The 97,715-nt window shown below is 67.6% G+C and carries 89 protein-coding genes and 10 pseudogenes; 42 read left to right on the top strand and 57 right to left on the bottom strand.

Going from position 1 to position 97,715, the window contains the following annotated elements:
- The 3 genes from VET27_RS12430 to VET27_RS12420 form a co-directional block, all read right to left on the bottom strand.
- Nucleotides 1-782 (bottom strand): alpha/beta hydrolase (locus tag VET27_RS12430; RefSeq protein ID WP_526518469.1); only part of this gene is annotated, 782 nt, incomplete at its 3' end.
- Nucleotides 783-858: 76 nt separating this feature from the next.
- Nucleotides 859-1,563 (bottom strand): GntR family transcriptional regulator, encoded by a 705-nt coding sequence (locus tag VET27_RS12425; RefSeq protein ID WP_526518452.1) that lies wholly within the window; start codon nt 1,561-1,563, stop codon nt 859-861.
- A complete protein-coding gene (locus VET27_RS12420) occupies nt 1,551-2,090 on the bottom strand; it encodes an HD family phosphohydrolase (protein WP_526518450.1) in 540 nt (179 codons plus the stop codon). The genes VET27_RS12425 and VET27_RS12420 overlap by 13 nt, the downstream gene beginning before the upstream one ends.
- A 109-nt stretch (nt 2,091-2,199) precedes the next feature.
- Here VET27_RS12420 and VET27_RS12415 point away from each other — a divergent pair, with 109 nt between their 5' ends.
- Genes VET27_RS12415 through VET27_RS12390 form a run of 6 tightly spaced genes read left to right on the top strand, consistent with a single transcriptional unit; the run spans nt 2,200 to nt 7,969 of the window.
- Nucleotides 2,200-3,315 (top strand): TIGR03364 family FAD-dependent oxidoreductase, encoded by a 1,116-nt coding sequence (locus VET27_RS12415; protein WP_526518448.1) that lies wholly within the window; start codon nt 2,200-2,202, stop codon nt 3,313-3,315.
- A gap of 5 nt (nt 3,316-3,320) precedes the next feature.
- On the top strand, nt 3,321-4,022 hold the full coding sequence (locus VET27_RS12410; RefSeq protein WP_526518446.1) for a phosphonatase-like hydrolase: 702 nt from the start codon (nt 3,321-3,323) through the stop codon (nt 4,020-4,022).
- Between the two features lie 3 nt (nt 4,023-4,025).
- A complete protein-coding gene (locus VET27_RS12405) occupies nt 4,026-5,072 on the top strand; it encodes a 2-aminoethylphosphonate ABC transporter substrate-binding protein (RefSeq protein ID WP_526518444.1) in 1,047 nt (348 codons plus the stop codon).
- A 50-nt stretch (nt 5,073-5,122) separates the two neighbouring features.
- Nucleotides 5,123-6,283: an ABC transporter ATP-binding protein gene (locus VET27_RS12400; protein ID WP_526518466.1), complete on the top strand. Its 1,161-nt coding sequence runs from the start codon at nt 5,123-5,125 to the stop codon at nt 6,281-6,283.
- Nucleotides 6,280-7,197 (top strand): 2-aminoethylphosphonate ABC transporter permease subunit, encoded by a 918-nt coding sequence (locus VET27_RS12395; RefSeq protein ID WP_526518442.1) that lies wholly within the window; start codon nt 6,280-6,282, stop codon nt 7,195-7,197. The genes VET27_RS12400 and VET27_RS12395 overlap by 4 nt, the downstream gene beginning before the upstream one ends.
- Complete coding sequence (locus tag VET27_RS12390) at nt 7,172-7,969, top strand: ABC transporter permease (protein WP_526518439.1); 798 nt, start codon at nt 7,172-7,174, stop codon at nt 7,967-7,969. The genes VET27_RS12395 and VET27_RS12390 overlap by 26 nt, the downstream gene beginning before the upstream one ends.
- A gap of 19 nt (nt 7,970-7,988) precedes the next feature.
- On the opposite strand, the gene VET27_RS12385 is transcribed toward VET27_RS12390, so the two are convergent.
- Together VET27_RS12385 and VET27_RS12380 are read right to left on the bottom strand one after the other, a co-directional pair.
- Nucleotides 7,989-9,269 (bottom strand): septum formation family protein, encoded by a 1,281-nt coding sequence (locus tag VET27_RS12385; protein WP_526518437.1) that lies wholly within the window; start codon nt 9,267-9,269, stop codon nt 7,989-7,991.
- A 175-nt stretch (nt 9,270-9,444) separates the two neighbouring features.
- Nucleotides 9,445-11,613 carry an acyl-CoA dehydrogenase family protein gene (locus tag VET27_RS12380; RefSeq protein ID WP_526518435.1) on the bottom strand — a complete coding sequence of 723 codons (2,169 nt, stop codon included), beginning with the start codon at nt 11,611-11,613 and terminating at the stop codon, nt 9,445-9,447.
- A gap of 90 nt (nt 11,614-11,703) precedes the next feature.
- On the opposite strand from VET27_RS12380, the gene VET27_RS12375 reads away from it, so the two are divergent.
- The 3 genes and pseudogenes from VET27_RS12375 to VET27_RS12365 all read left to right on the top strand — a co-directional run bounded on the left by VET27_RS12375 (nt 11,704) and on the right by VET27_RS12365 (nt 15,930).
- Complete coding sequence (locus tag VET27_RS12375) at nt 11,704-12,927, top strand: alpha/beta hydrolase (RefSeq protein ID WP_526518433.1); 1,224 nt, start codon at nt 11,704-11,706, stop codon at nt 12,925-12,927.
- Nucleotides 12,928-12,931: 4 nt separating this feature from the next.
- Nucleotides 12,932-14,344: pseudogene (locus tag VET27_RS12370) on the top strand (WS/DGAT/MGAT family O-acyltransferase).
- 161 nt (nt 14,345-14,505) lie between these two features.
- Entirely contained in the window at nt 14,506-15,930 is a 1,425-nt protein-coding gene (locus VET27_RS12365) for a DUF4185 domain-containing protein (protein ID WP_526518431.1), read from the top strand.
- Here VET27_RS12365 and VET27_RS12360 read toward each other — a convergent pair.
- The 7 genes and pseudogenes from VET27_RS12360 to VET27_RS12330 all read right to left on the bottom strand — a co-directional run bounded on the left by VET27_RS12360 (nt 15,927) and on the right by VET27_RS12330 (nt 21,591).
- Nucleotides 15,927-16,100, bottom strand: a complete 174-nt coding sequence (locus VET27_RS12360; protein ID WP_526518464.1) for a hypothetical protein — start codon at nt 16,098-16,100, stop codon at nt 15,927-15,929. The genes VET27_RS12365 and VET27_RS12360 overlap by 4 nt on opposite strands.
- Before the next feature lie 103 nt (nt 16,101-16,203).
- Nucleotides 16,204-16,320 (bottom strand): annotated as a pseudogene (locus tag VET27_RS12355) (hypothetical protein); the annotation flags it as partial.
- Nucleotides 16,321-16,500: 180 nt separating this feature from the next.
- Nucleotides 16,501-17,855: pseudogene (locus VET27_RS12350) on the bottom strand (class I adenylate-forming enzyme family protein); the annotation flags it as partial.
- 53 nt (nt 17,856-17,908) lie between these two features.
- The gene (locus tag VET27_RS12345; protein WP_526518429.1) at nt 17,909-18,649 is read right to left on the bottom strand and encodes a 1-acyl-sn-glycerol-3-phosphate acyltransferase; all 741 of its coding nucleotides are present in this window, start codon (nt 18,647-18,649) and stop codon (nt 17,909-17,911) included.
- Nucleotides 18,650-18,803: 154 nt separating this feature from the next.
- Nucleotides 18,804-19,319 carry a hypothetical protein gene (locus VET27_RS12340; protein WP_526518427.1) on the bottom strand — a complete coding sequence of 172 codons (516 nt, stop codon included), beginning with the start codon at nt 19,317-19,319 and terminating at the stop codon, nt 18,804-18,806.
- A 107-nt stretch (nt 19,320-19,426) separates the two neighbouring features.
- Nucleotides 19,427-20,437: an acyl-CoA dehydrogenase family protein gene (locus tag VET27_RS12335; protein ID WP_526518425.1), complete on the bottom strand. Its 1,011-nt coding sequence runs from the start codon at nt 20,435-20,437 to the stop codon at nt 19,427-19,429.
- A complete protein-coding gene (locus VET27_RS12330; protein ID WP_526518422.1) occupies nt 20,434-21,591 on the bottom strand; it encodes an acyl-CoA dehydrogenase family protein in 1,158 nt (385 codons plus the stop codon). The genes VET27_RS12335 and VET27_RS12330 overlap by 4 nt, the downstream gene beginning before the upstream one ends.
- Before the next feature lie 82 nt (nt 21,592-21,673).
- Between VET27_RS12330 and VET27_RS12325 the strand changes: the two genes are divergently transcribed.
- On the top strand, nt 21,674-22,579 hold the full coding sequence (locus tag VET27_RS12325; protein WP_526518420.1) for a helix-turn-helix domain-containing protein: 906 nt from the start codon (nt 21,674-21,676) through the stop codon (nt 22,577-22,579).
- A gap of 1 nt (nt 22,580) precedes the next feature.
- Nucleotides 22,581-23,105, top strand: coding sequence for a dihydrofolate reductase family protein (locus tag VET27_RS12320; protein ID WP_526518418.1), 525 nt, complete (start codon nt 22,581-22,583; stop codon nt 23,103-23,105).
- On the opposite strand, the gene VET27_RS12315 is transcribed toward VET27_RS12320, so the two are convergent.
- Nucleotides 23,102-23,728 carry a TetR/AcrR family transcriptional regulator gene (locus VET27_RS12315; protein ID WP_526518416.1) on the bottom strand — a complete coding sequence of 209 codons (627 nt, stop codon included), beginning with the start codon at nt 23,726-23,728 and terminating at the stop codon, nt 23,102-23,104. The genes VET27_RS12320 and VET27_RS12315 overlap by 4 nt on opposite strands.
- Nucleotides 23,728-23,865, bottom strand: coding sequence for a hypothetical protein (locus tag VET27_RS12310; RefSeq protein ID WP_526518413.1), 138 nt, complete (start codon nt 23,863-23,865; stop codon nt 23,728-23,730). The genes VET27_RS12315 and VET27_RS12310 overlap by 1 nt, the downstream gene beginning before the upstream one ends.
- 177 nt (nt 23,866-24,042) lie before the next feature.
- Here VET27_RS12310 and VET27_RS12305 point away from each other — a divergent pair, with 177 nt between their 5' ends.
- From VET27_RS12305 to VET27_RS12295, 3 genes are read left to right on the top strand one after another with little or no spacing between them, the layout of a single operon-like run.
- Complete coding sequence (locus VET27_RS12305) at nt 24,043-24,858, top strand: enoyl-CoA hydratase/isomerase family protein (protein WP_526518411.1); 816 nt, start codon at nt 24,043-24,045, stop codon at nt 24,856-24,858.
- A 53-nt stretch (nt 24,859-24,911) separates the two neighbouring features.
- Nucleotides 24,912-26,747: an acyl-CoA dehydrogenase C-terminal domain-containing protein gene (locus tag VET27_RS12300; RefSeq protein ID WP_526518409.1), complete on the top strand. Its 1,836-nt coding sequence runs from the start codon at nt 24,912-24,914 to the stop codon at nt 26,745-26,747.
- A gap of 5 nt (nt 26,748-26,752) precedes the next feature.
- The gene (locus VET27_RS12295) at nt 26,753-28,588 is read left to right on the top strand and encodes an acyl-CoA dehydrogenase C-terminal domain-containing protein (RefSeq protein WP_526518407.1); all 1,836 of its coding nucleotides are present in this window, start codon (nt 26,753-26,755) and stop codon (nt 28,586-28,588) included.
- Between the two features lie 81 nt (nt 28,589-28,669).
- Here the strand turns inward: VET27_RS12295 and VET27_RS12290 are convergent, their stop codons facing one another.
- Together VET27_RS12290 and VET27_RS12285 are read right to left on the bottom strand one after the other, a co-directional pair.
- Nucleotides 28,670-30,139, bottom strand: a complete 1,470-nt coding sequence (locus VET27_RS12290) for an aldehyde dehydrogenase (protein ID WP_526518405.1) — start codon at nt 30,137-30,139, stop codon at nt 28,670-28,672.
- Nucleotides 30,140-30,194: 55 nt separating this feature from the next.
- Nucleotides 30,195-30,959 (bottom strand): class I SAM-dependent methyltransferase, encoded by a 765-nt coding sequence (locus tag VET27_RS12285; RefSeq protein ID WP_526518403.1) that lies wholly within the window; start codon nt 30,957-30,959, stop codon nt 30,195-30,197.
- 116 nt (nt 30,960-31,075) lie between these two features.
- Here VET27_RS12285 and VET27_RS12280 point away from each other — a divergent pair, with 116 nt between their 5' ends.
- Nucleotides 31,076-32,212, top strand: a complete 1,137-nt coding sequence (locus VET27_RS12280) for a glycosyltransferase family 4 protein (protein WP_526518400.1) — start codon at nt 31,076-31,078, stop codon at nt 32,210-32,212.
- Here VET27_RS12280 and VET27_RS12275 read toward each other — a convergent pair.
- Genes VET27_RS12275 through pgfA form a run of 3 tightly spaced genes read right to left on the bottom strand, consistent with a single transcriptional unit; the run spans nt 32,174 to nt 35,872 of the window.
- Nucleotides 32,174-32,965, bottom strand: coding sequence for a hypothetical protein (locus VET27_RS12275; RefSeq protein WP_526518398.1), 792 nt, complete (start codon nt 32,963-32,965; stop codon nt 32,174-32,176). The two genes, VET27_RS12280 and VET27_RS12275, sit on opposite strands and share 39 nt — an antisense overlap.
- Before the next feature lie 4 nt (nt 32,966-32,969).
- Nucleotides 32,970-34,628: an MmpA family trehalose lipid delivery protein gene (locus VET27_RS12270; RefSeq protein WP_526518396.1), complete on the bottom strand. Its 1,659-nt coding sequence runs from the start codon at nt 34,626-34,628 to the stop codon at nt 32,970-32,972.
- A gap of 38 nt (nt 34,629-34,666) precedes the next feature.
- Nucleotides 34,667-35,872, bottom strand: coding sequence for a cell envelope lipid trafficking protein PgfA (pgfA, locus tag VET27_RS12265; protein ID WP_526518394.1), 1,206 nt, complete (start codon nt 35,870-35,872; stop codon nt 34,667-34,669).
- 215 nt (nt 35,873-36,087) lie between these two features.
- Between pgfA and VET27_RS12260 the strand changes: the two genes are divergently transcribed.
- Nucleotides 36,088-37,197, top strand: a complete 1,110-nt coding sequence (locus VET27_RS12260) for an acyltransferase family protein (RefSeq protein ID WP_526518462.1) — start codon at nt 36,088-36,090, stop codon at nt 37,195-37,197.
- Here the strand turns inward: VET27_RS12260 and VET27_RS12255 are convergent.
- From VET27_RS12255 to VET27_RS12235, 5 genes are all read right to left on the bottom strand, one after another.
- Entirely contained in the window at nt 37,163-38,635 is a 1,473-nt protein-coding gene (locus VET27_RS12255; protein WP_526518392.1) for an AMP-binding protein, read from the bottom strand. The two genes, VET27_RS12260 and VET27_RS12255, sit on opposite strands and share 35 nt — an antisense overlap.
- Nucleotide 38,636: 1 nt before the next feature.
- On the bottom strand, nt 38,637-39,614 hold the full coding sequence (locus tag VET27_RS12250) for a phosphotriesterase family protein (RefSeq protein WP_526518390.1): 978 nt from the start codon (nt 39,612-39,614) through the stop codon (nt 38,637-38,639).
- Between the two features lie 77 nt (nt 39,615-39,691).
- Nucleotides 39,692-43,873: an alpha-(1->3)-arabinofuranosyltransferase domain-containing protein gene (locus VET27_RS12245; protein WP_526518460.1), complete on the bottom strand. Its 4,182-nt coding sequence runs from the start codon at nt 43,871-43,873 to the stop codon at nt 39,692-39,694.
- Nucleotides 43,874-43,912: 39 nt separating this feature from the next.
- On the bottom strand, nt 43,913-44,086 hold the full coding sequence (locus VET27_RS12240) for a DUF2613 family protein (RefSeq protein ID WP_526518388.1): 174 nt from the start codon (nt 44,084-44,086) through the stop codon (nt 43,913-43,915).
- Nucleotides 44,087-44,134: 48 nt separating this feature from the next.
- A complete protein-coding gene (locus VET27_RS12235; protein ID WP_526518386.1) occupies nt 44,135-45,670 on the bottom strand; it encodes a serine/threonine-protein kinase in 1,536 nt (511 codons plus the stop codon).
- 23 nt (nt 45,671-45,693) lie between these two features.
- Here VET27_RS12235 and VET27_RS12230 point away from each other — a divergent pair, with 23 nt between their 5' ends.
- Complete coding sequence (locus VET27_RS12230; protein WP_526518384.1) at nt 45,694-46,929, top strand: glycoside hydrolase family 3 N-terminal domain-containing protein; 1,236 nt, start codon at nt 45,694-45,696, stop codon at nt 46,927-46,929.
- Nucleotides 46,930-46,957: 28 nt separating this feature from the next.
- Nucleotides 46,958-47,581 carry a TetR/AcrR family transcriptional regulator gene (locus tag VET27_RS12225; RefSeq protein ID WP_526518382.1) on the top strand — a complete coding sequence of 208 codons (624 nt, stop codon included), beginning with the start codon at nt 46,958-46,960 and terminating at the stop codon, nt 47,579-47,581.
- Between the two features lie 11 nt (nt 47,582-47,592).
- Here the strand turns inward: VET27_RS12225 and VET27_RS12220 are convergent, their stop codons facing one another.
- Nucleotides 47,593-48,435 carry a MaoC/PaaZ C-terminal domain-containing protein gene (locus VET27_RS12220; RefSeq protein WP_526518380.1) on the bottom strand — a complete coding sequence of 281 codons (843 nt, stop codon included), beginning with the start codon at nt 48,433-48,435 and terminating at the stop codon, nt 47,593-47,595.
- Between the two features lies 1 nt (nt 48,436).
- Nucleotides 48,437-49,789 (bottom strand): 3-oxoacyl-ACP reductase, encoded by a 1,353-nt coding sequence (locus VET27_RS12215; RefSeq protein WP_526518378.1) that lies wholly within the window; start codon nt 49,787-49,789, stop codon nt 48,437-48,439.
- Nucleotides 49,790-49,959: 170 nt separating this feature from the next.
- Here VET27_RS12215 and VET27_RS12210 point away from each other — a divergent pair, with 170 nt between their 5' ends.
- The gene (locus VET27_RS12210) at nt 49,960-51,261 is read left to right on the top strand and encodes an acetyl-CoA C-acetyltransferase (protein WP_526518376.1); all 1,302 of its coding nucleotides are present in this window, start codon (nt 49,960-49,962) and stop codon (nt 51,259-51,261) included.
- A 116-nt stretch (nt 51,262-51,377) separates the two neighbouring features.
- On the opposite strand, the gene VET27_RS12205 is transcribed toward VET27_RS12210, so the two are convergent.
- Nucleotides 51,378-52,505, bottom strand: coding sequence for a TDT family transporter (locus tag VET27_RS12205; RefSeq protein WP_526518374.1), 1,128 nt, complete (start codon nt 52,503-52,505; stop codon nt 51,378-51,380).
- 135 nt (nt 52,506-52,640) lie between these two features.
- Between VET27_RS12205 and VET27_RS12200 the strand changes: the two genes are divergently transcribed.
- Complete coding sequence (locus tag VET27_RS12200) at nt 52,641-53,567, top strand: TIGR03564 family F420-dependent LLM class oxidoreductase (protein WP_526518372.1); 927 nt, start codon at nt 52,641-52,643, stop codon at nt 53,565-53,567.
- 91 nt (nt 53,568-53,658) lie between these two features.
- Here VET27_RS12200 and VET27_RS12195 read toward each other — a convergent pair whose 3' ends face one another.
- Complete coding sequence (locus VET27_RS12195; RefSeq protein ID WP_526518370.1) at nt 53,659-55,494, bottom strand: acyl-CoA dehydrogenase C-terminal domain-containing protein; 1,836 nt, start codon at nt 55,492-55,494, stop codon at nt 53,659-53,661.
- A 247-nt stretch (nt 55,495-55,741) separates the two neighbouring features.
- On the opposite strand from VET27_RS12195, the gene VET27_RS12190 reads away from it, so the two are divergent.
- The 3 genes from VET27_RS12190 to VET27_RS12180 all read left to right on the top strand — a co-directional run bounded on the left by VET27_RS12190 (nt 55,742) and on the right by VET27_RS12180 (nt 58,484).
- Nucleotides 55,742-56,824 (top strand): NAD(P)H-dependent amine dehydrogenase family protein, encoded by a 1,083-nt coding sequence (locus VET27_RS12190; protein ID WP_526518368.1) that lies wholly within the window; start codon nt 55,742-55,744, stop codon nt 56,822-56,824.
- Between the two features lie 186 nt (nt 56,825-57,010).
- A complete protein-coding gene (locus VET27_RS12185) occupies nt 57,011-57,985 on the top strand; it encodes an isopenicillin N synthase family dioxygenase (RefSeq protein WP_526518366.1) in 975 nt (324 codons plus the stop codon).
- A gap of 13 nt (nt 57,986-57,998) precedes the next feature.
- Nucleotides 57,999-58,484: a flavin reductase family protein gene (locus tag VET27_RS12180; protein ID WP_526518364.1), complete on the top strand. Its 486-nt coding sequence runs from the start codon at nt 57,999-58,001 to the stop codon at nt 58,482-58,484.
- Nucleotides 58,485-58,494: 10 nt separating this feature from the next.
- Here the strand turns inward: VET27_RS12180 and VET27_RS12175 are convergent, their stop codons facing one another.
- The 5 genes from VET27_RS12175 to VET27_RS12155 form a co-directional block, all read right to left on the bottom strand.
- Nucleotides 58,495-58,650: a hypothetical protein gene (locus VET27_RS12175; RefSeq protein WP_526518362.1), complete on the bottom strand. Its 156-nt coding sequence runs from the start codon at nt 58,648-58,650 to the stop codon at nt 58,495-58,497.
- 131 nt (nt 58,651-58,781) lie between these two features.
- The gene (locus VET27_RS12170) at nt 58,782-59,543 is read right to left on the bottom strand and encodes a succinate dehydrogenase/fumarate reductase iron-sulfur subunit (protein WP_526518360.1); all 762 of its coding nucleotides are present in this window, start codon (nt 59,541-59,543) and stop codon (nt 58,782-58,784) included.
- A gap of 2 nt (nt 59,544-59,545) precedes the next feature.
- On the bottom strand, nt 59,546-61,522 hold the full coding sequence (locus VET27_RS12165; RefSeq protein WP_526518358.1) for a fumarate reductase/succinate dehydrogenase flavoprotein subunit: 1,977 nt from the start codon (nt 61,520-61,522) through the stop codon (nt 59,546-59,548).
- A 45-nt stretch (nt 61,523-61,567) separates the two neighbouring features.
- Nucleotides 61,568-62,386, bottom strand: coding sequence for a succinate dehydrogenase subunit SdhC (gene sdhC, locus VET27_RS12160; protein ID WP_526518356.1), 819 nt, complete (start codon nt 62,384-62,386; stop codon nt 61,568-61,570).
- A gap of 48 nt (nt 62,387-62,434) precedes the next feature.
- Complete coding sequence (locus VET27_RS12155; RefSeq protein WP_526518354.1) at nt 62,435-62,740, bottom strand: Rv0250c family protein; 306 nt, start codon at nt 62,738-62,740, stop codon at nt 62,435-62,437.
- 114 nt (nt 62,741-62,854) lie between these two features.
- Here VET27_RS12155 and VET27_RS12150 point away from each other — a divergent pair, with 114 nt between their 5' ends.
- The 4 genes and pseudogenes from VET27_RS12150 to nirD all read left to right on the top strand — a co-directional run bounded on the left by VET27_RS12150 (nt 62,855) and on the right by nirD (nt 64,999).
- Nucleotides 62,855-63,613: an isocitrate lyase/PEP mutase family protein gene (locus VET27_RS12150; protein WP_526518352.1), complete on the top strand. Its 759-nt coding sequence runs from the start codon at nt 62,855-62,857 to the stop codon at nt 63,611-63,613.
- Between the two features lie 42 nt (nt 63,614-63,655).
- Nucleotides 63,656-64,036 carry a hypothetical protein gene (locus VET27_RS12145; RefSeq protein ID WP_526518350.1) on the top strand — a complete coding sequence of 127 codons (381 nt, stop codon included), beginning with the start codon at nt 63,656-63,658 and terminating at the stop codon, nt 64,034-64,036.
- Between the two features lie 67 nt (nt 64,037-64,103).
- Nucleotides 64,104-64,631 (top strand): annotated as a pseudogene (locus VET27_RS12140) (nitrite reductase (NAD(P)H)); the annotation flags it as partial.
- Between the two features lie 11 nt (nt 64,632-64,642).
- Nucleotides 64,643-64,999: a nitrite reductase small subunit NirD gene (nirD, locus tag VET27_RS12135; RefSeq protein WP_526518458.1), complete on the top strand. Its 357-nt coding sequence runs from the start codon at nt 64,643-64,645 to the stop codon at nt 64,997-64,999.
- Between the two features lie 86 nt (nt 65,000-65,085).
- On the opposite strand, the gene VET27_RS12130 is transcribed toward nirD, so the two are convergent.
- The 9 genes and pseudogenes from VET27_RS12130 to VET27_RS12090 form a co-directional block, all read right to left on the bottom strand.
- On the bottom strand, nt 65,086-65,964 hold the full coding sequence (locus VET27_RS12130) for a hypothetical protein (protein WP_526518348.1): 879 nt from the start codon (nt 65,962-65,964) through the stop codon (nt 65,086-65,088).
- Between the two features lie 97 nt (nt 65,965-66,061).
- A complete protein-coding gene (locus tag VET27_RS12125) occupies nt 66,062-66,745 on the bottom strand; it encodes a sirohydrochlorin chelatase (RefSeq protein WP_526518346.1) in 684 nt (227 codons plus the stop codon).
- Nucleotides 66,742-67,754 (bottom strand): annotated as a pseudogene (locus VET27_RS12120) (uroporphyrinogen-III synthase). Before VET27_RS12120 ends, VET27_RS12125 begins: the two are co-directional and overlap by 4 nt.
- Before the next feature lie 119 nt (nt 67,755-67,873).
- Nucleotides 67,874-68,419, bottom strand: a complete 546-nt coding sequence (locus tag VET27_RS12115; protein ID WP_526518344.1) for a GNAT family N-acetyltransferase — start codon at nt 68,417-68,419, stop codon at nt 67,874-67,876.
- 32 nt (nt 68,420-68,451) lie between these two features.
- Nucleotides 68,452-69,324: a 5-oxoprolinase/urea amidolyase family protein gene (locus VET27_RS12110; protein WP_526518342.1), complete on the bottom strand. Its 873-nt coding sequence runs from the start codon at nt 69,322-69,324 to the stop codon at nt 68,452-68,454.
- Between the two features lie 8 nt (nt 69,325-69,332).
- Nucleotides 69,333-69,998 carry a 5-oxoprolinase subunit B family protein gene (locus VET27_RS12105; protein ID WP_526518340.1) on the bottom strand — a complete coding sequence of 222 codons (666 nt, stop codon included), beginning with the start codon at nt 69,996-69,998 and terminating at the stop codon, nt 69,333-69,335.
- A 74-nt stretch (nt 69,999-70,072) separates the two neighbouring features.
- On the bottom strand, nt 70,073-70,756 hold the full coding sequence (locus VET27_RS12100; protein ID WP_526518338.1) for a queuosine precursor transporter: 684 nt from the start codon (nt 70,754-70,756) through the stop codon (nt 70,073-70,075).
- Nucleotides 70,757-70,768: 12 nt separating this feature from the next.
- Nucleotides 70,769-71,749 carry an ABC transporter substrate-binding protein gene (locus tag VET27_RS12095; RefSeq protein ID WP_526518336.1) on the bottom strand — a complete coding sequence of 327 codons (981 nt, stop codon included), beginning with the start codon at nt 71,747-71,749 and terminating at the stop codon, nt 70,769-70,771.
- Between the two features lie 47 nt (nt 71,750-71,796).
- Nucleotides 71,797-72,405 (bottom strand): hypothetical protein, encoded by a 609-nt coding sequence (locus VET27_RS12090; RefSeq protein ID WP_526518334.1) that lies wholly within the window; start codon nt 72,403-72,405, stop codon nt 71,797-71,799.
- A gap of 169 nt (nt 72,406-72,574) precedes the next feature.
- On the opposite strand from VET27_RS12090, the gene VET27_RS12085 reads away from it, so the two are divergent.
- Nucleotides 72,575-72,859, top strand: a complete 285-nt coding sequence (locus tag VET27_RS12085; RefSeq protein ID WP_526518332.1) for a GlsB/YeaQ/YmgE family stress response membrane protein — start codon at nt 72,575-72,577, stop codon at nt 72,857-72,859.
- A gap of 16 nt (nt 72,860-72,875) precedes the next feature.
- Nucleotides 72,876-73,103, top strand: a complete 228-nt coding sequence (locus tag VET27_RS12080; protein WP_526518330.1) for a hypothetical protein — start codon at nt 72,876-72,878, stop codon at nt 73,101-73,103.
- Here VET27_RS12080 and VET27_RS12075 read toward each other — a convergent pair.
- From VET27_RS12075 to VET27_RS12065, 3 genes are all read right to left on the bottom strand, one after another.
- The gene (locus VET27_RS12075; RefSeq protein WP_526518328.1) at nt 73,100-74,467 is read right to left on the bottom strand and encodes an aldehyde dehydrogenase family protein; all 1,368 of its coding nucleotides are present in this window, start codon (nt 74,465-74,467) and stop codon (nt 73,100-73,102) included. The genes VET27_RS12080 and VET27_RS12075 overlap by 4 nt on opposite strands.
- 2 nt (nt 74,468-74,469) lie before the next feature.
- A complete protein-coding gene (locus tag VET27_RS12070; RefSeq protein WP_526518326.1) occupies nt 74,470-75,561 on the bottom strand; it encodes a phenylacetate--CoA ligase family protein in 1,092 nt (363 codons plus the stop codon).
- A gap of 246 nt (nt 75,562-75,807) precedes the next feature.
- On the bottom strand, nt 75,808-76,605 hold the full coding sequence (locus tag VET27_RS12065; protein WP_526518456.1) for an SDR family oxidoreductase: 798 nt from the start codon (nt 76,603-76,605) through the stop codon (nt 75,808-75,810).
- A gap of 66 nt (nt 76,606-76,671) precedes the next feature.
- On the opposite strand from VET27_RS12065, the gene VET27_RS12060 reads away from it, so the two are divergent.
- Nucleotides 76,672-76,932, top strand: a complete 261-nt coding sequence (locus tag VET27_RS12060; protein WP_526518324.1) for a hypothetical protein — start codon at nt 76,672-76,674, stop codon at nt 76,930-76,932.
- 2 nt (nt 76,933-76,934) lie between these two features.
- Here VET27_RS12060 and lysE read toward each other — a convergent pair whose 3' ends face one another.
- Entirely contained in the window at nt 76,935-77,534 is a 600-nt protein-coding gene (gene lysE, locus VET27_RS12055) for an L-lysine exporter (protein ID WP_526518322.1), read from the bottom strand.
- A gap of 70 nt (nt 77,535-77,604) precedes the next feature.
- Here lysE and VET27_RS12050 point away from each other — a divergent pair, with 70 nt between their 5' ends.
- Together VET27_RS12050 and VET27_RS12045 are read left to right on the top strand one after the other, a co-directional pair.
- Nucleotides 77,605-78,486, top strand: coding sequence for an ArgP/LysG family DNA-binding transcriptional regulator (locus VET27_RS12050; RefSeq protein ID WP_526518320.1), 882 nt, complete (start codon nt 77,605-77,607; stop codon nt 78,484-78,486).
- Between the two features lie 114 nt (nt 78,487-78,600).
- Nucleotides 78,601-78,831: a hypothetical protein gene (locus VET27_RS12045; RefSeq protein ID WP_526518318.1), complete on the top strand. Its 231-nt coding sequence runs from the start codon at nt 78,601-78,603 to the stop codon at nt 78,829-78,831.
- Between the two features lie 135 nt (nt 78,832-78,966).
- Here VET27_RS12045 and VET27_RS12040 read toward each other — a convergent pair whose 3' ends face one another.
- The gene (locus VET27_RS12040) at nt 78,967-79,098 is read right to left on the bottom strand and encodes a hypothetical protein (protein WP_526518316.1); all 132 of its coding nucleotides are present in this window, start codon (nt 79,096-79,098) and stop codon (nt 78,967-78,969) included.
- A gap of 114 nt (nt 79,099-79,212) precedes the next feature.
- A complete protein-coding gene (locus VET27_RS12035) occupies nt 79,213-80,589 on the bottom strand; it encodes an NAD(P)/FAD-dependent oxidoreductase (protein WP_526518454.1) in 1,377 nt (458 codons plus the stop codon).
- 215 nt (nt 80,590-80,804) lie between these two features.
- Here VET27_RS12035 and VET27_RS12030 point away from each other — a divergent pair, with 215 nt between their 5' ends.
- The 3 genes from VET27_RS12030 to VET27_RS12020 all read left to right on the top strand — a co-directional run bounded on the left by VET27_RS12030 (nt 80,805) and on the right by VET27_RS12020 (nt 82,802).
- Nucleotides 80,805-81,959, top strand: a complete 1,155-nt coding sequence (locus VET27_RS12030; protein ID WP_526518314.1) for an alpha/beta hydrolase — start codon at nt 80,805-80,807, stop codon at nt 81,957-81,959.
- Nucleotides 81,960-82,064: 105 nt separating this feature from the next.
- Complete coding sequence (locus VET27_RS12025; protein ID WP_526518312.1) at nt 82,065-82,370, top strand: hypothetical protein; 306 nt, start codon at nt 82,065-82,067, stop codon at nt 82,368-82,370.
- A 60-nt stretch (nt 82,371-82,430) separates the two neighbouring features.
- Nucleotides 82,431-82,802 carry an SRPBCC family protein gene (locus VET27_RS12020; protein WP_526518310.1) on the top strand — a complete coding sequence of 124 codons (372 nt, stop codon included), beginning with the start codon at nt 82,431-82,433 and terminating at the stop codon, nt 82,800-82,802.
- Nucleotide 82,803: 1 nt separating this feature from the next.
- Here the strand turns inward: VET27_RS12020 and VET27_RS12015 are convergent, their stop codons facing one another.
- Entirely contained in the window at nt 82,804-83,283 is a 480-nt protein-coding gene (locus VET27_RS12015) for an Lrp/AsnC family transcriptional regulator (RefSeq protein ID WP_526518308.1), read from the bottom strand.
- A gap of 137 nt (nt 83,284-83,420) precedes the next feature.
- Here VET27_RS12015 and VET27_RS12010 point away from each other — a divergent pair, with 137 nt between their 5' ends.
- The 3 genes and pseudogenes from VET27_RS12010 to VET27_RS12000 all read left to right on the top strand — a co-directional run.
- Nucleotides 83,421-86,885, top strand: coding sequence for an indolepyruvate ferredoxin oxidoreductase family protein (locus VET27_RS12010; RefSeq protein ID WP_526518306.1), 3,465 nt, complete (start codon nt 83,421-83,423; stop codon nt 86,883-86,885).
- A 490-nt stretch (nt 86,886-87,375) separates the two neighbouring features.
- A complete protein-coding gene (locus VET27_RS12005) occupies nt 87,376-87,621 on the top strand; it encodes a hypothetical protein (RefSeq protein ID WP_526518304.1) in 246 nt (81 codons plus the stop codon).
- 108 nt (nt 87,622-87,729) lie between these two features.
- Nucleotides 87,730-88,279, top strand: a pseudogene (locus tag VET27_RS12000) (MDR/zinc-dependent alcohol dehydrogenase-like family protein); the annotation flags it as partial.
- Nucleotides 88,280-88,520: 241 nt separating this feature from the next.
- Here the strand turns inward: VET27_RS12000 and VET27_RS11995 are convergent.
- A pseudogene (locus tag VET27_RS11995) lies at nt 88,521-88,765 on the bottom strand (DUF72 domain-containing protein); the annotation flags it as partial.
- Nucleotides 88,766-89,112: 347 nt separating this feature from the next.
- Between VET27_RS11995 and VET27_RS11990 the strand changes: the two are divergent.
- A complete protein-coding gene (locus VET27_RS11990) occupies nt 89,113-89,445 on the top strand; it encodes a hemophore-related protein (protein WP_526518302.1) in 333 nt (110 codons plus the stop codon).
- Between the two features lie 42 nt (nt 89,446-89,487).
- Here VET27_RS11990 and VET27_RS11985 read toward each other — a convergent pair whose 3' ends face one another.
- The 5 genes and pseudogenes from VET27_RS11985 to VET27_RS11965 all read right to left on the bottom strand — a co-directional run bounded on the left by VET27_RS11985 (nt 89,488) and on the right by VET27_RS11965 (nt 93,260).
- Nucleotides 89,488-89,781: a DUF4235 domain-containing protein gene (locus tag VET27_RS11985; protein WP_526518300.1), complete on the bottom strand. Its 294-nt coding sequence runs from the start codon at nt 89,779-89,781 to the stop codon at nt 89,488-89,490.
- 38 nt (nt 89,782-89,819) lie between these two features.
- Nucleotides 89,820-90,146, bottom strand: coding sequence for a DUF3618 domain-containing protein (locus VET27_RS11980; protein ID WP_526518298.1), 327 nt, complete (start codon nt 90,144-90,146; stop codon nt 89,820-89,822).
- Nucleotides 90,147-90,588: 442 nt separating this feature from the next.
- Nucleotides 90,589-91,226 (bottom strand): annotated as a pseudogene (locus VET27_RS11975) (MFS transporter); the annotation flags it as partial.
- 174 nt (nt 91,227-91,400) lie between these two features.
- Nucleotides 91,401-91,856 (bottom strand): STAS domain-containing protein, encoded by a 456-nt coding sequence (locus tag VET27_RS11970; protein WP_526518296.1) that lies wholly within the window; start codon nt 91,854-91,856, stop codon nt 91,401-91,403.
- A 162-nt stretch (nt 91,857-92,018) separates the two neighbouring features.
- Nucleotides 92,019-93,260, bottom strand: coding sequence for a DNA polymerase domain-containing protein (locus VET27_RS11965; RefSeq protein WP_526518294.1), 1,242 nt, complete (start codon nt 93,258-93,260; stop codon nt 92,019-92,021).
- A gap of 65 nt (nt 93,261-93,325) precedes the next feature.
- Between VET27_RS11965 and fadD2 the strand changes: the two genes are divergently transcribed.
- The 3 genes and pseudogenes from fadD2 to VET27_RS11950 all read left to right on the top strand — a co-directional run bounded on the left by fadD2 (nt 93,326) and on the right by VET27_RS11950 (nt 96,645).
- On the top strand, nt 93,326-95,008 hold the full coding sequence (gene fadD2 / locus VET27_RS11960; RefSeq protein ID WP_526518291.1) for a long-chain-fatty-acid--CoA ligase FadD2: 1,683 nt from the start codon (nt 93,326-93,328) through the stop codon (nt 95,006-95,008).
- Nucleotides 95,009-95,126: 118 nt separating this feature from the next.
- A pseudogene (locus tag VET27_RS11955) lies at nt 95,127-95,690 on the top strand (SDR family NAD(P)-dependent oxidoreductase); the annotation flags it as partial.
- Between the two features lie 151 nt (nt 95,691-95,841).
- A complete protein-coding gene (locus VET27_RS11950) occupies nt 95,842-96,645 on the top strand; it encodes a transglutaminase-like domain-containing protein (RefSeq protein ID WP_526518289.1) in 804 nt (267 codons plus the stop codon).
- Nucleotides 96,646-96,659: 14 nt separating this feature from the next.
- Here VET27_RS11950 and VET27_RS11945 read toward each other — a convergent pair whose 3' ends face one another.
- Both VET27_RS11945 and VET27_RS11940 read right to left on the bottom strand, forming a co-directional pair.
- Complete coding sequence (locus VET27_RS11945) at nt 96,660-97,235, bottom strand: aminotransferase class IV (RefSeq protein WP_526518287.1); 576 nt, start codon at nt 97,233-97,235, stop codon at nt 96,660-96,662.
- A gap of 94 nt (nt 97,236-97,329) precedes the next feature.
- Nucleotides 97,330-97,632, bottom strand: a pseudogene (locus tag VET27_RS11940) (LysR substrate-binding domain-containing protein); the annotation flags it as partial.
- Between the last annotated feature and the right edge of the window lie 83 nt (nt 97,633-97,715).

The following is a 97,715-nucleotide window of genomic DNA, read 5'->3' as shown; positions in this document are numbered from 1 at the left end:
TGTGACACAGAAGCTTTCGGCACCGCGCCGTCGAATCCGTGAAACGCGCCCGGCACGACCTCGACCTCGCACGGCACCCCGGCCGCCGTCAAGCTTTCGGCGTAGGCGAGGTCCTCGTCGTGGAACAGGTCGTTCGTGCCGACGCCAACCCAGGCGGGTGGTAGCCCGCTGAGATCGGGGTTGCGCGCGGGCACCGCGACGTTCGGATCGGCGTCTCCCAGGTAGCTGGACCAGCCGTAGACGTTCGACTTCTGCGTCCACATCCGGTGGCGGTGGTCGTCGAGGCCTTCCCGCGTACCGGAACGGTCGTCGAGCATCGGATACACCAGCACTTGCGCCGCTACGTCGACCTCACCTCTGTCGCGGGCCAGCAGCGCCAGCGCAGCGGCAAGGCCCCCGCCGGCGCTCGCGCCGCCTACCGCGACGAGGGAGGAGTCGACGGAGGGCAGCCCGGCCAGCCAGGTGAGCGCGCCGTAGCAGTCCTCGAGCGGGATCGGATACGGGTGTTCGGGCGCGAGGCGGTAGTCGACGGCGGCGACCGTGACGCCCAGTTCACGGGCGAAGCGGCGGCAGATGATGTCGTCCTGGGCCGCGCTCCCGATGACGTAACCGCCACCGTGAATCCACAGCAGGGCAGGGCCGTTCGCCGCTGCGTTCGGTGGACGATGCAGGCGGACCCCGACCCCCGAGGCGAGCGTCAGTACCTCGACGTCGGCCGGGGTGCGGCGGTCCAACAGACGCGAGGCGACTCGGAACACCGGCAACGAGTTTGGGGTGATCATGGCGCGGGGGATGAGCCGCGCGGCGCGCTTCAGGTCGGGATGAAAGTCGGGCACCCGACCGACACTACCGACCTGGTCAGTCCCGGTCGTTGAGAAGCGCCTCGAACGCCACCCGGTCACCCCGATACAGGGACCTGACCACTTCGATCGGCCGGTTCGCGGTGTCGAGGGATCGTCGGTTGAGGCGCAGCATGGGCATCGCGGTCGTCGACTCCAGCAGCCCCGCCTCCCGCGGGGAGGCCAGGACCGTCTCCACGCGTTCGACAGCCAAGCCGAATCGGACTCCCGTCGCGCGGATCGCCGCGTACAGCGACGTCGTCGGATCGAACGTCGCGGTGAACTGCCCGAAGCGATGCTTGGACAGGTACGTGCTCTCCAGCCCGATGCGTTGCCCGTCGGCGAGTAGCACCCGCTCGAGGTGTATGACCGGGGCCCCTTCGGTGAGGTCGAGGGCTGCGGCCAGGTCCGACGCGGCCGCGACGTCCTCCCAGGTGATCAGGAGGCGGCCGGGTTTGCGGCCCATGCGGAGTGCGCCCTCGGTGTAGGACCTGAGTGAAAGTGGTTGAACAAGTTTCGGTTTCGACACCACCGTGCCTCGACCTCGGCGTTCGATGCGGCCCTCGACCAACAGTTCGTGCAGCGCCTGCCTGACGGTTTCGCGGGCGACGCCGAAGCGCACGGCCAGCTCCCGTTCCGGCGGGAAGGCGTCGCCTTCGACGAGGCCGTCGAGGATCTCCTCCAGCGCGGTGCGGATCGCGTATGGCTTGCTCACGGCGACCACCGTTGCCGGATAACTCGTTCCGCGATCGCCAGCACGTCGGCGATTGTCGCAGTCTTGCCGTTCAGCCGGGCCGCTGGATCCTTGGCGTCGTCGTCATAGCGCCGGAGCCGTAATGCGTCGGGCCACCATGGGTGTACGAGGAGAGCAGCGTCCATCTCGGCTCCGCCTTGAGCCTCCAGCGACAGCACGGAGGTCGGCGTGAGTGCAGATTCGTAACCGGGCTCGGTGGCGACGAGGTACTTCTTGGCGGCGACGTGATGGCCCGCGAGCCATCCGACACGCTCGCCGAACCGCGGTGTCAGCCATAGCCGGGCGGTCTCGTCGTGTCGTTGGGCCGCCAACGCGTCGAACATCGGGCTATGCGCGAGGTCGTGTAGCGCGGCGGCGAGTACCAGTTCGTCGTCGGCTCCGTCGTCGATGGCGCGGGCGGCCGACTGCAGGGCGTGGTCGAGTTCGTCGACGGCCTCCTCGTCCCACACGTCACGCAGCGAAGACAGCAGAGCGGCGGTTTCCGCGAGAACGGGCATCGGTTGCAGAATACCCCAATTGGTCTATACCAATTGTTCAGCTGCTGTTCCGGTGCGCATCACCGGCGCTTGTGCGGGCCGTATCCCGGAGTATGAATGGTCACTGAACATGCGCGTCACGATCGTCGGCGGCGGGATCCTTGGAACCGCCCACGCACTCGAGGCGGTCCAGCGCGGCCATCACGTCACGCAATTGGAGCGCGAAGCGGAGGCGCGCGGCGCGACCGTGCGCAACTTCGGGCTGGTCTGGGTCTCCGGTCGTGCCGAGCACGAACTCGCCGCAGCCCTGAGGTCCCGCGAATTGTGGGAGCGGATCGGCACGCAGATTCCCGGCGTCGGATTTCGGCCCGCCGGTTCTCTGACCCTGCTGCGCACGCCCCGTGAGATCGCCGTCGCCGAGCAGGTCGTCGCCCGTGCCGACGCTGGGGCGCGCGGCTTCGAACTGCTCGAACCGGACCGCGCGCGGGAGATCAATCCTGCGCTGCGCGGGAAGTTCCTCGCCGCACTGCTCTGTTCGCGAGACGGTGCCGTGGAATCCCGGCAGGCGATGCCGGCCATCCGGGCCTACCTCGAGGCGACGGGACGGTACGTGTTCGTGCCGGGGACCGAGGTGCGGTCCGTCGCCGGCACCATGGTGCGCGACGACCGCGGTAGGTGCTACGAAGGCGATCTGGTGCTGATCTGCCCCGGTGCGGCTCACGGCGGCCTGACCCGCGAGATCGCCGGTGACCTGCCAGTGCGGCGCGTCCGGCTGCAGATGATGCAGACCGACCCCCTCGACGAACCGCTCACCACCGCGATCGCCGACGGTGACAGCTTCCGCTACTACCCGGGTTTCGCGGGTAGCGCGCTGGATGAGATGCGGGACGACGAGCCTCAGGACCAGGTCGCCGCCGAGGGGCGGATGCAACTGCTCTGCGTGCAGCGTCTGCACGGTGGGCTCACCATCGGCGACACCCACGAGTACGACGAACCGTTCGCCTTCGACGTCGACGATGCGCCGTACGACTACCTGGTTGCCCTGGTCGAGGAATTCTTGGGCCGCCCGCTTCCGGCCATCCGTCGCCGCTGGGCGGGCGTGTACAGCCAGTGTGTCGATCCCGGCCAGCTGGTATCCCGCACCGCGGTTGGCGACGGGGTCTGGGTGATCACCGGTCCAGGTGGACGCGGTATGACACTCGGGCCGGCCATCGCCGAACAGACCGCCGAACTGATCGAGCTCTGAAGGGAATGTCCTTGACCCACAATCACATCCAAGTAGCCGTTGTCGACATGGCAGGCACCACCGTCGCCGACGACGGTCTGGTGGTCAGCTCGTTCGAGGCCGCCGCGACGGCGGTGGGCATGCCCGCCGACGGCGCCGAGCGAGAGCGCGCCCGCCAGTACGTGCTCGACACGATGGGCCAGTCCAAGATCGTCGTCTTCCGGGCGCTGTTCGGCACCGAGGAACTTGCGCAGCAAGCCAACGCCGCGTTCGAGAATGCCTACGAGGCGGCGATCGACGACGGACACGCCATGCCGATCGACGGCGCGGCTGAGACCATCACCCGCCTTCGCGACGCCGGCGTCAAGGTCGCGCTCACCACGGGCTTCAGCGGCGCTACGCAGGAGAAGCTGCTCGCCGCGCTCGGCTGGCAGTCCATCGCCGACCTCGTGCTGGCCCCCGGCGGCGGAGTGCGCGGCCGCCCCTACCCGGACCTCATCCTGACCGCGCTGATGCGACTGCACGCCGATGGTGTCGGCAACGTCGCCGCCCTCGGCGACACCAGCAACGACGTCGACAGCGCCCTGCGGGCCGGATGTGCCATCGCCGCAGGCACTCTCACCGGTGCCCACGATGAGAAACGGTTGCACGACGCAGGCGCCACCCACGTGGTTCCGACCGTCTCCGAGTTCGCCGACCTGATCCTCAACAACCAACCCAAGGACTGAATCATGAATCTTCGCAAGGCCTTGGCGGCATTGTCCGCCGCCGCGCTGGCCGTCACGATCACCGCGTGTGGAGGTACCGGGTCCTCGGGCTCGGGAAGTGGTGAGACCGTCACGGTATACAGCGCCGATGGGCTCGCCACCTGGTACAAGACCCAGTTCGATGCCTTCACCAATAGCACCGGCATCAACGTCAACCTCGTGGAAGCCGGTTCCGGCGAGGTGGTGTCGCGCGTCGAGAAGGAACAGTCCAACCCGCAGGCCGATCTGCTCGTCACGCTTCCACCGTTCATCCAGAAGGCGGACGAGTCGGGATTGCTGCAGCCAAGTGGTGTCGACACCAGCGGTATCGCGGCCGAACAGGTCGGCCCAGGCGGCAACTACCTGCCGGTCGTGAACAACGCGCTCAGCTTCATCGCCAACCCTGGCGCCAACCCGCAGCCCGTGACCTGGAACGACCTGTTGGCGCCGGAATACAAGGGCAAGCTTCAGTATTCGACGCCGGGCCAGGCTGGTGACGGCACCGCGGTGCTGATTCTGCTGCAACATCTGATGGGCAAGCCGGGGGCGCTGGACTACCTGGGCAAGCTGCAGGCGAACAACGTCGGTCCCTCCTCGTCCACCGGCAAGTTACAGCCGAAGGTGAGCAACGGCGAACTGCTGGTGGCGAACGGCGACGTGCAGATGAATCTCGGTTCGATCAAGGACGACGGGTCCAAGTTCAACGTCTTCATTCCCGCGGCCGCCGACGGCAAGAGGACCACCGTCTCGGTGCCGTACGTCGGCGGTGTCACCAAGGGTGCCCCGCACGCCGATGGCGCCAAGAAGTTGTTGGCCTTCCTGGTGTCGGAGGACGTGCAGAAGACCGTGGCGCCTGACGCGCTGGGTATCCCCGTGCTCGACTCACTCGCCTCGTCTTCGGAGCAAGCGGCCGGACCGAACACCCCGTCGGCCGTGCTGAAGGACGTCGAGGTATGGGTGCCGGACTGGAATGCCGTGCTGACGGATCTCGATGCCGACGTCGCCGCGTATCAGAAGGCCACCGGTAGCTGAGCATGACCGAGATCGGGGATCCGGTGGGCAGGAGCGAAGCGACCCGGGTGATGTCACCGCGAACGAAGGCCGCGGTCGGCAACCGCGACCGCGGCACGACGGAAGGTGCAACGCCCGCAATCATGTTCGACCGTGTCGGTGTGACGTACGGCCGTGGCAAGAAGGCGACCAGTGCGCTGATCGACTTCAACCTCCGCGTCGCGGCAGGCGAAACGGTCGCCCTCCTAGGGCCCAGTGGCTCGGGCAAGTCCACTGCGCTCAACGCGCTGGCCGGCTTCGTCCGCCCGACGACGGGAACGGTCCGACTGGCGGGTCGCGACGTCACCGACCTTCCGCCGGCCAAGCGGGGGATCGGAGTGGTACTGCAGGCCTATGCCCTGTTCCCGCACATGCGGGTGGCCGACAACGTCGCCTTCGGACTGAAGTCACAGCGGGTGCCGCGCGGGGAGATCGCCTCCCGAGTTGCCGAGGCGTTGGACATGGTGGGCATGTCGGCGTACGAAAAGCGTTTGCCGCGTGAACTTTCCGGTGGACAGCAGCAGCGCATCGCCATTGCCAGAGCTCTAGCCATCCGACCGAAGGTACTTCTCCTCGACGAACCATTGGCTGCCCTGGACGCTCAGCTTCGGCAGTCGATGCTGGCGGAGCTACAGAGGCTCAAGGAGGCGCTGCCCGACACGGCGATGTTGTACGTCACGCACGACCAGAGCGAGGCCCTCGCGCTCGCTGACCGGATCGTGGTGATGAACGACGCCCGGCTGATGGACGTCGATACCGCCGAAAACCTCTGGAAGCGGCCACCCAGCAGCTTCACGGCCGCGTTTCTCGGCGGTGCCAACTTGATCCCGTGCACGGTCGGGCGCGTCATCGGGACGTCGGCACTCGTCACCGTCGCGCACAAGACGGTCAGTGCAGATGCGCCACAGCCCGCCGTCGGCCGGATCGACTGGGCGCCGGAGTCCAAGGCGCTGTTGTGCATTCGACCCCATGCCGTGAAGGTCGTCGGCCTCGGTGATCGAGACGCTCTGCGCGCCAGGGTGAACGCCGCCGTCTGGCGCGGCGCCAACACCCGCCTGGTGCTGTCGGTTCACGGGTTGCCCGACCAGCTGATCGACGTCGACGTACCCGGTGCGACGACGTACGACATCGGGGCCGAGATCGGGCTGCGGTTCCCCGAACCCGCCGGTGTGCTGGTGCAGGCCACGTCGTGACGACACTTCTCGAGCCCACGTCGGAGGCGCCGGAGCGATCAACCCCGCCGCGGTCGTTGGCCGCGTGGTGGGCCGTCCCACCGTTGGTGATCGTCGTGCTGGTCGCGGTGTATCCGCTGATCCGGGTGTGCCTCGAGTCGACGAAAGTCGGTGAAACCGGACGCGGTTGGTCGACATGGGCCAGGGTGCTCTCGTCGGAGGCCTTCCGCGGTGCGCTGTGGCGCACCGTCGCCATCGCCGTGACGTCGACCGTCGGGTGCCTGGTACTCGGCACATTCCTGGCCATCGTCCTGGCCTTCGTGCCGTTCCCCGGCAGCCGCCTCGTCGGGCGCCTCATCGACACCGTCCTCGCGCTGCCGTCCTTTCTCATCACCTTGGCCTTCACATTCCTCTACGGCACCGCAGGCGCGGTCAACGCCGCGATGGCCGGTATCGCTGGCGACGGAGCGCCCGTCCTGGACTTCCTCTACACCCCGGCGGGGGTGATCGCAGCGGAAATCACGTTCTTCACCCCCTTCGTCATCCGGCCCTTGCTAGCATCCTTCTCGACGTTGCCGAGAGCGCAGCTCGACGTCGCGGCCAGCCTCGGCGCGTCTCCGCTTCGGGTGCTCCGCTCGGTGGTGATGCCCGAGGCGTGGCCCGCTCTGATGGCAGGCGGCAGCTTGGTCTTGTTGTTGACGCTCAACGAGTTCGGCATCGTGTTGTTCACCGGCGCGAAGGGCGTCACCACTCTGCCGGTCCTGATCTACACCCGCGGGATCGTGACGTTCGACCTGCCGGGGGCGGCCGTGATCGCGACCGTGCAGATCGCGCTTTCGCTCGCCCTCTACACCGCCTACCGCGTGGTCTTCGCCCGCGTGATGACCCAGCGAGAAAGGGGAGGCACGGATGTTGTTGTGGACCCGGCGCGGTAGGGCCGCCATCCTGTGCGTCTTCGGCGCCGTCGTCTTCGTCGTCTTCGTCGCGCCACTTGCCACCGTGGCGCTTGCGGGACTTGCGGGCTCCTGGACCGGCGCTCTCCCTTCGCAACTTGGCTTCACCCACTTCGCCGACGCCCTGTCCGGTGAGAACCTGGCGAGCCTGTCCGTCAGCCTGCAGACCGCATTCATCGCGGGCGGCCTAGCCCTGGCGCTCGGCGCGTGGGCGGCGCTCGCGTCGCGCGAATCGCCGACCTGGCTGAGCCGTATCACCGATGCAGTGTTCCACCTGCCCATCGCCGTGCCGTCGGTGGCGATCGGGCTCGGCCTGCTCATCGCCTTCAACTCTCAGCCGTTGCTACTCGGTGGCACCCGATGGATCGTGATCCTCGCTCACGCCATCCTGGTCCTGGCCTTCTCGTTCAGCGCGGTCTCGGCGGCCCTGGATCGGCTCGACCCGGCCTATCGGCAAGCCGCGGAATCCCTCGGCGCAGGGCCGGTTCGGGTGCTGACGCGAATCACGCTGCCGCTTCTGCTGCCGGCGCTAGGCGCTGCCGCAGGGCTTGCGGTCGCGCTGTCGATGGGCGAGCTCGGCGCCACGGTGATGGTCTATCCCGCGACGTGGAAGACGCTTCCCGTCACGATCTTCGCGCTCACCGACCGCGGACAGGCCTTCCAGGCGGCTGCGTGCACCACGATCCTGCTGTTGGTCACCCTGGTGGCGCTGGTGGGCTTGGGCCGCATTCGCGGAAGGGCGGCGCTGCGCTAGTTGCGACGGGCAGCCTTGCTCAAGCGGCCGGCGGTGCGGGCTCAGGCGGAATGTAGCCGGGCAGCGTGATCGGCGGAAGGCCAGGGATCTCCAGAAGCCCGGGCGTGGGGCCGGTACTGGTCTCGCTGGGTGGAGTCGCGGGTCCCGGCGGCGGGCCCAGGGCCGGCGGCGGTTCGGCGGGCGTCGCCGTTGGCGTCGCCGTCGTGGCGGTGGTCGTGGGCGGAGGCGGCGGGGCGGGCGGTGGCACTTCGGTGGGCAGCGGACCCACCGGAATCAGAGGCTCCTCGTAGACGGGTGGCGGCGGTCGCGGCGCGTTCGACGTACTGGGCGGTGGCGCCGCAGGGGGCGGAAGATCCGCGGGCGACAGGGTTCTGACGCTCCCCGTGGTGGGGGTCCAGCCTTGCTCGGCGGGCTTGCCGACGCTGCACGACACCTGCCTGCTGCCCGCCGCCCAACTCGCGGGGGACACCGGCTCGTAGCCGAGGATCAGTCCAGTTGTCGCCAGGGTGCCGGGCGCCAGGTAGGCGTCGGCGACCCGGGTGCAGGCGGCGCCGATGAACGCGCGCTGGTCCGCGTCGGACGACAGGGCCCCAGGGAATCGTTCGGCGAGACTGACGGCGCCGGTGACCTCGAGGCCGTGCGGGGCCGAGCAGTCGACGGGAATGTCCGTCGAGCGGTTGGACGAATCGATGTCGAGGCAGGTGCCCGCCGGCCAGACCTTCGACTGATCGAGTTCGACGATGCGGCCCTGGAAGGGGATGGGCTTGCCCTCGGGGCCGAGAAGTTGAAGTCCGCACAACAGGTTTCGGCTACCGGCGATGGCGCCGTCGGCGTCGCCCGCCCAGAGCACACTGATGGTGAACCGGCTGTTGGGGTCATAGCGAGTGCCGAGATACTCGCGCACCGCGAGCTGGCAGGGCTCCCCGAAGCCGTTCATGTCGACGGGCTTCGCAACCTCGAACATGTGGTCGGAGCGGCACTGGACGAAGGATGGCTTGTCGGGTGCGTCCGGGGGCCAGCTCAGGCACGTACCGGTCCCCGCGTTGCTGAACACGATGCTTGCGCGGCTGCCGCCGTCGGCCGGCGCTCTGGTTTCCGGGGTGGAGGTGAACAATTGGATTACGCCGCCGACGAGCAGGACGACCATCACCAGGGTGAGAATCCCTCGCCGGTGCGCCCGGGCCAGCCGACGTTCGGCGTCGCCGTCGGCGCCCGAGCACCGGTCCTCGAGCGCGGCGAGAACCGACGCGAGGTCGGGAGCACCCTTGCCGGCGGGCGCGGACGCGCGGGGGTCCGTCACCGCCTACCCGGCCTGTCGCAGTGTCGGCACGTACCCGCTTTCCGCATCGGTTACCTCGCCGAATTTGCTCGTCACGGACATAGAGCTTGGCACAGCCGGGAAGGTCACGCCACGTCTGCGGCCGTACCGTGACCAGCTTCAACGTCATACCGTGTCTCGAGCGCACGATTCGTCACTACTTCAACAGGGGATCCCGCGGGAGGCCGAGGATGCGCTCGGCGATCGTGTTGCGGGTGATCTCCGACGTGCCGCCCGCGATCGTCATCGCGCGGTTGCCCAGATAGGTCGTCGTCAGCCCCGGGGTCTGTCCGACGGCGGCGGCGGATCCGGCCAGTTCCATCCCCAACCCGGTCAGTCGCTGCAACTGTTCGGCCAGCAGCAGCTTGGTCACGTTCCCCTCGGGTCCTGGCTCGGCGCCCGCGATGGCGCGGGTGACCCGCCTCAGGTTGAGCAGCCGCAACGTGTGGGCCTCGGCGATCACCTCGCCCACCCGCCGTACGTGGGCCGCCGCGGTCTCGGCGGGCCCGCCGTCGAGCAGCTTGACCAGATCGTCCACCGTGAACCCCGTGGATGCCGACGAACCACCACCGATCGAGATGCGCTCGTTGCCGAGTGTCGCGCGGGCCACCAACCAGCCGCGGTTCACGTCGCCGACCACATCGGAATCGGGGACGAAGACGTCATCCAGGAAGACCTCGTTGAAGTGGGCGTGACCGGTGATGCCCTTCAGCGGATTGATCGTCACCCCAGGCGCCTTCATGTCGATCGCCACCATCGTGACGCCCGCGTGCTTGGCCGCGCCGGGATCGGTGCGTACCGTCGCCAGCCCCCACTGGCACTGCTGCGCCAGGCTGGTCCACACCTTCTGGCCGTTGATCAGCCAGCCGCCGTCGACCTTCTTGGCGGACGTGCGCACCGCGGCGGCATCGGAGCCGGCGCCGGGTTCGGAGAACAGCTGGCACCACATCACCTCGCCGCGCAGCACCGGTTCGACCCAGCGTTCGCGCTGATCGTCGTTGCCCGCCTGGGCGATGGTCAGCGTGACCCAGCCGGTGATGCCCATGTCGGCACGATCGACCGCCTTGAACTCCTCCTCGATCACCAATTGCTCCAACACTCCGGCATCCCGGCCCCACGGCTTCGGCCAGTGCGGCACCAGATAACCAGAGTCGACCAGGAAGTCGCGTTGCTGCTCGGCGGGAAGGGACTTCCAGGTGGCGACGGCGTCGCGGGCGGACGCACGGAACTGCTCGGCCTCGCCGGGCAGCGTGAAGGATGCACCGTGGGCGTGCCCGCTGCGCTGTCCCTCGACGACGTCGACGAGAGGATCAGCCCCGTCGGCCATGATCGCCGCAAGCGTGCGTGCTCGGCGCAGGTACAGGTGCGCGTCGTGCTCCCAGGTGAAGCCGATGCCGCCGTGCAACTGAATGTTGCACTCTGCGTTGACGATCTGAGAACGAATCGCATGTGACGCGGCCACCGCTGCTGCGAACCATGCGCCGTCCAGATCGTCGGCCCGTGCGGCATCCCACGTCGCCGCCGTGGTCTCCTCGGCGTTGACGAGCATGTTGGCGGCGTGGTGCTTGACCGCTTGGAACGTACCGATGGTGCGGCCGAACTGTTCGCGCACCTTGGCGTACTCCACCGCCATTTCCAAGGTGGCCCAACTGATTCCGACGGCTTCGGCGGCCGCCAGGGTGCGGAATACGGTGCGCGCCCGGCGGACGGCGCCGCGAAGCACGCGCTCCTCGGCGACTGTCACGTTGCGCAGCGCCACCGAACCGACGCTGCGGGTGGTGTCCAGCGAGGAAAGAGAGGTCATCGTGACACCGTCGGCCTCCGAGTCGAGGATGACGACGTCATCCCCCGCCACGACGACGAGGACGCTCGCGTCCGGCGCACCGAGGACGGCGGGACTCTCGCCCGTCACCGTAAGGTCCGACCCGACGGTGATGCTGCCGGATAGTCCGAGGGCGCCAATCACGCTGCCGTCGGCCAGCCCGGGCAGTAGTTGCGCCCTGAGGGCATCCGTCCCGCAGCGGTCGATCACCACCGCGGCCGACATGCTCGGCAGGAAGGGGCCCGGGCAGAGTTCGCGGCCCTGCGCCTCCAGTACGACGGCCAACTCGGACAGGCCGAAGCCGGACCCGCGGTACTCCTCGCCGATCGCCAGCCCGGCCCAGCCGACGGCCACCGCGGCCGACCACAGGGTGGCGGGGTGGTTCGACTCGCCGGCGAGTGTTCCTCTTGCTGCAGTCCGACTCTGCAGACGGCTGAGCTGGCCGTTCGCCGCTTCGGCGAGTTCGCGGTGTTCGTCGGTGATCGCTAGCGCTGAGTTACCCACGACATCGACTAAACCACCGTGGAGGTGCGATTGGTAGACAACTTTCCGCAGGTGTCGTGTACCCGCGGGTAACCGGGGTACTCTCGCGCAATGACGGCACGACCGGATACCCGGTACCCCGGACCGACGAAGACCACCCGGTTGCGCTGGCTACTCAGAGCGGGTCCCGCCGACCACATGCTGGCGATCAGCGTTGCGGCGACGTCGTTGCCCCTGGTCGGCAAGTACCTCGAACCCCTCGGTGGCGCCACGGCGATGAGCATCTGGGGCGTCCGGCAGACACCGAGCTTCGTGAGCGCCGCAGTGAAGTCATGGTTGACGCCCGGCATCGGCGAGGTGAAGAAGCGAGAGCGCGACGTCACCAACGCCGTTGCCGAAGAAGCGCTGCGTGGGGTGATACCCGCGAAGGCACTCGACATCGATTGGCCGGCGCCCGACCGCACCCCGCCCGTCTGGAAGGCGCTGGAGCACCGGCGCAAGGTCTACCGGACGTCGGTTCGCTACGGCGACAGCCCATCTCAACTGCTCGACGTGTGGCGGCCGAAGGAGCTTCCTGCCCAACCGGCACCGGTGCTGCTGTTCGTACCGGGTGGCGCTTGGGTGCACGGAAGCCGGATCCTCCAGGGCTATGCGCTGATGTCCCATCTGGCCGAGATGGGCTGGGTCTGTCTCTCGATCGACTACCGCGTCGCTCCCAATCATCCGTGGCCTCAGCACCTCACCGACGTCAAGACGGCGGTTGCGTGGGCTCGCGCCAACGTGGACAGATTCGGTGGTGACCGCAATTTCGTTGCGCTGGCTGGCTGTTCGGCCGGTGGACACCTCGCCGCGCTGGCCGGACTGACGCCGAACGATCCCGAGGCGCAGGCCGATCTGCCCGAAGGGTCCGACACCTCGGTGGACGCCGTCGTCGGCATCTACGGCCGCTACGACTGGGAGGACCGCTCGTCCGTCGAGCGGGTGCGGTTCGTCGACTTCCTGGAACGAGTCGTGGTCAAGCGCCGAATCTCCAGGCACCCCGAGATCTACCGCAAGGCCTCGCCGATCGCCCGCACGCATGCCGACGCGCCGCCATTCCTCGTCATCCACGGCAGCGCTGACACCATCATCCCGGTGCAGCAGGCACGGGACTTCGTCGAGAAGCTGCGGAGCGAGTCGCGCTCGGTCGTCGGCTACGTGGAGTTGCCGGGCGCCGGACACGCTTTCGACATGACCGACGGGGCCCGCACCGGTTCGATGGCCACGGCGATTGGCTTGTTCCTCAACGAAGTTCATCGAAACCAGACGATGGTCGGGGCAAGGGAAGTTATATAGCCGCGTGAAGAGGCTAAGCGGATGGGACGCGGTACTCCTGTACAGCGAAACGCCGTCCGTGCACATGCACACGCTGAAGCTGGCGGTGATCGCGCTCGACGAGCTCGGGGGCCGGACGTTCGGCGTCGACGACTTCCGCAAGGTGATCCACGGGAGGCTCTACAAGCTCGACCCCTTCCGCTACGAACTGGTCGACATCCCCCTCAAGTTCCACCACCCGATGTGGCGGGAGAACTGCGAGGTCGACCTCGAATACCGCATCCGTCCGTACCGGGTGGACAGCCCCGGTGGCCGGCGCCAACTCGACGATGCGGTCGGCAAGATCGCCAGCACGCCGTTGGATCGCAGCAAGCCGCTGTGGAAGATGTACTTCATCGAGGGCCTCGCCAACGGCCGTATCGCCGTGCTCGGCAAGATCCACCACGCGCTGGCCGATGGTGTCGCGTCGGCCAATCTGATGGCGCGGGGGATGGATCTTCAGACGGCTCCCGACGACCGGGATTCCTACGCCACCGATCCCGCGCCCACCAAGTCGGAACTCGTCCGGACGGCCTTCGGTGATCACCTGCGCCAGATCGGACGGCTGCCGGGCGTGATGCGGTACACCGCACAGGGGATGAGTCGGGTGCGCAAGAGTTCACGCAAGTTGGTCCGTAACTGACCCGTCCGTTCACCCCGCCGCCCAGCTTCATGAACCACATGGTCGACGGGACGCGCAGGTTCGCCACCGCCACGTTGGCGCTCGCCGACGTCAAGGAGACCGGCAAGCATCTGGGTGTCACCATCAACGACATGGTGCCCGCGATTTCGGCCGGGGCGCTGCGGCGGCTTCTGGAGAAGTACGACGGCCGAGCCGACCATCCGCTGTTGGCTTCCGTCCCAGTGAGTTTCGACTTCTCGCGCGATCGCATTTCGGGGAATTGCTTCACGGGTGTCATGATGACGCTTCCCGTGGAGATGGAGGATCCGCTCGAGCGGGTGCAGGCGGTGCACGACGCCGCGGTGTCCGCCAAGGAGACGCACCACTTGATGGGTCCGTATTGGTGAGAGGGTGGTCGGCGTACTTTCTGCCTGCCCCCGCCGAGGCGATGTTTCGCTGGCTGGCCAACACGGACGGCCAGAACAAGGTGCTCAATCTACCCATCTCCAACGTGCCCGGCCCTCGTGAGCACGGCCGTGTCGGCGGCGCGTTGGTGACCGAGATCTACTCGGTGGGTCCGCTCACGACCGGTTCCGGGCTCAACATCACGGTGTGGAGCTACGTCGATCAACTGAACATCTCGGCGTTGTCCGACGGGGCCACGCTCGAGGATGCGCACGAGCTGACCGACGCGATGGTCGAGGCGTTCATCGAAACTCGGCGTGCCGCAGGGCTTTCCGAGGCCTCACCGTCGTGGAAGGTGTGATGGCCCCGTAGTCCGGTGCCGCGACCGTGCGCTGGGGAAACCGATTTGGTTGCGACACGGTCACGGATGCGTACCAAGCCGTCACGCACTGGGCACCACCGTCCCACTGGTCACTATCGTCACATCTGCCAGTTGCCGACGTCAACGCGACGTCCCCTGTGAAAGGTGTGACATGTCGCCGCGTCGTCGAATCGCATCCGCATCGGTGGCATCGGCGGCCGCCATCGGACTCTGCGTCGTCGTCGGCGTCGCGCCACCGGCGAGTGCCGAGCCGTGTGAGGGTGCAGCGGCGGCGGCCCAGCCGCTGCCCGGTCAAGCGTTCGAGATCCCCAGTCCGTCAGGCATTTCGCCGTTCAACCGCCCGATCGGGCACAAACCCGTCGGGGCGAATGACGCAGCCCCGCTTCCGAAACTGGGACTGCTGCCTGCCCTCCTCAAGGCGCTCACTCCGCCCGCCGCGCCGGTACGGCAGCAAGCGGCGGTCGTGCCCTCGCCCAACCCCGCGGGCGCGGCCACCCCGCAGCAACCGGCTGCGGCTCAGCCCGCCCCCGCCCCGGTGGCCGCGCCCGCGCCGGTGTCCACCGCGCCTCCGGGGACATCGCTCGTCGGATGGGTGACGGGGCCGGACAGTCCGAACGAAACCATCAAGCGGTTCGCCGTCACCGGGACCGACCTCGGGATCATGTGGGACAACGGCGACCCCGCCAACAATCAGGTGCTCATGGCCTTCGGCGACACGAACGGCTACTGCGGCATCCCCGGCAAGCAGTGGCGGTACAACACGCTGTTCCGCAGCCAGGACCGTTCTCTGGCCAAGACGGTCGCGGTGCCCAACGGCGTTGTCTCCAATAAGTATTCCGGTTCACCGGTATGGCGGCCGGGCATCTCCAAGCAGGTCATCAACACCATCGGACAGGCGCCGCAGGAGACGGGCATCATCCCGACCGCAGGCGTCGCGGTCGGGAGAAACCAGTACCTCAACTTCATGTCCATCAGAAGTTGGGACGCCAACGGCGCGTGGTCGACGAACTACTCGGCGATTGCGATGTCCCCCGACAACGGCGAGACCTGGGGCGTCTACCCGGGAACCATCCGCACTCCCGGAGCGGGCAACGAGAAGTTTCAGATGGGGGCGTTCCTCAAGCCCGGGCCCGGTGATCCCTACCTGTACACGTTCGGGACGCCGAACGGGCGCGGTGGATCGGCTTACGTGGCGCGGGTGTCGCCGGGGCTCATCCCCGACCTCACGAAGTACGAGTACTGGAACGCCGACGACGGATCCTGGGTCCCGGGAAGTCCGGCGGCTGCGACGCCGGTGATCCCCGGCCCGGTGGGCGAGATGTCGGCCCAGTACAACACTTATTTCAAGCAGTACCTGGCGCTCTACTGCAACGGAGCCAACGACGTCGTGATGAGGACGGCGCCGGCGCCGCAGGGACCATGGAGCCCCGAGCAGGTGCTGGTGACGTCCGGTGAGTTTCCCGGCGGCATCTATGCGCCATACCTGCATCCCTGGTCGACGGGCAAGGAGCTGTACTACAACCTGTCGCTGTGGTCGGCGTACAACGTCATGCTGATGCACACTGTCCTGCCCTAGCCGCGCTTGGCCTTCACCCAATCGAGGAAGTGGCCCACCGCGATCGCGGTGTAATGCCCGTGTGGTGAGCCAAAGAAGTCGAATGCGTGCTGCGCGTGCGGAATCTCTGCGTAGACGACGGTGTCGTCGGACTTCTGCTCGAGCGCGTCGGCGAACTCCCGGCCTTCGATGACCGGAATGATGGAGTCGTCCGTTCCGTGCAGGACGAAGAACGTCGGGGTCGCCGTCGTAGTCGGCGATGTTCTCCTTCACCCAGGCCAGCGCGCGCTTCACGTCGACGATGTGGGCAGGCCAGGTGTTGCGCGGGCTCACCCGATAGGCCATCGACACGCAGATCCAGCCGCGTTCGGTCATGTGGGTCATCAGCGGGTACGCCTGCGGACGTCGCATTCCGATCGCCCACGCACCGCCCGGCACCTGCAGCAGTACGGGCGCCTTCCCGTCGAGCGGGAGGTCGGCTCGGTGCCAGATGTCGGCGACATTGGCCCGATGTGGGCCGTATCGGACGATGTCGGTCTTCTTGACGTACTGGCGTCGCGCCCATGACGTGCGGAGCACACCACCGCGCCGGACGGACGCCTCGGTGACCTCCGGGTGCGCCGCCAGCGTGGTCTCCACCTCGATGGGATAGACGTTCTCGCCCCCCGAGACGATCATCTCGTCGTCGCGGCCCACCACCTACAACCGGCGGGTCGCATCGACCTAATCGACGTCGCCGCTGGACATGTAGTCGTCGTGGAAGTCCTTGGTGGCACCGGAGGTGTAGCCGTCGAACTGCGTGGAGTTGCGCACGAAGGTGGTGCCCACGTCGCCAGTGGGCACCTCGCGGCCGTCGGCGTCGAGGATCCGGATGTCGGTGCCCTCGGCGGGTCTGCCAGCGGCGTCCGGCGCCGCGCGCAGGTCGGCGGGCGTCGCGGTGGCGATCATGCCCGCTTCGGTGGCGTTGTAGTTGTTGTAGATGACGAACCGGTCCATGAAGCTGGTGACGACGTCGGGCCGCATGCGGGAACCCGATGCGGCGGCGAACCGGAGCGAGTGGCCGCTGTAACGCGAGAGCACGTCGTCCGGGCAGGGTCATGATCCGGTCGAACATGACTGGGAAGACGCACAATCCGGTGGGTTGGTGCCGGTCGACGAGCGCGAGCGTGGCTTCCGGATCGAACTTCCGCCGGGTGACGACCGTACACGCCATCGTCGCCGGGAACACCAACTGCGAGAAGCCCAGGCGTGAAACATCGGTGCGACGACGACCGTGACTTCCTCGGCGTGCCAGGGGGTTCGGTCGAGAATGCCCTTGAGGGTCATTGGGCTGCCGCCAGAGTGGCTGGTGCCCTTGGGTGTTCCCGTCGTCCCGGATGTCAGCAGGATCACCCTGGACCTGGCTTCGGCGCGCCGGGGTGGCTGCCGATGTGCTCGCCGATCATCGTCTCGACGGTGAGCTCCTGCGCTCCGGAGGTGTCGGTCCAGGCGACGATCCGGACGGTGTCTGGGCTGTCGGCCAGGGCCCGGTCGACGGTCGGGGTGAACTCCTCGTCGCAGACGACGGCATCGACGTGCTCGCGCGAAACCACCTCGGCGAGTGCCGGTCCCGCGAAGGACGTGTTGAGCAGCAGGACGTCCGCGCCGATCCGGTTGGCGGCGATCAGCGACTCGACGAAGCCACGGTGGTTGCGCGCCATGATCCCGATGACGCACGGGGCACCGCCGGGCATGTCCTGCAACGCGGCCGCGAAGGCATCGGCGCGCTGGTCGATGTCGCGCCACGTCAGCGTGCCGAGCTCGTCCACCAGGCCGGGCCGGTCGGGGCAGCGCTGGGCCGCACTCGCGAAACCCGAAGTGATGCCCATGTTCTCGCGGGCCATGGCCGCGGCGATCCGCAGATATTTGTCCGGCCGCAGCGGAGCGATGACGCTGGCCCGCGCCATCGTGGTCAACAGGCCGAGTGTGCCGGTGAGTTGGTCGGTGATGGCCACGGTGGTCAGCCAAGCACGTCAAGACGTCGTTCCGCGGCCAGTTCGTCGAGAGCGTGTTGCATGACGTGGCGGACGTGCGCGTCGACCTCGTCGACGTCGGGATCCTCGCCGAACTCGGCCACGATGTCGATCGGCGGCAGCACTCGCGTGACGATCTTCGTCGGCAGCGGAACGTTCACCGGGAGCACGGCCGACAGGCCGAACGGGAAGACGAAGGAGATCGGCAGGATCTTCACGCGCAACAGCTTGTCGAGCCGCAGTGTCTTGGCCATCCACTCGCCGCGGGACAGGAACAGTTGCGCCTCCTGTCCGCCGATCGACACCGAGGGCATGATCGGCACGCCGGCGTTCAGCGCGGCCCGCACGTAGCCGGTGCGGCCGTCGAAGTCGATCTTGTTCTCGGACAGGGTCGGACGGTAGACGTCGTAGTCACCACCGGGGAACACGACGACGACACCGCCGGAGCGCAGCGCCTCGTCGGCATTCTCGTGGTTGGCCGGGATGAAGCCGGTCCTGCGGAAGAAGTCGCCGGTCGGGCCGGTGAAGATGATGTCGTGGCTCAGCGTGTAGACCGGCCGGTCGAAGCCGAACTTCTCGTAGAAGCCCGTCGCGAACACCGGCACGTCCATGGCGAACAGCCCACCCGAATGATTGCCGACCACCAGTGCGCCGCCCGGCGGGAAGTCGTCGAGTCCGAGTACCTCGGAGCGGTGGTAGCCCTTGATCAGCGGGCGGATCCACGCCATCACCCGTTCGGTGAGTCCCGGGTCCCACTTGGTGACTCGCTTGGTACGACCTCGGACGGCTGATGTCGTCCGCGTTCACGATGCCCCCTGCAGAATGGAACGTGTTCTAGTTCCAGCCTACCCGGGGCGGGTGCGGACGCGGTAATCGCGGAGGCTAGAAGGAGATTGCGAAACCCGACGAGTAGAACTCGGCGGGTGTCTGCGAGGACGCGGATGGCCGTTCGACGATGACCCAGGCCCCGGTCGCACCCGATTGGACGGGACCCTGGAACGTCGTGCTGCCGACGCCTGCCGCGTCGGTCTGCAAACCGCCGACGAGGACGCCTGGAGCACCCGCCGCGCAGCCCATCGGCGAACGCGGAATCTGGATGACGCGCACGTCATAGTGGGTGGTGGGCGTCGCGGTGGCCATGTCGATGGTGGTGACGATGCTGCCGGAGTCGGCCCCCATGTGGGCCGTCGCGCGGGCGTAGCCGACCGCGGGGACCCATTTGAGGAGCGTGCCGTCGCAGGCGCGCCACTGGCTCGACAGCGGTATCACGGACGTCGAGATGCTCGGCGGCGCCGCCGAGGCGCGCGGAGCGGCCACCGACACCGAGGAAAGCAGAGACCCCACGCCGATCAGGGCCGCCGCGAAGGCGACAAATGTCGTCGACGTTAATTTGATCACAACACACCATAGTGCCGGTCCCGGCGCGTACCGCCCAATTGTCCGCATCACAGAAGTTGTGTGATGTTGACCTGAACCGCGATTGAGGTCGCAACATGAATTCATGACTAGGAGCCGACGACGAGGCTCCACGCATCCTCGGCGGCCAGCGCCATCCGGCCGAGGCGGGTGGCGTGCTGCCCCGTGGTGCCGAACTCGTCGGCCCAACTCCGCGCCCGCATCGTGGCCAGCCAGAGCGGGTGCTCGGCGGTGACGCCGATGGCGCCGTGCAGTTGGTGCGCGATCGTGGTCACCGGGCCGACGGCACGGCCCACCGCCACCTTGGCGACCGTCACCGCGAAGTCGGCGCGCGGACTCTCGAAGCCATGGTCGTTGGCTGCGGCGACGGCCAAAGCCGTTGCTGCGCGGCTTCGTTCGACTTCGCCGATCATCGCGGCCAGGGAATGCTGAACGGCCTGGAACGCGCTGAGCGGCCGGCCGAACTGTACGCGTTCCCGGGTGTGCGCGGCCGTCAGGTGTACCGCCGCATCGAAGGAACCGACGATCTGGACGCACCGCGCCCACGCGCCTCGGCGCTGAAGTTCGTCGCCGACGCTGCGGGGGAGTCGGTTGACGTCGTCCACGGACAGATCGAACGGCACTTCTCCGCGTGGCTCGCCCGCCAGGTTGTACGTCGTCGCCGCCGGACCTCGATCGAGCAGTGCGACGAACGTCGCGTCGGCTGAACGCGCGGCCAGCACGACCGATCCCACCGCGGGCCACGGCACGTCGACGGCGGTTCCGGCGATCCGTCCGCCACGCGGTTCGACGTCGGCGATCGCCACCGTCAAGGGGCCGTCATCGGGCACCACGAGGTCCGCCGTGCCGGCCAACCACGCGGCAAGCACATCGGTTTCGGCGATCGGCACGGCCGCCGCGTACCGAGCCAAGCCGCCGAGGACGACGGCGGACTCGGCCGGATCGGCGCCCTGCGCACTGGTCAGCCTCGTCAACCCGGAGGTCTCCAAGACGCGCCACAGGTCTTCGTCGAACCTTTCGGGTAGGCCGTGATGTCCAACGCGCGCGTCGTACGACCGCCGTCCGATCTCCTCGATCAGCTGCCTCAACTCGTCGTTCACGTGGCCGCCTTGGCGATCAGGCCGCGCAGAACCTCGTTTGTGCCGCCGCGCAGGGTGAACAGCGGTGAGTGCACCCGTGCGGCGTCCAACAGCGCACGCAGACGCGCACCTTCGGGCCCGTCGACGCCGTCGATCAGGTCGGCGGCCCGCTCGACGGACTCCTGCTCGAACCGGGTGCCGACATCCTTGACCAGAGCTGCCTGGGTGTTGGCGTCCTGTCCCGCGGTCAAGGCCCGCGCCACCGACACCGACAGCTGGCGCAGCGAGATCATCCGGGCCACCAGATCGCCGACGTCCGCGGCGGTCCGGTCATCGACGTCCCGGCGGCGCAGCGCCGCGACGATCTCGAACAGCATCGTCGCCGTGGACAGAAAGCGTTCGGGCCCACTGCGTTCGAAGCCCAACTCGGAGGTGACCTGGTGCCAGCCCGCACCGATCTCGCCGAGCACGTCATCATCGGTGAGCCGGACGTCGTCGAACAACACCTCATTGAAGTGGTGCTCGCCGTTCATCAACACGATCGGGCTTATGGTGATGCCCGGCAGGTCGGTCGGCACGATGAACTGACTGAAGCCGGCGTGACGATGGTCGGGGTCCAGCGGTCTGGTGCGGGCCAGCACGACGACCTGATGGGCGAGGTGCGCCCCGCTCGTCCACACCTTGGTGCCGTTGAGCACCCATCCATCGTCGGTGCGCGTCGCCCTGGACTGGACGGCTGCGAGGTCCGAGCCCGCGCCGTGCTCGCTCATGCCTATCGCGGAGTACAGACGCCCGGCGGCGATGAGCGGCAGAAGGCGCTGCCGCTGCTCCTCGGTCCCGTACGCCAACAGGCCGGGTGCCACCTGGCGGTCGGCGATCCAATGCGCGCCCACCGGAGCACCGTGAGCCAACAGTTCCTCGGTCACCACGTAGCGGTGCAGATAACCGGTCCCGTTGGCCGGTACCCGTCCGCCGTATTCGACGGGGATGGTCAGCCCGATGAAGCCGGCCTCGGCGAGCCGGATGCTGAACTCGGTGTCCCAGCTGGACAGCCAGCAGTCCACCGCGGGCGTCCACCCGAAGGAGTCGCGGTCGGCAGCCAGGAACGCCCGGACCCCCGAGCGGAGCTCGGCGAGATCGGCGTCATTGGCACACAGCACATCGAATTCGCTCACTTAGTAGACGAGTCTAGTGCGGCGGTGAGACAGCAGGAATCGTCATGTCGCTTCCCGCGGCGCCGGACCATACTCGGTGACTGTGAGCGATCAGCCTCGACGAGACCGTCTGCGAGAGTTGCTCGACGCCGTCGTCGACGGTGACAACTCCGACGTCGCCGAGATGGCGCGCGGCAGCTTCGCGTCCCCGTTCCACTTCTCCCGACAGGTCAGTCGGTTGACCGGCGAGCCGCCTGCGGCGATGCGGCGTCGGGTCATGTTGGAGCGGGCCGCCTGGCGACTGCAACGCGGCGAAGGCGTCGCAGCGGTGGCCGCCGAAGAAGGCTGGTCGTCGCCCGAGGTGTTCTCGCGTGCCTTCCGGCGCTCGTACGGTGTGCCACCGTCGCAGGCCGGTGACGTCGAGTTCCGGCTTGCCGCACCCAACGGCGTGCACTTCCATCCGCCGGAGTCGCTGTGGCTGGACAGCGTGGACGACGCCAAGCCGCCCGACGTCTCCCACCTGATGGTGGCGCATGACGTCGCGGACACCGCCTACCTCATCGGCAAGGCCGGCGAACTCACCGAAGATCAATGGTGCGAACGGCTTTCGCCGGGGCAGGTGGTCCTGGACTGGGACGGTGAAGAGCCCAGCGTCGGTGCGGTGCTCAGCGCCATCGTGTGGACGAAGGAGGTATGGCTCGCGAGCATCGAGGGGCGCGACCAACCCGAGCGCCCCGGGCTGCGGCCCGCCGCGCAACTCGCCGACGACCACGCGGCGGTGTCCGCGCGCTGGACGGCGATGGTGATCCAGCGCGCCGAGCAGGGGCGGCTGGGCGACACCGTCATCGATGCACTGTGTGACCCGCCGGAGTCCTTTCAGCTCTACGGCATCGTCGCGCACGTGCTGACCTACGCGGCGCATCGGCGGGAACTGGCCCGGACGATGCTCGCCCGCCACGGCGTGCTCGCAGGCCGCGGCGACCCCTTGGACTGGATGAGGAGGAACTGACATGGCGACCGTCTACTACACCGCGTCGAGCCTCGACGGTTTCGTCGTCGACGAGGCGAACAGCCTGGACTGGCTCACCTCGCGCGCCGTCGACGCCAACGGCGCGTTCGGCTACGAAGCCTTCGCGAATGACGTTGGGGCACTTGCGATGGGATCGTCCACCTACGAGTGGTTACTCGCGAACCATCCCGGTGAGTGGATGTACGAACAGCCGAGTTGGGTGCTCACGCACCGGCCCGACGTCATCGCGGATGGTCACCCCGTACAGACGTTCGCCGGCGAGGTCACCGAACTGCACCCCAGATTGGTGTCGGCGGCGAGGGACGGGGACGTCTGGGTCGTCGGTGGTGGCGTCGTCGCGGCACAGTTCGCGGCCGCAGGCCTCATCGACGAGATGGTCGTGACGTATGCGCCGTGCTCGCTCGGCGAGGGCGCACGCGTGCTGCCGCTGCGCTCCGAATGGGTCCTGCAGGAGGTGGCGCGCAACGCCGACTTCGTCTGTGCGCGTTGGGCGAAGGCTGCTTAACGCTCGGCGGAAGGCAGCCCGAAGCGTTGCACGAATTCCCTTGACTTGATGAGGAACTCGACCTGTCGTGCGACCTCGCGCAGGGGGTCGGAAGTACGGGTCGAGCGGCACAGCACCACGGCGCCCTCCAACGCGGCGATACAGGTCACCGCCAGTGATCCGGCGTCGGCGTCGTCGAACCCGTCGGCGGTGAACGCGCGGCTGAGGGCCGCCCGCCAGCGGTCGAAGATGTCACCCGCGATGTCGGTCAGGGCGGGATCGTCGTCGGCCGAACCGATCGCGGCAGCGACCACCGGACAGCCCGCGGCGAAGTCACTGTCGGCAAGCGTGCGCTCCCAGAACGCGACGAACTGGCGCACCAGCGAGATGCACCCCTGCGTGGCGGCGTCGTCGATGACGGCGGTGATCGAATCCCCCGCGTACAGCAGGGCCTCGGTGAGCAGCTGACTCCGGCCGTCCGGAAAGTGGTGGTACACCGAACCGCGTGGGGCACCGCTGCGCGCCAGCACCTCGTCGATCGTGACGCCGGCGGCGCCCTTCTCGCGCAGCACCTCGGCGGCCGTGAGCAGCATCCGGTTCCGGGTCGAGCCGCGCTTGTTGGTGATCTTGGCGGGGGCTGGCATCAGGCGGCGGCGCGCGGGTGGCGCTGCTTCCAGTGACGCCACTGTGTCATGCGCGGCGTACGCAGGGAGGGGTCCGGACGGTCACCGACGGTGTGCGTGAACCTGCGGCCCAGGACGTTGATCTCAACGATCCACATGGGTACCTCCCTAGCTATGTCATCGAGCATAAATCGCGTAACACAGCCAAGCAACGAATGTATTCCTCGTCACAGAAGCTCAGTGGTGAGAGGCTGATGAACGACATCGGGATTGCAGGTCGCCACTCCAAAATATGGTATATTGCATAATCCGCCTCGATGAGGTTCACTCCGGGGGTGACCACTGCGAATACCGTCGACCCCGACCCGACTCTGGGTAGCGTCACCCTCGAACGGGACGGACACGTACTCGTCATGGGCCTCAACCGCCCCGAGAAGCGCAACGCCTTCAACGTCGCCATGCTGGCGGACCTCTCCCGCGCCTACGCACTGCTGGAGGGCGACGACGACTTGCGGGCCGGCGCCCTCATCGCCCACGGCGAGCACTTCACCGCGGGCCTCGACCTGGAAGACGTCGCCCCGTACATCACCGCGGGGCGCGATCCCATGCCGGAGGACGGCCGTGACCCGTGGCGCCTCGACGGCGCGTGGACCAAGCCCGTGGTGGCCGCCGCGCACGGACGTTGCCTCACCCTCGGCATCGAACTTCTGCTGGCCGCGGACATCCGGATCGCGGCGGCGGACACCCGCTTCGCGCAGATGGAGGTGCTGCGCGGCATCTACCCGTTCGGGGGAGCGACGATACGGTTTCCGCGCCAGACGGGCTGGGGAAACGGCATGCGCTGGCTGCTCACCGGGGACGAGTTCGATGCGGCCGAAGCGCACCGGATCGGTCTGGTGCAGGAGGTCGCGCCCGATGCGGCCGCAGCGGCGGCCAAGGCCAGGGAGATCGCCCATACGATCGCCGATCGGGCGGCGCCGTTGGGCGTCCGGGCGACGTTGGCCTCGGCGCAGTTGGCGCGCGCCGAGGGTGATTCCGCCGCAGTCGCCGCACTCCGTCCCGAGGTGACGCGCCTGTTCGGCACAGCGGATGCCGCCGAGGGCGTGCTGTCCTTCGTCGAGCGCAGGTCCGCCCGGTTTCGTGGTTGCTGAGGCGTAATCGGACTACGCTTCAGGGCGCAGTTCGACCGCGAAAGGCGCAAGACATGGGCCACTACAAGAGCAATGTGCGCGACCTCGAATTCAACCTCTTCGAGGTCCTCCAACTCGAGAAGGTGCTGGCATCCGGCGAGTTCGGCGATCTGGACGCGGCGTCGATCCGCGACATGCTGAGCGAGGCCGCGCGACTGGCCGAAGGGCCACTGGCCGAGTCGTTCGCCGAGTGTGACCGTCATCCGCCGACGTTCGACCCGGACACCCACGCGGTGACGCTGCCGGAGCCGTTCAAGAAGTCGTTCAAGGCGTGGCAGCAGGGCGAGTGGTTCCGGATCGGTCTGTCCGAGGATGTCGGGGGCGTGCCTGCACCCTCGATGCTGTCCTGGGCGATCAACGAGTTTCCGCTCGGCGCACAGCCTGCCGCCTTCATGTATCTGGCCGGACCGGTGCTCGCCGGCATCCTGCACGCGGAGGGCAACGAGCAGCAGAAGCATTGGGCCGCACTGGCCGTCGAACGCAACTGGGGCGGCACGATGGTGCTCACCGAGCCCGACGCCGGTTCCGACGTCGGCGCCGGCCGCACCAAGGCGGTCGAGCAGGCTGACGGCACGTGGCATCTCGACGGTGTGAAGCGCTTCATCACCAGCGGTGACTCCGACGACCTCTTCGAGAACATCGTTCACATGGTGCTCGCCAGGCCCGAGGGTGCGGGCCCGGGCACCAAGGGCCTCTCGCTGTTCGTGGTGCCCAAGTTCATGCCCGACCCCGAGACGGGTGAACCCGGTGAACGCAACGGCGTGTACGTCACCGGTGTCGAGCACAAGATGGGTCTCAAGGTGTCGGCGACCTGCGAGCTGACCTTCGGCCAACACGGCAAGCCGGCGGTCGGGTGGCTGGTCGGCGACACGCACAACGGCATCGCCCAGATGTTCAAGATCATCGAGTATGCGCGAATGATGGTGGGCACCAAGGCAATCAGTACGCTCTCGACCGGATACCTGAATGCGCTCGACTATGCCAAGACGCGAATCCAGGGCGCCGACCTGACCCAGATGACCGACAAGGCCGCGCCGCGCGTCAGCATCCTGCACCATCCCGACGTCCGACGGGCCTTGCTGACGCAGAAGGCCTACGCCGAGGGTCTGCGCGCGCTGTACCTCTACACCGCAGCGCATCAGGACGTCTCGGCGGCGAACGTCGTCTCGGGTGCGGATGCTGGAATGGCCGATCGCGTCAACGATCTGCTATTGCCCATCGTCAAGGGCGTCGGGTCCGAACGCGCCTATCAGACGCTGACGGAGTCCCTGCAGACCTTCGGTGGCTCCGGCTTCCTGCAGGACTATCCGATCGAGCAGTACATCCGGGACGCCAAGATCGACTCGCTCTACGAGGGCACCACGGCGATCCAGGCGCAGGACTTCTTCTTCCGCAAGATCGCCCGCGATCAGGGCGGCGCTCTCGCGCACGTGGCAGGTCGGATCCAGGCGTTCCTCGACACCGAATCGGCGCGAACCGAACTCGCCGACTGCCGCGAGAGACTGGCCTCCGCGCTGGCCGACGTCCAGGCGATGGTCGGCACCATGACCGGTTATCTGATCGCATCCCAGCAGAACTCGCGTGACCTGTACCGCGTCGGGTTGGGCTCGGTATCGTTCCTGCTCGCGGTCGGCGACCTCTTCATCGGGTGGATGCTACTTCGAGGCGCCGAGATCGCCCTGGACGCACTCGACGGCGAACATTCCGATCGCGACCGCGCGTTCTACTCCGGAAAAATCACGGCGGCAAGGTTCTTCGCGAACAACGTGCTGCCGAGGCTGACCGCCGAACGCAAGATCATAGAATCGGTCGACCTGACCACGATGGACCTCGACGAGGGATCCTTCTAACCACCGTGAGCCACTACAAAGCCAACGTCCGGGACCTGACGTTCAACCTCGTCGAGGTGCTCGGCCTCGAAAAGGCTCTTGCCAGTGGCCAGTTCGGCGGGCTCGACGTGGACGACGTCCGCAGCATGTTGGACGAGGCCGCCCGACAGGCAGAGGGTCCGTTGGCCGCGTCGTTCGAGGAGAGCGACCGACGTCCGCCGACGTTCGATCCGGAGACCCATTCGGTGGCGCTGCCGGAGGCGTTCAAGGAATCGGTGCTGGTGTGGCAGCGAGGAGAGTGGACGCGCATCGGCCTGGCCGAGGAGATCGGCGGCCTCCCCGCGCCCGCGATGGTCAGGTGGGCGATCAACGAGTTCCTCGTCGGTGGTCTGCCCGCGGCCTTCTTCTACCTCGACGGACCCCCGATGATGGACGTCCTCTTCGATGTCGGCAACGAGCAGCAGAAGCATTGGGCCGCATTGGCGGTCGAGCGCAACTGGGGTGCCACCATGGTGCTCACCGAGCCCGACGCCGGCTCCGACGTCGGCGCCGGGCGCACCAAGGCAGCGGAGCAGTCCGACGGCACCTGGCATCTCGACGGCGTCAAGCGGTTCATCACCTCCGGCGACTGCGACGACCTGTTCGAGAACATCGCCCACCTGGTGTTGGCGCGGCCCGTCGGTGCGGTGCCGGGCACCAAGGGCCTCAGTCTGTTCCTCGTCCCGAAGTTCATGCCCGATCCCGAGACGGCGGCACCCGGAGAGCGCAACGGCGTCTACGTCACGGGCCTCGAGCACAAGATGGGCCTGGCGGCGTCGGCGACGTGTGAACTGACCTTCGGCCAGCACGGCAGGCCCGCGGTCGGCTTTCTGGTGGGCGACCGCCACGAGGGCATCGTGCAGATGTTCAAGATCATGGAGTTTGCGCGAATGGCCGTGGGCGGCAAGGCCATCGCTACGCTGTCGACGGGTTACCTCAACGCCCTCGAGTTCGCGAAGACGCGCGTTCAAGGCTCCGATCTGACCCAGATGACGAACAAGACGGCGCCCAAGGTGACGATCCTGCACCACCCCGACGTCCGCCGTTCCCTGCTGATGCAGAAGGCCTATGCGGAAGGCCTGCGGGCGCTCTACCTCTACACTGCGGCGCACCAGGACGACGTCGTCGCGGAACTGGTGTCGGGCGCGGACGCCGACGTTGCCCGACGCGTGAACGACCTGCTGCTGCCGATCGTCAAGGGGGTCGGTTCGGAGCGGTCGTACCAATACCTCTCCGAATCGCTTCAGACGCTGGGTGGTTCCGGCTATCTCAAGGACTATCCGATAGAGCAGTACATCCGGGACGCCAAGATCGACTCGCTCTACGAGGGCACCACGGCGATCCAGGCGCAGGACTTCTTCTTCCGCAAGATCGCCCGCGACCGCGGCGTCGCACTGGATCACGTGCTGAACCAGATCCGGACCTTCGTCGAGAGCCCCGCCGGCCAACCCGAACTCGTCACCTGCCGCACCGTGCTGGCCACCGCCGTCGCCGACGTGCGCGCGATGGTCGCCACCCTCACGGGGTACTACGTCGAGGCGAGCACCGATCCGCGCGAGGTGTATCGCGTGGGCCTGCAGTCGGTCCCGTTCCTGCTCGCGGTCGGCGACCTGATGATCGGATGGCTGCTGTTGTGGCACGCCGAGATCGCGTTGTCGGCGCTGGACGGGGAGCCGTCCGAACGCGACCGTGCCTTCTATCGCGGGAAGGTCACCGCCGCAACGTTCTTCGCGGCGAACGTGCTGCCCCGCCTCGGTGCCGAGCGTAGGGCGATCGAGTCCACCGAGTTGGCGGCGATGGAGCTCGAGGCAGAGGCGTTCTAATAGCTCACTGCTCCGCTCTGCGTTGGCGGCGAGGGTCACTCGCACTTTTGCGCCATGGACGCAGAGCGGAGCCAGTTACGACTACGGCGTGTAGCCGAAGGGCAGCAGCACGCTCTTGGACTCGCAGTACTGCTCGATGCCCTCGGGGCCGTTCTCGCGGCCGATGCCCGAGTTCTTGTAGCCGCCGAAGGGTGCACCCGGATCGAACGCGTACATGTTGACCGCGTAGGTGCCGGTGCGGATCTTCTTGGCGATCTCCAGCGCCTTCGGGAAGTCCTGCGTGAACACGCTGCCCGCAAGGCCGTACACCGAGTCGTTGGCGATGCGCACCGCGTCGTCCTCGGTATCGTAGGGAATCACCGCGAGCACGGGCCCGAAGATCTCTTCCTGCGCGATGGTCATCGAGTTGTCGACGTCGGCGAACACCGTGGGCTGGACGAACCATCCGCTGTCCAGGCCCTCGGGGCGACCGCCGCCGGTGACGATCCGCGCGCCTTCCTCGACGCCCTTCTTGATGTAGCCCTCCACCCGCTCGCGCTGCTTCTCGGAGATCAGCGGGCCGATCATGGCGCCGGGGTTGTCGGGCAGGCCGATCGGCATCGCCGCAACGGCGGCCGACAGCTTCTCCACGACCTCGTCGTAGCGCGACCGTGGCGCCAGGATGCGGGTCTGCCCTACACATGCCTGTCCGCAGTTCATCAGTCCGGAGAACACCAGCATCGGCAGCGTCGAGTCGAGGTCGGCGTCCTCGAGGATGATCGCCGCGGACTTGCCGCCGAGTTCCAGCGTGCAGGCCTTCAGGTTCTCGGCCGCGATCTTGGCAACCTCCTTGCCGACACCCGAGCTGCCGGTGAAGGTGTACTTGTCCAACTGCGGATTGGCGGTCAGCGCGCGTCCCGTCTCGGCGCCGCCGGGCACGATCGAGAGCACGCCCTCGGGCAGTCCGGCCTCGGCGAACATCTCCGCCATCGCGAACACCGACAGCGGCGTCTCGGCGGCAGGCTTCAGGACCACCGTGCAGCCGGCAAGCAGGGCGGGGCCGAGCTTGTTGGCGGCCAGGAAGAAAGGGACGTTCCACGCGGTGACGGCGCCGACGACGCCGATGGGCTCCTTGAGCACCAGGGTCTGGCCGTAGATGCCGTCGCGGATGTCCTGCCAGGTGAACTTGTCAGCGGCACCGACGTAATAGTTGAACGACGACATCGCGGCGCCGTACTGCATCATGTCGACGATGGTGGGCGGCTGGCCCGTCTCGGCGGCCAGAAGGAACTTCAGCTCGTCGGCGCGCTCCTCCATGATCTTGACCGCGGCACCCAAGACGGCGGCGCGCTCCTCGGGCGAGGTGTGGGGCCACGGACCCTCGTCGAACGCCTTGCGCGCGGCGGCGCAGGCTGCGTTGACGTCGGCCTCTGTGGCCATGGGAACCTTGCCGACCAACTCGCCGGTGGCCGGCGAGTGCACTTCGATGACCTCGGAGGTGGACGGCTCGACCCACTTGCCGCCGATGAACAGCTTGTCCCACTCGGTCTTGAACGCCGTGCTCTGTGTCATGAGCGTCACATTACCCATCACAGGGCCAAACGAGAACCTGTTGCAGTTCAGACGTTCAGTGCGGTTGCAACACCAGCACCAGGTTGCTGACCAGAAACTCCCGCAGCACCGGCACACGCGTCATCCACCAGGCCCATCGTGGGTGGTAGCGGGGAAAAGCGGCGATCAACGTCCCAGTGCTCGCGGCCCACTCGAGGCCGTCGGCAGCGGACACCGGGAACAACGACGAGCCGTAGTCGTTCTTCGGCCGATGCCCGTGTGTGCGGGTGTACCGCTCGGCGGCCCGCGCACCGCCGAGGTAGTGCGTCAACCCAGTCTCGTGGCCACCGAACGGGCCGAGCCACACCGTGTACGACAGCACCACGAGCCCGCCGGGCTTGGTCACCCGCAGCATCTCGCGCCCCATCCGCCACGGGTCGGGTACGTGTTCGGCGACGTTGGAGGACAGGCAGACGTCCGCGCTGTCGTCGGCGAACGGCAGTGCCATTCCCGAGGCGCGGACGAAGTTGCCGGTGCCCCGCACCCCGGCTGGCCCGGCGTGCATCTCCCTCGGGTCGGGCTCGACGCCGACGTAGTGCACGCCCGCCTCGCCGAAGGCGGTGGCGAAGTAACCGGGTCCGCCACCGACGTCGAGCAGCGTTCGCCCCGTGGGTGCCGTGCCGTGCAGCGACGTCCACAACGCGGTGACGAGGGCGAGGGTGTCGTCGGCGAGGGCGCCGTAGAACCGGGCCGGATCACGCTGCTCGAATCGGAACTCGCCCAGTAACCGCACCGAGCGCGCCAGGGTGGCCTGGCTGGCGAAGAGGTCGGTTGCGGGCATGGGGTCGACCCTAGGCGGCAGCTAGGCTGACGAGGATGTCTGCCCAGTCCGAACACGCTCCCGGGTCGCTGTGCTCTCCCCCGCAAGCGGGAGGACCCCCAGCGCCGATCCGAAGCGTGTTGCTGCTCTGTTGGCGCGACACCGGTCACCCGCAGGGCGGCGGCAGCGAAACCTACCTGCAGCGGATCGGCAGTCAGTTGGCGGCCGACGGAGTCGACGTCACGCTGCGCACCGCCCGTTACCCGGGCGCCCCGCGCCGCGAGGTGCTCGACGGCGTCACCATCAGCCGCGCCGGTGGTCGCTACGGCGTGTACGTCCGCGCGGGCTTGGCGATGCTGGCGGCGCGCGTCGGGCTCGGCCCGTTGCGGCGGGTGCGACCCGATGTGGTGATCGACAGCCAGAACGGCATCCCGTTCCTGGCGCGGCTGGCGTTCGGGCGGCGGTCCGTCCTGCTCGTCCACCACTGCCACCGCGAGCAGTGGCCGGTCGCGGGCCCGCTGTTGAGCCGGCTCGGCTGGTTCGTCGAGTCCACGCTGTCGCCGCGGCTGCACCGTGACAATCAGTACGTCACGGTGTCGCTGCCCTCGGCCCGCGATCTCGCCGACCTCGGCGTGAATCCCGATCGTGTCGCCGTGGTGCGCAACGGGTTGGACGAGGCACCCGCCGATACGTTGACGTCGCTGCGGTCGAAGACGCCGAGGGTGGCCGTCCTCTCCCGTCTGGTGCCGCACAAGCAGATCGAGGACGTGCTCGACGCCGTCGCCGAGCTGTCGCCGCTCGTACCGGAACTGCGGCTCGACGTCGTCGGCGGCGGCTGGTGGCACGAACGCCTCGTCGCGCATGCGTCGCAGCTGGGCATCGCCGACCTCGTCACCTTCCACGGCCACGTCGACGACCGCACCAAACACGAAGTGCTGCAACGTTGTTGGGTGCACGTGTTGCCATCCCGCAAGGAAGGCTGGGCGCTGGCCGTCACCGAGGCGGCTCAGCACGCAGTGCCGACCATCGGCTACCGGTCGTCCGGGGGCCTGACGGATTCGATCGTCGACGGCGTCACCGGACTGCTGGTCGACGACCACGCCGAACTGGTGTCACGCCTGGAGCAACTGCTGTCCGACGACGTGCTGCGTGAGCAACTCGGTGTGAAGGCTCAGGTCCGCAGCGGTGAGTTCTCCTGGTCGCAGAGCGCCGACGCGATGCGCGTCGTCCTCGAATCAGTGGTCGACGGTCGGCTGATCGGCGGCGTGGTCTAGCGCCGTCGGATTGGCGAGTGTCGGTGTGCCGCCGATGAAGTCGTCCCAGTGCCGCCGGACGGGAGCCCAGCGACGATCGAACGCGGCAGCGCGACGGCGGGCACGGGCACGCTTGTCCGGACTGTAGCGCCATCGTGCCCAGGGCGACGTCGGACGGGCCAGCCGCACGGCGGCCACCCACGCGATGGGCGAAATGAACAGGCCCAACAACGCGGTGGGGTACTTGCCCTTGAGCGCCGTGATCGCGACGAGGACGAAGTTGGCGAGCAACACCCCGACGGCCGCGTAGCGGAACGCGGCGATGTCGGCCGGCAGGTCGTCAACCTTGACCGGGGACACCCCGACCGTCGCCAGTCCGACGCAGGCGGCCGCCAAGGTGACCACGTTCACCGAGAGTTGGCCCTCCTGCGACCAGTACACGTCCTGCAGCCGGAAGATCATCGCGAACTCGTCGAGGACCAGCGAGGCGCCCACCCCGACCAACAACGCGGCGAGGTAGGTCCAGACGGACAGCGGTGGTGAGCCGACCCCGGTGAAGCCACCCACGATGAGCAGCACGACGCCCGGTGTCGAGTGGTGCATGTGCACGCCACCGCTGCTGACGTTGTGGAATGGTCCCTTGCCCGCCCGGATCAGGCGCGTGATGGTGCGGGTGGTCACGAAGGTCACCACGAACGCGGTGAAGCTGAGCAGCAGCGGCCCCTTGTAGCCGTCGACGACATCGAACTGCCACCAATCGCTGAGCCACGTCATGGCGCTAGTAGACAGCACCTCTGCGGCGTCGCGCGAGCGCCGCGGCGATCATGCCTGCGGCACCAGCGACCAAGGCGGCGAGCCAGACCAGGTGTGCGGCGATCATGACCCCGCGGTGCGACGCGGCAGGACGCTCACCCCCGACCCGGTACACGGTGACGTCGTCGTCGGCGAAGGCGACGGGAAGGGCCAGCGCTGACTGAGCGTCCCGGCCGCCCTCCACGACGACCCAGCCGACGCCCGCGCGGGCCAACTCCTCGGCATCCGCGCCGGACCGCACCAGGCGTTCCACGTCGCGCGCGCGCTCGCCCTCACCGGGCACCGTCTTGCCGCCGATGACGAGGTCGCCGGTGGTCAGGACGTCGGCGGACACCCAGCGTGGGAGAGGGTCGAGCACGGGCGCGTCACCGGCCCACGGGTAGTGGCGCATGCTGTCGGGGGGAAGTACCGCGACCGGCCGCGGGTCGGCGTTGACGATCGCCGCCGCCGCCGTCCAGCCCGCCGGATAGCGCACCGGGGTCACCTTCCCGCCGACGCCCCAGGCCAGGTCGGGCAGCACGGCCACCAGCGCCAGGCAGCACGCGGTTGCCGTGACGACTCGCGGCACTCGGCGCTGCAGCGTGACGACCGTCGTCGCCCCCGCGACGGCGTACCCCGGTAGCGCCAGGGCGACCCACTTCTGCGCGTCGCGCAGCACCCCGAGGCCGGGCACGGCGCGGACGACCGCCTCCACCGCGGCCAAGCCGGGACCCGTCGCCATCAGGGCGGGTGCCACCACGGCGACCGCGGCCAGCACCAGCAGCGGCCGCGCGCCCGGACGGCGCACCGCCGTCGGCACGCCGATCGCGACCACCACGAGCAGCACGACGGTCGCGACGACCGCGAAAAGCGTTGTCCGGGAGGCCGGTAGCGCCTGCCCGTTCCAGATCCCGCCGAGACCCGCGAGGCTGAGAAGCGTGCCGAGACCCGGCTCGGCCCTGGCGGCGAACTCGGGCACCCCGGCGGCCTGCGTCAACGACAGCGAGCCCGCCATCACGGGCGCGACCAGCCACGGCAGCGCACCGAGGACTGCTGCGCCGAGCGAGACCGCTGCGCACAGCCGCCGGGAGCGGCCCGCTCCCGGGGCGGCGCACGTCACCAGCGCCACGGTCGCCGCGAGCATCAGCCCGGTCGGCGTCAGGCCGGCAAGCGCGGTCCAGAAGAGCACCGGCCACCAGGTGGCGTCCGCGGGCTCGGTTCGCAGCCGCAGCACCGCGGCGGCGACCCAGGGCAGGCACCCGTATCCCACCAGGAGGCTCCAGTGGCCCTGCAGGAGTCGTTCAGCGACATAGGGATTCCACACCGCGAGCGTCGCGGCGACGAACTGGCCGGGCAGGCCGGCGTCGGGAACGACGACGGCGGCAAGTCGCGCGGCGCCCCAGCCCGCGAGCCACAGCCCCGCGATCAACAGCAGCTTGACCACCACGCCGCCGTCGAGAACGCGCGACGCCAGCGCCACGGCGAAGTCCTGTGGCAGTGCCCGTGGCGCCGCCTCCGTGAGTCCCAGCGCGGCGTCGGTCAGATAGGAGCGCGGCGTGGACACCGCGTCGCGGAGCAGCAGATATCCCGGCGCCAGCAGCGGCGCCGTGACCGCCAGGGCAAGCGCCAGCGCGTACGCGGGCACGACCCACCCGAGGGCAGGTCCAGAACGGAGTCGAGCGATCAGACCGGTCGGTCCGGAGGCAGGTCCGACGGCCTCTGCGTGGGTATCTTCTCGGTCGCCGCCTCGGCGGCGGGCATCGGCCCGGTATCGGTCGGGCGACGGCCGAAGAACCCGTGGCCGGTGTCGTCGAGACCGGGGTCGATCAGCACGGACTCGGCTCGCAACGTGAACGATCCCAGCAGCACGCCACCCACCAGGGCTACCAGTCCGATGGCGGTGAACGTGATCGGCAGGATCCGGCCCCACAGCGCGACGACATCACCCTCGTCGCGCGCACTGGCCACCTGAGCCTCGACGGTCAGTTCGGTCGACGTGACCTTGTAGTCGGCGAACGTCACCTCGGGCCTGAGAGCGTCGCGGGCGTAGTAGTGGAAGCCGTGCTCCTCGGCCTTCACGATGGTGCCCGACACCGGATCCACCCAGAAGGTGCGCTGCGCCGCGTAGTAGCGGGTCATGGTGATCTGCTCTTCGGGGTCACCGGGCAGGCCCCACAGTTGGGCACGCGCGGAGACGACGCTGTCCGCGTCGTCGCCGTACAGTGAGGCGTACTTCACGGGTTCCACTAGCTTGCCCTCGGCGTCGTAGCCGACGTTCTGGGTGAACCGGAAGGTATTCAGCCCGTTGACGTCCTCTTCGCCGTCGTAGTTCGCGTCATACGCCTTTTGCGCGATCGGATCGAAGTACGGGTAGGTCTTCTTCTCGGTGTCGAACGGGAAGCGGTAGGCCAGGCCCTCGTGCGGCAGCGCGACGTTGGTCGGCGGCTGAGGGTCGTCGATGCTGCGCGGCTTCTGCACCGAGCCGCCCGGGTTGGTGTCGCTGGAGACGGCCAGCGCGGTCTTTCGGTCCAGCGTGACGGTGTCGACCAGGGCCAGCAGCAGTCCGTTGTCCTGCTGCTTGTCTGTCCGGCGCACCGTGTTGCCGACCTGCAGGGTGACGACGTCGGCGTTGGACGGCGCCTCGACGCTGATCTGCTGCTGGAAGGCGACGGGCGCGTTCCTGTCCACCACGAACTTCTGAGTGTTCAGCGAGGCGGGGTCGAAGACCGTTCCGGTGCCATCGCTGACCAGTGTGGTGTCGATGTCGAGCGGGATCTTCGCGATCTTGCCCTCGGTGTAGGTGGACAGCAGAAGAGCTGCGATCAACAGGGCGGCACCGAGTCCCATGAGTCCGCACGCTGCGATACGCAGCGCCACAGCGCGGTTCAAACCGTGCCTCCTCTCGTCGCGAGACGACTCCACCCCACGCCGCCACCTGCCCTAAGGCAGCTGGGGCAAACCTGCTCGACCCTAACAGCCCAACGCAGAGGCCGGTGCTGAGTGCAAGGTCATCGGGCACACTGGGCGACGTGAGCGGGAGTCCAGAACGCAGCGACCCGGGAAGTGTCTCCGGCACGCGCAGCTTCTTGCCCGCGGTCGAGGGCATGCGCGCGTGTGCCGCCATCGGCGTGGTGATCACGCACGTGGGCTTTCAGACCGGGCACACCACGTGGAGCACGGGGCGCCTGCTCGGGCGCTTCGATCTGGCGGTCGCCGTGTTCTTCGCGTTGTCGGGCTTCCTGCTGTGGCGAGGTCACGCCGCGGCGGCGCGCGGGATGCGGCACGTCCCGCCGGCGGGCCACTACCTGCGGTCCAGAATCGTGCGCATCATGCCGGGCTATCTGGTGGCCGTGGTGGTGATTCTCACCCTCTTCCCCGATGCCAACGCCGACCTGACGGTGTGGTTGGCCAATCTGACGCTGACGCAGATCTACGTGCCGTTGACGTTGACGTCCGGTCTGACGCAGATGTGGAGCCTCTCGGTCGAGGCCAGCTTCTATCTGGCGCTGCCGTTCCTGGCGCTGTTGGCGCGACGGCTGCCGGTGCGCGCCCGGATGCCGGCGATCGCCGGGGTCGCCCTGGCCAGTTTCGCGTGGGGGCTGATCCCCTTCTCGGTGCCGTTCGGCGTCAACCCGTTGACGTGGCCGCCCGCGTTCTTCTCCTGGTTCGCTGCGGGCATGCTGATCGCCGAACTGACCGTCAGCCCGGTGGGGTGGGCGCACCGCCTCGCTCGCCGCCGGATCCTGATGGCGGTCGTCGCACTCACCGCATTCGCGCTTGCCGCGTCGCCGCTGGCCGGCCCCGCGGGTCTGGCACCGGGCACGCTGGGGCAGTTCCTCATCAAGGTGTCGATGGGTGCGGTGGTCGCGGGCGCACTGCTGGCGCCACTGGTGCTCGACCGGCCGGACGCGTCGCACCGGATCCTGGGCAGTACGACGATGGTGACGCTCGGGCGTTGGTCCTACGGATTGTTCGTCTGGCACCTCGCGGCGTTGGCGATGGTGTTTCCGGTGATCGGGGAGTTCCCGTTCAACGGGCACATGCCGGTGGTGCTGGCGCTGACGCTGGTGTTCGGCTTCGCGATCGCGGCGGTGAGCTACGCGCTCGTCGAGTCGCCGTGCCGGAACGCGTTGCGGCGATGGGAGAGACGGCACGACGTGACGCCGCTGGACAGCTCGGTCAGCGACTCGCCCGAGCCTGCAGTCGCGCGATGACCTCGTCGCGGACGGCTGAACGTCGGGCCTTGCCCGCATCGTCTCGCAACGGCCGGTCCACGAACTCGACCGTGCGCGGCACCTTGTAGCCGGCCAGTCGCTCCGAGAGGAACTCGCGCACCGCTGGCTCGTCCAGGTCGGTCGCGACCTGCACCAACGCGTGCGGCACCTGCCCCAGGTCCTCGTCGGGTATGCCAACGGCCAAGCAGGACAGGATGTCCGGGTGCTCGGCTAGTGCCGACTCGATCTCGGCTGGGTACACGTTGCGACCACCGACGGTGAACATGTCGACGCGTCGGTCGGAGAGGTAGAGATAGCCGTCGGCATCGAAGTAGCCGAGGTCGCCGAGCGAGTCCCAGCCGTCTCGGCTCTTGGCGGTCGTGCCGACGTAACGATAGGTCGGCGCGCTGCCGGGAGCCGGCCGCATGTAGACCTCGCCCACCACGCCGGGCGGACACTCGTTCCCGTCGTCGTCGAGCACCTTCATCTCACCCGCGACGACGACACCCACCGAGCCGGGATGTTCCAGCCACTGGGTCCCCGAGACGAAGGTCAGGGCCTGAAGTTCGGTGCCGCCGTACAACTCCCAGACGGCCTCCGGCCCGAGGATGTCGATCCACGCCTGTTTGATGGCGGGCGGGCACGGCGAGGCGAGATGCCAGAACCGTCGGATCGAGGACAGGTCGTAGGCGCCGGCCTCGGCGCGGTAGACGGGCAGCAGGCGTTGCATCACGGTCGGGACGGTGGCCAGGAACGTGACGCGATGCTCGGTGATGAGACGCAGGAACTCCCGCGGTTCGAAGCGCGGCATGACCACCAGGTGGTGACCCATCAGCAGACCCGATGCGGCGGTGTTGAATCCGGTGCTGTGACTCAGCGGCACAGACAGCAGGTTGACGTCACCGTCCTGCATGCCGAGCGGAAGACCGCTCACCGGCGGAAGACGGCTGTCGCCGCCCGCCTCGATCAGCTTCGGTCGTCCCGTGCTGCCACCCGAGGTCATCGACTTCCACACCGGTGATACGGCCTCGGGCAACGGTGCGTCGGACAGGGCGGCGTCCGGCACGAAGTCGGCTGGCACGCTGGGCACTTCACCGCGCGGGTCCACGCGGCCGACGATCAATGCCCGCGGCTTCAAATCGAGGATGCCGGTGAACTCCGCGTCGGGCAGTCGCGCCGACAACGGTTGCGGAACCGCACCCAGCTTCCAGCATGAGACAACCGACTGAAGCCACTCGATCGAGTTGGGCATCGCGATCGACACGTAATCGCCGACCCCGACGCCGAGTTCGGCGTACGCGCGGGCCAGTCGGTTGGTCGAGGCGTCGAGTTCGGCACGGGTCAGGGTGCGGCCGTCACACGTGACGGCGGGCGCGTCGGGGTCGGCGGCCGCCAGCGCCGAGACCTGAGTGCTGATCGGTGCAATGCCCTCGACCACGTCAGTAACCGCCCTGGGTGGCAAAGATCGTCCGCGGGTTGTCGACGAGCATGGTGGTGAGTTGCTCGTCGGTGACGCCGCGCTGCTTGAGCGCGGGAATCACGTCGTTGTGGATGTGCAGGTAGTGCCAATTGGGCAGTGCGACGGGCAATGTCGCCTCCGGTAGCGCGTCGAAGTAGCAGCAGGCGTCGTGAGACAACACCATCTTGTCGGCGTGGCCGCGTTCGCACATCGTCGCCACGGTGTTGACGCGATCCTCGAAACCCAGGAACGCGTCCACCCCGAAGCGGTCCATGCCGAGATAGGCGCCCTCGGCGAGCAGTTCCTCGAGGTAGGCGATGTCGGTGGTGTCACCGCAGTGGCCGATGACGACGCGGCTGAGGTCGACGCCCTCCTCGGCGAAGATCCGCTGCTGTTCGAGACCGCGCCGGGTGGCGGCGTGCGTGTGGGTCGAGATCGGCACGCCGGTATGACGGTGCGCGGCAGCGACGGCACGCAGCACCCGCTCGACGCCCGCCGTCACACCCGGCTCGTCGGTGGCGCACTTGAGGATCGCCGCCTTCACACCGGTATCGGCGATGCCGTGCTCGATGTCGCGGACGAACATTTCGGTCATGATCTCCGGACCGCCGAGCGCTGCGCCGGGTCCCAGGTAGTGGAAGTACATCGGAACGTCGTTGAAGGTGTAGAGACCGGTGGCGACGACGATGTTCAGCTCCGTCGCCGCCGCGATGCGAGCGATGCGCGGGATGTAGCGCCCGAGGCCGATGACCGTGAGGTCGACGATGGTGTCGACGCCGCGCGACTTGAGCTCGTTGAGCCGCGCGATCGCGTCGGCCTCGCGCTTGGCCCCGTCCCCCCAGCTCTCGGGATAGTTCTCCATGATCTCGGTGGTCATCATGAACACGTGCTCGTGCATGAGCGTGACGCCCAGGTCGGTGACGTCGATGGCTCCGCGCGCGGTGTTGAGAAGTGACACTCACCCGATGGTAGGGACGATCTGGGGCGCCGAACGTGAAACCACTGCGAAGAATCCGCCCGGAATTCGCAGTGGCGTCACGTTGGGCGACTGTTCGGCACCACCGAGGCCGCCAGCGCAGCCACCGAGATCAGCGCCAGCAGTTGCACGCCCCACGCGTGGCCGATGTAACCGTCGACCGACCGCCACGGGTATCTGCTGAGCGCGGCTCCCGCCAGGATCAGCCCGCCCGCCGCGGCGCCGAGCGTCGCCCGGTCCGACACCAACGGCCTCGACCGCATTAGGTAGCGCAGTCCGATGGCGGCGCCGACGACCACGATGCCGACGAATCCCGAGACCAGGAATCCGACCGCCAGCACCGCGGCGCCCGCGCCGAGCGGCCCCGGTTGCCACGGGCGGGCGGGATCACTCGGCACCCGCTCTCGACGGACGGGGACGAAGGCGAGCAGCAGCAGCAGGGGGAGCAGGGCCAGGCCGCCGAACAGTCCGACGCGGTAGGTGGTGTTGGAGGCGAAGTCGAGGGTGACGGTGCCCGACGTGCCCGCGGGCAAGACCCAGCCCTGCTGCCAGCCGTTGACCGTGATCGGTCTCAGTACGGTGCCGTCCGACGCGTGCGCGGTCCAGCCGGGGTTGATGCTCTCTGGTACCACCAGCACCCGCTGCGCATCCGACGCGGTCACGTCGGCCTCGCGGTGGTCGGCCTGCCATTGCGTCGTCTGCGTGGGAGTCATTGGGGCACTGGACAATCGCGCCGCCAGCGGGCCGGCCAGCTGCACGCCGTCGGCGACGAACGCCGGGCCGGGGCTGACCACCAACTCCTGCTCACCCGCGGGTAACGCGATCGTCGGCGGCCCGCAGGGCTTGGCCGCGACGGGTTCACCGTCGAGGAGTGCGCCGACCGTGGTGTTCAGCGACGTCTGGACGAACTGTCCGGCAACGCCGATGATCGGACCCTTGCCACAGGGCATGCTGATCGCGCGGGCGCGGTTGCGCGTCGCGTCGGGGGCGGCGATCGGGGCGCCGCGCCCGTCCAACGCGGTGACCTCGGCCAACCCCGGCGGCTTGACCTGGTCGAAACCCAGTGCGGTGCGGTCGATGACGTCGTTCCAGTCGAGGATCGAGATCTTGACGGTGTCGGTCACGCGAGGGTTCAGTCGCACGGTTTGCGGGCCGTCGGCCTCCAGTGGCCTCACCTGCGGGCCGTCGCCGAGGTCGATGGCGACCAACGTGGGGTGTGCCGGCAACTCCGAGGGACTGGGCGTCAGCTGCAACGCGGCGACCTCCGTCGGCCGGGGGAGTTTCAGCGTCAGATTGCCCGCGGTGCGGTGCTGCACGATGTTCTGCGGGGCGGTCCACGCGGTGCGCGGGTCGCCATCGCTTGCGGCGTAGGCGGAGCCGAGCACGTCGATTAGATCGGCGTCACCTCCAGCGCGGGCGGTGCCCGGTTCTGCGATCAGGTCGGCGAGGTTGGGTCCCTGTCGCGCCCGCACCCACACCGTCGGCGTCACCGCCAAGGCCTCGGGCACCGACAGCGTGCGGCTGAGGTTGACCGGCTCCTCGGGTGACAGAGCCATGGTCGCGGCGCACCGCACCCCGTCGGGTCCGTCCGCGCACCCCGGGCGACCGAGCAGCTCCGAACCCAGATCCCACTGTGCGACAACCGAACCCGAGGGCGGCGCGGGCACGTCGACGGTGTGCCGAAGGCTGACCGGCTGAGCGAACCCGGACGCGTCGTACTGGGTGATGGTGAAGTCGGTGATACCGAACTGGACGCCCGGAGAGCCGTCGTCGGTCGCCACGGCCGTGAACCGCACCCATGGGGTCTCGCCCATCGGGAGTGCGGCCGACAACGGCTTGCCCGCCTGGTCGAAGCGCAGGGTGCTGGTACCGGTGGCGGTCGAGACCTCGATGCGTCGCACCTGTGCCCCGACGGCGGTGGCGCTCGGCGTGATGGAGACCGCCGCGTTGGCGATCGGGTAGTCGAAGTCGACCTGAAGCCATTGCCCCACAGCCGCTTGCAGCGAGTTTGACACCCAGCTGGTCGCGGGGTCCCCGTCGATGGCGGCCGCCGCGCCGGTCGCGGGCGCAACGTTCGGCAGGGCGGTGGAGTCCGCCGCCGAGCTCGACACCGACAGCCTGCCGCCCGGCCACCGGCCGTAGACGGGGGCGGCGTCACCGGCGGGGTAGTCCATGACGCGGTTGAACGTTCTGCGCGAATCTCCCTGCGCACGAACGGCCGACGAGTGGTCGTCGACGCGGCCGTAGTCGGTTTCGCGGGCCACCGGTGAGTCGGTGACCGTGACGACGGGTGTCTGCAACCCGGCAGCGCGGGCATCAGCCGTCAGCAGCATCGGACCGAGCGGTGGCTGGCCCAGCAGCCGGCGTCGCTCGTCGATTCGAAGCAACGCCTCCGGGCCGCCGTCGACCCGGGCCATCGCGTCGGCATCCGTCAGATACGGCCGCAGCGACTTGGCGCCGTCGACCCGGTAGATCTCCACCGCCGGATAGCGCGGCCGCAGCCCGCTGTCGGTGATGAAGCCCTCCAGCGTGCCGGGACCGACGGGATCGCCGAACCGAGCCACCTTCGTCAGCCCGGGCGAACCGTCGACGACGCGGTGCACCAGCAGCGGACGGGCCGACCGCGAGGTCTCCGGGTCGAGATCGTTTCGCACGACGAGGTAGGAAATGCCTTGCCGGACAAGGGTATCGGCGAGGCCGGCGGACGGCCTGCCCGCGGCGAACAGCCGCTGCACCGAGTCGAGGGCGCGGATGGTCTCCGGCGGCGTCAACGGAATCGAGTCACGCACCCCCCATGGACTGCCGCCCAGCACCTGCAACGGCTCGTCGTGACTGTTGCCCCACACCTGGGTCGCGAACGGAGCTCCGGGAACCACCAGGACCCGGCCCGGGTCGGGTTGATTGTGCTCGTCGAGCCAGTCCGCGGCGTCGTGCCAATACTGCGGAATCGCGGTGAACGTGCCCGGCGGGGTCAGTCGCGCGGTCCACGCCAGCGACGTGGCCACCGACAGCGCGACGAGGACCACGGCGCCGACGGCGACTCGCTTGTCGCGCTCGGGATGGGCCAGCGCCTGCAGCCACTCGGGTCGGGGGGCACTGCCCGGGAGCGGAACGTGACTCAGCAGATGCGCGATGCCCAGCACCAGCGGCAGCCGGATCAACGGCTCGAGTTTGTGCACGTTGCGCAGTGGCGTGCCGTCGGCGTCCAGGAAGGCCTGCAGGTAGTGGGCGAACGGACTTCCGAGGCCCCCGGAGTAGCCGACCGCCAACAAGCCGACGCCGACGAGGAGGATCGCGATCAGCCGGCCGCGGGCAGGCATCGACCGCAGGGCCAGCCCGGCCAGCCCGGCCGCGGCCACCAGCGTCGTCGCCAGCACGGCGACCGACCCCGTGACCAGAGACGCCCCGGCGGTCGCGTTCGGCGCGACGAACGGCGTCCAGCTGTACGTCCCGCGCAGCACCTCCACCAGCGACAGCCACTGCGTGGTCACGCCGGAGGATTCGATGAAGTCGAGGAACGGCGGGCTGATCCGGCCGAGCAGGAACAGCGCCACCACCCACCAGGTGACGGCGAGCACCCCGGACAGCGCCCACCACGCGGTGAACCGCCACCACAGCCTGTTCGGGCGATGGGCTGCCCACCAGATCAGCGCAGCCAGGCAGGCCGTCAGGGTGGCCACCGCGTTGACGGCGCCCATCAGCGCGACGGCCATCCCGGATCTGGCCGCGAGCATGCGCACCGAACCCGTTCCCCTCAGCGCCAGGATCACCGGCAGCAGCACCCACGGCGCCAGCATCATCGGCAGGGTCTCCGACGAGATGGCGCCGAGCGTCGTCAGCACCCGCGGTGACAGCGCGAACGCGAGCGCCGCGATGGCCCGCGAGGTGGGGGTGCCGACGTTGAGGGCCTCGGCCAATCGGATGACGCCCCAGAACCCCACCACCAGCAGCAGCGCCCACCACAGCCGCTGCGTCACCCAGCCGGGCAGCCCGAGGACGTCGCCGGCCAGGAAGAACGCACCGTGCGGGAAGAGGTAGCCGTAGGCCTGGTTCTGCGATTGCCCGAACGGCAGGTCGCTGTTCCACAGGTCGCCTGCCCTGGCCAGGAAACGCAGCGGGTTGGCGGTCAGGTCGAGCTTGGTGTCGGGGGAGATCTGTCCTGGCGACTGTGCGAATGTCAGCGCCAGAGCGACGGCTCCGACGAGCCACAACCAGCGACGGCTCAGGGGTGTGGCGACCAGGGGTTCGGGTTCGGAGTGCAGGAGCGTAGCGACCCGGGATTAGGTCCGGTCGCCGTACTCGACCCTGTTGAGCACGGACGACCCCGGATCGCCCGCCTGCAGCGGAGGCTTCGTGTCCTGCTGAACCATGAGCGTTACCCCGAAGACGGCGGCGGCACCCAGCAACAGTCCGACGACGATGCTGGCCGCAGCGGGCAAGACGAACCGTTCCACCCGGCCAAGGTAGCACCGCGGGCGGTGGGCAGCCGCAAGCAGCCAGATTCAATAGAGAACGACGACCGCGTCGCGACCCGCACGACAGGTGATCCACGGGTCGGAACCCTCGGCCGAGCAGGTGACGAAGAAGTCGTCGCCGACGCAGGCCGCGCCCTCCGCACAAGGGATCGCGCCTGCGGCGACGACGGATCGTGGCTCGCGGCTCGGGTCGGCGGCATCCCAGTAGGCCTTCAGTACACTGCCGACGAAGAAGCACGAGGCAGAAGGGCTGCCGCGGACCCCCTGGCTCGCCCATCCCGCTTGACCGGTGACCTGGAAGCCGCCCTCGCAGTCCTCACCCGTCGGATCGGCACCCCGGATCGAGGCAGGCCTGGGCCGGCCTCCCACTCCGGTGGTGGCGGCTTGATCTGACGGCGGCTGGGTGCTGCTCGACGGTGGCGGGTCGGCGGTCGGGCCGGATGGGTCGTCGCTTCCGCCGCGCGCGACGACCACGACGAGTACGACGATGAGCGCGAGGAGCGCGGCCACTCCGGTGAACGCCCACACCCGGCCCATGCGCGTGGCACCCGCTTCGACGGGCGGTTCGTCGAAGGGCGGCTCGTCGACCGGTGGTGGCGGGTACGAGGGGTCGGATAGCTGACTGGCCGCCATCGTCGGCGCGAACTCGGGCTCGAACTGCGTTTCCGGAGTCGGCTCCTCCGCCGACCAGGCAGCGACGAAGACGGCGGGCATGCCCGAGCCCGTCGTCGGATTCGCCAGGTGTTCGGTGGGGGCATGGGCCGCCGGGTCGACGACGCGTCGGGCCTGCGTCGCGGCGGTCGCTGCGTCGCGCAGTGCGGCCGCGAAGTCCAGGCACGCGTCGAACCGCTCGCGAGGGTCTGCCGCCATCGCGCGCATCAGGGCGGGATCGAATGCGGCGAGATCCTGGCGGGTGTCGCCGAGCGGGGCCACCGACTTCGGGAAGGTGTCCGCCTCGGGCGGCGACCCGCACAGCAGGTGGTACACAGCGGCCGCCAGGCCGTACTGGTCGTCCCCGCGGTCGGTGTCCTCGACGGTTCGCGGAATGCCGAAGTCCGTCAACAGGACTCGTCGTCGCCCGTCACCGCTGAGCAGGACGCTGGCCGCGGTGACGTCGCCATGCACCGAGCGCCGTTCGTGCGCGTAGTCCAGCGCGTCGGCGATCGACGTGACGATGTCGAGGACCTGATCGGCGGGCATGCCGGTGTCGTATCTGTCTCGGAGCAGCGCGCCCGCGTCGGTGCCGTCGACGAAGTCCATCGCCAGCCACAGCCGACCCTGGTCCTCGCCGTGGTCGTGCACGCCCACGATGTGCGGGTGCCACAGCGTCGCGGCCATGTCGGCGTGCCGCCGGAACCTGGCGCGGAACTGCTCGTCGGCCGACATCGAGGCGGGCAGCACCCGCAGGGCGTCCTGACGCAGCGTTCGCGGATGCGCGGTCAGATACACCTCGCCAATGGCGCCCGCACCCAGGTGGCGGACCACGGTGTAGCCCGCGAACACGTCCCCCGATCGCAGCGGCATATGCGCGAGATTACCCAGCACGGCGGCGGGCGTTGCCAACCCTGCACGCTACGATTCGGCCCATGCCACTGGGCCGTAACGCGAAAGATGACTCCACGGGTTCCAGCCAACGAACCACCATCGCGTCGATAGTGCTCGCGCTTGTCGTCATCGCGGCCGTCGTGGTGGGCAGCGTGTACTTCGTCAAGCACCGCAGCGCGTCGGCCGACGCGCCGGAACCGTCCGCAGCGAGCGAGACGGCGGCCAGTTCCGCGGCCCTGCCGCCGCCCGAAGCGCCTGCGTGCGGAGAGGGTGACGCGCTGCTGGCGGCCATGTCCACGCGCGACAAGCTGGCCCAACTACTGATGGTCGGCGTCACGGGCGCCGACGACGCGCGCGCGGTGGTGGCCAAGGACCACGTCGGCGGCATCATGATCGGCAGCTGGACGGACCTGACCATGCTGGGCGATCCGCTGAAGGAGATTGTCGCCTCGGCCAGCCCGCTGCCCTTGGCCGTCAGCACCGACGAGGAGGGCGGGCGCGTCTCGCGGCTCAAGAGCATCATCGGGGTGCAGGAGTCGGCCCGCGTCCTCGGCCAGACGGTGACCGCGCAGCAGGTGCATGACATCGCACTCGCGCGCGGCTGGGCGATGAAGGAGCAGGGCATCACCGTCGACTTCGCCCCCGTCGTCGACGTCTCCGATCAGGACGACGACACCGTGATCGGCGACCGCTCGTTCAGCGCCGACCCCGCGAAGGTCACCGAGTACGCGGGTGCCTACGCACGCGGGCTCCTCGAAGCGGGAATCACGCCGGTGCTCAAGCACTTCCCCGGTCACGGTCACGCGTCCGGTGACTCGCATCTGGGGGGCGTGATGACCCCGCCGCTCTCCGAGCTGATGACCAACGACCTGGCTCCCTACCGCGAGCTGGCCCAGTTGCCAGGCACCGCGGTGATGGTCGGCCACATGCAGGTCCCCGGACTCACCGGCGCCGATCCGGCCAGCCTGAGTCCCGCCGCCTACGACCTGCTGCGCACCGGCGGATACGGCGGCCTGCCGTTCAACGGCGTGGTGTTCACCGACGACATCTCCAGCATGGGCGCCATCAATCAGCAGTACACGGTGGCCCAGGCCGCTCTCAAGGCGCTGCAGGCGGGCGCCGACATCGCCCTTTGGATCACCACCGACGAGGTTCCCGGGGTGCTCGACGCGCTCGAGGCCGCCATCGACGCGGGCGAGCTGGACATGAAGAAGGTCGACGGCTCGGTGCTGCGAATCGCCGCGCTCAAGGGCAAGAGTCCACGCTGCGGCAGCTGAACCGGGCGCAATTGCTTACCCTTGGCTGATGGCAGGTGGAACGAAGCGGTTGCCGCGCGCGGTGCGTGAGCAGCAGATGCTCGACGCCGCCGTGCAGATGTTCTCGGTGAACGGCTACCACGAGACGTCGATGGACGCGATTGCCGCGCAAGCCGAGATCTCGAAGCCGATGCTGTACCTGTACTACGGCTCCAAGGAGGAGCTGTTCGGCGCCTGCCTCGATCGTGAGCTGGGTCGATTCGTGGACTCGGTGCGCGCCGACATCGACTTCACGCAAAGCCCCAAGGATCTCCTGCGCAACGCAGTGGTGGCGTTCCTCAGCTACATCGACACCAACCGCGCGTCCTGGATGGTGCTCTATACGCAGGCCACCAGCAGTCAGGCGTTCGCGCACACGGTGCGTGAGGGTCGTGAGCGCATCATCGACCTCGTCGGCAGGCTGCTTCAGTCCGGCACGCGAAATCCTGAGCCGGACAACGACTTCGACATGACGGCCGTCGCACTGGTGGGTGCGGGCGAGGCCGTGGCGACCAGGGTCAGCACCGGCGACGCCGAGGTGCACGAGGCCGCCGAGCTGATGATCAACCTGTTCTGGCGCGGCCTGAAGGGCAGACCCGCCGATGCTCCGGTGATACCCGCGGCCACCGGATAGCCCTTCGGCACCTAGAGCGCGGTCACCGATCCCGTCAGGTGCGGGTAGCCCTTGGACAGGTTGCGCAGCGCCAACTCCCAGCCGTTCGACACGCGGTCGACGTAGAGGCCGACGCGAGCGGGCAGCAACACCGGTTTGCCGAAGCGCACCGAGTACTTGACGGCATCGGGGAACTGGCCCTCGATGTTGGCCAATACGGCAGCGGCACTGAACATGCCGTGGGCGATCGAAGTCGGGAAACCGAACAGCTTCGCCCCGATGGAGCTGGTGTGGATCGGGTTGTGGTCTCCCCCGACGGATGCATAGTGGCGGATCTGGCCCGGCGTCACGTGCAGCACCGCATTCGGCGGCGGGAGCTTCTTCTGCTTGCGCTGCTCCGGCTTCGGCTCATCGGACAGGCTGGTCCGCTGCTGATGGAGAAACGTCGTCACCTGGTGCCACGCGGTCTCGTTGCCGACGCTGACGTCGGTGACGAGGTCGACCAGCAGGCCCTTGCGGTGCTCCCTCAGATTCTCCGCATGCACCTTGACGCCGACGGTGTCGGTGACGGCGATCGGCCGGTACTGGGTGACGTGGTTCTCGACGTGCACCGATCCCATTGCGGCGAAGGGGAAGTCGAAACCGCTGACCAGTGACATCACCGACGGGAACGTCAGGGCGAACGGGTAGGTCAGCGGTACCGAGTCGCCGAACCGCAACCCGGTCACCGCGGCGTACTCGGCGACGTTGGCCGGGTCGATGGCGAGGTCTTCGACGGTGACCGTCCGGTCGGGGACGGTGTCGCCGCGCGAGACGAACGGCAGCGCGCCCGCCGCGGCCAACAGCATGTTCTTCCGCCCGCTGGGCTGACTCATGTCACGCTCCCAACATGGCCTGGCCACACACGCGAATGGTGTTGCCGGTGACGGCATTCGACGCGGGGCTGGCGAAGTAGGCAATGGCCTCGGCGACGTCGACGGGTTGGCCGCCCTGGAACAGGGAGTTGAGTCGACGGCCCACCTCACGGGTGGCTAGCGGGATCGCCTCCGTCATCTTGGTCTCGATGAATCCCGGCGCGACGGCGTTGATCGTGATTCCCTTCTCGCCGAAGACCGGGGCCAGAGCCTGCGTCATGCCGATCATGCCCGCCTTGGTGGCGGCGTAGTTGGTCTGTCCACGGTTGCCGGCGATGCCCGCCATCGAGGAGAGCCCGACGATGCGGCCGCCCTCGCCGATCGTGCCGTTGTCCACCAGGCCCTGGGCAAGTCGTTGCGGGGCAAGTAGATTGACCGCGACGACCGAATCCCAGCGCCCGTCGTCCATGTTGGCGAGCAGCTTGTCGCGGGTGATGCCGGCATTGTTGACCAGAACGTCGGCCTTGCCCTCGTAGTGCTCGCGCAGATGCTCGGTGATGCGGTCGACGGCGTCGGCCGCGGTGACGTCGAGGGCCAGTGCGGTGCCGCCCACCTTCGTCGCGGTCTCGGCAAGTGCCTCGGCTGCGCCTTCCACGTCGATCGCGACCACCTTGGCGCCGTCGCGGGCGAACACCTTGGCGATCTCGGCGCCGATGCCGCGGGCCGCGCCGGTCACGAGCGCGACCTTGCCGTCCAGTGGCTTGTCCCAGTCGGCGGGTGGCACCGAGTCCTGGGCGTCGACGTAGAACACCTGCGCGTCGACGTACGCGGACTTCGCCGACAGCAGGAATCGCATGGTCGACTCCACGCCGGTCGCCGCGGGCTTGGCATCCGCGGCGAGGTAGACCAATCCGATGGTCGCGCCATGCTGCAGTTCCTTGCCGAGCGACCGGGTGAAGCCCTCGAGTGCGCGTTGGGCGATGCGCTCGTCGACGCTGCCCGTCTGATCGGGGGTGGTGCCGATGACGACGATGCGACCGGAGGAGCCGACGTTGCGCAGCAGCGGGGTGAAGAAGTCGCGCAGTGCCTTGAGGCCCTCGGGGGTGGTGATGCCGGTCGCGTCGAAGACCAGTCCGCCGAACGAGTCGGCCCAGCGTCCGCCGAGGTTGTCCCCGACCAGGTCGTAGTCCTCGGCCAGTGCGGTGCGCAGTGGTTCGGCGACGCGGCCCTCGCCGCCGATCAGCAGCGGCCCGGCCAGCGCCGGCTCACCCACACGGTAGCGGCGCAGGGTTTCGGGCTGCGGGACGCCGAGTTGCTTGGCCAGGAATGACCCTGGACCGGAGTTGACCACTTGCGAGAACAGGTCGGAAGCCACTGAGCTGCCTTTCGAGAAGAAACGGGTATTGAGTTCGGGCAGGGGGTACCCCGTTTGCGGGGAGACACTGTCGTATCGGTCACGAACTTACTCCAGAGTAAGAACGGTGGGTAGTATGACCCTCGACACTGACGTCCCTCGTCAATGCACAGGAAGGTACTGGAGGAACTGTGGCCGACACCAAGGCAGCCCGTCGAGTAGCCATTCTCGGTGGCAACAGGATTCCCTTCGCGCGCTCTGACGGCGCGTACGCCAACGCGTCGAACCAGGACATGTTCACCGCCGCCCTCGGCGGCCTCGTCGACAGGTTCGGCCTCAAGGGTGAACGCCTCGGCGCCGTCGTCGGAGGCGCGGTGCTCAAGCACAGCCGCGACTTCAACCTGATGCGCGAGTGCGTGCTCGGTAGCGCGCTGTCACCGTACACGCCCGCCTACGACCTGCAACAGGCCTGCGGCACCGGCCTGCAGTCGACCATCGCGGTCGCCAACGGCATCGCGCTCGGTCAGTACGACGTGGCCGCAGCCGGAGGTGTCGACACCACCTCGGACGCGCCCATCGCCTTCGGCGACGATCTCCGCCGCGTGCTGCTGGGTCTGCGCCGTGCCAGGTCGAACGTCGACAGGCTGAAGCTCGTCGGTCGACTGCCCGCCGCAGTCGGTGTCGAGATCCCCACCAACGGCGAACCCCGTACCGGGATGTCGATGGGTGAGCACGCGGCCGTCACCGCCAAGCAGATGGGCGTCAAGCGCGTCGACCAGGACGCACTCGCCGCGGCCAGCCACCAGAACATGGCCGCCGCCTACGATCGCGGGTTCTTCGACGATCTCGTCAGCCCGTTCCTCGGCCTGTACCGCGACAACAACCTGCGCGCCGACTCGACGGCCGAGAAGCTCGCCAATCTCAAGCCGGTGTTCGGCGTGAAGAACGGCGACGCAACCATGACGGCGGGCAACTCGACTCCTTTGACCGACGGTGCGTCATTGGCGCTGCTGTCGACCGAGGAGTGGGCGGCCGAGCGCAAGCTGCCCGTGCTGGCCTACTTCGTCGACGGCGAGACGGCCGCGGTCGACTACGTCAACGGCGACGACGGCCTGCTGATGGCGCCCACCTACGCGGTGCCGCGGCTGTTGGCCCGAAACGGGTTGACGCTGCAAGACTTCGACTACTACGAGTTTCACGAGGCGTTCGCGTCGGTCGTGCTCGCCACCCTCGCGGCCTGGGACTCCGAGGAGTACTGCAAGGAGCGACTCGGCCTCGACGCCGCCCTCGGCTCGATCGACCGGACCAAACTGAACGTCAACGGCTCCTCGCTGGCCGCCGGTCATCCGTTCGCCGCGACCGGCGGCCGCATCGTCGCGCAACTGGCCAAGCAACTCGCCGAGAAGAAGGCGGAGACGGGCCAGCCGGTGCGCGGCCTCATCTCCATCTGCGCCGCCGGCGGCCAGGGCGTCACGGCCATCTTGGAGGCTTGAGAATACTTCCCGGACGGCTGTAACGCGCTCGCGCGGGCCGTCGATATGGGTAGTAGCTCCGTGTTGCCGTCTGACCCCCCGACCCGACGGCAACACGGGGCCACTTTTTGCCCGCGCTAGCCGCTTGACGGGACCGGCGGGTCCTTCTTCGCCTTCACCGGGCCGGCGTTCGGCGGCGGCACGAACAAGCTTCCGCCCACGCTGCCCCGCGCGGTCCTGACGGCGACCAGCCCCCAGGTGCTGAGCAGCCCGACGAACGCGATCACCGCCGCCACCTTGAACGCGGGCAGACCGGTGTGCACGGCCAGCTGCGTCGTACCCGTCACGAACGTGCCGACGGGAAACGTCAGGCTCCACCACGTCAGAGCGAACGGCATGCCGCGCCGCAACGTGCGCACCGTCAACTCGGTGGCCAGTACGATCCACAACAACGCGAAGCCCCACACGGGGACGCCGAACAGGATGGCGAAGACGTTCATGGCACTGGCGAGTTCGGCTGGCACTGCCAGCGCTGCTGCCGTACCGAGCAGGCCCGCCGCCGTGATGCCCTGGCCCAGCGGGCCCAGCACGATCCACAGCGTCGGCACCCGCGCCGTGCCGGAGGTGCCGTACAGGGCCAGCCTGCTCCAGATCATGCTGATGATGATCAGCGCCGCGATCAGCGAGAGTCCGAACATCGCGTAGCAGCCGTAGAGCATGGTGGTGCGCCCGGTGCCAGGCGCCATGTGCGGGATCAGCAGGGCGCCCCCCGCGGCCGACACCATCGGCGGCACGACCGGCATGAGCCAGCCGCCGAAGGCCGCGTCGGGCTCGACGTTGAGTTGGGTGAACATCAGGAACGGGATCGTCGCCGCGGTGAAGAGACCGCCGACCGTGCCCGCGGTCCACAACACCCAGGCGAGGTCGACCGCGATGCGCGCCCCGATCAGATCTCTACCGATCAGGATCGCCCCCGACCCGACCGTCATCAACGCCATCGGGGCGGCGCCGTAGAAGTGCGCCATCTGCGGATTCCGCGAATGGGCCCGCGCCACCGTCGGGTGGCGAGACCACTGGACCGTCACCGCCACCAGCAGGACCACCAGCAGGACGGCGGCCGCCACCCACACGACGCGGGAGAACACGTGCAGGCCCGGAACGTGAATCGGCAGCGTGGCACCTGCCGTCGCCACGATCCCGGTGCCCATCACCGACGCGAACCAGTTGGGCCCGAAGTTCTCGAGTCGAGCCGCTTCGGTGGTCATGCTTCGACATTGAACGCCGAAGGCGCGTCGACTTCTGCACTAGGGTCGTGAACGCCGGCAATCGACGACCCTGGCGCAGATTTCGACGTCGGTGCTTCGAGGTAGGCCAAGCGAACGCAAGGGAGCGTGCGAGTCATGCAGGTAAGCATGTTCGGGCAACTCAGCGGAGCGGGTATCGACAATCCCGTCGACGGATGCGTGCAGAACCTCGCGCAACTGCGCGAGGAGGGCTTCCGTCGGCTGTGGATGAGCCAATTGCCCTACGAGCCAGACCTTCTCACGGTCCTGGCGGTGGCGCTGCGCGAGGTCGGCGACATCGAGGTGGCCACCGGCGTCGTCCCCATCCAGAATCAGCACCCGATGCAGATGGCACAGCGAGCGCTGACCGTCAGCCTCGTCTCGCACGGTCGGTTCATCCTCGGCCTCGGCATGACGCATCAGGCAGTCACCGAGGGCATGTGGGGCATCCCATGGGACAAGCCGGTGCGCAGACTGAACGAATTCCTCGACGGCCTCCTCCCGCTTCTGGCGGGTGAGCCCGCTTCCGCGATCGGCGAGATCGTCACCACTCGTGGCGCATTGATGATCGGCGATGCGCCGCGACCCGACGTCTACATCGCGGCGCTGGGTCCGCAGCTGTTGAGGATCGCGGGCCGTCGGACGGCGGGAACGTGTACCTGGATGACGGGGCCGAAGACCCTGGCCGGCCATGTCAGCCCGACGCTGCGCCAAGCTGCCGCCGACGCGGGCCGTCCCGAGGAAGCGGTGCGGGTGGTGGCGGTGCTCCCGGTGAGCGTCACCGACGACGTCGACGGCGCCCGCAAGCAGGCCGCCGAACAGTTCGCGATGTATGGGGTGCTCCCGTCCTACCGCGCCATGCTCGACCGCGAGGGTTACACCGGACCCGAGGACGCCGCGATCATCGGCGACGAGGCGACGGTCAAGGACCGCCTGGACGAACTGCGCGCAGCGGGAGTCGACGAGTACGTCGGCGCCACCTTCGACACCTCACCCGAGGGGCGGGCGCGCACCCGCGCCGTTATGCGCAGCCTCGACGACTGAGTGGTTCCTGGCGTCCAGTGGCCACTTGTCATACGCAAATCGCGAATTGATGTGCAATAACTGGCCACTCGGGGTGCAACGCAAGCGAGACTTAGAACGCAGCCTCGTCGAGCTCCATCACCTCGTTGTCGATGTTGTCGAGCACCAGACGCGTGCTGGTCAGCAGCGGCAGGAAGCTCTTCGCGAAGAACGACGCGACGGCGATCTTGCCCTCGTAGAAGGACTTGTCCGCGCCGGAGGCACCCTGGTCGAGTGCGGCGATGGCGACGGCGGCCTGCTTCTGCAGCAGCCAGCCGAGCACCAGGTCGCCGACGCTCATGAGGAAGCGCACGGAGCCGAGGCCCACCTTGTAGATGTTGGCCGGGTTCTCCTGCGCCGACATCAGGTAGCCGGTCAGCGTGGCGGCCATGCCCTGGACGTCCGCCAGGGCGGTCGCCAGCAGCTCGCGCTCGGCTTTGAGTCGACCGTTGCCCGACTCGCTCTCGACGAACTGCTCGATCTCACCTCCGACGTAGCCGAGCGCAACACCCTTGTCGCGGATGATCTTCCGGAAGAAGAAGTCCTGCGCCTGGATCGCGGTCGTGCCCTCGTACAGCGAGTCGATCTTGGCATCGCGGATGTACTGCTCGACCGGGTAGTCCTGCAGGAAGCCGGAACCACCGAAGGTCTGCAGGCTCTCGGTGAGCTTGGCGTAGGCCTGCTCCGAGCCGACACCCTTGACGATGGGCAGTAATAGGTCGTTGACCTTGCCCGCGAGCTCGGGATCCACCCCGTGTACGGCCTTGGCAACCTCGGCGTCCTGGAAGGTCGCGGTATACAGGTACAGCGCGCGCAGGGATTCGGCGTACGCCTTCTGGGTCATCAGCGACCGACGCACGTCCGGGTGGTGCGTGATGGTCACGCGCGGCGCGGCCTTGTCGGTCATCTGGATGAGATCGGCACCCTGCACGCGGGTCTTGGCGTACTCAAGTGCGTTGAGGTAACCGGTCGACAGCGTGGCGATGGCCTTGGTGCCGACCATCATGCGGGCCTGCTCGATGACCTCGAACATCTGCGCGATGCCGTTGTGCACCTCGCCGACGAGCCAACCGACGGCGGGAACACCGTGCTGGCCGAGCGACAGCTCACACGTTGCGGAGACCTTGAGGCCCATCTTGTGCTCGACGTTGGTGACGAACACACCGTTGCGCTCGCCGGGTTCGCCGGTCTCGAAGTCGAAGTGGTACTTCGGCACGAAGAACAGGGACAGACCCTTGGTGCCCGCTCCGGCACCCTCGGGGCGGGCCAGCACCAGGTGCAGGATGTTCTCGCCGATGTCGTCGGCGTCGCCGGAGGTGATGAAGCGCTTGACGCCATCGATGTGCCAGGAGCCGTCGGGCTGCCGCACGGCCTTGGTCCGACCGGCGCCGACGTCAGAACCGGCGTCGGGCTCGGTGAGCACCATCGTCGAGGTCCAGCCGCGCTCGGCGGCCAGCACGGCCCACTTCTTCTGCTCTTCGGTGGCCTGGTTGTAGAAGATGCTCGCGAAGCCGGCGCCCATCGAGTACATGTACACCGCGGGGTTGGCGCCGAGCACGTGCTCCATCAGGGCCCACTGCAGCGCGCGGGGCATCGGCATGCCGCCGAGCTCCTCGGCAAGGCCGATCTTGTCCCAGCCGCCGTCGATGATCGTGCGGACCGACTTCTTGAAGGCCTCCGGCAGCTTCACGGTGTGCGTCTCGGGGTCGAAGACCGGTGGGTTGCGGTCGCTCTCCGCGAACGAGTCGGCGATCGGGCCCTCGGCCAGTCGGGTGATCTCGGCGAGCATTTCGCGGGCGGTGTCGGCGTCGAGATCGCTGTAAGCGCCCTCGCCGAGAACCTTGTCCAGGCCGAAGACCTCGAACAGGTTGAATTCCTGGTCACGGACGTTGCTCTTGTAATGGCTCACGATGTCTCCTCGATGAGATTTCGTCTGCGGTTGGGTACTCGGGGGAAGTTACCCACCAGTAACTGCGGCTAACTATACCGGCTGGTAACTTGATCGCAAAGCATTGTCGAGCAAATTTGTGCTGGCTAACCAACCCGACGGTTGATTGGGGCCGCCTCGTCCGCCCAAGATGGGGCCTGACCTGCCGTTTCTCGAACTTGTGATGTCTGCCACTAGGGGCCCCAGCACGCCCACTAGGGTGGGGCGAATGAGGCGCGTGGTGGTATGGGGAACGGGCAACATGGGGGCCACGGCGATCCGGTCCACGGTGGCGTTTCCCGGGTTGCGACTGGTGGGCGTCATCACGTCGTCGGAGGCCAAGGTAGGACGCGACGCAGCGACGTTCCCCGGCCTCGACGCCGATACCGGCGTCGTGGCCACGATGGACGCATACGCGGCGTTGGCGGCCTGTGATGCGGTGGCCTACATGGCGTCGGGTGACATCCGCCCCGACGAGGTCGTGACCGATATCGAGCGTTGCCTGCGCGGGGGTGCCCACGTCGTAACGCCGTCGCTGTACTCCCTCTACGACCCGCGGTCCGCGCCGCGGGAGTGGGTCGACCGCCTGACCGCCGCCGCCGAGGAGGGTGGCTCCACGTTGTTGGTCAGCGGCGTCGACCCGGGCTGGGCCAAGGACGCCCTGGCGGTGATGGCCGCCGGCCTCTGTACCCGGATTCGGACGATCTACTGCCAGGAGATCTTCGACTACTCGACCTACGACCAACCCCATGCCGTGCGGGTGAGCTGCGGGTTCGGTGGGCCGATGGACGAGGTCCCGATGATGCTGCTGCCGTCGGTTCCGACGATGGTGTGGGGCGGCAACATCCGGTTGATCGGCCGTGGGCTTGGCCTGGAGATCGACGAGATCACCGAGACCGTCGAGCGACTACCTCTCGAGGAGTCGGTCGACAACGTGATGGGCCACTTCGAGAAGGGCAGCCAGGGTGCGTTCTGGCTCAAGGTCATCGGCTGGTCCGATGGCAAGCAGCGCATCGTCGTCGACCACATCACGCGCATCGACCCGGCGTGCGCCCCACAGTGGCCGCAGCCCGACGAGGGCGTCGGCGATCACCGCGTCATCGTGGACGGCGACCCTCAGCTGACCATCGTCAGCCGCGCCGACGTCCCAGGTGGCACGCGCGTAGACGGAGGCAACACCACGGCTGCGAACCGGTTGCTCGGAGCCATCGAATGGCTGGCCACCCAGAAGGCGGGCATCTACGACGGCCTCGACGTGCCGCTGCACACGCCCCTGCCCGACGCGGTCGAGGCCACGCGCTGGGCGGACTAGATTTGCGCTCCATCTCTTGAAATTTCGCGGGACGAGTGCCGGCGCTTCGCGGTTCACGGCGGCCCAATCTTCGTAGTCGCGAACACAGCGTTCGTACTGAGGCCCTGAGACCGCCCGGGGCATCGGGTTGCGTTCACGCCGATCGTGACCGTGGCCACGGCGCGGTGTCGCGACGATGATGGGCTGGTGCCCTCGGTCCATACCGCGCTGCCCGTCGTCGACCTGCGCGACGAGCACGCCGCGCTGCGGGAACGGTTGCGATCCGTCGCGCACGAGGTCGGCTTCTTCCACCTCACCGGTCACGGTGTCTCCGATGACCTGACCGAGCGGGTGCTCGCGTCGGGGCGGCGGCTGTTCGCGCTGCCGCAGCCCGACAAGGACGCGGTGGCCATGGTGAACAGCCCGCACTTTCGCGGATATACCCGTCTCGGCGGGGAGCTGACCGGTGGCGCCGTTGACTGGCGCGAACAGATCGACATCGGGCCGGAGCGGGTTCCGCTGACCGACCCGGCCGAACCCCATCTCCATTTGCAGGGGCCCAACCAGTGGCCCGCGGCACTGCCGGAGCTGCCGGGCATCGTGGCCGAGTGGGATGCGGCGCTCGCCGACGTCGGACGACGGTTGTTGCGGCACTGGGCGGCTTCCCTCGGCGGCCCCGACGACGCCTTCGACGCCGCGTTCGCGGACACCCCGGCGACGCTGATCAAGATCGTCCGCTACCCCGCGCAGACCGACGGCCCCCAGGGCGTCGGCGCGCACCGAGACGCGGGCGTACTGACACTGCTGCTCGCCGAACCCGGAAGTCGAGGGCTCGAGGTGCGCGGCCCCGACGGCGAGTGGATCGACGTGGATCCACTGCCCGGAGCGTTCATCGTCAACATCGGCGAGATGCTCGAGATCGCGAGCGGCGGCTACCTGCGCGCCACCGAGCACCGGGTCACGCTGTCCGCGCGGGAGCGCATCTCCGTGCCGTACTTCTTCAACCCGCGCCTCGACGCGCAGTTCCCGGTGCTCACCCTGCCCGTTGACCTGGCCGTCCACGCACGCGGTGTCACCGCCGACCCGTCCAACGAACGGATCTTCTCGGTGTATGGCCGCAATGCCTGGAAGAGCCGCTTGCGGGCACACCCAGACGTGGCCGCCGCGCACCGATACGTGTGAAGATGGAGTCGCTATGACCGGCACTGACCTGAGTCCGACGTCCCTGCGCGAGGCCTTCGGGCACTTCCCGTCGGGTGTGATCGCGATTGCCGCGGAGGTGGAGGGAATCCGGGTGGGTCTGGCGGCGAGCACCTTCGTCCCGGTGTCCCTGGATCCACCCCTGGTGTCGTTCTGCGTCCAGAACACCTCGACGACGTGGCCCAAGCTGAAGGATCTGCCGTTCCTCGGGATCAGCGTGCTCGGCGAGTCACACGACGCCGCCGCGAAGACGCTGGCCGCGAAGACCGGTGACCGCTTCGCCGGGCTCGAGACGCGCTCGTCGGATCGGGGGGCGGTGTTCATTCACGGCACCAGCGTGTGGCTCGAGAGCGCCATCGAGCAGCAGGTCCCGGCGGGGGATCACACGATCGTCGTGCTGCGGGTTCATCACATCACCGTGCAAGACGACGTTGCGCCCATCGTGTTTCACCGCAGCGCATTCCGCCGCCTCGGCGGCTAGCGCCGGTGCGTCAGGGGCGGGCGCTGAGTTCCTCGCGATAGCCCTGTATCCGTCGCTCGAGTTCTGCGGCGTCCTCGGGTCTGCCCTCCTTGCGGGCCAGCTGAGCGCGGACGGAGAGTTCGCGGATCGCGGTGCGAATGTCGTTGATACTGGTGGTTTCTTGCATGTGGCTGCTGCCTTTCGTCGTTGACTGGCCGCCGTCACGAGCGTACGCCCCAACGTGAAGTGGCTGGGAGATTCCGGGTGGATTCTCGCAGCCACTTCACGTTCGCGAAGCCAGGCTCTTCGCCCAGCCGATCACCGCTTGAAGAGCTTGTTCCCCAGCCACACGACCGGGTCGTACTTGCGGTCGGCGACGCGCTCCTTCATCGGGATCAGCGCGTTGTCAGTGATCTTGATGTGTTCTGGGCAGACCTCGGTACAGCACTTGGTGATGTTGCAGTAGCCCAGCCCGAACTCCTCTTGCGCCATGTCCTTGCGGTCCACGGTGTCCAACGGATGCATGTCCAGCTCGGCGATGCGCATGTGGTACCGCGGACCTGCGAAGTTCTCCTTGTTCTCCTCGTGGTCGCGCACCACGTGGCAGACGTTCTGGCACAGGAAGCACTCGATGCACTTGCGGAACTCCTGACTCCGGTTCACGTCCTCCTGCTGCATGCGGTATTCGCCCGGCTGCAGATCCTTCGGCGGCGTGAACGACGGGATCTGGCGTGCCTTCTCGTAGTTGAAGGACACGTCGGTCACCAGATCGCGCATCACGGGGAAGGTCCGCAGCGGGGTCACCGTGACGGTTTCGTCCTCGCCGAACGTCGACATCCGGGTCATGCACATCAGCCGCGGTCGGCCGTTGACCTCGGCCGAGCACGAACCGCACTTGCCCGCCTTGCAGTTCCACCGCACGGCGAGATCAGGGGCCTGGGTGGCCTGCAGGCGGTGAATGATGTCGAGGACCACTTCGCCCTCGTTGACCTCCACGGTGTAGTCCTTCAACTCGCCACCGCCGACGTCACCGCGCCAGACCCGCAAGCTCGCTTGATATGGACCGGTGGATCCTGCCATGTTCAGCCCTTCCGTTCCGGGTGTGCGGTCAGTTCGTCGTCGGTGTAGTACTTCTCGAGTTCGGAGAGCTCGAAGCACTCCAGCAGGTCCGGCCGCATCGGCACCTGCTCCTCGGGGACGACGGTGACGCGGGGGACCATCGCCTCGCTGGTCGCCGCCTCCGTCGTGCGGCACGCCAGCAGCGTGTTGCGCCAGTTGGCGTCCATCGCCGGATGATCGTCGCGGGTGTGCCCGCCGCGGCTCTCGGTGCGCTGCAGCGCGGCCTTGGCCACGCACTCGCTGACCAGCAGCATGTTGCGCATGTCGATCGCCAGGTGCCAGCCCGGGTTGTAGACCCGTCCACCCTCGACGGCGACGTTCTGCAAGCGGCCCCTGAGCTCGTCGAGTTTGGCGAGCGCCTCGTGGATCTCGTCTTCCTTGCGGATGATGCCCACGAGGTCGTTCATCGACTGCTGCAGCTCGGCGTGCAGGGTGTACGGGTTCTCGGGATTCTCGTGGGCTTCGTAGGGCGCCAACGCCATCTTGGTGGCCTCGTCGAGGGCCTCCTGCGACACCTTCGGCCGGTCGGTCAACGCCCGCACGTAGTCGGAGGCCCCGAGCCCGGCGCGCCTGCCGAACACCAGCAGGTCGGATAGCGAGTTGCCGCCCAGTCGGTTGGAACCGTGCATGCCACCGGAGCACTCGCCGGCCGCGAACAGGCCGGGGGTGGCCGCTCCGCCGCTGTCGGGATCGACCTCGATGCCGCCCATCACGTAGTGACAGGTCGGGCCGACCTCCATCTCGTCCTTGGTGATGTCGACCTCGGCCAGCTCGATGAACTGGTGATACATCGACGGGAGTCGGCGCTTGATCTCCTCGGTCGGCATGCGCGAGGCGATGTCGAGGTAGACCCCACCGTGCGGGGTGCCGCGGCCCGCCTTGACCTCGGCCACGATGGCCCGGGCCACCTCGTCGCGGGGCAGCAGGTCAGGAGTGCGGCGGGCGGAGTCGTTGTCCTTGAGCCACTGGTCGGCTTCTTCCTCGGTCTCCGCGTACTGGCCCTTGAACACCGGGGGGATGTAGTTGAACATGAACCGCTTGCCCTCGGAGTTCTTGAGCACGCCGCCGTCGCCGCGCACGCCCTCGGTGACGAGGATGCCCTTGACCGAAAGCGGCCAGACCATGCCGGTCGGGTGGAACTGGATGAACTCCATGTTGATCAGGGCCGAGCCCGCGCGCAGCGCCAGCGCATGGCCGTCGCCGGTGTACTCCCACGAGTTGGACGACACCTTGAACGACTTGCCGATGCCGCCGGTCGCGAGGACCACGGCAGGCGCTTCGAACAGGATGAAGTTGCCGGTCTCGCGCCAGTAGCCGAAGGCGCCGGCGATCTTGCCGGTGGCTCCTCCGGTGGCTCCGGTCGCCTCGTGCTCCGCGCTCGCGTCGTCGCCTGGACCCTTGTCGAGAATCAGGTCGGTGATCGAGCATTCGTGGAAGACCTTGATCCTCGCCTCGTAGTCGCCGAGCTCCTTGTGGTCCTCCTGCTGCAGCGAGACGATCTTCTGCTGGAGCGTGCGGATGATCTCCAGCCCGGTCCGGTCGCCGACGTGGGCCAGTCGCGGGTAGGTGTGCCCGCCGAAGTTGCGCTGGCTGATCTTGCCGTCCTTGGTGCGGTCGAACAGCGCACCGTAGGTCTCCAGCTCCCACACCCGGTCGGGCGCCTCCTGCGCGTGCAGCTCGGCCATCCGCCAGTTGTTGAGAAACTTGCCGCCGCGCATGGTGTCACCGAAGTGCACCTTCCAGGAGTCCTTGGTGTTGACGTTGCGCATCGCCGCCGCGCAACCGCCCTCGGCCATCACGGTGTGCGCCTTGCCGAACAGAGACTTCGTCACCACCGCCACGCGCAGGCCGCGTTCTCGGGCCTCGATCACCGCACGCAGTCCTGCCCCGCCGGCGCCGATCACGACCACGTCGTACTCGTGCCGTTCGAGTTCAACCATCTATTTTCCTCGCTAGTTCGTGAATAGTGTTGTCAGCCAACGAAATCAACCGACGAACCTCAGGTCCGAGATCGTGCCACTGGCGACGAGCATGACGTAGAAGTCAGTAAACATCAGCGTGCCGAGCGTGATCCACGCGTACAGCTTGTGCCGGGTGTTGAGCTTGCTCACCTGGCCCCACAGCCAGTACCGCACCGGGTGTTTCGAGAAGTGCTTGAGCCGCCCGCCGACGACGTGGCGGCACGAGTGGCAGGACAGCGTATAGACCCAGAGCATCACGACGTTGACGATGAGCACGATGTTGCCCAAACCAAATCCGAACCCGGACGGCGATTGGAACGCCTCGATCGCGTCATAGGTGTTGATCACCGAGATGATCCCGGCGATGTAGAAGAAGTACCGGTGCGTGTTCTGGATGATCAGCGGAAGCCGCGTCTCGCCGGTGTACTTCGCGTGCGGTTCGGCCACCGCGCACGCCGTCGGCGACTGCCACACCGACCGGTAGTAGGCCCCGCGGTAGTAGTAGCAGGTCAGCCGGAAGAGCAGCAGGAACGGCAGCGACGCCGCGGCATACGGCAGCCACCACACGTCGGGCAGTATCTGTGGCCAGAAGCCGCTGGCCTCCCCGCAGCCGGTGCTGATGCACGGCGAGTAGAACGGCGTCAGGTAGTGGTACTGCGGTACGAAGAAGTGGTCCTGTTGGAACGCCCGCACCGTCGCGTAGATCACGAATGCGGCAAAGCCGAGATCGGTGATCAACGGCGACTTCCACCAGTTGTCGGTGCGGAGCGTGCGCTGCTTGATCTGCGCTCGCGTCGGCGAGAAGACACCGGTGCCGCGGCGGTCGGCGGTGGGTGCGCTCAAGGGTTGTGCCTCACTTCGGTCGGCATGTGTCCGGGCGGTTGGTGTCTGTCAATCGAATGGCGAAGGACTCATCGGGCCGTCGTCGTCCACGTCCTGCCAGAAGTCGCTGGCGTACTGCGTGTCGGGGATGCCGATCTTCTCGCCGATGTGGTGGTGGTGACTCACCCCGCGTGCGACATTCAACTCCTCGGCATCGATGTCGAGGCGGTCGATGTCGTTCTGAATGCGTTCGGCGTCGTTGACGATGCGACGCATCGCGGCGGTGTCGCCGTAGCGTGATGCCAGAGACGAGACGCAGCGACGGAGGCCGCCGATCAACTCGTGTAGCTGGTCGAGTTCGGTGGTTGTGGACAACGGAGTTGACCTCCTTGGGCTGAAGGGTGTCACGGATCACGGTACGACAATTGATGCTAGTCACAGACTGAGTTAAGAGTGAGACGGGTCACGTCGAACAGTGGAGGTTGAAGAGTGTCGGAAGAGGTTCTGCAGGAGCGTGCGACGACGCTGAAGGCGCTGCACGTGCCCGGCAAACCGGTGATCCTGCCGACCGTGTGGGACGCGTGGTCGGCGAAGCTCGCGGTCGACGCCGGGTTCGCCGCGCTGACGATCGGCAGTCACCCGGTGGCCGATTCGGTGGGCAAGGCCGATGGCGAGGGGATGTCCTTCGACGATCTGACGGCGCGCGTCGCCCAGATCACCGGTGCGGTGGACGTGCCGATCTCGGTAGACGTCGAATCGGGATACGGCGAGACAGCCCAGCGGCTGATCGACGGACTACTCGCGGCGGGTGCGGTGGGCCTGAACATCGAGGACACCGTGCACAAGGAAGGCAAGCGGCTGCGCACGCCCGAGGAGCATGCCGCGCTGGTCGCCGAATTGCGCATGGCGTCCGACGCGGCAGGCGTGCACGTGGTGATCAACGCGCGCACCGACCTGTTCATCCGCGAAGACGGCGACGAGGCCGATCGCGTCGACCGCGCCATCGCCCGTCTGACGCTCGCGGCAGAGGCCGGCGCCGACAGCCTCTATCCGGTCGGCAGACCCGATCCGGACACCATGCGCCGGCTGACGTCCGAACTGCCGTTGCCGGTCAATGCGATCGCGCTGCCCGATACCGACGATCCCGCATCGTTCGGTCCGCTCGGGGTCGGCCGGATCAGTTTCGGCCCGTTCTTCCAACGGTTCCTGTCCGGGCACGCGGAGACGCTCCTGGCACGCTGGCGCTGACGCGTTTGCCTGCCGTTCGGCTCGCCGTCCTACCATCCGCCCGTGGACGACGAGCACGAGCGGTGGGACTGGCACGATCACCCCGGCGTCACATGGGCTGCGGGGGCGTCGGCCGTCGTGCTGGTCGTCCTGCTGGTGGTGGCGGTGATCCGGACGTCGGACTCGGCGCACGCGCCTGCCTTCGTGCCGCCCGCGCCGTCGTCGGCAGACACCACGTCGGGATCCGCGTACACGACGTCGTCGTCATCGACGAGCTACGCCCTGCCGAGTGTCCAGACCAGCCAGGACACCGGCGCGCCCGCGACCACCGAGGTGCCGAGCAGCGATCAGCCGTCCATCGACGAGCCCACCACCCCGACGACGACCACGACCATCTACAACCCGTACGGCACGACGACGCCGACGAACGCCGGCCACGTCTGAGTGCTCACAACCCGAATCGACGACGGGTGAGCACACCGTGACGGGTGATTCACGCGACGCGACATGATGGCAATCTCGGCGTGCCCCGCACAAGATCAAGATGGGCGTGTCCGGCTGCGCGCGGGAGTGCGCCGAGGCGCGCGGCAAGGACGTCGGTGTCATCGCGACCGAGACGGGCTGGAACCTCTACGTCGGCGGGAACGGCGGCGCGACACCGAAACACGCACAGCTGCTGGCCGGCGAACTCGACGACGAGACGCTGATCCGCTACATCGACCGCTTCCTGATGTTCTACATCCGCACCGCCGACCGCCTCCAGCGCACCGCGCCGTGGGTGGAGGGCCTCGAGGGCGGGCTGGATCATCTGCGCGACGTGGTCTGCAACGACTCGCTCGGCCTGGCGGCTGAGTTCGAGGATGCGGTCGCCAGGCACGTCGATGGCTATGCCTGCGAGTGGAAGGGTGTGCTGGACGATCCCGACAAGCTCTCGCGATTCGTGTCATTCGTCAACGCACCCGAAGTCGTTTATCCCACAGTGGAATTCACCAAGCGATCGGGCCGCAAGGCGCCCATCGGCATGCCGACCGTCCGTTGATGGGAATAGCCGTGACACTGCTCGACGATGCCAAGGACGTCCGGGTCTGGACTCCTGCGTGCGACTACGACCGCCAGCTGCCGGGCCGCGGCGCGGGCGTACTGTTGCCCGACGGGGTCCAGGTCGCGCTGTTCCGACTCGACGACGGATCACTGTGGGCGATCGGGAACGTCGACCCGTTCTCGGGTGCGGCGGTGATGTCGCGCGGGATCGTCGGGGACCGGGCCGGACGGGCGTGTGTGCATTCGCCGATCAAGAAGCAGGCGTTCGCCCTCGACGACGGCACCTGCCTCGACACCCCCGACGTGACGCTGCCGGTCTATCGGACCAGGATCACCGACGGCGGATGCGTGGAAGTCGGGAGCTAGCTGGCCACCGCCACCGCCGAACGTGGATTACCCCCACGCAAATTCGATGGGAGCGTGGATGATCTCCACGTTCGCGGCCCGGGGGGCTAGAGAGCGCGCAGGATCCGACTGTCGGACGTATCCCGCTCCGCCATCAGGCTGCCCCGGGTCGGCGTGCCCCACAGTTCGATGGTCTGCACCACCCAGTAGGCGGCGAACTCGATGATCAGAGCCGCCTCGACGACGATGACCGCGTGGTTGAACCGGTCCAGAATCTGATGCAGGCACACCGCCGCGGCCAAGGTCAGCACCATGACCGCTGAGATCCACTGGTAGATCAACTGATAGCGCCTGCGGTGCGGACACTTGTCGGCATCCTGATTGCCCGCCACGAAGGCGGTGATGACGACCGTCAGGATGACCGAGGCGAACATGGCGACAGCGGCGACGCCATGGGCGTTGGTGCGAAACCAGTCCGGGGCCAACACCAGCGTGACCACGCCCACCGCCAGCAGCAGGCGTTGCCCCCACACCGCCGCCGTGCCGAGTGCGCTCCGGCGTGGCGCGGTGCCGGTCCGGCGGTACATCCACCACGAGGCGGCGCGGGACACCACCAGGGCGATGACGACGGCCCACACGTTCGCGATGGCCGACTGGATCCCGATGTTCAGATCCGCACAGCCACTAAATAGTACGGGCCGCGACGTCGGAACCATGGCGACGACGAAGGCGAGAACGCCTGCCAGGTTCAGCAGGACGTCCTCGGTGTCGCTGCTGCCCTTGTAGACGATGAGCATGGCACCGATGGCGCAGAGTGCCGCGATGAATATGGCGTGCGCGGACGTGAAGTAGTACGCGCTGATGGAGGTCTGCCAACACGTGGCATGTAGGCGTTCGATGAGCACCGCAGCGCCGAGCAAGACGATCATCACCGGCATGCCGCCGCGCAGGAAGCGGTAGGTGTTCAGGACCGCGCTTTGCGTCATCACACCTCCACGAAACGCGCCGAGACTACGGTTAGTGACGGAAAATCGCCGATTCCCGTCACTAACCGTAGTCTCGGCGGGCGCGCAAGGTGGCCCCTCAGGGGGGGACGGGTAGCCGTGCCCGCCGGAATCGGCTCGCGATCAACCGGGCCACGCCGGCGTGGGTGCCCAGGGGTGCGGTCACCACGTCGGCCCCGGACTGGTGCAACCGGTCTTGAAAGAGGCCGTCCGCCAACAGATACGACGCAACGACGACCCGGCGGGCGCCATCGGAGCGCAGGGCGGTGACGGCATCGGCGACGCGTGGCTCACCGGTCGCCGCGTACGCGAGTTCCACCCGCCGGCCGATCGCGGCCGACAACAGTGCGGCCGTGATCCGGAGGTCGCGCTCGGCGCGAGGGTCTGAGGTTCCGGCTGCGGCCACTATCACCGAATCCGATGGACGCCAGCTAGATTCGACGAGGCGGTCGATGAGCACCCGAACGATGTGCGGCGACGGTCCGAGCGCGTCGGTCACGGTCTCGTTCGGGTGGCCGCTGGCTTCGACGAACCGCGGGATGTCGACCCGGACGTGATGGCCGCTGGCCAGGAACGCAGGCACCACGACGGCCGCCCCGTCGGGCAGCGCCGACAGCACGTCGGCCGGCGTCAGTCCGAGCACGTCGACGAACGCGGTGCGCACCCGTTGACCGAGGTGGCCGCTGACCCGCTCGGCGAGATCGGCGATCATCGCCACCCCGTGGACCTTTCGGGTGCCGTGGGCGACGAGCAGGGGGTTCACGCGACGCCCACCGGATGGTCGTCAACGGCCAGTCGATAGCCACGCTTCACGACCGTCGTCACGATGTGCTTGTCACCCAGTGCCGCCCGCAACCGCAGCACCGCCGTCTCGACGGCGTGCGTGTCGGTACCACCGCCCGGCAGCGCGTTGAGTGGGGGCACCGCGCGACACGACGTTTCCCGGCCGGTGGGCGAGCGCACGGATGGTCGCCATGCCTGCCGGGGGTAGCTCCTTGACGACGCGGTCGACCAGGACACAGGTACCGCGGATCTCCAGCACGTGGCAGGCGACCGTGACGGTCCTGGACTGCAGAAGTGGCAGCTCGTCGGTGATGTGGCGGGCCAGTGCGCCCAGCCGCATCCGCTCGGGTGCCGACGTCGGTACCCCTAGTCGCACCAGCGGACGAGAGGTCACCGGGCCTACGCACATCGCATGCACGTCGGTCCGCAACGCGGCGAGCACCTTGTCCTCGATGCCCATCTCGACTGCCCGCATCGGCTTGGCCGCCACGGCGGGCGCAGACGTGAAGCTGACCGCGTCGAACTCGTGCTCGGCGACGCCACCGACGAGCGCGTCGAAGCCCCCGTCGCGCGGCGCAGGGTGCCAGCGGTAGACGCGGATCGGCACGACCTCGGCCCCCGCGGCGCGCAGATCGTCGAGGAACTCGGGGAACGGGTCCCACTCCGCCGTGGCCCCGTGCAGTTGCACGGCGATCCGCAGACCCGAGATGCCGCCCACACGCAGGTACTGAAGAACTTTGCGTGAGGACTCCGACTCCGGACCACTCCTCGGGCAGCCCAGCTGCCTTCAGTGCGCCGGTCGCCTTGGGTCCGCGGGACACGACGCGGGCCTTGGACAAGGCGGCGATCAACGCCTGGGGGTGGTCGTGAAGCTCGTCGTCGTCGGGCAGCGGCACCATCGCGATCTCGGCCGCGCTGGTGACCGAAGCCCCGCGACGGCGCAACAGCGTGCTCAGCTCATCGGCACGTCTGGCTGAGGTCACCGCCATCCGGAATCCGGTCAGTACCACGGCCTTGCCTGCGAATGTCGCGACTCGCGGACCACGATCCTGCGGTGAACGTCCCCTCGCCCGCGGGGAGGTGTCACTGTGAGGCGCCTTCTAGCTGGTCACCACACGTCGCCGTTGCGGTAGTCGCACGTGATCTCGCCGGCGGTGTCGAGCTCGACGCTCAGTGGCAGCACGAAGATCGATCCGTCGTCGTCAGGGGTGGGAGTCACTCCGGAAGGGGCCAGGACGGCCGTCGTTCCCTGCCACGGCAGCCAACCTCGCGACGCGTAGATGTGCCTGCCCGCTTCCGACGAGCTGAGGGCCCCCAACTGGTACGCGCCGCGCAACACCTGCTCCAGGGCATTCATCACGGCCATCGCGAGACCCTGGCCGCGCCAGTCCTCCCGCACCGCCACTGCCTCGAGATAGCCGCAGCGCAGAGCGGTGCCCTGATGGATCAGCCGACGTTGCACCACCGCGCCGTGCGCGATCAGGGCGCCGCGGACGCAGATCAGCGCATGCATGCCGCCGAGTGAGTGTTCCCAGTCGGCGTCGGTGAAGTCGATCTCGCCGTCGGCGAAGGCGTCGACGAGCATCATGCGGGCGTCCTCACGCGTCTCGCCATCGAGATCGGACGTGTGAACCAGGCGCGCAGTGTGGAGCACACCTCGTTCCTACCAGGGGCCGACGACTAAAACTACCGTCTGCGTGGACGCGACCAGTGCATCCGCACGTGCTGTCCGGGCCGCACCTGGGCCACCCGGTCGATGTCCTGATCCGCCACCACGCCGATCACGGGATAGCCGCCGGTCACCGGATGGTCGGGACCGAGAATGACGGGTAAACCGTTGGGCGGCACCTGAATTGCGCCGCAGCTGGCACCCTCGCTGGGGAGCTGCCGGTCGGGCCAGCGGTGGTGCAGGGGTCGGCCGTTAAGCCGCATCCCGACGCGGTCACTTCGGTCGGACGCGACCCAGTCGGTGTGCACCAGGGCGTCCGGATCGGTGAACCAGTCGTCGCGCGGCCCCGGAACGACGAGGAGCTCGAGCAGGTCCCTGGCGATGGACGCGACCGGTGCCTGGTCGAGCTCGGGGAAGTCGGCGGTGTGCTCGCCGATGGACAGCACGTCACCGGGTTTCAGCGGCGGCGGGCCGATCGCCGACATCACGTCATGGCTTCGGGAGCCGAGCATCGGCTCGACGTCGATGCCGCCCCGGACGGCGAGGTAGCTTCGAAGGCCCGACTGCGGCGTGCCGAGGGAGATCACCTCACCGTCGTGGGCGTAGTGAATGCTGTTGGTGCCGAAGGGAAGTCCGTTCACCGACGGATCGGCGTCGGCACCCGTGACGGCGATGGCGACGTTGCCGCCCCGCACGCGTGCCGAGAATCCGCCGAACGTGACCTCGATGGTGGCACGGTCACGAGGATTGGCGACCAGCCTGTTGGCCAGCGTGTGGGAACGACGGTCGGCCGCACCGGAGCGGGTCACGCCCATGTGCGCAAGTCCCGGTCTGCCCAGGTCCTCGAGCAGGGCCAAGGGGCCGGTCGTCAGGATTTCGAGGGTGGTCATATCGGCCCCTATTCGATCGCCCGGAACTGCACCCACTTGCCGGGCAGAAGTGCTGGCGGGTCGCGTTCGACGTCCCAGAGGACCGCATCGGTGCGTCCGATGAGCTGCCAACCACCAGGGGTCTCCCGGGGGTAGACGCCGCTGAATTCGCCTGCCAGCCCGACGGATCCAACGGGCACCCTGGTTCGCGGCTCGGCCCGGCGCGGCACGTGGAGGCGTTCGTCGCCGCCGACCAGGTAGGCGAATCCAGGAACGAAACCACCGAACCCGACGCGCATCGGTGCGGCGGTGTGGGCTGCGACGACCTGGTCGGGGGAGAGTCCGGTCAGTCGCGCCACCTCGTCGAGGTCCTCGCCGTCGTAGACGACGTCGATCGTGACGTCGGCACGACGATCGGTTGATGCGGTGTCGGCATCGGTCGCAACCGGTTCCACGCGAAGCCGGTCGAGGCGCGCCCGCGTCGCCGCCGGGTACCGCGGGCCAGCGAGCTTGAGCAACACCGAGCGGGACGCCGGGACGATGTCGAGGACGCCGAGCAGTTTCGCTTCCCGTAGCGCGTCGCACCAGGCCAGCACTTCGGCCGTGCTGTCGAGGTCGAGCAGCAGCGCCTGGTCCCCGTAGTCGTGCACCGTGCCGAGGGGCATCACGTTCGTCAATTCAGCCGAGACCGTCATCTTCACAAGCTACCCACCAGTAGCTACGTTTTCATCAAGCCTTAGGATCTCGCCAGAGGAGCCTCAGAGATGCTTCACACCGCGGGCTCGTAGGTCGGCTCCTTGCGCTTGATGTACGCGATCACGCGGTACGTGATGGGCAGCATGACCACCTCGACCGCGGTCTTGTATAACCAGCCGAGGGCCGTGTAGACGGCGAAGTCGCGGAAGGTGGTGATGCCGATCGCGCTGGCCGCGATACTACAGAAAACCAACGTGTCGCCGAGTTGGCCGGCAAACGTCGATCCGACGAGGCGGGCCCACAGGTGCTTCTCCTTGGTGCGTTCCTTGATCGCCACGACGACCCAGGCGTTGATGGTCTGCCCGACGATGAACCCCGCGAGCCCGGCGATGATCAGTTGCGTGTAGGCGTGTACGACGTTCTCGAACGCTGCCTGGTTAGCGTAGAAGTCGGCGGCGGGGAGATAGATCGTGACCCAGAACGCCAGCGCGGCCAACACGTTCATCGAGAAACCGAGGACGATCGCGCGCCGCGCCGCCTTGAATCCGTACACCTCGGACAGGACGTCGCCGATCACGTAGGTCAGGGGGAACACGATGAAGCCGCCGTCGGTGATGATGGGCCCGAAGGCCACGCCCTTGGTAGCGGTGACGTTGGAGATGATGACCAGGGCCGTGAACACCGCGACGAGGATCGGATAGTAGGCCGAACCCACCTGTGCGAATGCTGTCGGCCTTTCGGGCTTGAGGCTGGTCACCCGCACATCTTGTCAGGCGAGAACTCCTGCGATCATCTGCGGTAACTGGTCGGCCACCAACGGATAGGACAACACCGACGTGAACGCCAGCGCGCCGGCGAGATCCTTGCCCGTGAAGACGTTTCTATTGGTCTTCGTCGACTTCAGGGTGGCGAACGTCGGGTCGGTGAGCAGTGCGCCCTGTTCCTCGTCGCTCTGGGTCTTCCATACGACGACGTCGGCGGCATCGAGGACCGATGCCAGGCGGTCGCGCGGCACCTGGGCGCGGTCGTCCTTCACGACGGCGTTGACGCTGTCCGGGATGGCGAAGCCCATCTGCGTCAGGAACTCGGTACGCCAGCCGGGCGGGGTGACGTCGTAGTCGTCCTGGTAGGTCGTGGCGCTGACCACCACGATCTTCTTGCCGTTGAACGTCGGGTTGTTCTTTCCGACGTCGGCGAACTTCGCGTCCACGTCGGCGACGAGCTTGGTCATCTCGTCGAACTTGAACACCGCCTGACCGATGGTGGTCGCCTGGTCCTTCCACGGTTCGAAGAACGCGTTCTGGCCGGACTGCGCGATGGTCGGCGCGATGGCGGACAGCTTCGTGTAGGTGTCCTGGTCGAGACCTGCGTTGGTGGCGACGATGAGATCGGGCTTGAGCGCCGCGATTTGGTCGACCTGGATGCCGTCGTAGAGGTTGAGTACGACGGGCTGCGCGGTGCCGAGTTTGGGCAGGGCCCATGGCCATACGGCGAACGGTTCGCCACCGAACCAGTCGGTGACGGCGATCGGAACGACCCCGAGCGCAAGCAGGTCGTCCTGTTCGGTGAATCCGGCGCTGACGACCCGCTTGGGCGCGGACGGGATCTTGGTCTCGCCGAAGACGTGTTTGACGGTGACGGACCCGTCGCCGGCTACCGTGCCGGGTTTATCGGAACTGCAGGCCACGGTGGTCAGGGCGAGGCCCGCGGTGATGGCCAGGAAACTCCGTCGGGACCAGATCAGTGGCACGCGGCCGAGCGTAATCGGTATCGGACGGCGGGGCCGCCGAACACGGACTAGTCCTCGTCGGAGAAGGCCTCGAGGTACTCGTCGTAATCATTGACGGCGCCGCGGATCTCCTCGCGGGCGCGGTCCCAGGATTCGACGATGTCGGTACGTGCCGCGTCGGCCCGAGCGGCCACGTGGTGTCGCTCTCGCCCCAGCGCGTCCTTGACGTCGCCACCGCGAGCGGCGATCGTCGCGACGGCGAACGCGGAGTCGATGGCCGACCCGGCCACGTTGCCCTGGCCGCGGAGGACTGCTTCGGCGACGTCGGCGGCACCGACCACGACCGCATTGGGCAGGGTGGCCTGGTTTCCCACGTACTCACCGATCGCGGTGCGAACTCGGGTGCCCGTACTGCCGACGACACCGCGCACCTCCGTGCGGGTGTGGGCCAGTGCTGCGGGCAGCGTTGCGCCACTGCGGATCTCGTCGATGACGGTGACCGGTGCGTGCACGAGGGCAACGGATATCTCGGTGGAGGCGCCGACGAGTTGGGCGCCCAGTCCCTGGCCTGCGACGAGCTGACGCTCCAGGACCTGTCGGATGACGGTTGCGGGGGTGGCGTCCTGATCGGGGGTGGTGTCGAGGTCTTGCATGTCGTCTCCTTCCAGCGCGGTCATGGAGACCAGTCCATCCGTCGCGATCGACTCGTGGCGGTCGCGGAGACCAACCGCGGATGAATCCCTCGTGGCACCCCGCCGCACCATGCGGGGGCATCGCGATTGAACTGCTCCTGCCGCGGGTAACAAGTGCGGGCACCACCTGGTGCCCTGACCAAAGGACTCATTCGTGATCGGAACCATCATCGGCGCCATCGTCGTCGGGCTCATCGTCGGCGCCCTCGCCCGACTCGTGATGCCGGGCAAGCAGAACATCGGCGTCATCGTCACCATCGTGCTGGGCGCTCTGGGCTCGTTCCTGGGCACCTGGGTGTCCTACAAGCTCGGCTACTCCAACCAGAACGGTGGCTTCAAGATCATTCCGTTCCTCGTCGGGGTCATCTTCGCAGTGGTGCTGATCGCCGGCTATCTCGGAATCGTTGGTCGTCGTAGCCAGGCCGGACGCACCAGGTAGCGGACGGACGAGCGCCATGTTGGCCCTATTGAGTAGCCCGGTACGCCGGTTCCTGTTGATCACCCTCCTGGTGCCCGCCATCGCCTTCGTTCTGAGCAAGGCCGGTGGCCTCCTGGAGCGCCGAAACGGCGGGCAGCCGACCAGGGTGTCGCGGTTCCTGGTCTCGGCGTCGTCATTCCTTCGTCGCATCGGCAAGAAGGGGGACGACACCGAGCAGCCGGCCCGTGTGCCGGGAGCGGCCTAGGCGCGGTGGAAGCCCTTGTTGCGCATCAGGAAGTCAGCCAGGTAGCCGTCGTGCGGAATCCGAGGCCTCGCGAACTGGGTGGGTTGACGTCCGCTGTAGACGTTGGTGACGGTCGGGTCGGCAAGGAGGTCGTCGATCAGGGTGCCGTCACTGGTGATCGCATTGATCACCAGTGAGTTTCGCAGCGGGCCCAGACCGTCGGCTCTGGACCAGGCGGACACCCACGCGCACGGGAAGGGCAGTTCGACGTTGAGGAGGTCGACGTCCGGCCGCCTCAGCAGGTGGACGGCGGGGCGTAGCGCGGCGTAACCATCGCCGAGGTCGACGACCACCTGATCGGCGCCGAGTACCGGTTCGGTGCCGCGGCCCCGACGCGCGAGGTGCTCGGCGAGTGCTCGCGCGTCGGAGAGCGGCATGGTGGGAAGGATGGCTGCCTCGTCGACGTTGGACAGCGGCGTGGCGGCCGCCAGTCGCTCGGCGATTGCTTGCGCCAGTGGCTCCGGGTCGCCTTCGAGGAGGACCGCAGTGGTGTTGACGCAGGCCATCCCGCCGAGCCCGCCGATCGATTCGACGATGACGTCGAGGTGGTCGCGCCAATCGCAGTCGGCCGTGATCAAGATCTTGGTGCGACCGGGACCGTTCACGAGCACCGTCGGATCGGATGCGTAGTGGTCGGTCACGTCCTGACCGCCGTAGACCATGGCGAGGTCAGCGGCGCGGACGAGTTCGTCGGCAACGGAGTGCTCGATGGGCAGGAACAGTGCATGCTCGTGGCGAAATCCGGCCTGGCGCAACGCGATTATGAGCCGGTGCGCCGTGAACGGTTCGCGTCGCGACGGCCGGACTGCGACGCGGTAGCCCAGCGCGAGCGCCTGCGGCCAAAGTCCATGCACCCCGGGAGCGTTGCCGGGCGCGAGCACCGCAAGCACGTCGCCCCGGCGAGCCCAGACCGCGCCGCCTTGCTCGCCGACGTCGCGCCAGTCGAGGCTTGCGCCGGCGGGCTTCGCGGGACGTATTGCGTCGAATGTCGTTACCAGCGAATCGGCCACCGCATGCCCACCCGCACGTGCGACGCGCATCGGAAGACCCGTCACCCGGCATGTCAACGCGATGTACTCGGCGAAGTCGAGTCCCGCGATGGAAGAGGTGAGAAACAGTTCGGACGCCCGGGTCAGCGCGGACTCGCGCTCGCTGAGGGGCAACGGCTGCACTGCGCGTTGCGCGCTGACGGACCGGGTGACGAACAGCCGCGGTACCACGCTCAGCTCTGCGACGGGGACACCGCCGGTATCACGGATGAGTTCGGGCTTGCGCGTGCGGTATTCGCCCGCCGGACCGAGCGCGTCGAGGGCGACGAGGTCCATCGTCAGTACACGCCCTCGATGATGGGTTGTCCGTCGAAGATGGCCACGGGCGCCACCTCACTGACGGAATCGCCGACCTGCCCGCCTCGGCCTGGAGCCCGGATCGCGGTGTCGCGCTCCACGTTGTTGGGGATCAGCATGCCCTTGCTGACGTGGTTCATCACGACCTGGCCCCGCTCCCCGTAGGGCACCCGTTCACGAGTGTCGGGGTCGATCACCCAGAACACCACGTACGGCGACCGTGGGTCGAAGACGAATTCGCCGCCGGCCCCGACCCTGGTGGCAGCCTGCGACAGAATCATGGTGCTACCGAAAACCGTGGAAACGCCGGCGTGGGGGAACATCTCGCGCAGCACGTCGAGAGTGTCCGCGTCGACGTGAGGTCCGCCGAGCAGGATGTAGCGGATCTTCTCGTTGACGAGGTCGACGAGCCGGTCATCGCCGGCCAGGGCCTCGAGCAACGGGGGCGTGGCATGCAGGTTGGCGACGGACTGCGTATCGAGGATGGACCTTGCCTGCTCGACGACGTGGTCGACGTAGGACGACACCTCCGCGGTCGCATCCCGGGCCGCGAGTTTCTTGACCCAGCGCGGATCCAGGTCGACTGGGTGAAACGTGGATCCGAGGCGCTCGGCAACCTCGCGGTCGAAGTGTCCGACGCCGTGGGGGCCGCTCGGCATCATGCACAGCAGCCCGCCGCCCGTCACGAAGCCGCCGGCGGTGAAGTCCGCTACCTGCCACCGGGTGACCTGCTCGACCCAGTCCGGCAGCTGCGCGGTCCGCTTGGGGGCTCCCGTGGTACCGCCGGACTCGTAGATCCGGGGAATGGGCAGCGGCAATCCGTACCCGCGGGGGATGAGGTCTTCGACGGGCGCGCTACGCAGCTGGTCGACGAGATTTGGAAACAGGGCCAGGTCGGCGTAGGTGCGGACGTCGGTCAGTGGGTCGAAGGCCAGGTGTTCGGCCGCGCGCAGCCAGAACGGTGAGCCGGTGTCGGCGCCGAAGTGCCATGCCATCGCGGCCCGTAGGTACGCTTCCGGATCGGGCGGTGCTTCTCGCGGAACGTCGAGGATGGAGAAGTCGATCTCCGTCACATCGCCATCCTGTCGCAGCCTGGTGCCGCCGGGTGGCAGGCGACAGCGAAACTTTGAGGGGCGCAACCGCAAACGGTGGTCGACGGCGACGTGAACTCGCGGGTCGCCGTGCGATTGCGGCAGCGTCATCGCCGCCATCGTCTGCGGGGCGATCGCAGCATCGAATTCCCCACGCCGACTGCACGCATGTTTACGGGCCTTGTCGACATTCGTGTGCAAGAAGCGTGCAGTCGGCGGAGATGCGGTTCAGCTGTGCGCGATCCGCTTGTTGACCAGCCGGGTCAGCCACGCCGGTGAGAATCGCGCGCCCGTCGCCAGGGCCTTCGCCTGCGACCCGACCGGGAAGTGCACCTGGTGGATCAGCCGCCGCGGCCACGACGGATCGACGGCCTTCACGATGTCGTCGGCGATGTCCTGGGCGGTGAGGCGAATGCCCAGGGATTGCGTGCTGCCCGTCGTGATGTCGTCGGTCATCGCCGTCTGCACGTAGAGCGGCCACATGGCGATCACGCGAATTCCGTACTGCTTCCACTCGATGTCGAGGGCCTCGGTCATCGCGCGGACGAAGAACTTGGTCGCGCTGTAGTTCGCCAGCTCGGCCTGGCCGTAGATCGCCGACGCAGACGCGAGGTTGACGACGACAGCGCCGGGCGTGGCCTTCAGAAACGGGAACGCGGCGTGCAGGCCGCTCACGACGCCCTTGGTGTTGATGTCGATCTCCCTGTGATGGGCCGTGACGGCGATCTCCTCGAAGCGACCCGCGATCAGAATGCCCGCGTTGTTGATCATCACGTCCAGGCGATCGCCCGCCGCCTTGGCGAATTCGGCGACGCGCCGCGCCATCTCGTCGGCGTCGGTCACGTCGAGGTGGCCGGTCACCGCCCGGGCGCCAAGGTCTCCGATCTCGTCGGCAAGGGTCTTCAAGCCGACCTCGTCGATGTCGTAGGCGCCGACGACGTAGCCGTGCCTGGCGAAGGACAAAGCGGTCGCGCGGCCGATGCCCGCGGCGGCACCGGTGATGAAGACGGACTTCGCGACGCTCATGACGCTCATGACGACCATGATGTCTCGTGCGGGTGCATGCTTGAAGTGCACCCACGAGGAGTGATCATGCGTAGAGGCCCGAACCTGGCTCCATCCGTTCGGCTGATCATGTGTTCGGCCGCGCTCGGGGTGGCCGCCTTCGCGGGCGCACCGGCGGCCTCGGCGGGGTGTAACGACTCCAGCGGGACGGTCGTCTGCGCCCAGGGAGACATCCGCGGGACGCACGCTGCGCCCCCGGCCCGGGCCGACCTCGGCGCGTGGGGTTACTGGTGCAACGGCTCCGTCTGCTTCAGCGGCGGCCGATTCGGGATCGGGCTCGGACCGTAGCGTCAGGGCACCGCGAGCGAGACGCCGAGGCCGATCATCGTCGCGGCGATGAGGCAGTCGAGCACCCGCCAGGTGATCGGCGTGGCGAAGAGTCCGGACAGTCGGCGTGCGCCGAGTCCGAGGCCGACGAACCAGACCGCGCTGGCGGTCACTGCCCCGATGCCGAACAGCCAGCGTTCCTCGCGGTGCTCGTTGGCCAGGGCACCGAGAAGTACGACGGTGTCGAGGTACACGTGCGGATTGAGGAACGTCAAAGCAGCGCACGTGACGAGCACTTCGGCCAGTCGGGCGGGCGCCGCGTCGGAAGGCGTCAGCGAGTCGGGCCGCCACGCGCGCTTGGCCGCCATCAGTCCGTAGCCGACGAGGAAGAGCGCGCCGCCGAATTTGACGACGGTCATGGCGCCGGGGTGGGCGCCGATCAGCGCGCCGACGCTGGCGATGCCCGCGGCGATCAGTACGACGTCCGACACCGTGCACATCGCCACCACGGGTAGTACGTGCTCGCGGCGGATGCCCTGCCGGAGGACGAACGCGTTCTGTGCGCCGATGGCGGCGATCAGCGCGAAGGACGCCAGGAATCCCATGACGAGGGGCGAGTTCATCCCTCGAAGCTAGGACTCGGGGCAGCTGCAGTACAGCTAATGATTCTTCACTAGCATTAGAATCGCTCATGTGAGTCTCGACGCCCAACAGCTGGCCGCACTCGCGGCCGTCGTGGAACTGGGCTCCTTCGATGCCGCGGCATCGAGGCTGCACGTGACTCCGTCGGCAATCAGTCAGCGCATCAAGGCTCTTGAACACGGCGTCGGCCAGGTATTGGTCAAGCGGGAGAAGCCTTGTAGGGCAACGGCCGCGGGCGTTCCGCTGCTGAGGTTGGCGGCGCAGACCGCGTTGCTGGAGTCCGAGGCGCTGGCCGAGATGGGTGGCGGCCAGACAGAACGCACCCGGGTGGCACTGGCGGTCAACGCAGACTCGATGTCGACCTGGTTCACCGCGCTCCTCGGCCGGTTGCCGCAAGTGTTGTTCGACATTCGGATCGAGGACCAGGACCACTCGGCACGGCTGCTGCGCGAGGGTGCGGTGATGGGCGCGGTCACGACCGAGCGCACTCCGGTGTCCGGGTGCCGCATGCAGGCCCTCGGGGTGATGCGGTACCTACCGGTGGCCAGTCCTGGATTCGTCGAACGTCATTTGCCCGACGGGTTTACCGCGCTGACGGCCGCGGCGTCTCCTTCGCTGGCGTGGAATCGCGAGGATGCGTTGCAGGACATGTTGGTACGCAGGGTCTTTGGCCGGGCAATCACCCGCCCGATTCATTACGTGCCCACTGCCGAGGGTTTCCGGGCAGCTGCGCTGGCCGGGCTGGGGTGGGCCATGTACCCGGAGCAGGCGGCCGCGCCGATGCTGGCCGACGGATCGTTCGCACGGATTGCCGCCGTACACCTCGACGTACCGCTGTTCTGGCAGTGCTGGAAGCTGGACAGCCCGACGATCGACGCCGTCACCGCCGCAGTGCGGTCGGCCGCCGGGAGCTTGCGGTGCCGAGGCGGCTGAGTCGATGCTGGCCCTCCCATGCCAACGTCCTGTGAATGTGCTTGGTCGCCGCCCGCGCGTGGCGTGCGACGGGCCTAATCGACGTGTACCTGACGCGACGATTGGTGGATCAACATGAAGCGAACCGGCAACCGCATCGACCGCAAGACGCAGGCCGCATTAATCGGCGGGACTGCGCTACTCGCGATGGGAATCATCGGGGTGGCAGCCGGTGGTGGCGGCGACGGTAAGACGGCCCTCGTGTCCGGCGGATCGATGTCGACCGGTGCCACGACGACGCTGACGTACTCGGGGACGATTGCGCCGGTAAAAGCCGTCCCGCCCGTGAAGGCCACCCCACATTGACGTCCCTTGAGGCTGCCGATATCAAGTGATGTGCCCGACGGTTCGCGGACCTTTGGGTCGTCGGGTACGGGGCCAGAACTGGCCGTGCTGGCAGCCAACGGCCGCTCGCAGGCCGAGGGCAGCGGCTTTCAAGCGCTATGCGGCGGGTGCATTCTCCCGTGATGACATGCAGTCGTCGACGTAGACGAAACCGCAGGGTTGGCAGGACACCTCGTAACGCAGGAGTCCGCCGTCGCCCTCGCGGAAGCAGTAATTCGTCTGAGTCATGCACCGAGGGCACCGTGCCGTGCCTCGCTCGACTACCACGCTCATCGCCGAGGCCTTCCGTCATGGGCAGTTTGCTCCCGCCCGCGTGTGGTGCATACCCGTCGCGACCTGCGGCTAATCCACGACATGACGCGTGTCTTTCTGGGTCGTCGCCGCAAGGGCCGACGCGGGACCGCACGCCGACCAGGTGTACGGCTGCTCGTGGGAGGTCGGGCTGCCGAGCATGAAGGTGCGGTCGGTACGTCGTGCACGGGCAATCGCGAACAGCCAGGTGGCGACGGTGCTGACCCGGTTCTGTACCCCGGTGAGGAACGCGATGTGGATGAAACCCCAAGCGAGCCAACCGAAGAAGCCCGACAACTTGACTGGACCGGCCTCGAGTAGAGCGTGGCCGCGGCTGATGTAGGCGGCTGAGCCGACATCGCGGTAGCGGAAGTCCTTGCGGGCCCTGCCCGCGAGGTCGTGACGGATGCAGGCGGCGGCGTGCAGACCGCCCTGCATGGCGTTCTCGGCCACCCCGGGCAGCTTGTCGCGGCCGACCAGATCGCCGATGACGAAGACTTCTCGATGCCCGGGCACGGACAAATCGGCGTCGACCGCGATGCGTCCCGCGTGGTCCGTGTCGGCTCCCAGCACCTCGGCGACTCGTCTGGCGAACGGCACGGCTTCCACCCCGGCCGTCCACAGCACCGTCCGTGCCGCGAACTCCTCGGTCGATCCGCCCGCCTTCGGCGTGACGGTGATGCCCTCGCGGCGTACGTCGGTGACGTGGACGCCCATGTGCAGTTCGACGCCCAACCGTTCCAGGATCTTGGCGGCCTTGGCCGACAAGCCCGGCGCAAAGCTGGCGAGGACGCACTCACCGCCGTCGAACAGCAGCACCCGGGCGTCTTCGGGTTCGATGCTGTGGAACTCGTTTGCCAGTGCGCGGGTTGCCATTTCACGGATCTGGCCGGCCAGTTCCACTCCGGTCGGTCCGCCTCCGGCGATGGCGAAGGTGAGCCAACCTTCGCGCTCCGGGCCGGCAGGCAGTGTCTCCGCGATCTCGAAGGCGGCGAAGAGGCGGCGCCGGATGCTCAGGGCATCGTCGAGGGTCTTCATTCCCGGCGCCCACGTGGCGAACTCCTCGTGGCCGAAGTACGACTGCCGCATCCCCGCGGCGAGGATGAGCACGTCGTAATCGAGGACGAACGTCGTGTCGTCGGGGCGACGCGCGGTGACTCGGCGCGCCTCGGCGTCGAGTTCGACCGCCTCGCCGAGCAAGGTGGTGACGTTTCGGTGCCGAGCCAGTTCCTCTCGTAGCGAGCGACTGATCTGACCGATGCTCAGCGTGCCGGTGGCGCACTGGTATAGCAGAGGTTGGAAGACGTGGCATGCGGCGCGATCGAGCAGGGTGACGTCGACGTCGGCATCGCCCAGACTGCGTGCGCAGAAGAGTCCGCCGAACCCGCCCCCGATGACCAGCACCTTCGTGCGACCGTTGCTCACGATTTCGAGACTACGCACAACGTGTGTTTCGTCTCACCCGATAGCGGGTACAAAAGCGCCAACGCTGCAGTCAATTCGGCGTCTGACTCCTGCTAGCGGAAGACGCCCCCATGATTCCCTTCATCTGCCCTGCGTGCGGGCAATTCAGCATCGGTACCGCGGACTGCTCGTCGTGCCCTGACGACACGACCTCACGCGGCGCGGCGCGGCCATAGCCGATGACGATCTCGAGTTCGACTCCTACGGTCCCCACCCAGACACCGCGGTCTCGGGACCGCCGGATCGCTCGGCTGCATCCCGTCGAGGTCATGCTTGCCTGCACCAGGATGTACTCGTCCGTACCCGTCGTGGGCAAGCACCTCGAACCGTTCGCCGGGTTGACGGCGTTGGCGCTCTGGGGTGGCCACTACGCACCCGCGGCCTTCCGTGCGGCCCTGAATCGGCGCGCCGACGCAGGTGCGGCGACGTCGCCGCCCGATGGCATAGCCACCGCAGGTCGCGTGCCGCCCTACTTGCGCGCCCGCGCTCAGCGTCGGAAATGCCTATACAGCAGCTCAATTCGCTACGGTGATCACCCGGCTCAGCTCCTGGACGTGTGGCGGCGCCCCGACTTGTCGCGCGGCGCGCCGGTTCTGCTGTTCGTGCCGGGAGGGGCATGGGTGCAGGGCACGCGCGTACTGCAGGGGCACACGCTCCTGTCGCATCTTGTAGGGCAGGGCTGGGTGTGCGTGACGATGGACTACCGGGTGTCACCGGTGCACCGCTGGCCGCGACACATCGCCGACGTCAACGCAGCGATCGCGTGGGCCCGCGCGAACATCGACCAGTACGGCGGTGACCGCGAATTCGTCGCCATCGCAGGCTGTTCGGCGGGTGGCCACCTTGCGGCACTGGCCGGTCTCACCCCGGGTGATCCCGAGTTTCGCGGCGAACTGGCCGACGATGCCGACACGTCGGTGGATGCGGTCGTCGGAATCTACGGCCGCTACGACTGGCAGGACCGCTCGACGGCGACCCGTCGGAACTTCCAGGGGTTTCTCGAGCGAGTCGTCGTGCGGCGCAGTCAGTCTCGTCACCCGGAGGTCTTCGCCGCCGCGTCGCCGATGGCGCGTATTCACGCCGACGCGCCACCCTTCTTCTTGATCCACGGCGAGCATGACGCGATCATCCCGGTCGACGAAGCGCGACGGTTCTACACTGCACTGAGAGCGCAGTCGCGCAATCCGGTGGAGTACTCCGAAGTACCTCGTGCCGGCCACGCATTCGATCTCGTTGATGCGTCACACGCGAGGCGCTGCGCGGTCGAGATCTCGGAGTTCCTCACCGAGGCACGGGATAGACATGTTGACCGACGGGCTGCCGCTGCGGTTTGATTCGTCCCGAGGGTCAACGTCGCGGCACGTCAACACCATTGACGTTAACTCGACGATCGCGAAGTCCAGATCGCCGAGGGGAAGGTGACGCGGGGAAGATGTTTGGTGATCGCGAACGAGCCGGCATTCCATCAGATCAGGCGCATCGCAGGTGAGGCGGGACACGTCAGCTACTACGTGGATGTCGGGACCATCGACGGCGGCACGCGGCGCTTGGCCTTCGCGGGAAACATCTTCGTCGGCCCGGTGGTCGTGACCAGCAGGGACGAAGCGAGGCAGTGGGATCACGACTTGATCGAGGACCCTCGACGGTTCGGTGAGTTCGTTTCCTCGGAGTGGATCCGGCGGTTCCTGGACGTGTGGGAGGACGAAGGTTCCGACCGTCGCTGTTCGAGGCAGCGATTCGGCTGAGTGGTTTGGCCGGTCGAACGGCCGGGGATAATTCACTGCCATGACCTCGGACGGCAACTCATGTTGACTACGGCACGCACCATGGCGGTCCCATCCTCGGCAGCGTGGCGCGTGCTGACCGATCTCGACGCGTGGCCGCAATGGGGGCCGACGGTGAGTGGCGCGGAACTGACCGATGGCGGTCCCTTGCGGCTCGGATCGCGAGGGAGGGTCTGGACTCCGGTCGGGGTGGCCCTTCCTTTCGAGATCACCGAGTTCGACGACGGACGTGCGTGGGCCTGGAAGGTCGCCGGGGTGCCTGCGACCTGGCACGCCGTGGCACCGCTGCCGGGTGGGTGCCGCGTGTCGTTCGGCGTGCCGATCTGGGCGCCGATCTATCTGACGGTCTGTGCCGTGGCGCTCAAGCGCATCGAGAAACTGGCGGCGACCTAGTTCATGCCCGTGGCCGACGCGCGAGTTCTTCGAGTAGCGGCCGGGTGCGGTAGGCGACCACCTCGTGCATCGCCACCGACATCGTCGTCCGTTCCACTCCCGGCACTGCGAGTACCAGTCCGGCGATGCGATACAGGTCGTCGGCGTCGGTGGCGACGACACCGATCAGCAGGTCTGCGGCACCCGAGAGTCCGGTGACCTGGGTGATCTGAGCGATCGTCTCTAGCGCGGCGATCACGTCTTCGAGGCGGTGCTGGTCGACCACCGCGGTGATGAACGCCTTCAGGGGATATCCGAGATCGCGCGGTGACACGCAGCGGTCGATGGGTGCCAGGACCTTCTCCTGCTCCCATCGAGACAGTCGGGCCTGCACGGTGTTGCGCGCGAGGCCGAGGACGGCGGCCAGCTGCACTCCGGTGGCGCGCGGTGCGTCACACATCGCCAGAAGAAGTCGCGCGTCGGTGCGATCGAGCCTCGTCATGTCGCCCAGTATTGCACGTCACACTTCTCCAAAAATGGGCGACATGCTCAAGTATGGTCGTCAAGCTTGCGCGATCTGTAGGTCAATGATTCCCTGGAAGGAACATTGCGCCCATTGCAGCCGAGGTGGTGAGTCCCATGACAGATCTCGACATCCGCCGGCCGGACCGTCAGCCTTATGAGTTGGGTGACCGGTACCGCCCGGGGTCGGGTCCGGTGCTGCTCACCGGTGTGCAGGCCATCGCGCGGGCGCTCGTCGAACAGCAGGAGCGCGACGCGCGAGCCGGCGTGCGGGTGGCGACGTTCGTCTCCGGATACCAGGGCAGCCCCCTCGGCGGCGTCGACCGCATGCTGGCCGGCATGCCCGACGTGTTGCAGGCCCACGACATCACCTTCGTTCCCGGTCTCAACGAGGAACTGGCGGCGACCTCGGTCTGGGGCAGCCAGGCCGAGCTTCCCATGGGCATGCCTACCCACGACGGGGTCGTGGGCGTCTGGTACGGCAAGGGGCCGGGTCTGGACCGGGCGACCGACGCTTTGCGGCACGCGAACATGTACGGCGCCAATCCGCGCGGGGGAATGCTGCTTCTGGTGGGCGACGATCCGGCGTCCAAGTCCTCGACCGTCCCGGCCGTCAGCGAACGGTCGCTGGCCGCTCTCGGGATACCGGTGCTTTTTCCGCGCAATGCCCGCGAGATCGTCACGATGGCCATGCACGGCGTGGCGATGTCGAGGGCATCGGGATGTGTCGTCGCGCTCAAGGTCGTCGCCGACGTGGCCGATGGCGCCTGGTCGGTGGACGGCAGCGTGGCCGACGTCGACATCGTCGTTCCCCGGGTGCTCTGGGAGGGACGGCCATTCGTCTACCGGCAGCGGCCGATGGCCGCGCCCGCCAACAGCCTGGATGCCGAGGCCGACCTCTACGGACCCCGTGCGGAGGTGGTGCGCGCCTACGGGGCCGCCAACGGGCTCGACGGCGTCGAACTCGATCCGCCGGACGCGACGGTCGGCATCGCCGCCACGGGTCCGACCTTCGACTCGGTGCGACAAGCGCTGACCGATCTCGGAGTCGACGACGTCGCGCTCTACCGCGCGGGCGTGAGGCTGTTGCGCATCGGCATGCCCACCCCGTTGGGGCCGGACACGGTGCTGTCGTTCGCCGAAGGACTCGACGAAGTGCTCGTCGTGGAGGACAAGGCGGCGTTCGTCGAGACGCAGATGCGTGAAATCCTCTACGGCAGAACGGGTGCGCCCCGCATCATCGGCAAGAAGGACGCCGCGGGACGACTGCTGATCCCCGCGGGCGGCGAACTCACCGCGGGTCGTCTCTTGACCCCGCTTCGCCGCGTCCTCAAGGACCGACTCGAGCTGAAGACCCCTCCTCCGCCGGCGTTGACACTTGACGTGCTTCCGGCGAAACGCGCGGCGTACTTCTGTAGCGGTTGCCCGCACAACCGGTCCACCGCCGTCCCCGAGGGATCGTTGGCAGGCGGCGGGATCGGATGCCACACCATGGTCACGATGTCCGACCGCACGGACAGCGCCGTCGTCGGCCTCACCCAGATGGGTGGCGAGGGCAGTCAGTGGATCGGCCAGGCGCCCTTCACCGACGTCGGCCACCTCTTCCAGAACATGGGCGATGGCACCTTCTTCCACTCCGGCCAACTCGCGGTGCAGGCGTGCGTCGCCGCGGGCGTCAACATCACCTTCAAGCTGCTGTACAACGAGGTCGTCGCGATGACCGGCGCCCAGAACGCCGAGGGCGCCCTCACCGTCGCGAAGCTGACCCACAAGCTGAGCGCAGAAGGTGTCGAGCAGATCATCGTCTGCGCCGACGAGCCCCACCGGCACGATAAGCGGGCACTGGCCAAGGGCACCGTCGTCTGGCACCGCGATCGACTCGACGACGCCCAGAAGCGACTTCGCGACGTCCGGGGCGTGACCGTCCTGATCTACGACCAGCACTGTGCGGCCGATGCCCGGCGGCAACGCAAACGAGGCACTCTGCCCACCCGCAGCACCCGCGTCCTCATCAACGAGGCCGTCTGCGAGGGCTGCGGAGACTGCGGCGTCAAGTCCAACTGCCTGTCGGTCCAGCCGGTGGATACCGAGTTCGGCCGCAAGACGCGGATCGACCAGACGTCGTGCAACACGGACTACAGCTGCCTCGACGGCGACTGCCCGTCGTTCGTCACCGTCGACGTCCGACCAGCCAGGAAGCTGCGCCGTCGAACCGCCCCGGAGGCGCCGATCCTGCCCGACGTCGAGGTCGAGCCGATCACCTCGACGTACAACGTCTTCTTCGCCGGTATCGGCGGAACCGGCATCGTGACGGTGAACCAGGTGCTCGCCACCGCAGCGCTGCGGACCGGTTACGAGGTGGAGGGCCTGGACCAGATCGGGTTGAGCCAGAAGGCCGGGCCAGTCGTGTCGCACCTGAGATTCGCCGCGGGCACGCTGGATCCCTCCAACCGGCTCACTCCCGGTAGCGCGGACTGCATCGTGGCCTTCGACCTGCTGGCCGCCGCCGACGGCAAGAACCTGGCGTATGGCGACCACGGCAAGACGGTGTCCGTCGCGTCGACCAGCAAGACGCCGACCGGCGAGATGGTGTACGACAAGTCGGTCGCCTATCCAGAAACGCCGTACCTGCTGAACCGGTTGGGCCAGGTGTCACGCCGCCTGTACTCCTTCGATGCGCTGGCGGCCGCCCAGACGTTGTTCGGCAGCACCGATGCAGCCAACATGCTGCTCGTCGGGGCGGCGTATCAGACTGGGGCACTGAGGCTTCCCGCCAACTGCATCGAGGAGGCCATCGAGATCAACGGCGTCGCCGTCGACGCCAATCGGGCCGCCTTCCGCTGGGGTCGCGTCGCCATCGCCGATCCGACGCGCTTCGGCGACGCGGTCTCGCCCACACGTGAGAAGCCCCCGCTCCCGCCGCCGGCGCGCGTCCTGGCCGACACCACCTTCACCGGACGCCTCGGCGACCTCGTCTCGCGGCGTGCCGCGAACTTGATCGAGTTCCACGGCGAGAAGGCGGCCCGACGGTACGTGACACTGCTGCAGTCGATCTGGACCGCCGAGCGCGCGGTGACCGGTCGCACCGAGTTCAGCGAAGCCGTCGCGAAGGGGCTCTACAAGTTCACCGCGTACAAGGACGAGTACGAGGTGGCGCGATTGCTGACCGATCCGCAGTTCGTCGAGCACGTCCGAGCCGAGATCCCGGACGGTGACAACCTGACCTACAAGCTCCACCCGCCGATGCTGAAGGCCCTGGGGCGGAAGAAGAAGATCGGCCTCGGCCCGCGTAGCCACGTTGCGCTGCGCATCCTCGCCAAGGGGAAATGGTTGCGCGGGACCAAGTTCGACCCGTTCGGGTACGCCCACGTCCGCAAGGTCGAGCGAGACCTGATCACCGAGTACGTGGACATCGTGAGGCGATTGGCCGCGGACCTCGGCCCGACGAACTATGACCGTGCGGTCGAAGTAGCCGGTCTGCCCGATCTGGTCAGGGGCTACGAAGACGTCAAGCTCGCGAGCGTCGACACCTATCACGCACGGCTGAGTGAACTCGGAATCGGCGGGCCATCGACGTGCTGACGGACCGTGCGCGCACCGTGGTGAAAGTACCAAGAAGCCAATGCATCTGGAGCCCGACGGGTGGCGACGCTGGTTATCGGGGCATGAAACGGCGTAGATTCACCCAAGGAGCGGAACGTACTCCGGAGTGCGAGCCCTCCAGCCCTTGGCGGTTCTGGACTTGAGCTTCCAAGGGCGTCCCCTGTAAGGCACCCCCGGACCCCGAATGGCCGCGCGGCGTTACCGTACGACGCAGAACGTGCACTCGGCCCCGAATCGCAAGATTTCGAAGACAACCTCGTTGAGCGGATTGCCCAGCCAACGCGTCGAGTATTGGCGCCTGCAAGTGGTCCATGACCACTCTGTCCCCGCGGCCCATGCGCCACAATCGTTCGCAAAGTCGACGTTGGGGCCGGTGTAGGGGAACCAATATGGGCCGAAGTGCCCATGATCTTCCCGGGTTGGCCGAGAATGTGAACAGCAGGCGAACCTTCACAGACGGGAAGTGGCCATGAGTGAAGTCGCAGACACCGGCGGCGATACGCCCGAGGGCGTGACGATCACTGCGCGGGTGCGCGTGTTCCCCAGTACCGATCGAGAGTCGCACGGCGTCGTCGTCGACGACTTCGGTGACTTCGTGGGCATTCCGGTGGAAATCGGGGGACATCGGATCGCTGGACCAGCACGCCGCTGGGCGGTGATGCTCGACGACGACGACCTCGTCTTCGTCGACAGCGATCAACTCGTCGCCGAGTAGGTTCCGTCCCGGCGGTCCAGTACCGCATCTGCCGCCTCGAAAATCATTCATTGGCAACGCATTTCGCCACGCCTGCAGACGATTCGTCGGCAAGAATGCGAGTACGCGGTGCCGGAACGACTCGCCCGCACCGCGGCACGCGGGATCCGAACCGTCGACCTGCGGGAAATCGACTTCCCGATCGGCGATGCGATCCGTTCGATGACCGATGGTCGGGGGACGGACGCGGTGATCGATGCCGTGGGTATGGAGGCGCACGGGTCGCCGGTGGCGAAGGCTGCGCACAAGTGACCGGGTTACTGCCCGATGCGCTCGCCAAGCCGATGATGCAGAAGGCGGCCGTCGACCGCCTCGACGCGCTCTACTCGGCGATCGACGTCGTGCGGCGCGGTGGCACGATCTCGGTCATCGGTGTGTACGGAGGGATGGCGGATCCGCTGCCGATGCTGACCCTCTTCGACAAGCAGGTGCAGCTCAGGATGGGTCAGGCGAACGTCAAACGCTGGGTCGACGACATCATGCCGTTGCTCACCGACGACGATCCGCTGGGGGTGGACACCTTCGCCAGCCACGTCGTCCCCTCGACGAAGCCCCTCACGCGTACGACATCTTCCAGAAGAAGCAGGACAACGCGGTCAAGATCATCCTCAAGCCCTGACCGAACGGAGTCGGGCGCGGTGGCGAGTGGGGACTCGATGGACGAGAGTTGTCCGAAGCGAATGGAATTCGGGCCGTGCGTCGGGGTCAGACCCGACGGGCAGTGCGAAATGCGTCCGGGGCCGTGCTCGTTCGACGACGCGGTGCGCTGGTCTGGGCGCGAGGTGGCGGTCGGCGACGTGCAGGCGCCGCTGATCCTCACCGACTTCAGCTGTGCGCCCTACGATCCGGCGGACGTCGCGCAAGCGGCGGAAGTGGGTCAGCCCACGGTGCGCTTTGACGGAGAGTGTGAAGTCGGACGGCAGTCGTTCATTCCATTGGACGAACGACGACAGCTGCGGCCACCGGTAGAAGCTCGCATTCAGTTCGACGGTGTCGAACTCCTCGGCGTACCGGCCCGATCGGGCGGCCGCTGAAGCCCCGGCCGGTACAACACCCCGTTCCAGTGCCTGTACGACCAACCAGACGTGCCGATCCTGACCGTCAGGACGTCCTCGGTAGACCCACGCGTTGACGAATTCCCGGGCTTGCGCACCCCAAACCGGGTAGCAGCCTGGACGGCTGAAATCGGGATCTCGAGCATTCAAATCAGGCAGGCAGATGGAGCGAATCTTGGTACCGGCACACGACGAGCCGCCGAAAGTGCTGTCGGCAGAGGTTTTACGCAGGCGTACCGCATTTGGATACCACGCTGGCTAATAAGGCCAGTTCTCAGAGGGGTGTTGTCGATTTCGCTCGCAGCGATCTTGTGAGGCGGGCGGCAGGACCGACGGTTAGACTCAGTGACGACGCTCCGATGATGCCGTCGTACTCACGTGTCGGAAGGTGGAGGAAATGGCATTGACAACGAAGGTGGCCGCTGGTCTTGGTGGACTGGCCATGGCTTTGATGGCTGGAAGCGGGCTCGCGTCCGCCGCCCCCAGCGACGCGGTCATCGTAAACTCGACGTGCACCTACCCGCAGGTGATCGCCGCGCTCAACGCCGAGGACCCGGTTGCCGCAAACACACTGGCCAGCAATCCAATGGCGAACGGGTTCCTGCAGGACCTCGTCAACTCGCCGCCTGGCCAACGGCAGCAGAAGATCGACCAGGTCCGGGCGTACCCCGCTGCAGCGCAGTACAGCGGGTTGATCGCTCAGGTGGCCAACACCTGCAGCAACTACTGACCGCGAATTTCTTGGGGCTGACCCCGCGCCTCTTTCAGTGAATCAGCTGCCGGGCCATTCGCCGGTCCACTTCTCGAACGCGCGAGCACCCTGACGGTCGATCACCGTCTTGACGACGGAGTAGATCACACCCTGCAGGGCCGCCGCGAGCAGGATCTCCTTGAATGGGTATTCGGTCTGCAGCGCGGTCGGCGGATCGGGCTTGTCGCCGGGTGCCGCGCGTTTCCACACTTGTTTGAAGATGGCACCGGCCATCAATCCGCCCAGCACGGAGCCGACGAGACCCACCGGACGGTAGAGGATCTTGGCCGTAGTGGACGGCGCGCTGCTGGGCATTTCCTGCTCCTTCGGTAATGGGATCGGTGGCGTAGCATTCAGCGTCGGCGCCGCCAGACGATGACACCAAGGACGACCGCCAGGACTGCGACCGTGACGGCGGTGACCGCCACGGCGGACCGAACCGAGCCATCGGCATTCTTCGTGTGCTCGACGACCGCGCCCTTGGCGTCGTTGGCCTTCTCGACCACCCGATGCTTGGATTCGGACGCAGCCTCGGTGGCACGCGCCTTGACGTCGAGCTTGTCCGTGAGGGCCTGTGTCGTCTTGCCGAGATCGGCTCGCGTCTTCTCGATGTCGGCCTGGAGATCATCCACGCCTGCGTCGGGCCCCGGTTCCGAGTGCGTTTCGTTAGGTTCGGTCATGGCGTGCGTCCTTCACTTCCTGGATGTCTTCCTTCACGTTGGCGACCGTCTGCTCCGGCACCGGCGACGCTAGCCATATTCCGAGCGTGCCACCAATGCCGGCCGCGAGAGGTGCCACTGAGAAAATTCGTTCAAGATCATTTAGTGCCATGCGGCAGTGCGGCTTTCGCTTCATGCCACGTCCTGCACCGGCTCCCGAGGTGAGGGCTATCCGTCCTCACGGCGGTGGCGCCCCTGGTAGGCGTCGGGACGGGTCGAAAGCTCGTTGTTCGGTGTCCAACCATGACCGAAGAGTTCGAGAGACGTATCACCGCTCGGTGGCATGGACAAACCAGTGGTTCCTTCATCGCGAGTCGGGTAGGAGAACTGCTCGTCTCGTTCGGTCACGCACGGTATTTACCCCACCGTCGGTCTTTGCCAAACACGAGCGGGCAGAGGTCGATCAGCGCGCGAAGTCGGCAGGTCGAAACTTGCCATTGCCCAGCTTCCCCTCGATCTCCTCGAGGCTCCGACCCGTGAGATCGGGCATCCGGAAGTAGACGAAGAGCCATGCGGCGACGTTGAACAATCCGTAGAGCCACATCGACGGGCCGACACCTATCCCGCTGATCAATGTGAGCGATGTCAGGGTGATGAGCAGGTTGGTACCCCACAGTGCTGCGGACTGTGCGGCCGTGCCTGCGGGTCGCACCGCCAGCGGGTATGTCTCCGACCCGGTGAGCCAACCCACTGCGGCGGGGATGGCCGCGATACCGATCGATCACCGCCAGGAAATCGACTCCGATGCGCCGACGATGGTGGCGATCACGATGCCGACTCCGATGGCGATCTGGAAGCATAGGACCAGCGGCCGCGATACTTCGGCGGAGCGAGTTCGGCGACGTACATCGGGGCCGTCTGCGTGGCGCCGCCGACTGAGAAGCCCACGACGAGTCGCCCGACTGACAGCACTATCGGGTTGGGCGTCAACGCGCACCAGATGGCGCCGACGACGAAGACGATCGCGAGCATCACCAACGTTCTCTTGCGGCCGCGTCGCTCGGAGAGGTAGCTACACGTCAGAGCGCCGATGACGGCCCCTCCGCAACCAACCCAAACGAAATGCCCACCTTCGAGCGAAGGTGGGCATTTCGTAGGCTGGTGTAGACCGGCCCAGGATCAGCGAACGGGCTGGGCCAGGGCGGGTTTGTGGTGGCTGTGTAGGAGGAAGCGTAGCCAGCGGACGTCAATCAACATGTCGCAGTTCCCTTCCGCTCAGGCGGACTTGGTGAGTATGGGCAGGATTCGGCGGCGCTCACCGGCGACGTCCGAGAAGTGGTGTAGCGCGTCGGGCACCGACGCCGCGGCCCGGAAGATCTCGTCGACACCGCAGAGGCGAAGCGTCCTCGAAACCGACTGGCTGACGATCAACGACCATTCGTCACCCGCCGCGAGGCAGGCCTCGTCGATGACGTCGAGCAAGTTGATTCCCTGCGCAGCGAATGAGGTCACGCCGCTGAGGTCGAGGATGAACGGCTTCTCCGCGATGATGCAGCCTTTGGCCTGTGCGGCAACGAGTTCGACGTTCACCTCGTCGATGGCGCCGGTGATCGTCAGCACGGTGGCGAGTTGGCGGCACTGCTTGTGAAGTTCGGCGCCGTTGCACTCGACCGACGGATTTCCATAGCGGAAGCGGGAATTCGATCCTGAGCTGGTGCTCGTAACGGTCACGGCACTGCCTCCCTTCGGTGGTTGCCGAGTGAGAAGGCGGCGATGCCGTCACTTCGACTTGAATCCCAAGGTAAGCGTCCAAAATAAGGTACCGGGGAGTAACTCCTAAAACATCGTTAAGAGTCCGTCGCGGGGCCGGTCAGCAAACCGATCACCGGGGTGTCAGCTCCGGCGCCACTGAGCGCCCGAATACTTCTCCCAGGGCGAGTAGTCCGCGATGAGATTTTCCTGCGGTGGCCGCTCGTCCTCTGGGACGTGCTGCAGGTTGATGCGGACGCGATACCAGATCGAACTGGGGCCTCGCATGCCGTCGACCAGCACGTCTATCGGTTTCAGCCGCGCTGCGGCCGACGCGTACTTCGTCTTCCACGTCTCCAGCGCCGCCATCGCCTGGTCCTTCGTCTTGGTGCGGGCCACCTCGATCAGCGGCATCGTCGAGGTACGGCGGCCCGCTCCATCGTCTCCGCGTCGTGCTCCCTTGGGCGCCTTCTCGGCCGGACCCATTTCCTTCGCCAGGGCAAGCAGGCCCTCCAGGCCGCCGCGCGCGTCGTCCATGCCGTCCCACGGGTCGCCGATGTCGGCGTAGCGCTCGGGCACCGTCGCCACGGTGAACGCCTCGGGCCTGCAACCGGGCACCTCGTCCCACCGCAGCGGCGCCGACACCCGGGCGTCGGGCCGCGAGCGTACCGAGTAAGCCGACGCGACGGTCCGGTCCTTGGCGTTCTGATTGAAGTCGACGAAGACGCCCTCGCGCTCTTCCTTCCACCACCGGCTGGTTGCCAAATCCGGTGCACGCCTTTCGACTTCGCGTGCAATGGTCTCGGCCGCCAGGCGTACCTGCTTGTAGGGCCAGCTCGGCTCGATGCGGGCATAGACGTGGAAGCCGCGGCTCCCGGAGGTCTTCGGCCATGCCGTCAGCCCGTAGTCGGTGAGCACATCGCGTGCCACCAACGCGACGTCGACGATCTGCGGCCACTCCACACCGGGCATCGGATCCAGGTCCACGCGCAACTCGTCGGGGTGCTCCAGATCGTGGGCACGCACCGGATGAGGGTTGAGGTCGACGCAGCCGAGGTTCACCGCCCACGCCAGGCCGGCGGCGTCGTCGAGGACGGCCTCCTTCGCCGACGTACCGGACGCGTACTTCAGCTCTGCGACGTCGATCCAGTCCGGCCGATTCTCGGGAGCCCGCTTTTGGAAGATGGCCTCCTCGGAAATGCCCTTGACGAATCTCTTCAGGATCATCGGGCGACCCGCGACCCCGCGCAGTGCGCCGTCGGCGACCGACAGGTAGTACTCGATGAGGGCCAGCTTCGTCACGCCCGCATCCGGAAACACGACCTTGTCCGCATTGGTCACCCGCAGGCTCCTGCCGCCGATGTCCATGGACAGCGAAGACGCCATGTCGGCAATGGTAGTTGTGGCGATACCCGGCCCCATGTGCGACGGCCGTCACATATTGTGGGGCCATGCCCAACCTCACAGAGCTTCGCTTGCAGGCATCGGCCAAGGTTCAGCAGTACCTCGAGCGCGGCTCGGCCGAACTGCACTACGCCAGGAAGATGTTCGAGGCGGGTGCCCTCAAACTCGAGCCTCCGCAGAACATCGCCGCCATGGTCGCCGACATCAGGCGCTGGGGTGAGATCGGGATGATCCCGGCGCTCAACGCACGCCGGAATCCCAACGGCACCGCCATCATCGACGACGACGGCGAGCTGACGTTCAAGGAACTCGACGACGCCGCCAACGCCGTCGCCCACGGACTACTGGGGTTGGGCGTCCGAGGTGGCGACGGGGTCGCGTTGTTGATCCGCAACCATCGCTGGTTTCTGATCGCGCTCTACGGTGCCGCCAAGGTGGGCGTCCGGCTGATCCTGCTCAACAGCGAGTTCTCCGGCCCGCAGATCAAGGAGGTCTCCGAGCGCGAGGGCGCGAAGCTGATCATCCACGACGACGAATACACGAAGGCGTGTTCCGCCGCCGACCCGGAACTGGGCAAGCTGCGCGCCTTGCCGACCAACCCGGACAAGCCCGACGAGCCGTCCGAGAGCACCGACGAGACACTGGCCGACCTGATCGCCAGGAGCAAGTCCAACCCGCCGCCGAAGGCGACCGCCCACTCCAAGATCATCGTCCTCACCAGCGGCACCACCGGGACCCCGAAGGGCGCGAACCGCGGCACCCCGCCCTCGCTGGCGCCCATCGGCGGCGTCCTGTCGCACGTGCCGTTCAAGGCGGGAGAAGTGACGTCACTGCCCGCGCCGATGTTCCACGCGCTCGGCTTCCTGCACGCGACCATCGCGATGATGCTTGGCAGCACGCTGGTCCTGCGTCGGCGGTTCAAGCCGGCCACGGTGCTCGCCGACATCGAGAAGTATCGCGTGACGGCAATGGTCGTGGTGCCGGTGATGTTGTCCCGCATCCTCGACGAGCTGGAGAAGACTAGCCCCAGGCCCAACCTGTCGAGCCTGCGCATCGTCTTCGTGTCCGGGTCGCAGCTGGGCGGCGAACTCGCTACCCGCGCGCTCAAGGATCTCGGCCCGGTCGTCTACAACCTGTACGGATCGACGGAGATCGCGTTCGCGACCATCGCCCGGCCCAAGGACCTCTCCATCAATCCCTCGACGGTCGGACCCGTCGTCAAGGGCGTCAAGGTGAAGCTCTTCGACGACAACGGGAAGGAGGTTCCGAAGGGTGAGGTCGGCCGCATCTTCGTCGGCAACACCTTCCCGTTCGAGGGTTACACCGGCGGTGGCCACAAGGCGATCATCGACGGACTCATGTCCTCCGGCGACGTCGGCTACTTCGACGAGCATGGGTTGCTCTACGTCAGCGGCCGCGACGACGAGATGATCGTCTGCGGCGGCGAGAACGTCTTCCCGGCCGAGGTCGAGGACCTCATCAGCGGACACCCCGAAGTCGTCGAGGCCACCGCGCTCGGCGTCGAGGACGAGGAGTGGGGGCACCGGCTGCGTGCGTTCGTCGTCAAGACCGAGGGCGCCTCGGTCGACGAGGACGCGATCAAGGCGTACGTCAAGGACAACCTGGCCCGCTACAAGGTCCCGCGCGAGGTGATCTTCCTCCACGAGCTGCCGCGCAACCCCACGGGCAAGATCCTCAAGCGCGAGCTGAAGGACATCGACGTCGAGTAGGTGCGGCCGCACCTTCCCGAAACGGAACCACGCGCTGCTGTGAAAGCCATGGAAAGCCACGACGGGCGCGGCTACCGGATTGAGGGAATAGCGAACGCGCCGCGGTGGTAGTACTCCGATCGCCAAGGGGCTCGCCGAGAGTGGCGCTCGCGTCGTCGTGAACGGCCGCACCGCGGCGCGGGTGGAGGAGGCCGTCGCGACGTTGGCGGGCGAGGTCCTCGGCGCGGTGCCGGCCCGCGAGATCACCGACGACGAGTGGCGCCGCTACTTCGACGTGAACGTCTTGTCCGCCGTGCGCCTCATCCGAGCGAGGGTGGGGCCGGGCGCTTCAGATCGCCAGCGACTCGGCGATCGTCATCCCGGAGGAGATGATCCACTACGGCACGTCCAAGACGGCGCTGCTCGCGGTGTCCCGGGGATTCGCCAAGGACGCCGCGGGCTCGGGTGTCACCGTGAACTCCGTGATCGCCGGCCCCACGCACACGGCGGGGTCGAGGACTTCGTCTACCAGCTCGTCGACCGGTCCTACCGGTGGATGAGGCGCAGCGGGAGTTCATGCGCAAACACCGTCCGCAGTCGCTGCTGCAACGCCTCATCGAGCCCGACGAGATCGCGGCTGGCGTCGGCCACCACCGGAGCGGCCGTCCGCGTCGATGGTGGGTACGTGGACTCGATCATCCCTCAAACTTCGAGGCGTCACGTCGGTGTGAGCTTGGCCGGCGTCCGCCCCTGTGACGTTTGGTTTTCGCTCTCGCTGGGTAACGATGAGCCGACATGATGCGCATGCCGCGTCTCTTCCCCCCGATAAACGCATTGAAAGCAGTGGTAAGCCCATGAGACGCGAAGTTGGCGCGCAACTCCAGGTCGAGGTCTTCGATCCGACGACCCTGGAGTTCCAGATCGCCGTCGCTCCCCAACCAGGTGCCGAGGTAACGGAGTCGTTGTCGTTCACCTTGGACGGCAACGCAATCGAGCCGATGGAGCTCATCGGACAGCACGGCACCCGCATTCACAAGTTCGATGCGGGCAAGGGGACGGTGATGGCGACCTACTCGGCGACGATCATCGGTCAGGCCGAGCCGGCGCCGGTCGCGGAGATCGACCTCTCGGCGTATCTGCGACCCAGCCGATACGCGGAGGCCGACAAGTTCTACGGTTTCGCCGCAACGGAATTCGGCAATCTGGCGAAGTCGACGACGCTGCTGGAGAAGGTGTCGTCCTGGGTGGGGACGCGGCTGCAGTACGTGCCCGGCTCCAGCGACCCCATCGACGGCGCGGCCGACACCGTGCTGGCGGGCCAGGGCGTCTGCCGTGACTACGCGCATCTGGTGATCGCCCTCCTGCGTGCGGTCAACGTGCCCGCACGCCTCGTCGCGGTCTACGCGCCCGGCTGCTACCCGATGGACTTCCACGCCGTCGCCGAGGCCTACGTCGACGGGCTCTGGCGGGTCGTCGACGCCACGTGTCTGGCGCCGCGGCAGTCGATGGTGCGCATCGCCACCGGCCGCGACGCCGCCGACACCGCCTTCCTGGACAATCACGGCGGAGGGATCAACCTCACCAGCATGAACGTCAACGCGTGGGTCGAGGGCATGCTCCCCGTCGACTCCGTCGAGGACCTGGTCTCGCTGGGGTAGGTCGCATCGAACGATCAGTGTTCGATCGCTTCGATCAGCGGGCCTGGCTCATCCATCAACGCCCAGAAGTGATCTCGGATGGCGACCGTCAGTGGGCCGGGTTCGCCGTTGCCAAACGCCCCGCCATCCAGGGAGTTGATCGGGGTGACCCCGCCCGCCGTCGTGACGGCCATCAGCTCGTTGGCGTCGTACAGTTCGCGGCTCGACACGTCGCGCAGCGTGGCCTCGATGCCCATCTGGTCGGCGAGCTCGAAGACCGTCTTGCGGGTGATGCCCGGCAGGGCATTGCGCGACGGGGACGCGAGCTTGCCGTCCTTGACGATGCAGACGTCGAAGCCGGGTCCCTCGGCGACGAAGCCGTCGGAGTCCAGCAGGACCGCCGTGCGGGCGCCGCGGTCCTTGGCCTCGAAGCTGGCCGCGGTGAGGTCGCCCCACTGGTAGTTCTTGATGGTCGGGTCGATGGTGTTGCGGCCCGCGCGACGGACGTGTCGGGGGACGACGGCGGTGGTGCCGAAGATCTGCTCCTGGGGCGGGAAGGCCCACAGGTAGGGGATCGCGTAGATGTACATCTGGTGGGTGAGCTTGGACAAGTCCTTCTCGCCCTTGCGCTTTCCGCGTTCTCTTCTCGTAGGTCGCGGCGACGGCGGCGATCGTGGGCGGCGTGCCGTTACGCGCATCCATCGCCATCCAGTAGTCGCGCCAGCGACCTGCACTGCCCGGCGCGACGACGATCGGATCGTCGAGGAGTGCGGAGATCGACACCTCGCTGCGTTGTGCGAATCGGTGGTCCGGTGGGAGGCAGGCCACCCAGTCCTCGGCATCGAGGATCAGCATCCGGTGTTCGGGCAGATCGACGGGAGGCCGGATGATCGCCACCTCGGTGGTGCCGTCGGCGAGGCCCGCCGTCGGGTCAGAGAAGTCGAATTCCCTTGGTTCCACGCTGATTTTGGGATAGGCGGCCTCGAAGTGCCGGACCAGCCGGAACAATACGTCGGCGCCCGTGCCGATCAGGTAGCCCAGCTGGATGAGGCGGTTGCGCCTCGTCGAGGCGATCAGGTCGGCGATCGCGG

It is taken from the genome of Mycobacterium sp. (genome assembly GCF_035633495.1).
GTDB lineage: Bacteria > Actinomycetota > Actinomycetes > Mycobacteriales > Mycobacteriaceae > Mycobacterium.
The sequence above is the reverse complement of the archived record's forward strand: the minus strand, read 5'-3'. Positions and strand labels throughout refer to the sequence as shown.

Bases quoted from the DNA above. Each gene is read 5' to 3' on its own strand.
- VET27_RS12320 (WP_526518418.1), top strand. From the start codon at position 22,581: ATGGCGACCGTCTACTACACCGCGTCGAGCCTCGACGGTTTCGTCGTC.
- VET27_RS12415 (WP_526518448.1), top strand. From the start codon at position 2,200: ATGCGCGTCACGATCGTCGGCGGCGGGATCCTTGGAACCGCCCACGCA.
- VET27_RS11985 (WP_526518300.1), bottom strand. From the start codon at position 89,781: ATGCCCAGCAGCGCGCCGTCCACTACGGCCAAGATCCTCTACCGTCCG.
- VET27_RS12375 (WP_526518433.1), top strand. From the start codon at position 11,704: ATGACGGCACGACCGGATACCCGGTACCCCGGACCGACGAAGACCACC.
- VET27_RS12010 (WP_526518306.1), top strand. From the start codon at position 83,421: ATGACAGATCTCGACATCCGCCGGCCGGACCGTCAGCCTTATGAGTTG.
- VET27_RS12040 (WP_526518316.1), bottom strand. From the start codon at position 79,098: ATGACTCAGACGAATTACTGCTTCCGCGAGGGCGACGGCGGACTCCTG.
- VET27_RS12045 (WP_526518318.1), top strand. From the start codon at position 78,601: ATGAAGCGAACCGGCAACCGCATCGACCGCAAGACGCAGGCCGCATTA.
- VET27_RS12345 (WP_526518429.1), bottom strand. From the start codon at position 18,649: ATGGCGTGGATCCGCCCGCTGATCAAGGGCTACCACCGCTCCGAGGTA.
- VET27_RS12410 (WP_526518446.1), top strand. From the start codon at position 3,321: ATGTCCTTGACCCACAATCACATCCAAGTAGCCGTTGTCGACATGGCA.
- VET27_RS12175 (WP_526518362.1), bottom strand. From the start codon at position 58,650: ATGCAAGAAACCACCAGTATCAACGACATTCGCACCGCGATCCGCGAA.
- VET27_RS12290 (WP_526518405.1), bottom strand. From the start codon at position 30,139: ATGACACAGAGCACGGCGTTCAAGACCGAGTGGGACAAGCTGTTCATC.
- VET27_RS12200 (WP_526518372.1), top strand. From the start codon at position 52,641: ATGCAGGTAAGCATGTTCGGGCAACTCAGCGGAGCGGGTATCGACAAT.
- VET27_RS11965 (WP_526518294.1), bottom strand. From the start codon at position 93,260: ATGGCGTCTTCGCTGTCCATGGACATCGGCGGCAGGAGCCTGCGGGTG.
- VET27_RS12105 (WP_526518340.1), bottom strand. From the start codon at position 69,998: ATGACGGTCTCGGCTGAATTGACGAACGTGATGCCCCTCGGCACGGTG.
- VET27_RS12030 (WP_526518314.1), top strand. From the start codon at position 80,805: ATGACGATCTCGAGTTCGACTCCTACGGTCCCCACCCAGACACCGCGG.
- VET27_RS12405 (WP_526518444.1), top strand. From the start codon at position 4,026: ATGAATCTTCGCAAGGCCTTGGCGGCATTGTCCGCCGCCGCGCTGGCC.
- VET27_RS12275 (WP_526518398.1), bottom strand. From the start codon at position 32,965: ATGACGTGGCTCAGCGATTGGTGGCAGTTCGATGTCGTCGACGGCTAC.
- VET27_RS12225 (WP_526518382.1), top strand. From the start codon at position 46,958: ATGGCAGGTGGAACGAAGCGGTTGCCGCGCGCGGTGCGTGAGCAGCAG.
- VET27_RS12285 (WP_526518403.1), bottom strand. From the start codon at position 30,959: ATGCCCGCAACCGACCTCTTCGCCAGCCAGGCCACCCTGGCGCGCTCG.
- VET27_RS12315 (WP_526518416.1), bottom strand. From the start codon at position 23,728: ATGCCAGCCCCCGCCAAGATCACCAACAAGCGCGGCTCGACCCGGAAC.
- VET27_RS12090 (WP_526518334.1), bottom strand. From the start codon at position 72,405: ATGACCGCGCTGGAAGGAGACGACATGCAAGACCTCGACACCACCCCC.
- VET27_RS12110 (WP_526518342.1), bottom strand. From the start codon at position 69,324: ATGACCACCCTCGAAATCCTGACGACCGGCCCCTTGGCCCTGCTCGAG.
- VET27_RS12190 (WP_526518368.1), top strand. From the start codon at position 55,742: ATGAGGCGCGTGGTGGTATGGGGAACGGGCAACATGGGGGCCACGGCG.
- VET27_RS12205 (WP_526518374.1), bottom strand. From the start codon at position 52,505: ATGACCACCGAAGCGGCTCGACTCGAGAACTTCGGGCCCAACTGGTTC.
- VET27_RS11950 (WP_526518289.1), top strand. From the start codon at position 95,842: ATGAGACGCGAAGTTGGCGCGCAACTCCAGGTCGAGGTCTTCGATCCG.
- VET27_RS12080 (WP_526518330.1), top strand. From the start codon at position 72,876: ATGTTGGCCCTATTGAGTAGCCCGGTACGCCGGTTCCTGTTGATCACC.
- VET27_RS12005 (WP_526518304.1), top strand. From the start codon at position 87,376: ATGAGTGAAGTCGCAGACACCGGCGGCGATACGCCCGAGGGCGTGACG.
- lysE (WP_526518322.1), bottom strand. From the start codon at position 77,534: ATGAACTCGCCCCTCGTCATGGGATTCCTGGCGTCCTTCGCGCTGATC.
- VET27_RS12260 (WP_526518462.1), top strand. From the start codon at position 36,088: ATGCGCGCGTGTGCCGCCATCGGCGTGGTGATCACGCACGTGGGCTTT.
- VET27_RS12300 (WP_526518409.1), top strand. From the start codon at position 24,912: ATGGGCCACTACAAGAGCAATGTGCGCGACCTCGAATTCAACCTCTTC.
- VET27_RS12065 (WP_526518456.1), bottom strand. From the start codon at position 76,605: ATGAGCGTCGCGAAGTCCGTCTTCATCACCGGTGCCGCCGCGGGCATC.
- VET27_RS12310 (WP_526518413.1), bottom strand. From the start codon at position 23,865: ATGTGGATCGTTGAGATCAACGTCCTGGGCCGCAGGTTCACGCACACC.
- VET27_RS12180 (WP_526518364.1), top strand. From the start codon at position 57,999: ATGACCGGCACTGACCTGAGTCCGACGTCCCTGCGCGAGGCCTTCGGG.
- VET27_RS12165 (WP_526518358.1), bottom strand. From the start codon at position 61,522: ATGGTTGAACTCGAACGGCACGAGTACGACGTGGTCGTGATCGGCGCC.
- VET27_RS12365 (WP_526518431.1), top strand. From the start codon at position 14,506: ATGTCGCCGCGTCGTCGAATCGCATCCGCATCGGTGGCATCGGCGGCC.
- VET27_RS12020 (WP_526518310.1), top strand. From the start codon at position 82,431: ATGTTGACTACGGCACGCACCATGGCGGTCCCATCCTCGGCAGCGTGG.
- VET27_RS12400 (WP_526518466.1), top strand. From the start codon at position 5,123: ATGTCACCGCGAACGAAGGCCGCGGTCGGCAACCGCGACCGCGGCACG.
- VET27_RS12015 (WP_526518308.1), bottom strand. From the start codon at position 83,283: ATGACGAGGCTCGATCGCACCGACGCGCGACTTCTTCTGGCGATGTGT.
- VET27_RS12130 (WP_526518348.1), bottom strand. From the start codon at position 65,964: ATGACGCAAAGCGCGGTCCTGAACACCTACCGCTTCCTGCGCGGCGGC.
- fadD2 (WP_526518291.1), top strand. From the start codon at position 93,326: ATGCCCAACCTCACAGAGCTTCGCTTGCAGGCATCGGCCAAGGTTCAG.
- VET27_RS11980 (WP_526518298.1), bottom strand. From the start codon at position 90,146: ATGACCGAACCTAACGAAACGCACTCGGAACCGGGGCCCGACGCAGGC.
- VET27_RS12170 (WP_526518360.1), bottom strand. From the start codon at position 59,543: ATGGCAGGATCCACCGGTCCATATCAAGCGAGCTTGCGGGTCTGGCGC.
- VET27_RS12060 (WP_526518324.1), top strand. From the start codon at position 76,672: ATGCGTAGAGGCCCGAACCTGGCTCCATCCGTTCGGCTGATCATGTGT.
- VET27_RS12420 (WP_526518450.1), bottom strand. From the start codon at position 2,090: ATGCCCGTTCTCGCGGAAACCGCCGCTCTGCTGTCTTCGCTGCGTGAC.
- VET27_RS12390 (WP_526518439.1), top strand. From the start codon at position 7,172: ATGTTGTTGTGGACCCGGCGCGGTAGGGCCGCCATCCTGTGCGTCTTC.
- VET27_RS12230 (WP_526518384.1), top strand. From the start codon at position 45,694: ATGCCACTGGGCCGTAACGCGAAAGATGACTCCACGGGTTCCAGCCAA.
- VET27_RS12075 (WP_526518328.1), bottom strand. From the start codon at position 74,467: ATGGACCTCGTCGCCCTCGACGCGCTCGGTCCGGCGGGCGAATACCGC.
- VET27_RS12220 (WP_526518380.1), bottom strand. From the start codon at position 48,435: ATGAGTCAGCCCAGCGGGCGGAAGAACATGCTGTTGGCCGCGGCGGGC.
- VET27_RS11990 (WP_526518302.1), top strand. From the start codon at position 89,113: ATGGCATTGACAACGAAGGTGGCCGCTGGTCTTGGTGGACTGGCCATG.